93 protein-coding genes and 2 tRNA genes (2 of these 95 running past the window's edge) are annotated in these 115,343 nt (G+C 43.7%); 36 read left to right on the forward strand and 59 right to left on the reverse strand.

The features are described from left to right. The 3 genes from pckA to ACFS7Z_RS02025 all read left to right on the forward strand — a co-directional run. Window positions 1-1,510: the 3' portion of a phosphoenolpyruvate carboxykinase (ATP) gene (gene pckA, locus ACFS7Z_RS02015; protein WP_377480097.1), read on the forward strand. It extends 104 nt beyond the left edge of the window; the window shows 1,510 of its 1,614 coding nt (coding positions 105-1,614); the start codon falls outside the window, past its left edge; the stop codon is at window positions 1,508-1,510. 185 nt (window positions 1,511-1,695) lie between these two features. Beyond that, the gene (locus tag ACFS7Z_RS02020; RefSeq protein ID WP_377480100.1) at window positions 1,696-2,412 is read left to right on the forward strand and encodes a 16S rRNA (uracil(1498)-N(3))-methyltransferase; all 717 of its coding nucleotides are present in this window, start codon (window positions 1,696-1,698) and stop codon (window positions 2,410-2,412) included. Window positions 2,413-2,597: 185 nt separating this feature from the next. Continuing rightward, a complete protein-coding gene (locus ACFS7Z_RS02025; protein WP_377480645.1) occupies window positions 2,598-3,263 on the forward strand; it encodes a DUF4159 domain-containing protein in 666 nt (221 codons plus the stop codon). Window positions 3,264-3,674: 411 nt separating this feature from the next. On the opposite strand, the gene ACFS7Z_RS02030 is transcribed toward ACFS7Z_RS02025, so the two are convergent. Then, window positions 3,675-4,193, reverse strand: a complete 519-nt coding sequence (locus ACFS7Z_RS02030) for a hypothetical protein (protein WP_377480103.1) — start codon at window positions 4,191-4,193, stop codon at window positions 3,675-3,677. A 450-nt stretch (window positions 4,194-4,643) separates the two neighbouring features. Between ACFS7Z_RS02030 and smc the strand changes: the two genes are divergently transcribed. Beyond that, window positions 4,644-8,180: a chromosome segregation protein SMC gene (gene smc, locus ACFS7Z_RS02035; RefSeq protein WP_377480106.1), complete on the forward strand. Its 3,537-nt coding sequence runs from the start codon at window positions 4,644-4,646 to the stop codon at window positions 8,178-8,180. Between the two features lie 198 nt (window positions 8,181-8,378). Here the strand turns inward: smc and ACFS7Z_RS02040 are convergent, their stop codons facing one another. The 5 genes from ACFS7Z_RS02040 to ACFS7Z_RS02060 all read right to left on the reverse strand — a co-directional run bounded on the left by ACFS7Z_RS02040 (window position 8,379) and on the right by ACFS7Z_RS02060 (window position 12,573). Then, window positions 8,379-8,933, reverse strand: a complete 555-nt coding sequence (locus ACFS7Z_RS02040; RefSeq protein WP_377480109.1) for a 1-acyl-sn-glycerol-3-phosphate acyltransferase — start codon at window positions 8,931-8,933, stop codon at window positions 8,379-8,381. 100 nt (window positions 8,934-9,033) lie between these two features. Further along, window positions 9,034-9,660, reverse strand: a complete 627-nt coding sequence (locus tag ACFS7Z_RS02045; protein ID WP_377480112.1) for a hypothetical protein — start codon at window positions 9,658-9,660, stop codon at window positions 9,034-9,036. Between the two features lie 107 nt (window positions 9,661-9,767). Then, window positions 9,768-10,532 carry a patatin-like phospholipase family protein gene (locus ACFS7Z_RS02050; RefSeq protein ID WP_377480115.1) on the reverse strand — a complete coding sequence of 255 codons (765 nt, stop codon included), beginning with the start codon at window positions 10,530-10,532 and terminating at the stop codon, window positions 9,768-9,770. 3 nt (window positions 10,533-10,535) lie between these two features. Next, window positions 10,536-11,378: an MBL fold metallo-hydrolase gene (locus tag ACFS7Z_RS02055; RefSeq protein ID WP_377480119.1), complete on the reverse strand. Its 843-nt coding sequence runs from the start codon at window positions 11,376-11,378 to the stop codon at window positions 10,536-10,538. Window positions 11,379-11,622: 244 nt separating this feature from the next. Next, window positions 11,623-12,573, reverse strand: coding sequence for an acetyl-CoA carboxylase carboxyltransferase subunit alpha (locus tag ACFS7Z_RS02060; protein ID WP_377480122.1), 951 nt, complete (start codon window positions 12,571-12,573; stop codon window positions 11,623-11,625). Window positions 12,574-12,793: 220 nt separating this feature from the next. Between ACFS7Z_RS02060 and ACFS7Z_RS02065 the strand changes: the two genes are divergently transcribed. From ACFS7Z_RS02065 to ACFS7Z_RS02075, 3 genes are all read left to right on the forward strand, one after another. Beyond that, window positions 12,794-12,867 (forward strand) — tRNA-Asp (locus ACFS7Z_RS02065). 52 nt (window positions 12,868-12,919) lie between these two features. Next, window positions 12,920-12,993, forward strand: a tRNA-Asp gene (locus ACFS7Z_RS02070). Window positions 12,994-13,063: 70 nt separating this feature from the next. Beyond that, on the forward strand, window positions 13,064-13,801 hold the full coding sequence (locus ACFS7Z_RS02075; protein ID WP_377480125.1) for a class I SAM-dependent methyltransferase: 738 nt from the start codon (window positions 13,064-13,066) through the stop codon (window positions 13,799-13,801). Window positions 13,802-13,975: 174 nt separating this feature from the next. Here the strand turns inward: ACFS7Z_RS02075 and ACFS7Z_RS02080 are convergent, their stop codons facing one another. From ACFS7Z_RS02080 to ACFS7Z_RS02180, 21 genes are all read right to left on the reverse strand, one after another. Continuing rightward, window positions 13,976-16,537, reverse strand: coding sequence for an RCC1 domain-containing protein (locus ACFS7Z_RS02080; protein ID WP_377480128.1), 2,562 nt, complete (start codon window positions 16,535-16,537; stop codon window positions 13,976-13,978). A 15-nt stretch (window positions 16,538-16,552) separates the two neighbouring features. Then, window positions 16,553-16,987: a hypothetical protein gene (locus ACFS7Z_RS02085; protein WP_377480130.1), complete on the reverse strand. Its 435-nt coding sequence runs from the start codon at window positions 16,985-16,987 to the stop codon at window positions 16,553-16,555. Window positions 16,988-17,821: 834 nt separating this feature from the next. Beyond that, complete coding sequence (locus tag ACFS7Z_RS02090; RefSeq protein ID WP_377480133.1) at window positions 17,822-18,565, reverse strand: glycosyltransferase family 2 protein; 744 nt, start codon at window positions 18,563-18,565, stop codon at window positions 17,822-17,824. A 58-nt stretch (window positions 18,566-18,623) separates the two neighbouring features. After that, window positions 18,624-19,175, reverse strand: coding sequence for a WcaF family extracellular polysaccharide biosynthesis acetyltransferase (locus ACFS7Z_RS02095; protein ID WP_377480136.1), 552 nt, complete (start codon window positions 19,173-19,175; stop codon window positions 18,624-18,626). Between the two features lie 32 nt (window positions 19,176-19,207). Beyond that, window positions 19,208-20,164, reverse strand: coding sequence for a glycosyltransferase (locus ACFS7Z_RS02100; protein WP_377480139.1), 957 nt, complete (start codon window positions 20,162-20,164; stop codon window positions 19,208-19,210). A gap of 184 nt (window positions 20,165-20,348) precedes the next feature. Beyond that, window positions 20,349-22,232, reverse strand: a complete 1,884-nt coding sequence (gene asnB, locus ACFS7Z_RS02105; RefSeq protein WP_377480142.1) for an asparagine synthase (glutamine-hydrolyzing) — start codon at window positions 22,230-22,232, stop codon at window positions 20,349-20,351. Next, the gene (locus ACFS7Z_RS02110) at window positions 22,219-23,346 is read right to left on the reverse strand and encodes a glycosyltransferase family 4 protein (protein ID WP_377480146.1); all 1,128 of its coding nucleotides are present in this window, start codon (window positions 23,344-23,346) and stop codon (window positions 22,219-22,221) included. The genes asnB and ACFS7Z_RS02110 overlap by 14 nt, the downstream gene beginning before the upstream one ends. Continuing rightward, on the reverse strand, window positions 23,343-24,749 hold the full coding sequence (locus ACFS7Z_RS02115; RefSeq protein WP_377480149.1) for a hypothetical protein: 1,407 nt from the start codon (window positions 24,747-24,749) through the stop codon (window positions 23,343-23,345). Before ACFS7Z_RS02115 ends, ACFS7Z_RS02110 begins: the two co-directional genes overlap by 4 nt. Window positions 24,750-24,757: 8 nt before the next feature. Next, the gene (locus tag ACFS7Z_RS02120; RefSeq protein ID WP_377480152.1) at window positions 24,758-25,858 is read right to left on the reverse strand and encodes a glycosyltransferase family 4 protein; all 1,101 of its coding nucleotides are present in this window, start codon (window positions 25,856-25,858) and stop codon (window positions 24,758-24,760) included. Beyond that, window positions 25,851-27,011, reverse strand: a complete 1,161-nt coding sequence (locus tag ACFS7Z_RS02125; protein ID WP_377480155.1) for a glycosyltransferase — start codon at window positions 27,009-27,011, stop codon at window positions 25,851-25,853. The genes ACFS7Z_RS02120 and ACFS7Z_RS02125 overlap by 8 nt, the downstream gene beginning before the upstream one ends. A gap of 5 nt (window positions 27,012-27,016) precedes the next feature. Further along, a complete protein-coding gene (locus ACFS7Z_RS02130; protein ID WP_377480158.1) occupies window positions 27,017-28,297 on the reverse strand; it encodes a hypothetical protein in 1,281 nt (426 codons plus the stop codon). Continuing rightward, entirely contained in the window at window positions 28,254-29,516 is a 1,263-nt protein-coding gene (locus ACFS7Z_RS02135; RefSeq protein WP_377480161.1) for a hypothetical protein, read from the reverse strand. The genes ACFS7Z_RS02130 and ACFS7Z_RS02135 overlap by 44 nt, the downstream gene beginning before the upstream one ends. A 57-nt stretch (window positions 29,517-29,573) precedes the next feature. Continuing rightward, complete coding sequence (locus tag ACFS7Z_RS02140) at window positions 29,574-30,518, reverse strand: glycosyltransferase family 2 protein (RefSeq protein ID WP_377480164.1); 945 nt, start codon at window positions 30,516-30,518, stop codon at window positions 29,574-29,576. Window positions 30,519-30,602: 84 nt separating this feature from the next. Further along, window positions 30,603-31,535 (reverse strand): glycosyltransferase family 2 protein, encoded by a 933-nt coding sequence (locus ACFS7Z_RS02145; RefSeq protein ID WP_377480167.1) that lies wholly within the window; start codon window positions 31,533-31,535, stop codon window positions 30,603-30,605. Between the two features lie 115 nt (window positions 31,536-31,650). Beyond that, window positions 31,651-32,523, reverse strand: a complete 873-nt coding sequence (locus tag ACFS7Z_RS02150; RefSeq protein WP_377480170.1) for a glycosyltransferase family 2 protein — start codon at window positions 32,521-32,523, stop codon at window positions 31,651-31,653. Between the two features lie 6 nt (window positions 32,524-32,529). Then, a complete protein-coding gene (locus ACFS7Z_RS02155; protein WP_377480172.1) occupies window positions 32,530-33,495 on the reverse strand; it encodes a glycosyltransferase family 2 protein in 966 nt (321 codons plus the stop codon). After that, the gene (locus ACFS7Z_RS02160; protein ID WP_377480175.1) at window positions 33,495-34,379 is read right to left on the reverse strand and encodes a glycosyltransferase; all 885 of its coding nucleotides are present in this window, start codon (window positions 34,377-34,379) and stop codon (window positions 33,495-33,497) included. The genes ACFS7Z_RS02155 and ACFS7Z_RS02160 overlap by 1 nt, the downstream gene beginning before the upstream one ends. An 81-nt stretch (window positions 34,380-34,460) precedes the next feature. Then, complete coding sequence (locus tag ACFS7Z_RS02165; RefSeq protein ID WP_377480178.1) at window positions 34,461-35,603, reverse strand: glycosyltransferase family 4 protein; 1,143 nt, start codon at window positions 35,601-35,603, stop codon at window positions 34,461-34,463. Next, window positions 35,600-36,769, reverse strand: a complete 1,170-nt coding sequence (locus ACFS7Z_RS02170; protein ID WP_377480181.1) for a glycosyltransferase family 4 protein — start codon at window positions 36,767-36,769, stop codon at window positions 35,600-35,602. The genes ACFS7Z_RS02165 and ACFS7Z_RS02170 overlap by 4 nt, the downstream gene beginning before the upstream one ends. A gap of 43 nt (window positions 36,770-36,812) precedes the next feature. After that, window positions 36,813-37,718, reverse strand: coding sequence for a glycosyltransferase family 2 protein (locus ACFS7Z_RS02175; protein ID WP_377480184.1), 906 nt, complete (start codon window positions 37,716-37,718; stop codon window positions 36,813-36,815). Between the two features lie 257 nt (window positions 37,719-37,975). Further along, entirely contained in the window at window positions 37,976-38,698 is a 723-nt protein-coding gene (locus ACFS7Z_RS02180) for an FkbM family methyltransferase (RefSeq protein WP_377480187.1), read from the reverse strand. Window positions 38,699-39,599: 901 nt separating this feature from the next. Between ACFS7Z_RS02180 and ACFS7Z_RS02185 the strand changes: the two genes are divergently transcribed. Continuing rightward, window positions 39,600-40,748: an acyltransferase family protein gene (locus tag ACFS7Z_RS02185; protein WP_377480190.1), complete on the forward strand. Its 1,149-nt coding sequence runs from the start codon at window positions 39,600-39,602 to the stop codon at window positions 40,746-40,748. A 185-nt stretch (window positions 40,749-40,933) separates the two neighbouring features. On the opposite strand, the gene ACFS7Z_RS02190 is transcribed toward ACFS7Z_RS02185, so the two are convergent. The 16 genes from ACFS7Z_RS02190 to ACFS7Z_RS02265 all read right to left on the reverse strand — a co-directional run bounded on the left by ACFS7Z_RS02190 (window position 40,934) and on the right by ACFS7Z_RS02265 (window position 58,791). Next, window positions 40,934-41,923 carry a hypothetical protein gene (locus tag ACFS7Z_RS02190; RefSeq protein WP_377480193.1) on the reverse strand — a complete coding sequence of 330 codons (990 nt, stop codon included), beginning with the start codon at window positions 41,921-41,923 and terminating at the stop codon, window positions 40,934-40,936. Between the two features lie 57 nt (window positions 41,924-41,980). Next, on the reverse strand, window positions 41,981-43,162 hold the full coding sequence (locus ACFS7Z_RS02195; protein WP_377480196.1) for a glycosyltransferase family 4 protein: 1,182 nt from the start codon (window positions 43,160-43,162) through the stop codon (window positions 41,981-41,983). Then, a complete protein-coding gene (locus ACFS7Z_RS02200) occupies window positions 43,152-43,895 on the reverse strand; it encodes a glycosyltransferase family 2 protein (RefSeq protein WP_377480199.1) in 744 nt (247 codons plus the stop codon). The genes ACFS7Z_RS02195 and ACFS7Z_RS02200 overlap by 11 nt, the downstream gene beginning before the upstream one ends. Before the next feature lie 128 nt (window positions 43,896-44,023). Next, window positions 44,024-45,430, reverse strand: a complete 1,407-nt coding sequence (locus ACFS7Z_RS02205) for a hypothetical protein (protein ID WP_377480202.1) — start codon at window positions 45,428-45,430, stop codon at window positions 44,024-44,026. A 53-nt stretch (window positions 45,431-45,483) separates the two neighbouring features. After that, window positions 45,484-46,542, reverse strand: a complete 1,059-nt coding sequence (gene pseI, locus ACFS7Z_RS02210; protein WP_377480205.1) for a pseudaminic acid synthase — start codon at window positions 46,540-46,542, stop codon at window positions 45,484-45,486. 11 nt (window positions 46,543-46,553) lie between these two features. Next, window positions 46,554-47,093, reverse strand: coding sequence for a GNAT family N-acetyltransferase (locus ACFS7Z_RS02215; RefSeq protein WP_377480208.1), 540 nt, complete (start codon window positions 47,091-47,093; stop codon window positions 46,554-46,556). Beyond that, window positions 47,083-47,787, reverse strand: a complete 705-nt coding sequence (gene pseF / locus ACFS7Z_RS02220) for a pseudaminic acid cytidylyltransferase (RefSeq protein WP_377480212.1) — start codon at window positions 47,785-47,787, stop codon at window positions 47,083-47,085. The genes ACFS7Z_RS02215 and pseF overlap by 11 nt, the downstream gene beginning before the upstream one ends. After that, on the reverse strand, window positions 47,784-48,962 hold the full coding sequence (pseC, locus tag ACFS7Z_RS02225; protein WP_377480215.1) for a UDP-4-amino-4,6-dideoxy-N-acetyl-beta-L-altrosamine transaminase: 1,179 nt from the start codon (window positions 48,960-48,962) through the stop codon (window positions 47,784-47,786). Before pseC ends, pseF begins: the two co-directional genes overlap by 4 nt. Then, the gene (gene pseB, locus ACFS7Z_RS02230; RefSeq protein ID WP_377480218.1) at window positions 48,940-49,971 is read right to left on the reverse strand and encodes a UDP-N-acetylglucosamine 4,6-dehydratase (inverting); all 1,032 of its coding nucleotides are present in this window, start codon (window positions 49,969-49,971) and stop codon (window positions 48,940-48,942) included. The genes pseC and pseB overlap by 23 nt, the downstream gene beginning before the upstream one ends. Window positions 49,972-49,973: 2 nt before the next feature. Beyond that, complete coding sequence (locus tag ACFS7Z_RS02235; RefSeq protein WP_377480221.1) at window positions 49,974-51,260, reverse strand: ABC transporter ATP-binding protein; 1,287 nt, start codon at window positions 51,258-51,260, stop codon at window positions 49,974-49,976. Between the two features lie 91 nt (window positions 51,261-51,351). Continuing rightward, window positions 51,352-52,287: an ABC transporter permease gene (locus ACFS7Z_RS02240; protein ID WP_377480224.1), complete on the reverse strand. Its 936-nt coding sequence runs from the start codon at window positions 52,285-52,287 to the stop codon at window positions 51,352-51,354. Window positions 52,288-52,330: 43 nt separating this feature from the next. Further along, entirely contained in the window at window positions 52,331-53,443 is a 1,113-nt protein-coding gene (gmd, locus tag ACFS7Z_RS02245; RefSeq protein WP_377480227.1) for a GDP-mannose 4,6-dehydratase, read from the reverse strand. A gap of 99 nt (window positions 53,444-53,542) precedes the next feature. Then, window positions 53,543-54,478: a GDP-L-fucose synthase gene (fcl, locus tag ACFS7Z_RS02250; RefSeq protein ID WP_377480230.1), complete on the reverse strand. Its 936-nt coding sequence runs from the start codon at window positions 54,476-54,478 to the stop codon at window positions 53,543-53,545. Window positions 54,479-54,616: 138 nt separating this feature from the next. Next, complete coding sequence (locus tag ACFS7Z_RS02255; RefSeq protein ID WP_377480232.1) at window positions 54,617-56,251, reverse strand: polysaccharide biosynthesis tyrosine autokinase; 1,635 nt, start codon at window positions 56,249-56,251, stop codon at window positions 54,617-54,619. A gap of 801 nt (window positions 56,252-57,052) precedes the next feature. Then, entirely contained in the window at window positions 57,053-57,835 is a 783-nt protein-coding gene (locus ACFS7Z_RS02260; RefSeq protein WP_377480234.1) for a polysaccharide biosynthesis/export family protein, read from the reverse strand. A gap of 128 nt (window positions 57,836-57,963) precedes the next feature. Beyond that, a complete protein-coding gene (locus ACFS7Z_RS02265) occupies window positions 57,964-58,791 on the reverse strand; it encodes a DUF481 domain-containing protein (protein WP_377480236.1) in 828 nt (275 codons plus the stop codon). A gap of 429 nt (window positions 58,792-59,220) precedes the next feature. Between ACFS7Z_RS02265 and ACFS7Z_RS02270 the strand changes: the two genes are divergently transcribed. The 3 genes from ACFS7Z_RS02270 (at window position 59,221) to ACFS7Z_RS02280 (ending at window position 63,254) form a co-directional block, all read left to right on the forward strand. After that, window positions 59,221-59,700, forward strand: a complete 480-nt coding sequence (locus tag ACFS7Z_RS02270; protein WP_377480238.1) for a hypothetical protein — start codon at window positions 59,221-59,223, stop codon at window positions 59,698-59,700. Window positions 59,701-60,039: 339 nt separating this feature from the next. Continuing rightward, window positions 60,040-60,699: an HD domain-containing protein gene (locus ACFS7Z_RS02275; protein WP_377480241.1), complete on the forward strand. Its 660-nt coding sequence runs from the start codon at window positions 60,040-60,042 to the stop codon at window positions 60,697-60,699. Between the two features lie 551 nt (window positions 60,700-61,250). Next, on the forward strand, window positions 61,251-63,254 hold the full coding sequence (locus ACFS7Z_RS02280) for a cation:proton antiporter domain-containing protein (RefSeq protein WP_377480244.1): 2,004 nt from the start codon (window positions 61,251-61,253) through the stop codon (window positions 63,252-63,254). Between the two features lie 507 nt (window positions 63,255-63,761). On the opposite strand, the gene ACFS7Z_RS02285 is transcribed toward ACFS7Z_RS02280, so the two are convergent. Further along, entirely contained in the window at window positions 63,762-64,358 is a 597-nt protein-coding gene (locus ACFS7Z_RS02285; RefSeq protein WP_377480247.1) for a DUF4136 domain-containing protein, read from the reverse strand. A 464-nt stretch (window positions 64,359-64,822) separates the two neighbouring features. On the opposite strand from ACFS7Z_RS02285, the gene ACFS7Z_RS02290 reads away from it, so the two are divergent. The 4 genes from ACFS7Z_RS02290 (at window position 64,823) to alr (ending at window position 69,898) form a co-directional block, all read left to right on the forward strand. Beyond that, on the forward strand, window positions 64,823-66,112 hold the full coding sequence (locus ACFS7Z_RS02290) for an acetyl-CoA hydrolase/transferase family protein (protein WP_377480249.1): 1,290 nt from the start codon (window positions 64,823-64,825) through the stop codon (window positions 66,110-66,112). A gap of 354 nt (window positions 66,113-66,466) precedes the next feature. Continuing rightward, complete coding sequence (locus ACFS7Z_RS02295) at window positions 66,467-67,318, forward strand: DUF1206 domain-containing protein (protein WP_377480252.1); 852 nt, start codon at window positions 66,467-66,469, stop codon at window positions 67,316-67,318. A 264-nt stretch (window positions 67,319-67,582) separates the two neighbouring features. After that, on the forward strand, window positions 67,583-68,740 hold the full coding sequence (locus tag ACFS7Z_RS02300) for an amidohydrolase (RefSeq protein WP_377480255.1): 1,158 nt from the start codon (window positions 67,583-67,585) through the stop codon (window positions 68,738-68,740). Between the two features lie 6 nt (window positions 68,741-68,746). Then, entirely contained in the window at window positions 68,747-69,898 is a 1,152-nt protein-coding gene (gene alr / locus ACFS7Z_RS02305) for an alanine racemase (protein WP_377480258.1), read from the forward strand. Between the two features lie 32 nt (window positions 69,899-69,930). Here the strand turns inward: alr and ACFS7Z_RS02310 are convergent, their stop codons facing one another. The 6 genes from ACFS7Z_RS02310 to ACFS7Z_RS02335 all read right to left on the reverse strand — a co-directional run bounded on the left by ACFS7Z_RS02310 (window position 69,931) and on the right by ACFS7Z_RS02335 (window position 77,446). Continuing rightward, entirely contained in the window at window positions 69,931-70,746 is an 816-nt protein-coding gene (locus tag ACFS7Z_RS02310) for an ion transporter (protein WP_377480261.1), read from the reverse strand. A gap of 84 nt (window positions 70,747-70,830) precedes the next feature. Continuing rightward, window positions 70,831-72,204 (reverse strand): TIGR00341 family protein, encoded by a 1,374-nt coding sequence (locus ACFS7Z_RS02315; protein WP_377480264.1) that lies wholly within the window; start codon window positions 72,202-72,204, stop codon window positions 70,831-70,833. 191 nt (window positions 72,205-72,395) lie between these two features. Continuing rightward, window positions 72,396-73,739: a DUF2254 domain-containing protein gene (locus ACFS7Z_RS02320; protein ID WP_377480267.1), complete on the reverse strand. Its 1,344-nt coding sequence runs from the start codon at window positions 73,737-73,739 to the stop codon at window positions 72,396-72,398. A 208-nt stretch (window positions 73,740-73,947) separates the two neighbouring features. Continuing rightward, a complete protein-coding gene (locus ACFS7Z_RS02325) occupies window positions 73,948-74,373 on the reverse strand; it encodes a helix-turn-helix transcriptional regulator (protein ID WP_377480270.1) in 426 nt (141 codons plus the stop codon). A 641-nt stretch (window positions 74,374-75,014) separates the two neighbouring features. Beyond that, on the reverse strand, window positions 75,015-75,569 hold the full coding sequence (locus ACFS7Z_RS02330; RefSeq protein ID WP_377480273.1) for a plastocyanin/azurin family copper-binding protein: 555 nt from the start codon (window positions 75,567-75,569) through the stop codon (window positions 75,015-75,017). 137 nt (window positions 75,570-75,706) lie between these two features. Further along, window positions 75,707-77,446 carry a L,D-transpeptidase family protein gene (locus ACFS7Z_RS02335; protein WP_377480276.1) on the reverse strand — a complete coding sequence of 580 codons (1,740 nt, stop codon included), beginning with the start codon at window positions 77,444-77,446 and terminating at the stop codon, window positions 75,707-75,709. A gap of 356 nt (window positions 77,447-77,802) precedes the next feature. Between ACFS7Z_RS02335 and ACFS7Z_RS02340 the strand changes: the two genes are divergently transcribed. Beyond that, window positions 77,803-79,701 (forward strand): M1 family metallopeptidase, encoded by a 1,899-nt coding sequence (locus ACFS7Z_RS02340; protein WP_377480279.1) that lies wholly within the window; start codon window positions 77,803-77,805, stop codon window positions 79,699-79,701. Between the two features lie 142 nt (window positions 79,702-79,843). Here the strand turns inward: ACFS7Z_RS02340 and ACFS7Z_RS02345 are convergent, their stop codons facing one another. Continuing rightward, window positions 79,844-80,335, reverse strand: coding sequence for a YciE/YciF ferroxidase family protein (locus ACFS7Z_RS02345; RefSeq protein ID WP_377480282.1), 492 nt, complete (start codon window positions 80,333-80,335; stop codon window positions 79,844-79,846). 328 nt (window positions 80,336-80,663) lie between these two features. Here ACFS7Z_RS02345 and ACFS7Z_RS02350 point away from each other — a divergent pair, with 328 nt between their 5' ends. After that, complete coding sequence (locus ACFS7Z_RS02350; protein ID WP_377480285.1) at window positions 80,664-81,554, forward strand: cyanophycinase; 891 nt, start codon at window positions 80,664-80,666, stop codon at window positions 81,552-81,554. Between the two features lie 552 nt (window positions 81,555-82,106). Here the strand turns inward: ACFS7Z_RS02350 and ACFS7Z_RS02355 are convergent. Further along, complete coding sequence (locus tag ACFS7Z_RS02355) at window positions 82,107-83,042, reverse strand: isoaspartyl peptidase/L-asparaginase family protein (RefSeq protein ID WP_377480288.1); 936 nt, start codon at window positions 83,040-83,042, stop codon at window positions 82,107-82,109. Window positions 83,043-83,342: 300 nt separating this feature from the next. Here ACFS7Z_RS02355 and ACFS7Z_RS02360 point away from each other — a divergent pair, with 300 nt between their 5' ends. Both ACFS7Z_RS02360 and ACFS7Z_RS02365 read left to right on the forward strand, forming a co-directional pair. Further along, window positions 83,343-83,714 carry a DUF3127 domain-containing protein gene (locus ACFS7Z_RS02360; RefSeq protein WP_377480292.1) on the forward strand — a complete coding sequence of 124 codons (372 nt, stop codon included), beginning with the start codon at window positions 83,343-83,345 and terminating at the stop codon, window positions 83,712-83,714. A gap of 243 nt (window positions 83,715-83,957) precedes the next feature. Next, on the forward strand, window positions 83,958-84,572 hold the full coding sequence (locus ACFS7Z_RS02365; RefSeq protein WP_377480295.1) for an AlbA family DNA-binding domain-containing protein: 615 nt from the start codon (window positions 83,958-83,960) through the stop codon (window positions 84,570-84,572). 17 nt (window positions 84,573-84,589) lie between these two features. Here ACFS7Z_RS02365 and ACFS7Z_RS02370 read toward each other — a convergent pair whose 3' ends face one another. Beyond that, window positions 84,590-85,039 (reverse strand): hypothetical protein, encoded by a 450-nt coding sequence (locus ACFS7Z_RS02370; protein WP_377480298.1) that lies wholly within the window; start codon window positions 85,037-85,039, stop codon window positions 84,590-84,592. A gap of 358 nt (window positions 85,040-85,397) precedes the next feature. Between ACFS7Z_RS02370 and ACFS7Z_RS02375 the strand changes: the two genes are divergently transcribed. Beyond that, window positions 85,398-86,780, forward strand: coding sequence for a PhoH family protein (locus tag ACFS7Z_RS02375; RefSeq protein WP_377480649.1), 1,383 nt, complete (start codon window positions 85,398-85,400; stop codon window positions 86,778-86,780). Window positions 86,781-86,916: 136 nt separating this feature from the next. Here the strand turns inward: ACFS7Z_RS02375 and ACFS7Z_RS02380 are convergent, their stop codons facing one another. Both ACFS7Z_RS02380 and ACFS7Z_RS02385 read right to left on the reverse strand, forming a co-directional pair. Continuing rightward, window positions 86,917-87,447 carry a DinB family protein gene (locus ACFS7Z_RS02380; RefSeq protein ID WP_377480301.1) on the reverse strand — a complete coding sequence of 177 codons (531 nt, stop codon included), beginning with the start codon at window positions 87,445-87,447 and terminating at the stop codon, window positions 86,917-86,919. A gap of 8 nt (window positions 87,448-87,455) precedes the next feature. Continuing rightward, on the reverse strand, window positions 87,456-88,010 hold the full coding sequence (locus ACFS7Z_RS02385) for an SRPBCC family protein (protein ID WP_377480304.1): 555 nt from the start codon (window positions 88,008-88,010) through the stop codon (window positions 87,456-87,458). Window positions 88,011-88,217: 207 nt separating this feature from the next. Between ACFS7Z_RS02385 and ACFS7Z_RS02390 the strand changes: the two genes are divergently transcribed. After that, on the forward strand, window positions 88,218-88,670 hold the full coding sequence (locus ACFS7Z_RS02390) for a YkvA family protein (protein ID WP_377480307.1): 453 nt from the start codon (window positions 88,218-88,220) through the stop codon (window positions 88,668-88,670). A gap of 140 nt (window positions 88,671-88,810) precedes the next feature. Here ACFS7Z_RS02390 and ACFS7Z_RS02395 read toward each other — a convergent pair whose 3' ends face one another. After that, window positions 88,811-89,692 carry an alpha/beta hydrolase gene (locus ACFS7Z_RS02395; protein ID WP_377480310.1) on the reverse strand — a complete coding sequence of 294 codons (882 nt, stop codon included), beginning with the start codon at window positions 89,690-89,692 and terminating at the stop codon, window positions 88,811-88,813. A 432-nt stretch (window positions 89,693-90,124) separates the two neighbouring features. Between ACFS7Z_RS02395 and ACFS7Z_RS02400 the strand changes: the two genes are divergently transcribed. The 6 genes from ACFS7Z_RS02400 (at window position 90,125) to ACFS7Z_RS02425 (ending at window position 98,380) form a co-directional block, all read left to right on the forward strand. After that, the gene (locus ACFS7Z_RS02400; protein ID WP_377480312.1) at window positions 90,125-90,403 is read left to right on the forward strand and encodes a hypothetical protein; all 279 of its coding nucleotides are present in this window, start codon (window positions 90,125-90,127) and stop codon (window positions 90,401-90,403) included. Window positions 90,404-90,713: 310 nt separating this feature from the next. After that, complete coding sequence (locus ACFS7Z_RS02405; RefSeq protein WP_377480315.1) at window positions 90,714-91,304, forward strand: TetR/AcrR family transcriptional regulator; 591 nt, start codon at window positions 90,714-90,716, stop codon at window positions 91,302-91,304. A gap of 184 nt (window positions 91,305-91,488) precedes the next feature. Next, the gene (locus tag ACFS7Z_RS02410) at window positions 91,489-92,829 is read left to right on the forward strand and encodes a TolC family protein (RefSeq protein WP_377480318.1); all 1,341 of its coding nucleotides are present in this window, start codon (window positions 91,489-91,491) and stop codon (window positions 92,827-92,829) included. Window positions 92,830-92,849: 20 nt separating this feature from the next. Further along, on the forward strand, window positions 92,850-93,983 hold the full coding sequence (locus ACFS7Z_RS02415; RefSeq protein WP_377480321.1) for an efflux RND transporter periplasmic adaptor subunit: 1,134 nt from the start codon (window positions 92,850-92,852) through the stop codon (window positions 93,981-93,983). Window positions 93,984-94,012: 29 nt separating this feature from the next. Next, window positions 94,013-97,213, forward strand: coding sequence for an efflux RND transporter permease subunit (locus ACFS7Z_RS02420; protein WP_377480324.1), 3,201 nt, complete (start codon window positions 94,013-94,015; stop codon window positions 97,211-97,213). Between the two features lie 531 nt (window positions 97,214-97,744). Beyond that, entirely contained in the window at window positions 97,745-98,380 is a 636-nt protein-coding gene (locus tag ACFS7Z_RS02425; protein WP_377480327.1) for a hypothetical protein, read from the forward strand. 76 nt (window positions 98,381-98,456) lie between these two features. On the opposite strand, the gene ACFS7Z_RS02430 is transcribed toward ACFS7Z_RS02425, so the two are convergent. Further along, window positions 98,457-99,332 carry an SDR family oxidoreductase gene (locus ACFS7Z_RS02430; RefSeq protein WP_377480330.1) on the reverse strand — a complete coding sequence of 292 codons (876 nt, stop codon included), beginning with the start codon at window positions 99,330-99,332 and terminating at the stop codon, window positions 98,457-98,459. A 120-nt stretch (window positions 99,333-99,452) separates the two neighbouring features. On the opposite strand from ACFS7Z_RS02430, the gene ACFS7Z_RS02435 reads away from it, so the two are divergent. Continuing rightward, on the forward strand, window positions 99,453-99,872 hold the full coding sequence (locus ACFS7Z_RS02435) for a nuclease A inhibitor family protein (protein WP_377480333.1): 420 nt from the start codon (window positions 99,453-99,455) through the stop codon (window positions 99,870-99,872). A 36-nt stretch (window positions 99,873-99,908) separates the two neighbouring features. Here the strand turns inward: ACFS7Z_RS02435 and ACFS7Z_RS02440 are convergent, their stop codons facing one another. Further along, window positions 99,909-101,366: a phytoene desaturase family protein gene (locus tag ACFS7Z_RS02440; RefSeq protein ID WP_377480336.1), complete on the reverse strand. Its 1,458-nt coding sequence runs from the start codon at window positions 101,364-101,366 to the stop codon at window positions 99,909-99,911. A 105-nt stretch (window positions 101,367-101,471) separates the two neighbouring features. On the opposite strand from ACFS7Z_RS02440, the gene ACFS7Z_RS02445 reads away from it, so the two are divergent. The 3 genes from ACFS7Z_RS02445 (at window position 101,472) to ACFS7Z_RS02455 (ending at window position 104,182) form a co-directional block, all read left to right on the forward strand. After that, window positions 101,472-102,299, forward strand: a complete 828-nt coding sequence (locus ACFS7Z_RS02445) for an SDR family NAD(P)-dependent oxidoreductase (protein ID WP_377480339.1) — start codon at window positions 101,472-101,474, stop codon at window positions 102,297-102,299. Window positions 102,300-102,399: 100 nt separating this feature from the next. Beyond that, window positions 102,400-103,659 carry a BaiN/RdsA family NAD(P)/FAD-dependent oxidoreductase gene (locus ACFS7Z_RS02450; RefSeq protein ID WP_377480342.1) on the forward strand — a complete coding sequence of 420 codons (1,260 nt, stop codon included), beginning with the start codon at window positions 102,400-102,402 and terminating at the stop codon, window positions 103,657-103,659. A gap of 67 nt (window positions 103,660-103,726) precedes the next feature. Then, window positions 103,727-104,182 carry a ferritin-like domain-containing protein gene (locus ACFS7Z_RS02455; protein ID WP_377480345.1) on the forward strand — a complete coding sequence of 152 codons (456 nt, stop codon included), beginning with the start codon at window positions 103,727-103,729 and terminating at the stop codon, window positions 104,180-104,182. A 320-nt stretch (window positions 104,183-104,502) separates the two neighbouring features. Here ACFS7Z_RS02455 and ACFS7Z_RS02460 read toward each other — a convergent pair whose 3' ends face one another. Continuing rightward, window positions 104,503-106,320, reverse strand: coding sequence for a DEAD/DEAH box helicase (locus ACFS7Z_RS02460; protein ID WP_377480347.1), 1,818 nt, complete (start codon window positions 106,318-106,320; stop codon window positions 104,503-104,505). Window positions 106,321-106,992: 672 nt separating this feature from the next. Here ACFS7Z_RS02460 and ACFS7Z_RS02465 point away from each other — a divergent pair. From ACFS7Z_RS02465 to ACFS7Z_RS02485, 5 genes are all read left to right on the forward strand, one after another. Further along, window positions 106,993-107,529, forward strand: coding sequence for a hypothetical protein (locus ACFS7Z_RS02465; RefSeq protein WP_377480350.1), 537 nt, complete (start codon window positions 106,993-106,995; stop codon window positions 107,527-107,529). Between the two features lie 168 nt (window positions 107,530-107,697). Then, on the forward strand, window positions 107,698-111,099 hold the full coding sequence (locus tag ACFS7Z_RS02470; protein ID WP_377480352.1) for a UvrD-helicase domain-containing protein: 3,402 nt from the start codon (window positions 107,698-107,700) through the stop codon (window positions 111,097-111,099). Between the two features lie 78 nt (window positions 111,100-111,177). Then, entirely contained in the window at window positions 111,178-111,609 is a 432-nt protein-coding gene (locus ACFS7Z_RS02475) for a VOC family protein (protein ID WP_377480355.1), read from the forward strand. A 173-nt stretch (window positions 111,610-111,782) separates the two neighbouring features. Continuing rightward, window positions 111,783-114,689, forward strand: coding sequence for a PD-(D/E)XK nuclease family protein (locus ACFS7Z_RS02480; RefSeq protein ID WP_377480357.1), 2,907 nt, complete (start codon window positions 111,783-111,785; stop codon window positions 114,687-114,689). Window positions 114,690-114,798: 109 nt separating this feature from the next. Then, window positions 114,799-115,343, forward strand: the 5' portion of a protein-coding gene (locus ACFS7Z_RS02485) for an FUSC family protein (RefSeq protein WP_377480360.1). It continues 541 nt past the right edge of the window; the window shows 545 of its 1,086 coding nt (coding positions 1-545); its start codon is at window positions 114,799-114,801; its stop codon lies off the right edge, out of view.

Consider the following 115,343-nt stretch of genomic DNA (forward strand, 5'->3'; position numbering starts at 1 on the left):
GGAGGCACTCCAAAACAAGGAGGGTCTTCTTACAAACACAGGTGCACTGATGTGCGATACTGGAAAATTCACCGGCCGCTCACCCGAGGACCGTTTTATTGTGAAAGACGCTAAAACAGAAGACGCTGTCTGGTGGGGGGATATTAATATCCCGTTCTCTCCGGAGAAATTCGATAACCTGCAGCGTAAGATGGCAAGTCACCTGAAAGAACAGAAACTATATGTGCGCGACGCTTATGCAGGCGCTCACCCTGAGCACCGCCTGAACCTGCGCATCGTAAACACCATGGCCTGGCATAACCTGTTTTGCCACAATATGTTCCTGAGGCTTCAGGAAGAAGAACTTCAAAACCACTCCCCTGCCTTCACTATTATTTGTGCTCCTGAGTTTGAAGCTGATCCGGCAACAGACGGAACACGACAGAAAAACTTCGCCATCATCAACTTCACAAAAGGCATCATCCTGATTGGCGGAACAGGCTATGCGGGCGAAATGAAGAAAGGCATCTTCTCGGTGCTAAACTTCCTGCTCCCGCACGAAAAGAACATCCTGTCGATGCACTGCTCTGCTAACGTGGGCAAAGAAGGAGATACGGCTATCTTTTTCGGTCTTTCAGGAACAGGTAAGACCACACTTTCTGCAGACGCTGACCGCGGGCTGATTGGAGATGACGAGCACGGCTGGACAGCTGACAGTGTCTTCAACTTTGAAGGAGGCTGCTACGCCAAAGTAGTGGACCTCACCCGTGACAAAGAGCCTGAAATCTGGGATGCAATAAAGTTCTGTGCCATAGTAGAGAACACCCGTTTCTATGAAGGTACTCGAACAGTGGATTATACGAACAGGTCCGTTACGCAGAATACCCGTACGGCTTACCCGATTTCCCACATAGAAAATGCCATAGAACCATCCATTGCGGACATCCCTACCAACATCTTCTTCCTGACAGCTGATGCCTTTGGTGTGTTCCCTCCTATTTCGAAGTTGAATAAGAGCCAGGCCATGTACCACTTCATCTCTGGCTATACGGCAAAGGTGGCCGGCACAGAGGTGGGCATCACAGAACCACAAATTACCTTCTCTGCCTGCTTCGGTGCCGCCTTTTTACCACTGCACCCGACAAAGTATGCCGAGATGTTTGGCAGGAAAATGGAAAAGGGCAATGTAAACGTGTGGCTGGTAAACACCGGCTGGACCGGCGGACCTTATGGTGTGGGCTCCAGAATGAAGCTATCTTACACGCGTGCCATGGTAACAGCTGCTCTAAATGGAGATTTAAATGAAGTGGACTATACGCGGCATCCTGTATTTGGAGTTGAGATGCCTACCTCCTGCCCGAATGTGCCAGCTGAGATACTGAACCCACGCAATACATGGGAGAACAAAGAAGACTATGATGCGAAAGCCACTAACCTCGCCTCTAAGTTTGTGAAGAACTTCCAGAAGTATGCTGACTTTGCCAATGAAGAAATTCTGGCAGGCGCACCACTTGTAGCAGAAACTGCCTGATACTTGTATAGAAGAATAAAAAAGCCTTGCTGCCACCCGCCGCGAGGCTTTTTTATTTTTACCGGCTTCCGGAATAGGCGCAAAATGCATAGATTCGTAGAATAAGGGTAAGAAGAGCCCGGAGCGGCATCTGCCGTTACTCCTCTTTCAGCTGTTTATTTTTTTATCAGACAAAATTCCATAAAGTGCATTTGTTTTATACACCTGACGTTAACACGGACATTTATGTTTTAAGTGAAGAGGAATCAAAACATTGCACCCGTGTATTGCGCCTGGGCCAGGGCGACACGGTTTACCTTGTTGATGGTGTTGGAGGTATGTTCACGGCCATTATTCAGGATGCAAACCAGAAGAAGTGCCAGTTGCAGGTAATAGACAAGCAGATAGAGTATGGCAAATTGCCCTATATCACGCATATTGCTGTTGCTCCAACTAAAAACATGGACCGCATGGAGTGGTTTATAGAGAAAGCAGTAGAGATTGGTGTTAGTGAGATAACGTTTCTGCTGTGCGAGCACTCCGAGCGTCGGCAGCTGCGGCTGGACAGGCTGGAGAAAATTGCCATAAGTGCTATGAAGCAGTCCCAGAAAGGGTATCTGCCACTACTGAACGAGCTGACGCCGTACTACCGTTTTATTAAGAAGGCGCTTCCGGAGCACACGTTCATTGCTCATTTAGAAGACGATGCAACTAAAAGTATAAAGGATTACTATAAACCTAATAATCCGCATTGTATATTGATTGGGCCTGAAGGCGATTTTTCCAATGCAGAAATAGCAGCAGCCTACGAAGCAGGTATAAAGCCTGTGACGCTTGGAAACAGCAGGCTGCGCACCGAAACTGCCGCTTTAGTTGCCTGCCACACGTTGAATGTACTACACGACATCTATAGCCCGTTATAGATGCAACAGAAGCTGAAAAGCACATAGATATATAGCGTGCTTTCTGTAATGTGTAGCTTATTCTTCCATGTTTGTTTTCGTTGTGAACGAAGTTAGGGCTTAGCCTAGATAACAGAAATAATAAATCAGGTGCTGTTCATGCAACAGGAACCTGCTAAACAGAAATATAGATGTATAAAAAAAAAATGAAGCACCTGCTGCTTTCTATTACTGCCATACTACTGACTACTTTTAGTTTAACTGCTCAGAGCTATAGTTTTAGACTGGCTAAGTTAAAGTATAACGGCGGCGGTGACTGGTATGCAAATAAAACTTCACTGCCTAATCTGATAAATTTCTGTAACCAGAACCTGAACATGAACATAGCCAGCGATGAAGCAGTGGTAGAGGTTGGCAGCCCTGAGTTGTTCACCTACCCTTTTGTGCACATGACGGGGCATGGCAATGTAGTGTTCTCTGATGCAGAAGCACAAAACCTGCGCAAATATCTTCTGAGCGGTGGCTTCCTTCACATCGATGACAACTATGGCCTTGACCAGTATATTCGCAAGGAGATGAAAAAAGTATTTCCGGAGTACGAGTTCATCGAACTTCCCTATGACCACCCGATCTACAAGCAAAAGTTTACGTTCTCGAACGGCCTTCCAAAAATTCACGAGCACGACAACAAACCACCACAGGGTTTTGGCATCATCCACGAAGGCCGCCTGGTATGCTTCTATACTTATGAAACTGATTTGGGAAACGGATGGGAAGACCAGGAAATTTACAATGACCCGGAATCTATCCGGCAGCAGGCATTAAGAATGGGAGCCAACATTGTCACCTTTGCCCTGACGCAGCCGATTTAGATTATCTGAGTTTTTATATTCAGTACAGCGAAATCTTGGATACCTATTTATACCAGGTCACACAAAGCCCCTTCCACAAAACATAGGTGACATTTCAGGTATAACTACATCCGTCGGCACGAAGTGAAGGTATTTTAGTCTTTGGGTTGAGCGCCTGGGTATAGGGCCTCTACCACAGCGTGGTGAGCACGATGAGAAGCGATGGAACTGTTGCTGAGTTAGCCATAAAAAGGCCTAAGCTACGGAAACCTAAACAAGCTCAAAAACTATAATTGCTGCTTTATGCTTTGGAATACTTTTTAAGAGATTAAAATTACGAACCCATCAAGCCTTAGATACAAACCTATTTTCTTTAGGGGGTGTAAGATTTTCCAATTCAGCCATTTGAAATTCTGTTATTCAAAAATAATCTTAGTCGTACTTTCTTTTAAAAATTTCTGAAAGTACAAACGCTTCACGGGCAGCATTCGGATTCTGAAGAATCTTCGAGTATTTACTTTGTTTTTTTCCTTCTATGGTTTCTTCCTTAAACAACCTGCTGCGCAAGTGTTCTGTTAGTCTGGCCGCTTCCCTCTCCTCTGCCTTCTTTTCCCAAGACATCACCTTTGGCACTTCTGTTTCATAGTTCCTGTACTTCGGCGGCAATTCTGCTGCTGGAGAGAGAGGCCCGGCTACTTGTTTGGCCTGCTCTTTTGCATTTTCTACAATAGGTTTCACCTTTGCCTCTGCCCGCTCCACCTTGGGCTGTAATTCACGCAAAATATCTTCAAAAGAAGTAGGTGGTCTGTTCGGATACTGCGGTCTTCCCTCCTGCTTAGGCACCTCTACATCAGCATCCTCACTTGGTGAATTGAAAGCTTTGCGCCACTGCATAAAAATAAAATAGACTACAGCGGCAATGGCATAAAGTATAATATAATAATCTTCCATGCTCTCTCTTTATGATCTAATATAATGAAAAGTTAATAGAGATGACGAATCTGGGCAATAATGTAACTTATTGTAACCGGATTTGTCATTGTAACATGCCTGAAACGGGATCGAAGAACCTCGGTTTTACATGATATACCCAACCTAGATCTAGCAGATCCTGCTATCCCGTTGAATCCTGAAAATCCAGATTCAGACAAGAAGGAAACCATTAAACTTGTTACGACTTGTCCGAACGCAAAAGCACAGAGAGAATCGGAATATAAATGAAAATCATTTCTGCCAGAGCAATTGCTACTACAAAACACATGTTATCAGCGCATTGAATACATGCTATCACTTAATAATGTTCTTATTAACTGCGTGCTTTCACTTATATACCGGTGCAAAATAAAATGGTATCAAAAATCGTCTTATTTTTGAGTTTAGTTAGAATTTCCGCACACGCGAATGCAGGTATCAAGATTAGAGATTAAAGGGTTTAAGAGTTTCGGCGACCGCGTCGTCATCAACTTCGACAATGGCATTACTGGTATAGTGGGGCCGAATGGATGTGGCAAGTCCAATATCGTGGATGCTATCCGTTGGGTACTGGGCGAGCAGAAAACCCGGAACCTCCGTTCTGATAAAATGGAGAATGTTATCTTCAACGGTTCCAAAACCCGAAAGCCGGTACAACTGGCAGAGGTATCCATCACTTTCGATAACAACAAAGGGATATTGCCAACAGAGTACTCACAGGTTACAGTTACGCGCAAGTATTACCGCAATGGCGACAGCGAGTATATGCTGAATGGTGTCCCTTGCCGCTTAAAAGACATCAACGAGTTGTTCCTCGATACCGGTATCGGATCAGATTCCTACGCTATTATTGAGCTGAAGATGGTAGACGAAATTCTGAATGACAAGGAGAACTCGCGCCGCCTCTTGTTTGAGGAAGCAGCGGGTATCTCTAAGTTCAAGGTTCGGAAGAAGCAGACACTGAAGAAGCTGGAGGAAACAGATGCCGACCTGGAGCGCGTGGAGGATGTGCTGCACGAGATAGGCAAGAACATGAAAACGCTGGAGCGGCAGGCTAAGCAGGCTATTAAGTACTTCCAATTAAAGGAAGACTATAAGAAGCACAGCCTGGCCTTTGCCCGCCGTAACATCTCACAGCACCAGAGTACGCTGGAGCGGCTGGAGCAGGATGTGCAGCAGGAGAACAGACTGAAGGAGCAGTATGTAAGCACTGTAACAGAAGCTGAAGATGCTATTGCTGACCAGAAAGAGGAGCTGAATGGCACGCAGGAGAAGCTGTCAGAAATGCAGAAAACCATGCAGGTGCAAACAGCCAAGCTGCGTCAGCTGGAAAGCGAAATAAAGCTGAACGCGGAGCGAAGCGCTTACCTGAAAGAACGCATGCAGCAGTTGCGCCAGCAGATAAGCCAGGACACAGCCAATGTGGAGCACACACAGGAGAGCATTCTGGCGCTTCGGGATGAGCTGCTGGAAGTACAGGGCCAGTTTGCCACTGCTGAAGAGCAGGTAAGCGAGCTCAAAGAGCAGCTGCAGGAAGCCAATGAGCAGAAGGCAACGCTGCAGGATACGTTCCAGGACCTGACACAAAAGCAAAAGGCAAAGCAGAACGAGGTATACCAGCTGAGCAAATCCCTAGAGATAAGTCAGGTACAGATCCAGAACATCAACCAGGAACTGGAGCGCCTGCACCAGCAACAACTGAATGCCGACGAAGATGGCCGCGTATTGCAGGAGCAACTGCAGGAGGCCCAGGTAGCGCTGGAGGAAACCACCACAGAGCTGGTGCGCCTGCAGGCAAAAGAAGAAACGCTGCAGCAGAACGTCGAAGCCACCGAAACTAATATAGAGGAGCTGAAGACACAGCGGGTAGAATTGAACCGTTCGCTGGATGCAAAGCAAAACCAGTATAACCTGACCAAGTCGCTTGTGGAGAACATGGAAGGTTTTCCGGAGGCAATCAAATACCTGAGTAAGTCTGAAAACTGGAAAAAGCCTGCTCCTCTCCTGTCTGATATTCTGGTATGTGATCCTGATTATAAGCCGCTTATAGAAAGTTACCTGGAGCCTTACATGAACTTTTTTGTAGTCGATGAACTGCAGGGTGCCGTGGAAGCCATTGGACTACTTAAGAGCGAGAACAAAGGACGCGCAAACTTCATCATTCTCTCTGAGATAGAAGAAATGGAGCCAACAGCCACCTACAGCGAGGGCAACCTGAAAGCCGGCTACGAAGTGGTATCAGCGGAGAAAAAGTACAGCAGCCTGATGAAGTACATGCTCCGCAATGTCTATATCTCCGACGACAGCGAAGAAGAACTCTACGGCAGTGACTATAAAACCATCATCCTGAAAGACGGAAGCGCTATCCGCAAGCCGCTGAGCCTTTCCGGTGGTTCTGTCGGCTTGTTCGACGGTAACCGTTTGGGCCGCAAGCAAAGCCTGGAGAAGCTGGCGGAAGAGGTGGAAGAGCTGACAAAGCAGGTGGACCTGATGCAGAGCCGCGTGAACACGCAAAACCAGATTCTGCAGAACTATAAGAACGAATCGCAGAAAGACGTAATCAAGCAACTGGAGAAAGAGGTAGCGAAGCAGCAGCAGGACCTGCTCACCGTACGCATTAAGCACGAGCAGCACCGGCAGAACCTCCGCAACTTCGACCAGAAGAAAGACGAGCTGCAGGAAAGGTTACTGGCTTTGCGAGAGCAGAGCGAGGATGTATTGCCGCAAGCGGAGGCCGACCAGATAGAACTGAAGCGCCTGGAGGATGAGCTGACTGTGCATACATCTAATATTGAGCGCCAGCAGGAGCAGATTTCCATCATTTCCGGCAGGTTTAATCACGAAAACATCCAGTTTCACCAGCTGAAGAACCGCTATGCCAGCTTACAGCAGGAAATCAGCTATAAGCAGAAGACGGTTGAAACGAACCAGGAGCGCATCACAAAGCTGAAGCAGGAATTGGAGAAGGCAGAAGAGGAAATCGCCTCTGCTGATGCTTTTATTGATGATAACGAGGCAGTGGTGGAAACCATGAATGAAGCCCGTAAAGCGTTTGGCCAGGAGCTGGAGGAAATAGAAAAGGACTACTTCAGTTTACGCGGAGAGCTGGATGAAAAAGAAAAGACTATTCGTGAGCTTCAGCGTAAGCGCCAGAACGCTGATGAACTCCTGATGCGCATGCAACAGGCGAAGAACGACACGCAGCTCAAGCTGGTCGCCATTAAAGAGCGCCTGGCGGCGGAGTTCAGTATTTCAGACGAGGACTTCGCGACACCTGTTCCGGAAGAAGATCTGTTGATTCCGCTTTCAGCCGAAGAACTGAGCCAGCATATCTCAACTGTAAAGGGGCAACTGGACAAGATGGGACCTGTAAATGCCATGGCCGCCGACGCTTACGCCGAAATAGAAGCCCGCAATACCTTTATCACAGAGCAGCGCAATGATCTGGTAAACGCAAAGAACATCCTCATCGACACCATCAATGAAATTGACACGGTAGCGAAAGAGAAGTTCATGCACGCCTTTGAGCAAATCAAGCATAACTTCAAGCTGGTGTTCCGAAGCCTGTTTACAGAAGAAGACAATTGCGACCTGGTGATTTCTGATCCGAAAAACCCGTTGGAATCTAAGATAGAAATCATGGCGCAGCCAAAGGGTAAGCGTCCTTTAACGATCAACCAGCTATCAGGAGGGGAAAAGACTTTAACAGCTATTTCCCTGCTGTTCTCTATTTACCTCCTGAAGCCAGCGCCCTTCTGTATCTTCGACGAGGTGGATGCCCCGCTTGATGATGCCAATATTGACAAATTCAACAACATCATCCGCAAGTTCTCAAATGACTCACAGTTCATCGTGGTGACGCACAACAAGCGTACCATGGCCTCGACAGATGTCATGTACGGCATCACCATGATAGAGGCCGGTATCTCCAGAGTCATTCCGGTAGACCTGCGCCAGATAGCTTAATTGATTAAGAATTACGAGTTTTATTTTTTTGTTATAGTAAGCGTTTCATTCGCAAAGCTTACAAATAAAAGGCGGCTGCATCATCACGATACAGCCGCCTTCGTTTTTTATGTTTGGTTCTTGTACTTCTATTCAATAATAGATAATTTGGAATTCGTTATTTGGAATTCATAATTCTTAATTTGGAATTCGTAATTCTTACCGCACCCCCTGTTCCGGGTACTTGCCGGTTTTGGTGCGGTAGAAGGCATAGATTTTCTCCAGGTCTGCTTCTATGTCACCGGAAGGAAAAAGTGTAGGGCCAATGCCTGCTTCCTTCTTTGAGTAGTCCAGGTAGCCAAGTACGATCGGCACACCAGCACCCATGGCAACATGGTAGAACCCTCTTCTCCAGCGGGGCTGGTATTTGCGGGTGCCTTCCGGAGTTACCATCACACACATATCACCCGGAGTTTCTTTTATAATGCGAATCATGGCATCCACCATTTTCGTGTTTTTAGAACGATCAACAGGTAAAGCACCCATGGCTTTTATAAGAGGGCCTACAATAGGATATTCTATAAACTCTTTTTTGATGGTGACACGTATAGGAGCGTCCATCAGGTAAAAGGCGGCGCGGGCATACACGAAATCCCAGTTACTAGTATGCGGGGCCGCAATCATGACACAACGGCGATTTTCTGCCGTAAGGTTCCCCTTTAATTTCCAGCCTGTAAGCTTAAAAAGGGTTTTGGAAAGAAATTTGGCTATCATTTAAGAATATGTGCGAAAGCTGCTTTTCAGTAGTCTAAGCTACCAGCGTGTATGTATCAGCAGCAAATGAAGCCGCATAAATACACACAAAATTTCGCTTTTACAAGGCCTCCTTGATGACGTGCGCGCGCTTACGCCAGATATAAGCCTGCACGCCAAAGCCTAACATGGGGCCGAAAGTAGTGTTGGATTTATCACCCTTCCACTCTTTGAAGTAACGGAAAGTGAGGAGGGGCTCCAGTGCTATTCGCTGGTTGATGAAATGAGCATACCCTACGCCTATTCCACCTTCAAAAAGATTCGACTTCTCACCAGTGGAGAAATTCAGCAATCCTACTTCCAGCGAAAGCTCACCGAAAATACCATTGTCCAGGTAGTAGCGCGTAAACGGGCCGATGAGCATCATGGTCCTTCTGAATTTCTTCTCTTCTTCTTCTGTAATGGAGCGGAAGTTCTCATGTTCCAGTGTTACCGCAAAACCTAAGGCCCAGTCGTGATCTACAAAGTAGCCATTCTTGGTTCTGAGTGTAGCCAGGATGTTAGTGCCTTCCTGTGCCCCCAGTGGCAGATCTAATTCTCTGTTCGTTTTATAAGCGGAGGCACTTAATGTTCCTCCCAATAAGATAGATCCATGCTTTACTTTAGCCGGAACCATAAAGCTTTTGTTTTCCTGAGCTGAAACAGAAACTGAAAATAGCAGAAAGGCGATTAGTAAAAATTTTTGCATAAGGGTTATAGGGTTAATAGGTTTAAGGGTTCGGTGCCCCCTTATACGCAACAACGAAAAAAAGTATCGTATAAATATAATATTTAATAAATTTATTTATAAACAAACTATTTGTTTATCAGGTTACGCAGATACTTCTCCATATGCAGCGTGTACTCATACCCTACCCTGAAGATCTCATCGGCCTTCCTGAAATTGGTGAGCCTGTAATACCGCAGCTCCTGGGGCTCAAGAAAAAGGTCGCAGAGGTGATGGCGCAGTTTAATGTTATTATTGATGGCCAGCAGAACTGTTCGCTCTATCATCCCCCGAAAGCTGGTGACGTGTGCCTGGTGGTTGATAGGGTTTACATGCACTCCTATTTTGATGTCGCAGTTGTTGTGGAGCGGTTCTACAGGTAAGTTGTTTAATAGCCCGCCGTCGTTGAGCAGTTTGCCATTATAGGAAACAGGCTTAAAAAGTATGGGAACGGCCGAAGTGGCTATTAGGGGTTTAATAAGCTCCCCAGATGAAAAGTATACATTAATTCCCTCGTTCATGTCCGTGGTGCCAATCACCACCGGTATCTTCAAATCCTCGAAGCAGGCATTTGCGCCTAAGTGGCTTCTGTAAAGCTTCTCTACCTCCTCCAGGTGCATCAATCCAGAATTTCCGAACGTTGGGCGCATTATTTTGAACAAGCTCAGCTCCTTCACCATCTTCAGGATTTCATCCGGAGTATAGCCATAGGCATACAACACTCCTGCAATCGCTCCTGAACTGACACCAGAGATCATGCTGACTTTTATACCGAGTTCATCTAACGCCTTTAGTACGCCCAAGTGCGCAATACCACGGGCGCCACCGCCCGATAAAGCCAAACCAATCCGCATAAGCTATACTTCGGCTAACGTGAAGGTATCCGCCAGCCGAACGCCTTTTTCCGTATGCTGCACCGTGCAGCACTCATTCATGGGGTCGTGTTCCAGGAAAAGCACATAATTTTCATCAGCCGCCTTTTTCAGGAAAGCGGCTTTCTCATCCAGCGTCAGCAAAGGCCGTGTATCGTAGCCCATCACAAAGGGCAGGGGAATGTGTCCGGTGGAGGGTAACAGGTCAGCCATATAAGCCAGATTGCGGCCCTTGTAAAGGATGATAGGCACCATCATCTTATCCGTGTGGCCATTTGCATAAAAGATGTCAAACTGCGGGAAAGGAGAAGGTGCAGCAGGGTCTATGAACTTCAAATGCCCGCTCTCCTGCATCGGCAGAATATTCTCCTTCAGAAAAGAGGCTTTTTCGCGCGCATTGGGTTTTGTTGCCCACTCCCAATGGTCCGCGTTAGACCAGTAGGTAGCTTTTGGAAACACCAGTTCCAGCGCGCCATCACTGTTTTTATACTTTACGCCGCCCCCGCAGTGGTCAAAGTGCAGGTGCGTCAGGAAAACATCAGTCACATCTGCGTGCGAAAAGCCTGCCGCATGTAAGGATTTCTCCAGGGTCGCATCACCATGCAGGTAATAATGGCTGAAGAACTTCGCATCCTGCTTGTCACCTAGTCCATTGTCAATTAATATTAGTCTGTCCCCGTCTTCAATCAGCAGACAGCGCATTGCCCACGTACAGAGGTTGTTCTCATCGGCAGGATTCGTACGCTGCCACAGCGACTTCGGCACTACCCCAAACATAGCCCCCCCATCGAGTTTGAAAAAACCTGTATCTATCCCGTGTAACTTCATGCTTTTCTGATTTTCTGTTGTGAGAGTAACGGATGTACTGCCCGTTTCGTTTGCAAGTCCGTGTTAAGAATATATGTTATGCCCCCCATCGTAGGTTGGACTTGAGAACTTTCCTACTCTTTGGTGCAGGGGTGGGTACCTGGCTTTTACCATTAAATAGTTAGCAAACAAAAAGATGAACTGGAAACACAGAGGGAATGCTGTCTTTCCAATTCATCCTTCATGAAATTTATCAACAGTAGGATTAGCCTTCCATGACCACGCCCATACTAGAGAACTTATCAATTCGCTGCATGATGCGGTCCTCTGAGTCTATTGATTCCAACTCATCTAATAGCCTGATGATTTCTTTCTTAAGACTGCGCATCATCTTCGCCGGGTCTAGGTGAGCGCCTCCAAGTGGCTCTTTGATGATACCATCTATCAACTTGTTCTGCAGCATGTCTTTTGCAGTGAGCTTCAAGGCTTCAGCAGCCTGCTCTTTATAGTTCCAGCTTCTCCAAAGTATAGAAGAGCAGGACTCCGGTGAAATAACAGAGTACCAGGTATTCTCCAGCATCATCACCCGGTCGCCGATAGCTATACCAAGCGCACCACCTGAAGCCCCCTCTCCTATGATGATACAGATAACCGGCACTTTCAGCATGAACATGTCTTTCAGGTTTCGGGCAATTGCCTCCCCCTGGCCACGCTCCTCGGCCTCCAATCCCGGAAAAGCACCCGGTGTATCAATAAGCGTTACGATAGGGCGACCGAACTTTTCCGCCATCTTCATCAGGCGAAGTGCTTTACGATAGCCTTCTGGATTCGCCATACCAAAATTGCGCAACTGGCGCTGTTTTGTGTTGCGTCCCTTCTGCTGGCCGATAAACATGATGCTGCGTCCATCTACTTCACCAAAACCACCCACCATGGCCTTGTCATCGCTCACGGTGCGGTCGCCGTGAAGTTCTACAAATTTATCAGTGATGCCCTCGATGTAATCTAAGGTATAGGGCCGCTCCGGGTGGCGCGATAGCTGCACGCGCTGCCAGCGGGTCAGGTTGGCGTAGGTTTCCTTTTTAAGGTTCTTTATCTTTTCTTCCAGGGCCTTCACTGCCTCCGAAACATCTACCTGGCTCTCATCTGCCAGTTTCTTCATTTCCTTAAGTTTGCCCTCGAGGGCAGCAATAGGCTGTTCGAAATCTAAAAGCATGGGTTCCTCCTTGTTTAGAATACAAATTTAAGATTTTCCGGTCATGATAGATAGGAAGAGAGAAAATTCTACTCAGTAAAAAATAATCTTCTTGTAAATGAACAAATTAACACTTGATTGACAAAATATAGCGGCAAAAAGAGGTTAGAGGCTTGCACAATCCAATTTAACACTATACATTTGCATCACTTTAACAGACGAAGTTAAAGGAAAACAAAACGGTCTGGTAGTTCAGTTGGTTAGAATGCCGCCCTGTCACGGCGGAGGTCGCGAGTTCGAGTCTCGTCCAGACCGCAGGTAACACTGCGGTAAACGCATCAAAGAGCATAAATTTAGTAGTAATATTGGTCTGGTAGTTCAGTTGGTTAGAATGCCGCCCTGTCACGGCGGAGGTCGCGAGTTCGAGTCTCGTCCAGACCGCGAAAGCCTGAGGTGAAAGCCTCAGGTTTTTTTGCTTTTTATCTTGCAGCTTCTTATTTAATAATATATTATGAATACTTTATTAGAAGAAATTTTTACTTCTCAGCAGTTTAAAAATTCTAAAGGTGAAATTGTCAAAATTCATTCTGAAACTAACAAGGAACAGTGTAAATACCTTCAAAGAATTATAAAGGATAATGAGTTCTCCAAGTCAATTGAGATAGGCTTTGCCTATGGCGTTTCAACACTTGCCATTACTGAAGCAATTGCCAATAATAACGGAAAGCATGTTGTTATAGATAAGTTCCAAAATAGTGGGGGCTGGAATGGCAACGGACTTGAACTCATAAATACAGCAGGATTCAAAGAGCATGTAGACTTTCATGAACAGTATTGCTATGAAGCCCTGCCAAAGCTAATGCTAGAAGGAAAGAAATTCGATTTTGCTTATATAGATTCTACAAAGCAATTCGACTGGATATTTATCAATTTCTTTTACTTGGATAAAATGTTAGATCTAAATGGAATTATTGTATTTGATGACGTGATTTTCCCAGGTATAAGAAAAGTTTTAAGATTTATAGCAAGGCTACCTAATTATAAAGTTTACTCTCAACACCCTAAGAACTATCTACCTTCTTTAGCTAGGAGATCTGCATCTTTTTTAAGTGCTCTTCCAAACTCAGAAAAGTTTTTTAGAGATGATTTATTGACTTCTGATTATCAAATGGGAGTAAACTCTGGTTGTGTTGCTGTAAAAAAAGTTGATGAAGATAATAGAAATTGGGACTGGCATGTAGATTTTTAATCTTATACAATAACAGAAGGTAGGCGCATTTTTAAATTTTATATACTATTTAAATCTAAATAGCCACAATATTTTCCAGGTATTGCCATCTAAGAAAAGGGCAGGTAACACTGGAGTTACCTACCCTTTTCTTAGCTATAATTATCATTATTTGCAATAGCGTTTATAAAGCTCTTATTTCTCTAATACCAGTTTCAGACTTCGAACCATAGTTCGTGTTGACAGCCTTGCAATATACATTCCATTTGCCATACCATTTCCACTCAATTCATATTCATAAAGTTTATTAGCTTTTGCTGTTCCTGATTTTACTTGTGATACAAGCGCGCCTCTCATATCATAAATATCTAAGGTAAAGTTTTCTTCATTTTCCAAAGAGAAAGCTAAAACAGATTTATCAGAGAAGGAAGTAGGATAACAGTAAAACTTATTGGATACTGTTTCAAAATCTCCTAAGGCTATTAAGGCGGATGTTGTAGAAGTAGATTTTATTGTTGATTTATGTATAACAATTGAACCGCCACCGAGGGCTGTAACAGGATCACTATCTTCTCCTTGTGTTGAGGAATTCACATTGTTGTCATACAATACTCCTCCTCCATTCCAGACTCTGATTCTGAACTTGTCTACGCCCCCACTGATTTGCCCATCTATTACTGAAACCATAAAGTTATATGTTCCAGGCATACCTTCTACAGTACCGGTACCCTTATACTTAGCCTTGTTCCCTCCTACTATCAAAGAGCAGTCTTCATAGTTACTGCTCTTAAAATTTAGTTGTGCATTCCTAAACTGAAATTCCGTTTGGCCAACAGGTATAGAACTACCGTTTTTGTATTTAGAAACAAAACCAAAAGAAGCCTTACCTGTAAGATTGATGTCTGGAGTATAAGCTCCAGGAGGAGAATCTATCCATCCACCACCTGTTACAAAACCACCATTAGGGTCATATATTACAATGTACCTATGTTCTGTATAAGCACTGCCACAATTATCTTTTACTGTCAAAGTTACTTTATAAACACCCGGCACATTATAGGTAAAACTTCCACTTACCCTGAAAGGATCTGTTGTTGTACCGCTACCTCCTACTAATATCCCAGCATTATTACTTGCCTCATCATTCTCGTCCCATTTCCATGTTATTATTTTCGCAGAAAGGTTGTCATCCACAAAAATTCCATTCAATGTTATTGTAGTCCCCCCACTTACAAAAGCAATAGGTTCTGTAGGAGCATCTGTTATACTTACCTCTGCAGGAGGTCCCTCTACTATAACATCTTTAGTAACTGTGGCAGAGCATGTTCCTTGTCTGATGGTTAGTTTTACTGTATGCATTCCGGCAGCAGTAAAGGTATAGGAAGGATTCTGATCAGTATTATTATCAACTATATTATCACCGTTGAAATCCCACTCTAAAATAGCATTCTGAGAAACACCAGTAGAAGTACTGGTAAATGAAGTAGCTGTTCCCGAGCAGGCCACGGTAGCAGTAAATTGAGGCACTGGGTTTGTACATGAGCCAATGTTAAGTTCAACTACCTGTACAGGTTTGTTATAATCGGAACTGGTTCCATTGCCTAGTTGTCCCGAATCGCCATCACCCCAACCGTATATTGTGCCATCGGATTTGAGTGCAAGGTTGTGCTTAAATCCAGAAGAAATAGCATTGATATTGGTTAAATCTGCCACCAATATGGGCTTCATTGACCAAGAATTAGAGGTATTTCCAAGCTCACCATGTACACCATTCCCCCAAGTAAAGGCAGTAGCATCAGATTTAAGAGCGAAGCTATGATACTCTCCGGCGGAAATAGCAGTAGCATTTATCATTAGGCTTGTCACAGGTCTGCCAGAGTTTGAAGACATTCCGTTACCTAGTTGGCCAAAAGCCCCATACCCCCATGCTAGTACAGTTTTATCTTTACCAATGGCGAGACTATGAAGTCCGCCTGCAGCAACAGCAATAGCACCAGTGATACCTACTACCTGTACTGGACTATTTCGATTCATGTAATAAGTATCACCTAACTGTCCATTTCCACCGTGCCCCCATGCATAAATTGTTCCATCTCGTTTCAAAGCAAGGTTGTGCCAATGCCCGGCTGCTATGGCAATGATATCAGTTAATCCATTAACCTGCACCGGAATATTTGAATTTGAGTTGTTACCATTCCCAAGTTCCCCTTCAAAGTTGTACCCCCAAGCGTAAACAGTTCCATCTCTCTTTAGGGCTATACTGTGACTATTACCAGCGGCAATAGCTATCACATCTGTTAAGTTTAGAATCTGGACCGGAACACGGGAATCAGAATTATTGCCATTACCTAGCTGCCCATGAAATCCAAACCCCCAGGCATGTACAGTTTTATCCGATGTAAGTGCAAGGCTATGATAATAACCCGCAGCAGTACTGATAACAGTTTTACCATTCAAGGAGCCTACAGTTGTTATCTCATATTTAGTAGTTCTATCCACAAGGTCTCCTGTCCCTAGTTGTCCTTTATCATTCTCCCCCCAGGTATAGACTTTTCCATCACCAGAGACTGCTGTAGAGTGTCTGGAGGCAGAACCTTGGCCTAAACTCTGCGCTATAGACTTCATTGGCACTAGCTGAGAAATAAGAAGCAGAAAAAATGCAGAATAGAAAAAAGTCTGCTTTTGGTAATTTATAGCCACTGCTCCCATTACTACCTTGTGGTGGAAATTAAAATAGGGTAAAAAATTATTTTCCATAAGAAAGTTCTTTGACTATAGTTTTGAAATATTTGCGTTGATAGTTAGCTCTAAAGAAGCAGAATCACTGATTCTCAGAGGCACGTAAATTGCAGGATCTTGCTGTTCGCAGCTTCCTATAAGTTCTTTACCACCTTCTAATGGTATGAGTAGTCCTGGGAGTTTCAGCTCGCTTTGATCTGTTTTCACAGCTAACTCCCAATTTCCAGCCACATTTTCTGGTCCTCCATTAACTACACGTAGTAATAAAGTCTGATTACCCTTACAATCACTAAGCAGGTAATAAAAGCTGACTCCATTAACCTCTTTAAGAAAAGTCCAATCACTGCTAGTGGATTGCGCCCTTGTAATGGGAGCAGCCATTAAGCTAACCATTATTGTCAAAGCAATAGCACGACAAGACAGCAAAAGCGCCCTTGGCGCCAGTTTTAAAAACCGGAATTCATTCATAAAATTTAAAATTGGAAGTAGGATGTTGGATTAAAAAAGAAACTGTAAAAAGAAAAAAGTGCTGATTTAAAAAAAAGTTTATTTTAGATTATTAGGATACAAATTAGAACAAATTTTGCATTCTACGTCATTTAGTATAATCCATAATAAGATAATTCTTATTATTTTAGCTAAAGGCTTAATTTCTCCTGTTAATAATCAATTTCTGCAGGTCAAGTAAAATTATGATTATGTTTATTTTAGTTTGATCAAAATAGTATAAAGAATTTAAAAAATAGCCAATAAATTAGATAGAAATATCAGAAGAAAGATTATAAAGAAACTAAATAATTTTTTATTACATGCGGTACTAATTAATAGTATGATGCTAGTTTCAACTATTATGGGAGTTTAATTATATTTTATAACTTTCTTTTACAAGTACTTGAAGCTATATCATAATTAAAAAGTACAACTATCATAATAAACTAGGAAGCTGCAAAATGAGCTAAATTAGCATGTTTAGAGGCTTCCAAAAGATACTTTATCTGTGTCTAAGTTATTTAAAAATAGCTTCTAATTTTAAATCCTGTCGGAGATAACCTATGATACTAAGAATCATAGAAATATAAAGTGTATCAAGATAGTTACTTTTCCTTCTGCTGATAAGCTACTAAACTTGTGTGGCGGGAAGTGGAGGAGAAAATAAAAGTCTCTGTGACTATTATACAAGCTGAGTCTAAGATGATTTATGGTTCATCACAACTTTATTAGCTCAGCAGCATTCTAGATTTTGTGCGGCTGAGGATATAGAGAACAATTACCTCAGAATATAGAAAAGCTTTTTCAATGCCTTTATAAATACTGCGTAAGCTTTCTGAGTGGCTTTAGAAAGCGGGTGTAAAAGCGTGGTTGCAATCCATTGATGCGCCAGGCCGAATAATCTTCTTTATTTGCCCGGATTCTGTTCTTTATTGTTACATTGCTCTTTCCGCCTGTCCGCATCCTCACAAGGCATTCAGGTACATAAACTGTACTGATACTATACTTATACAAAAAGCGCAACATTAGCTCATAATCTGCAGCGCTCCTAAAGCCGGTATTATACAGACCTAAGCGCTCATACACCTCCCGTTTCACGTAAAAAGTTGGGTGTGGGGGCATCCAGCCATAAATAAACTTTTCGCGGTTAAACTTCCCGGATTTCCAGTTACGGATAATTTTCTCAGGCTTTTCCCTATCTACATATACTAGATCAGCATATATACTGTCGGTATTATGGGCTCTGAAAGCATCTGCTACGGCTTTTATGGAATCCTTTGAATTGAACATATCATCGGAATGCAAAAAGCCTATCACATCGCCTGATGCCATGCCAATACCTTTATTGATGGCATCGTATAAACCTCTGTCTTCTCCAGAAATGAATTTTGTAATGCGATTGTCATAACTTTTCACTACATCAACTGTACCGTCAGTTGACAGACCGTCAACTACTATATATTCAATATTCGGATAGGATTGGTCCAGTACAGATTCGATAGCATCGGCTATTGTTTGACAGTTGTTGTAGACGATAGTAATGATAGAGACTTTCACAGATGATTAATGTTAGCAAATGCCTTAGGTATCAAATAACTACAGCATATTTCTGATTCTACTCAAGTATTCTTTCCCGCTTCGCGACGGCAGGATTACCCTGATAAATGGTGTAGGGTTCTAAAATTCTGGTTGCTACAGATCCAGCAGCCAAAACACTATGGGAGCCACAGGTAACATTAGGGCATACGATGGCCTTTGCCCCAATCCAGGAACCTTCCTTCAGATGTATCTCCCCTACTAACAAATCAAATGCTGATTGTTTATAATCGTGGCTACCTGTAAGCAGCATACAACCTTGTGAGAGCGTGCTGTTATCGGCTATTGTCACCGTTACTAAATTATCAATCCAAACATTCTCTCCTATCCAGACATGGTTGCCAATAACCAAATGCCATGGATATTTGATATTTACCCCGGTTTTTATGATGACTCCTTTGCCAACTTTAGCACCAAAAAATCGTAATAAATGCACCTTTAAACCACTTACAGGATTCAGGGGGTTGAGTAAGAATAGTACATTGAAAAAATGCCAGAGAGTACGTTTAAATGCGCTCCCTCCAGGATTGTACCAGTCGTTGTTGTAAAAGGCTAGATTAACCTTTGGCATGATGTTAGTTTCAGAAATCACTAGCTCTTTTATTAGTGAAGCATCAAGTGGTTCTGCTTGATTGCTTGCTCATCATTCAAAAATTTTTGGCTGTATTCATAGGCCAGCTCAGAGTGAAAATCATATTCTTCCTGCTTCATTTCAGTGTAAAAACTTATGGCCTTAATATATTCCTTAATGTTAGTCAAGGGAAGATCAAATCCGATGCTAAGGCTAGAAAGATTCTGCCAGGGTGTTTGGTCACTAATGATAACAGGACAGCCAGCGGTAAAGCTTTCCAAAATGATATGCCCAAAGTTTTCACCGCGGGTAGGCATCAACAGGGCATGATAATTTTTTAAAGTTGCTGCCACGCTTTCACTTTTTAAACTTCCTCTGTAGTTAACAATCACATTAAGCGGCAGCCGCTGTATTATTTCCTGGCACTCGTTCCAATAATTAGTATTATAAACAGGCCCGAAAATATCAAACTTAATCGATCCTATGCCTTCACATCTTTCCAGAACTTCCAGCGCAAACTTTGTATTTTTTTCAGGAGAAATGCGTGCCACACTTATTAGTTTTAACTCCCCTTTATGTTTTGGCCGTTGTTCGTTGGCAAGTGCAACAGCCTTTTTTGGAAGGTTCGGGGCGATCACCACATTCGCTTTAGCACCTATAACCTTCACTATATCCTGCTTCTCCCCTTCATGAGTAGCATGGAAGCGTATGCCTTTATACAATCCCATCAGTTGAGCTGCCTTTAAGAAAAATTTTTTCTTTCTTCCTTTTACCTCAATGGCACTTTTGGCTAACATGCCCCTGGCAGAAATTATGATGTTCTGATGTTTGAGTCGCTTTAGAATTAAAAGGGGAAGAAGTGAAAAATAAAAGGAGTAAATACCGTTTACAAATACAGTATCAGGTTTAAGGGTCTTGATTACCTCTGATAGATTTTGATAATTAAGCTGATCAGAAGAAAAATAATACACCTGTAAATTATCTTCCAACTTATTCCAGTAATTAGATTTGATACCCTTATAAGGTTCGGTCTCACAATAATCAGTATTACGCGTAATTACATAAAAGTCAAACTCGTGCCTGAGGTGCGCGACAATATTGGCACAAGACTGTATAGGCCCTCCAGCCTTGAAGCCTGGCAGAAACCAGTCGATTGTGATGAGGATTCGTTTTCTATGCTTTAAGATCATTTTGCTCAACCCAATTTTCCAATACCACAAGCGACCACACTCTTGACCACGTAACAGCAGCATCACCTGCCAAGAAGCGGTGCCACAGCAAGTGCAATTCTTCCGAGTTCAAGATTCCACGGTTACCAAGGCTCTTGATTTTTTCATCTGCTAAGCTATATAGCTCCTGTTTCATCCATTTTTGCCAGGGCAAAGTAAAACCCATCTTCGGCCTGTTTATTATCTCCATGGGTAGCAGGCTACCTAAGGCATCTGTCAGCAACTTTTTGGGTGAGGTAGGGTATTTGTATTTATCAGGCACCCCCAGCACATACTCTACCAACTCAAAATCCAGGAACGGCACACGCACCTCTAAAGCATGTGCCATACTCATCTGATCCGTATCGCGCAGGAGAGTGTTTTGCATATAGGTACCTATTTCGGCCGCCGACACCTGGCTCAGCAACGGCAGTTTAGTATCATTTTGTTCCTGTAGCTTAAAGCTTTCCTCCAGAATCTGCTGTACACGATTATCTTCTAAGCTAGCACGACCCGTTAGTTGCAAGAGATAATCATCAGGAAGCACCTGGCGGGTGATAGGATAGGTGTTACTTAACTTCCAGGAGGGCATACTTAGCAACTCATTTAGTTTCGAAGACGCAACAGATGGCTTTAATGCCTTCAAAGAGCGTCCTGCCACTCGGCGAAGAGACAGCGGCAAAGTTGAAAACCATTGATATTGGTGAAGGACTGTCATGCGCTTAAAAACATCATAACCGGCAAATAACTCATCGCCTCCCAAACCAGAAAGAGCCATCGTTATACCGGCCTCCTTTGTTACTTTAGACACCACATACGTATTAGGGCCGTCTCCACTGGGGTGATCCATAGCCTGCAAAGCAGAAGGAATCAGCTCCAGGAAATCATCAGGCGATAATTTAATTTCTGTATGTTCAGTGTTGAATTTTTTAGCAATGGCCGCTGCGTATCTCGCTTCACTATATGCTTCTTCCTCAAACGTAACGGAGAAAGTTTTAACCCGGTGCTTTGCTACCTGGCTCATGAGTCCAACAACAGCACTCGAATCTATGCCTCCTGAAAGAAATGCTCCAAAAGGCACATCAGCCACCATCCTTCGGGCAACAGCCTTTTGCAGTAGATCATGAACGTCATGTTTAATCATTTCGTAGGACTTACCTTCAGTTTGCCTGCTATAGTTCATTTCAGGAGACCAATATGACGCCATGGCCATCTTTCCTTTGATAATGCTGATATAGTGACCAGGTAACAGCATTTTCACACCCAGTATCATGGTGTCAGGCGCATGTACCGCCTGGTAGCGCAGGTAATCTGCTAAAGCAGCCTTGTTTAGCTTCCGTTGTACAAGTCCGCTGGAGAGTAGCCCCCGCACCTCTGAAGAAAAAAGCAGGCACTGCTCTTTCTGGTAAAAATACAAAGGTTTAATTCCCAGGCGATCCCGGAAAAGGAAAATTTCATTTTGGGCTCTGTCCCAGATTGCAAAGGCAAACATGCCATTGAAATGATGCACACACTCGCGACCCCACTTCTGCCAGGCCGCCAGTATAACTTCAGTATCAGTTTGTGTGCGGTACGGGTAATTGTTGAGTTCCTGCTTTAGTTCTCTGTAGTTATAAATTTCACCATTAAATACTAACACTAGGTTGCCATCAGAACTTAACATTGGCTGATGACCTGCGTTAGATAAATCAATGATGGAAAGTCTGCGCTGGCCCATAGCAATACCTGGTACCACAAAACTTCCGCAGTCGTCGGGGCCACGGTGCGCTATGGCTCCGTTCATGGCATCTAATACTTTGCTTGCTTCTTCAGTAGATGCTAAACCTATGATGCCATTAATGCCGCACATGCTCTCTTTCTTTCAATTCTTTGATAATATCAGTAAGTCTGGCTGTAAATTTACTAAATCCGAACTTACTAATTACCCTTCGCTGTAAATCAATCTTTTCCTCATGATTCATTTTATGCGCCAGATTTTGCAGAATTGCTGTTGCTATAGCATCATGATCTGTAGGATCTACTAATGTGCCTAAGTTACCATGATCTAAAGCATCTACGCTACCATCAACATTTCCTGCAACAACAGGTAAACCACAGGCCATTGCTTCTATATAAACAATCCCAAACCCCTCTTCCCTACTTGGCATAACAAAAAGATCACTTAAAAGATAATGATCAGTTAATTCCTCATCTGGCACAAAGCCTGTAAGAAGTAAATTGTCGAAAACTCCAACCTGCTTTGCAAGCATAGTGACGCGTTCATATTCCTGCTGATCATACTTCCCAACTATAACATACTTAATATCAGGGTAAACAGCGATAACCAAAGGCAGAGCTTTTATAACTGTGTCATAACCTTTATATCCTTCTTTTGAAGAGAGCCGACAAAGAGAAAGAATAACAGGCTGTCTATCAAAAATGTGGTAGCGTTGAAGCAGATATGCTGGTTTTAGAAACTCAGTAGGAAAAAAGAAGAATGGATCAAGCGTATTAGGAAATAATATTATTTTGGTGCCTATAATCTGATGCTTCGTCATTAGCTTTTGTTTTGTAAAGCTACTGACGGATAGTATGACATCTGTTGAATTTAAAAGCTTTTTTTTAGCCCATGAAAGATCGTACCATACATCGATACCATGCGTAATTAATATAAGTTTGATATTAGGATTTATCATCTTAGCTGCTAATCCCACAATTGCCAGATTTATATGGCCTATGATCAAAACATCAGCAGAAAATATCTTTTTTAGAATTCCAAAAATATAACTAGCGCGTTTCCCACGGTACCCTCTAAAAGCAGCCTCTTTTATATAGTTTGAATCAGAGGAGGTATCATAAGCAGATATGACTTCTAATGAGATCTCATCAATGTGTGCGTCGACAGCTCTTATGAATGATTTGTTAAACTTTTCTATCCCCCCATGACCTAAAAAGGAGGTAAGATAGGTGAAAATAACTTTCAATTCTTCTTAAGGTATAAGTCTAGTTTTGGAACAATGAATTTATTTAGAAGATAAAACACCATGAAGTACATAATCAAATTACCGACTAGCTTAATAGATGCTATTTCATAAGTGCCAACAAAATAAAAAAGCGGAGCAATAAGAGCATAACCCCAAGTTACATTGTAAGCATTTTTAAGAAAGTATCTATAAATACCACCTATCAATAAACCCATTAAGGCTAAAGGAATAAACATAAATACAGGGCCAAAATCAATGTAACTATCAGCCATATAACCAAGGCTAAAGGAAGCACCCATTTCACCTGTAGCAACGCTTAGGCCAGTATATTTATTTAAATGTTTAGAGTCATCAATGGCCTCTTTATCAGGAAAGAAAATTCTGGGTTTAAAAACGTGTGTTATGGCGCTAAACCAAACCTTTCCGTTTTCATGTGGTAGGCGCTCAGGAACATAAGCGATAGCTCCTGAAAAGAAATCTATATATGAAATTCGATTGACTAACTCAAAACGAGCTTTCGCTATTGTCTCGTCTGGCACTTCGCTTGCTAATTTAAAAAAATAATCTAGCGCATCTTCTCTGGAGACTGTTACTATCTGTTGCCTCTCACCTCCTGATAAAAACATTCTATAGTCACTTTTGATAGCAGTCCACAATACTCCCAGACTGAATACTATATAGCCTAGGAATGCTAAAGGAATTAGTTTCGACAGCTTTATTTTTCTGATAACGGTCGCGGCTCCGATAAATGAGAAAAAAAGAATTTCTTTAAATGAAGAAAAATAGGCAGCAAACCCTATTAATACCTCTAAAATAATGATAGAAATTAAAATCAAATAATTTTTTTTGCTTTCTGATTTAGCTATAGTAATAAAGAGGAGTATAAAAAAGGACCACTTAAGAAGTGTGAATGCATAAGTAACTTGAGCTAATCCACCAAATGAAAGAAATGAGGAACCTAATAAAGTAACAAAAGTAGAAAAGCTTATATAGATAAGTACTAGTCTTGTGATGTTATAACTAACAAAATTTTTTTCATCAGCCTCAGATAATGCTTTAGGTTTGTGTAAAACTGTGATTATGGAAACAGTCAGAACAACTAGTCCTAGTAAAGAAAGGGCGTAGGCTGTATAAATATCTTCAGCAAAAACATGGAAGTTATCGAAGTCTAAATCATATATATCACTATAGAGTAGTTTGATTGAAACAGCAACCCACTGGTAAAGCAGTCCTACAAAAAGGATAGGGGGCTCTGGCTTTCTCCATAGTAATAAAAAAAACGGAATGACAGAAATACAAGCAACTGTTGCAATAGGGTTAACCGTCAGAAAAGCAGCTATGAGAAGTAGGATAAATAAAAATATCCATATATTATTATTATTATTATTATCTGCTGCTAGCATTGATAAGATCAGGATATAATTTTCAGGAAGGACTCAGCCATAACACTTCTGTTAAACGTTTTGTCTACTCTACTAAATGCGTTTGCACCTAAATACTGCCTTAGCTCCCTATCTTTAAACAATAATTCTAATTTGTCTGCTAAATCAGCCTCTCGTTCATTTGCAAAAATAAATCCAGTTTTTTTATCAACAATAGCTTCAGGTAGGCCTCCTTGGTCACTGACAATAACAGGAATTTTCCATTGTGCAGGCTCCATCGCTGCTAAGGCCAAAGGCTCTTCACTCCTGGTTGGCACAACAACTATATCAAGGTTACTGTATATCCTGTCAATATCTTTTTCATATCCTTTGAAATGAACTCTGTCAGCAATTCCAAGATCAGAGCTTAATTTTTTCAGTTCAGCCTGATAACTGCTATCACCTGAGCCATAGACAGAACATGAAAATTTATAATTTTTAAGTTTTGCTAAGGCTTTGATAAGGATATCATGGCCTTTATGATATCTGATTTGTCCAACAATGCCAACATTAATGATATCATCAGATGTTGAAATCTTCGCAGGTTTATCTTTTACTTCAATAGAATTGAAAACAACTTTTATTTGTGCTTTATCTAAACTTCCTAAAAGAGATAGCTTCTTTTTAATATATTCAGAGCAGGCAACATAGGTTAATTCTTTATTTTTAAAAGCCTTTGTTATAAAGTTATTAAGTCTTGAGTTAGCTATAGGCTCCATTAAGTACAGAATTATTTTATGCTTTTTTACCAGAGGGTATACAGAAAGCATTTCTCTTTCAGAAGTGAAGTATATAGAATCAGGACTGAAGGAGCACAAAATAGAGCGTAATTTAAAGAAAGCACCAGGATAATGTATAAGTGAATCTATTGTCCATAGTGGTTTGTTCAAGTAAAAAAAACCTAATTTCACCTCATTATAAGAAACTCCCTCAGCTTTCAATCTTTTAATAAAGTCACCATCATTCCATCCATTAACAATGCAATGAACATGTACTCCTTTTTCTCGAAGCTCTTTAATTAAATTAAAAGTGACGACTTCTTTTCCAAAAACATAATTTGCCCCGCAAAAGAAAAGAATTTTTTTAGGCATTTTTAATCTTTAGTGATTCAACGGTTGAACATATACTTTCAAAAGACCATTCCTGAATTTTATCTTGAGAAGCTAAACCCATTTTGCTGATACTATCTTTAGATGCCTTTTCATAAAACGCGAGCTTCTCCAAAAGATCATTTTTGTTATCAGATTCGAAAATATATCCATTAACACCAGGGTCAACCAGATCAACAGAACAGCCACACTTATCACTCACCAGAACTGCGCTACCACATGCCATTGCTTCATTTACTGCCAAGCCCCAAGTTTCACTTTTAGAAGGTAGTACAAAAACATCTGCCATTTTATAAATTGACGGCATATTTTGCTGGTTCTGAAAATCAAGGTAATGAATGTTGGAAACATCGGCGCTTTGCTGCTTTAACTCTTTTTCAAAATCACCATTCCCGACCATCACTAAATGCATATTTGTAGATTTTAGTTCTTTAAAAGCACTAATTAACAAGAATGGGTTTTTACGTGGCTCAAACTTTCCTGCAAAAAGAAGAACAGTAGCTGATTCAGGTATCATTAGTTTTTCTCTCCAATTGATTTGACTGGAAGAATTTGAATTACCTTGAAATCTATCATTCTCTACTGCATGTGGAGCAAAAACCAATTGTTCTGGCTTAACTCCAAACCTTAAGTAGTATTCTTCATTCTTTTTTCCAACAAATAAAGCTTTGGTTATATGCCTGTATACCCAAGTAAGAAAAAGCTTTCGGAGCAATCTTTTCAGACCTACCTCTTCATTCATCAAAGTAGAGTCGCCTCTGAAAATTATAGGTATTTTACCACTAAAGTACTTTAGCACCTTTAAATGACTGATATAACTCCACCCAAAGACTAATATTGCGGAGGGTTCATAATCTAGTATCTGCTCCTTGATATCAGGATTGTTTATACCCCAAAAATGGTGGGAACCTGGTTCTTTCGCTTTATTTCTTAAAAAGGAGTATTCATAGCCTTCTAATAAAGGAAGATCCCACTTTATAATCCTTTTAAAGAGGGGGTCGTATACTTCTTCTTTTGATTGTTCCCATGTATAAAAGACCTTGACTTCCACCTTCTTTCTTTCAGTCAGCATCTTAAATATTGGAGCATTATACTGAATAGGATGCGTCGTAATAATGGCAAGTTTCGGTAACATCTTACTTATTTTTTATCTATAGCCATATCCAGATGTTCTGCCAGAACCTTCGTAACATTCAATGCAGAATAAAGCTCGAAGGCAGAGTGATCTACCTGCGCCGGATCAAAATCATTTGCAAACTGCTGGTACTCTTTTATTTTTTGCAGGAATGTTGTTTTAATAGTATTTATATCTGATTCGCCAGCAAAGTTAAGAACAATACCAGCATTAGATTCCACTATCACTTTGCTAGCTGAACTCTTTTCATGTAGCACTGCGAAGACAGGTTTTTCCGAAAGAATTCCCTGATATACTTTAGATGGTGTGTAATGAGGCTCTGTGCTACCAAGCACAAAAACTCCATCTGCCACATTTAAATGTGTCAGAACATCAAGATATGGAATACGTTTTGGATATTCGTATATGACCTTTTCCCAAAGGTTATATTCAATAGCATAATCCTTGATATTATAACCCTCCGGATCATTAGGTGTTTTACCTGTGCCTATAAAATGAAATTCTGTATTATTGAAGTAGGCTTCATTCTCCTGTATTACCTGCAGAATGCAATCCAATGGTTTATAAGCTTTAGGCAACATAGCTCCTGCATATACAAAAATATGCTTTCCTCTTTTTTTGTCGAAGAGATAAGGTCTAAGATTAAGTTTCTTTAATGCTATATGATCTTCTTTCTCTCCGCCATATGGCATATAAGCTTGTACAGACCTTTTTTTTAGATGTAGGTTTCTCTCAAGTACTGGTAGATAATAACCTTCTGCAACACCTGTTATCAGCTTAGCATGTTTCACGGCAATAGGCTCTAAATATGCAGCAAATTTTGTGCTCCACCAATGCCTCGAAAATCTCTTCTCACTTCCAGGAAAAAAATGCACCCATGGATCAATATAATCTATCCCATATGGTACACCAGTCACAGCATGTATTGCTCTACCTAATAATGCTGCATAAAAAGAAGGAATAGGTATATAAATAAAATCAGGCTGCTCCTTTTTAACAAGGCTTAAAAGCTTTGCAAAAAGATTTAAGCCGCCCCTTAAGCCAATGTCACCGAGTAAGCGAACTGGTTTTACGGGTAAAGCGGAAACCTTTTCTACTTTGAGACTTTCTGATACTAATTTATTTAAATTCCAATCAGGTGCCTCTTCATAAAATTTATGGTGAACTGTAAGTATGATGGGTTCCCAACCAAAGAAAGGCAAATGCTTAGCAAATAGCCTGGATCTATGAACAGCTGCTAAATTAGATGGAGGAAAATGTGGTGATACTATAATTATTTTTTTCATTTTCTTTCGGGTTTATGGCTGAAAGCCACAACTGCCTTAGCTTTAATGCTTCTTTTTCGAAAGCTACACTTTTAGCTGCATGAAACCTTCTTTCTTTTGAAGCTCTAATATCCGAAATATTTTGCACTACTGATCTTAAACATTTGCTCAATCCATCAACAGATTGCCTGCAAAGCGAACCCAGATCAGGAAACTGGCGCATAAAATATTCTTGTGCTTTTGTGTCTGTTGCTATAATAAATAGTCCTGATTGCTTGTAAGCATAGATCTTATTTGATTCTGCTAAATCTCTGTTTAAATCAGCAATTGACACTTCAAGCGCTAGTCCTACATCGTACCCAGATAATGCTTTATGAAGTTCTGTTTGCTCTAAAGGTTGAAGTACTTTAATATAATTCCTGCCTTCCAAGTACTGTTTTGCAAAATTTATATCTACATTACCTATAAGAGTAAGTTCTACACTACTTTTAAATTCGTCTAGTGCATCAATAAATATTTCTAGGCCACGACCAAAAGAAATATTTTGAGAAAACCATACACACTTTACAGGCCCCTCTTGTTGAAGAGCTGACAACTTAAACTCACTGCTGTAAAAGGAATTCCTGATGGTAGAAATTTGAATTCCGCAGAGTCTTCTTACTTCTTCACTAATCAAAGGGGAGGCAGCTGTTGTTACAGCAGCTTTTCTAAGAAGTAATTTCATCAAACTTTCCCTTCTGTTTTTTTCATTCACAACATCCTTTTCTATTCTTTCGCCAGGATGAAAATCCTCCACATCAAATGCAAAAGGAATTTTATACTTCTCTGAATAATAGCAGGCTGGATAAAGGGCACCAAGGTTATGGCTGACAATCAGACGTGCACCTTTTAAAAGCCTATACTTTTTTATAAAATACAAAAGAAGAAGCGATCTTTTGTTGCTGGCAATAGCTGCAATTAATTTTGAATTCTTAAAATAAGGATATAAAACAGAAGCACCTTTCTCAGTTACAGAAGTTACAAACCATGGTACTAAAGGCTTTCTAACTGCAGAGATTGAGATAACATTAACATGCTTTTTAAACAGCATCGAAACTTTACTGTCGAAATGATCACTCCAGTTGCCTAGGTGAAAACACACGACTTCTACCTCATCAAAATTATCCTGTGCTACAATCACTTCTTTAACTAACCGTGGGTTAGTAGCAAGACTGGATGTAGTAATGAAACTTACTTTCATAAATAGTATACTGTACTAATACCTTGTTTTGTAAAAGTCCAAAATAACACTGTAAACTTATTTCAGACGAAGCAGTACTTTCTTTACTTCCAGAGCGTTCTTCCAGCCCATTATTCTACCCATAGTCGTTAGAACTTTACCTCCCTGAAGCTTCACAGTTGCACCTCCCATTTCCTTCACCTTCATCTCTGCTTTGTTAGCTAATGTTGGGAAGGCAATGTAATGCTCAAGTACAAAAGACTGATACATATTAGCTACTGCCAGGCGGGTTCGAGCAGATTTTTCTAATGAAAAGATATAACTCTCTATTAGCTCCACTGCCTTATAGCCAGAGAGAGCTGCAGCTGCATTTTTTGTAGCTGATATCGAACTGGTAATGCCAGATCTATAATAAACTTTTGCCTCATCGCTATACAACACTTTAGAGGCTTGAAGCATAACCCGGGAGAAGAACTCACCATCCTGGTTCCGCTTCAGATCCTCATTCCATCCTCCCCCCTTCTCTATCAGATCCCGATGGGTTAACCAGCAACCAGTTATGGACATATGATTGATGATTAGCCAATCAACTGGTTTCAGATCTGTTCTTATGCTTACATCCGGTCCCCAGTGATATACTTCTTCACCATCTTTAAATCTTCCCCATCTACAATGGATTAAAATATTATGGTAATTGTCATACTTTAACAGTTCATTCAGTTGCTTCTCAATCTTATCAGGTGCCAAAACATCATCAGCATCTAAAAACTGGATAAACTCTCCTTTTGATAGTTTATAACCATAATTTCTAGCTGCACAGGCTCCTTTGTTCTTTTGAGCATAGACTTTCACACCATACTCCTCAAATTTCTCTGCAATTTGTAAAGTATTATCAGTAGAACCATCATCAACAACAATAACTTCTAAGTATTTATATGATTGCTTTAAAACTGAGTCTATTGACTCTGAGATATACTTAGAAGAATTATAGGCAGGAATTATCACTGAAACCAACACTTTCATGGCACAATAAAAGAATATACTAATATTATAAACCTGTTCATGATTGATAAGATAGTAATCTTATCTTAAGATCATCATCAGCAACTATTTTATATATGTAATAACTTTGGGGTACTTTAAAATCAGTTCTATTGTATTACTTAAATAAACTGCACCACGTATTAGTCTATTTTGTTCAATTCGATACCTGCTCTTATAAGAAAATAAATACTGTTGCAATAGCTTGACTTTAGCATCTCTTTTTACATCACTATTGTGATAAGCCCAATCAAATAAAGATTTATGGAATTTAGCCTTGGCCTCGGCATTGGCTTTCGTGTGCCTGTTGTCTATATGAACTCCTCTAATGGCTACAGCAGATTTGATATTCCCGGCTTGCAAATTACCATAATAAGCCAGCCTTATCCATAAATGAGAATCTTCATGAAGTTTAAGTGTAGTATCGAAGTACCCTGTTTTATCAAGTAATTTTTTATTTATGGTGATACCATTTGTATGAAAGTAACCGTGATTTATGTTCAGCAGGGTTTCAAATAATTCCCATTGAGTTAAATCATCTCTTGTTACTGTAGTTAAGAAATCCTTATCTGCATCTTTAAAAATTTTGTTGAATTCTTCTCTACCTTCATCATCATAGTAATGTAAGCCAACTGCATTGTAAACACCATCTACATCAGGTTGAGATTGAAATATGAGTTCATCTTGTTCAAACCTGTTCTTTAGGTAATAATCATCCGCATCTAAAAAAGCCACATAAGGAAATTTCGATTTTTTTAAACCCAGATTACGTGAGGCACTGGCCCCCCTATTTTCACCATTTGGATGTCGATAGAGTTTTACTTTATTATATTCTTCGACTAATTGCTGACATATTAGCAAAGCATTATCAGGGGAGGCGTCCTCAATGAGTATAACTTCAGCTACCTGAGGGAGCAGGATTGCCGATTCCACTGATTTTCTTAGAAACTTCTCAGCGTTATAAACAGGGATGATGACAGAAACATTTATAAAACTCATTACTTAAGGCAAATGAAGCATAATAACTTGATCGGATTTAGGGCAGAGCTTTCTGAAAAATTAACTTAAAAAAAAGCCTCGTTTACAGCCTTCTACTCTTAGCTATACCACTTATCTAAGATATTAGACTGCTTTTACCCCTGTCGCTTAAAAGTTTAGTTAACTTTATAGGAGAACCTTTAAAAAATTGCCATCGGCTCTTTAAGGGCATCTTCATTGGGTTCTTTAATAACTTAGCGAACATATTTCTATGGATCTTATTTAGTAGAATTTCTTTTTCTTTCTCAGTTAACAACGAACTTGCTATAGCTTGTTCAGCTATGGTTAAAGCATCTAAAAGAAAGACACTACGTTGATTTGACTCTTGTTCATCATGATGCCTGTACCAAACCAGAGCTGTAGGCATAACAACAACGGGGAACTGTAAAGATAGTCTATGCCATAATTCATAGTCACCAACCATTCGCTTACCTGTGAAACCGTTTACTGCATCGAACGCTTCTTTTTTTATCAAAGATGATAACGGAGCACCATTAAATATTGTCATACCTTTAAAGTAATGGTACCGATAAGCATCGGCAGGTCCGAGTTCGAATGGAAAAATTGCATCTTTATCTTGTTGTATGGAGCACAGCCCATATCCCGCATCCGGAAAATTTTCCATCATGTTAACCATCACCTCAAGTCCATGAGGATAGATCATATCATCTGCATCTACAAATTTGAGATATTTTCCCTGGGCATAGGAAGCTGCTTTATTCCTATTAGGGTAATCTCCTAAATTTAGAAGGTTCTTGAACACCTTTACTCTTTTATCTAAATCTGCAAAAGACAGTGCAATGTGAATAGTTTTATCTTTAGAACCATCATCAACAATAATCAATTCTAAATTATGATAGGTAGAATTCAAAACACTCTCAATTGCTTGTGCTATATACTTTTCTCTATTAAAAGATGTCATCAACACACTAACAAGAGGCTGCTCCATAGATATTTATTTTACAGGTTTTAAAGCCTGAGGAGGTGTTTTACAAAGGATTGAATGTTGCCTTTCTAGTTCGTGATCGCCTTTACCCAAAGAAGTATAGAAAATAGCATTTGCTCTGTTTATTTCTCTTCCCATTCTGTAGTTCAAAAACAGCCATTTCCATTTATCCCTGTATGTAACTCTTTTATTTGATACTAAAAGTTTCAGATGCCTTAAAATCTTAATCAGGTTACTTTCAACTGCTTTAGGTTTTATTCCAAATATTTTGTAGCTATGATAACTTTGCGTAAAGCTTCTTTTAAAGGCAAATTCCGGCTCTTCTAGATGGTAATGATTTACTCTTGCATTGGTATTATAAACAATACTATATCCAGCTTTTAGTATTTCATAAGCCCATAACATATCTTCGGCAAAACTGACATGTTTAAAAGGAAACTTTAGTAAAAGTTCTCTTCTATACATCGTCGTAACATTATCCAATCCACAAACATGCCTCTTTTCTTCTGCAGGTAATTCATCAAATTCGCTGAAGTCTCTGAACAATACTTTCTTTATGCTTGGAGGAGAAACAGGTCTAAACCACTTCACCGGGTTCTTATCCAAATCATGCGGAACAATTTGCTGTCCGCAGACAGCCGCAACGGTGTTGTCTGTAAAACCATCTAATAAATTCTCTAGCCATAAATTATCTATAGGCTCCGCATCTTGTACTGTCATCACAACAAACTCTCCTATAGCATTTTGCACCCCCAGATTTCGGGTAGTACCATGGTTGAATTCAGATGAAGGTATTTGTACTAATTTGATGGGGAAATTAGTAAGAATAGCTAAAGTGTTGTCAGTAGAACCAGAATCAACAACTATGATCTCAATCTTATGAGCTAATGACTGACTCAAAATGGCAGGAATAACTTTATCAAGCCAGCTATCTCCATTTTTAACAGGAATGACTACTGAAATTAATGGTGCCATTACTTACTATTGATAAAACCTAATTTAATTATACTTAAAAATAAGCGCCAATGATCTTTACCTGGAACTTTATAGGAGAAGACCTGGCTCCACATTTTTAGTAACACTGGGAAAGAAGATTTATTTTTAATCAGTTGCTTTAGATAATTGGAAGATGCCTGATATTCTATCTCATTCAATGTTTTTTTATCCAGCGGGCTAAGGCTTACAGGCAAAATATGGGCCCATTTTCTATGAAATATATCAGAAGCCTTCAACCAGCTTTTATCTATTTTACCTGCTGAATTATGTTCCAGCAATATTTCAAAGTTAACATAATTTTTAAACCCCCGCTTCCACACACTCAAGCTAAAATCCAAATCATAGAAATGAAATCCTGCGTACGATGTCTCATCAAATTTTGTCTGCTCCCACACACTTTGCCTGCAACATAGCAGCACCCCATCAAGTACCAAAACCTCTGAATATTGAGGATTAGAGGATGGGTTTACATCATGAACCATATGCCCCCCTCTCTTCTGCTTAATGTTATACTTTAGTAATTCTGCTGAATGGTACTCATTTGCAATCCACCAGGGCGAGGGATTTTTTGTTTTTACCTTGGCTCCTGCCACTCCGACTACCCCTACTATAGCATCTGCTACTGTTTGAGCAAGAATGTTCCCCCACCCATTGGTTCTGAAGAACACATCATCATGCACAAAACAAAGAACATCAAAAACAGCTTGAGAAGCGCCCTTATTATATGCAGAAAAGATTGAATGTTTATTCGTACTGTTATCAACAGTTATAATTTCATAGGCACAACCAATGGTAGCATCAATATTTTGAATGAATTCCAAATCCAGCTTTGGTTTCCTGCAGCATATAATCACTGATAGCATGAGTACAAAATAAATTGATACTATATAATGACGTTGTAAAATTACTTGTCTTAAACAAAATAAAGACTATTCTATGACTTATTACCTGATTGAGGCCAGAAAACTTCGAACTGCCTCTCCTTGTTCTTCTAAACGATAATTGTCCTTTACTCTTTTTAAAGCCACTTTACCCATTCCAGTTCTCACCACTTCATTGTCTTTTAAAAGACCTATAGCTTCTGCCATCTTATTCGTATCCAAGTACGGAATTACAAAACCTGCATCATCCTGTATGAAACTGGCCAAACCCTCCGCTTTATCAAAGCATATAACCGGCATACCATATAACGCGCATTCTATAGCAACTATACCAAATGCTTCCTCTCTTGACATCAAACAAAAAACATCAAACATAGCATAGTATCGGATTGGATTATCTTTGTGGCCAGTAAAGAGGACGTTATGGTTTAAACCAGCCAACTCCAACTCGTGCTGGAGGTCAATCTTTATTCTATCACTAATACTTCCTACCCATACAAAGTAAACTTTCCTTTCAGCATCTGATTGTTTCAAGTCTTTCGCCAGTCGTATAAATAAGTCCCACCCTTTACGCCACTCTACAGTACCGGCAGATCCAACGACGAAGGCATTAGTTGGAATTCCTAATGTTTCTCTTAAGGAAGAGGAAGCCGTTTCTGCAGGAACGGTATGGATAGGGAAGCAACTAATCTCGAATATTTTTTTCTTAACTACCCCCTCGAAGTAGCGCGTGACGGATGGGGAAGCGCTTATATAATAAGAGGAATACTGCTTAACAAAATCTAAATTAGCAACACCAAAAAACTGCATGACCCTTTCCAGTTCATGTACATGAGTCACTACTTTTATATTCAAACCTGCTAACTCATGAAGTAGTGCACCATTTGTTGCCGTATTAGAATATATCAGGTCCAGTTTCAGCCTGCTCAGCTTATTTATGATTATGCTACTTCTCAGCCTTTTTGCTATTGCCAACTGAACTACTCTATTTCGTATCCTTGAAACTATATTCCGCGATTGTGAAACACTACTTTGGTAAATGAATGTACTTCCTAAGTTTGCAAACTCTTCACTTAACGGACCATCTCTTTTTATCAAAAAATAAAGTTCCAAATCAGTGTTCTGTTTCAGGTATTTGCACAGATGCAATAAAAACAATGGGGCACCAGTTCTGGTTGCTTCATGTGATATAAATAGGACCTTCACGTAATTGATATTTTAGAATCCAATATGTTACCCAACTGAAGACACATATTTTCATGTATAAAGCTTTGGGATACTTTAAATTGAAAACTTTTACCCTTTTCTTTTACAGTGTCTAAATTATTGCAATAAGCAAGAATAGCGTCAGAAGCACTTTCTAAATTGTTATATTCTATAACACTTCCACAATACTCATCTATAATTTCGGTGATGCCACCAGCATTCTCAAAGCATATCACCGGTAAAGAAAACTGGCTTGCTTCTAAAGTAACCAGTGGAAAAGTATCGACACGTGAACTCAGGAAAAAGACATCGGCAATATTAAAATATTCTTCCGGATGCATTACTGATGATACAAAATGAATATTTTCGGTTAAGCCCATCAATTGTACATCTTTCTTCTGATCATTTAAATATTCATTATTGTCAGTCCCTCCCACCCAGATAAAATGAACAGAAGCATTCTTATTGATGACTTTCTGGGCTGTTAAAATAAATAGATCCACCCCTTTTATCCAATGAGGGTTCCCCATGCCTAGTACAACAAAAGCATCTGAAGGGACATCGAGCTCCTTTCTTCTCTGGTCTTTGGCTATAAGAGAAGAAGCTTGGCCTGGAAGTTTGATGGCAGGATAAACCTGGTGCAGTTTAGCACTATCCATATTAAATATCTCTATTAACCCTGCACCGGAGGTTTTCGACACAATAATGATGGCATTTGCTCCGGAAAGATGTTCTTGTAAGGCAGCAGAATAAAACAGCCTCATGATGTAAGGCTGTTCATGTGCATGTACAATGAGTGGTACCTCTATCTCTTTCCTGATAGCGTTTGAGAGCTTTTCGTTATGGATAGTATTAGCATAAATAAGAGATATATTGCGTTGCTCTAAAAAGCTGATATCAGCTTCTGAAAGCTGGTTTTGAGGGAGATCAGCAGGGGCCAACTTCTTTGAGAACCGGTTGTACAAAGACAATTTTTTAAAGTTGAACAGCCTAGTATAACCAATCTTATTAAATTCGTTTCGCATGATGCCATCCGTCATGCTCCCAAAGATCAGGTCCAAGCTCTTGTTGATATGGAGCCATTCAGCAAAACCAAGTAACAGTTTATTGGCCCCACCTAAATTAAAATCATTTAGTAAAAACAGTACAGAAGGTTTTGAATGCATTAGAAGGCGAGGACAATTAAGGAACTACCTAAGGTAGCCAATTTTACACTACAACAAATTTAATGAAAAACCTGATAGTAAAGTGCACACCACATAAAGCTGCCATCATATAAAGTGCTGAACCTGGAACGGCACTTTTATTCCTGGTAGCATAAGAAGCCATTGTACGTACTACTTCTTTTCGGGAGTTGAGGCTATGTAAACGAAGCAGCCTTACATACATAGCCCTTAAGCGCTCTGCAAGCATGGGCTGCATTGCATCAGGGAGATTATCTAAAGACTGTAGCGCATTTATAACCTGGAGCGTTGCGTACGGATCATTGGATGTTGTTTGGGTATCAGATCTTCTATAATAGGCCAGATTGTCCTGCATTCCATAAAAAACGCAACCGGACAACATCATTTTTAACCAGAGGTGATAATCCTCGGCGTTTTGTATAGCTGTACATTCACTGAATCCTCCTACTATATAAAGTGAGCTTTTCTTGGCAAGAACAGTCAGAATGGGAACAGGGTTAAATTTAAAGAAATTCTCGCTTCTGTTTTTCTTTGATAGAAAGCCTGTAACGACAGGAACAGATTCAAGATGAGAATGGATGCTTCTCTGGAAAAAATAAAAATTAGAGAAAATGACATCTGCATTTGTATCGTTTATGCAGCTAACCTGTTTCTCCAGCTTTTCCGGGTGCCACAGGTCATCAGCATCTAAAAAGGCTACATAAGTACCGCTGCTATTTCGGATGCCATTGTTACGTGCTTTGCCTTGCCTGCCATTAGGCTGATAGACATACTTAACCCTCTTATCGATTTCTGTGTAAGCAAGCGAAATTTCCTTTGTGTTATCTACTGAGCCATCATCAACTATTATCAGCTCCCAGTCCTGATATGTCTGTTGTAAAACGCTTCTGATAGATTCATCTATCATCTGGCCTGCATTATATGCAGGCATGATAACTGAAATGAGTGGCACTTTATTTTTATACAGATAATTTATATTTCATCTAAGAATAATCTGATATTATTTTCTTAATATCTGAAATTCTACTTAATACTAGATACGGAATCACACTAGGCACACAAACACTTTATGTTCAATAAGTTAAGAAAATATAATAAGTAATAAGTAACGAACTAGTTACACATAAAATAGATAAACGAGAAGAAGCCTGCGCTATTATATGACGTTTAAATTCTCGATCTAGTATCTTAAATTTTTTTTGCTGATAAGATACGTTCCTGAGCTAAGGCAATATCTCGTATATAGATGGTATTCTCACTATTATAATTAACATGGCGGACACCAAACTTTTCTACAGGAATCATTTTCCTTTCAAGTGGGGAATAGATAAAGGCATTGAAGTTGTAATCCAGAAACATATTATGAATTTCTTCTTCATTATATCCATACCTATTCCCGACCCCATTTAATTCAATGATAATAGCCTTCAAATATGGATTTGAAAGTGCCTTTTCCATAACTTTTAAAACCTCTACTTCAAAACCCTCCACATCAATCTTAATCAGAGCAGGCTTTTTGATTTCTATAATATCATCAAACCTTTCAACTTGTACATCTATGCCATCAGTGCCCTGACAAGTTGTTACATGATTGATAGTATCTAACCATGTAGTAAACTTCAAAATTCCTCTTTTACTACCTAATCCTATGTTATACACTTTGGTTTTACTCTCAATATTATTTAAAGCTATATTTATTTTTAATGTTTTGAAAGTTTGAGGAATGGGTTCAATAGAAACCGTTTCAGCTCCTACTTCACTTGCCCCTAACACTGTATAGCTTCCTATGTTAGCCCCAATATCTACAAATAAATCATCCTCTCTTAGAAAATGGAGCACAAAAGCCATGTCTTCAAATTCCTGTAAACCACAGTATAGATTACCAGTTGCGCCTTTCAATCCTTTCCACATAATGAGCTTGCTTTTCTCAGCATATGGATAAACAACAGGATTTGAACTTAATCTTGAGTTTACCTGCCATTTTACAAATCGGATTATTGCCTTTGCTTTACTTTTTCATCAATAGGATGATATATTATATAATTGATAGTGCTTTTAAGAGACATAGTATTTTTTTCTTAAAGATAATAGTTTTCAATAAAGTAATTAAAATACTTTGTTAGAAGCATTAGTACAAGAAAATCCTAAGGTACTATTTCTATATTATCAAGCTTTTAACCCAACAAAGCTTAAGTTACAATTATTAACAGCAACTCTTTTATTCTAAAGCTAAAGCGCTTAATCTCCTCAATCTTCTGCATCAGCTTCAGGTAGCGCTTAGTAGGCTTGCCTGCATAGGTTCTTTTAGAGTGCTTGCTGTGTAGCTGCTTATAAAGCTTAACACTTCCAAAGGCGTTGTTATATAGCTGCAGCAGCTTTCTTGTTTTGGGATAATAAGTTTGAGATTTAAACATACAGCCACTGAAGGTCTCGCGGTGTAGGAGCCTTTTTACTATTGTATGCATGTTCCTGCACCGCTTGCGGTTTAGACTTTGCCCCTATCCTCGTTTTTTATACCCTAATCGCGAATAGTAATTTTTTAAACAAATTTGGCCGACATTCATTAGATATCAAGCTATTTTCTACCTGTATACTGCTTTGCCCTGCCCACTAACTTACAAGCACCTGCTCGTTCAAGAGTTTCAATAAATCCGCCTTGCCGACAATGCTACCACAGGTACATTCAGGAAAATTTAATTTCTATTTGGTATTATCAAACAAATGTAAAGAAACTTTAGATCTCTTCAACTTGCAGCTTTGATTTAAAGAGAATATGATACAATTTGCGCCATTAATATTCAATACAGCTATAATGGAATACTACAAGCAGCTCGATGGTTTAAGATGTCTTGCGGTTGGCGGTGTGCTTTTGCAACATTGGGTTAATCCTAAAATCATTAATCCAGTTGGTCCTGGCTTCTTTGGTGTTACTCTTTTCTTTGTTATTAGCGGTTTTTTAATCACAGAGATTCTGTTGAAGCAAAAGGATAAAGGGCTTGACCGGGGTATTCTGATAAAAAACTTCTTTATCAGACGTTCACTTAGGATACTTCCTATTTACTTTTTGTTAATTTTTTTCTTAATAGCAATAGACTATGAACTTAGTAGAGATGTATCCTCATATCTATTAACTTATACGTTTAATTTTTGGAATGCCTTCACAGGTGAATATGGCAGTCGGGCCGTATCTCACCTTTGGTCACTGTGTGTAGAAGAGCAGTTTTATCTAATTTGGCCCTTCTTCATTATTCTAGTTCTTAACAAAAGGCTTATTTCAGCTTTCATCATTATTACAGCAAGTGCTCTTTTCTTTAGATTCTATAATGCGTTTAATGAGGTTGAACACTTCCAAATGATGAACTACAGACTCACCTTGTCTTGCCTCGACAGCTTTGCTATTGGTGCTTTATTTGCTTACTTGAAGGTGTATCATATTAATAGTCTTAAAAGCTACTTCAATAGTGGCAGAATATACCCTTTGATAATTGTTCTATCAATTTTGTATATATTCTTACGCAATTTCAATGGTAGCCTTACGCTACAGGAGACTACACTTAGGTTTGTCGCCTCTGCTTTATCTTTCTGTATATTAGGAATATCAGTTTTGAAAGGCTACAAAGGATTAAGCGGGAAGTTACTGGAGAATCCGAACATAAAATTCATAGGCCAAATATCTTATGGTATATACTTGTATCACCTTCCAATGGAATTATTCCTGTCTCCTTATCTAAATGATTTAATATCAAGCACGATATCTCCAGAACATCAAATTCTGAAGTACTTATACTTCAATAGATTTTTGTTAACGTTGCCAATTTTTACAGTTGCTACCATACTTGTGTCAATTGTGTCATTTGTTTATTTGGAGAAACCTATAATGGAATTGAAGAAGCATTTTGAATACAAAAAACCCGAAACAAGTGAGGAATTGCCTATAACAAGAAAAGGCAAGATTGCTTAGTTACTTCTAGGCTAAGCGTCATGCGATTATTTGTTAGATTCTTAGTCATAGGCTCTAACTTCTGAAATTCTGTAATATCCTCTTAAAACCTTAAAGTTCGTTATCCAACTTTAATACAACAACAACTCCTTTTCTCTGACGTCCACCCATTTTAGGATCGGTTGAAAGTAGAGGATTCGGTGAGGTCAGTCATCAGTGAGCATATTTTTTAACTTGAGCTTAAACTTTTTCTTAAATGAGTATGGCGGTTCATTTGCTTTGATAGCTGCTTTATGCCCATCGTACATTAATTTATAATATGAGACTACTTGGCTAAACTGCTCATGCTTATTCTGGATTAATGCCTTGTGATAATCAACATAAAGCTTTTGAAGATCTTGTCTCTCTTCAAGGGTAAATCTATTCTGGGAATCCGAAATAGAATAAGGGTTATTGGATTTATAATGACTAAAGTGATAGAACCTTAAATCAAAGACAGAGTTTACCAAATAGCCACCCTCTGATTCTGATAATTCCCGCTCATATAAATTCCAGTTTGCCATGTTATACCCCAAATGCTTCAGAACATAACAGTGCTCAAAAAAAATTGGCGCATAATTTATCCAAAGCTGATCGGTAAACATACCATCATGTGGTCTGATGAAGCAGTATTTCATTAGTCGCTCATGCCACCATGCCAGGAAAGATCGTGTTTCCTCTGAGTTTTTTAATGCAATGAATCCTAAATTATAAATACCGAATGGTATGAAATCCACATCCGATGGCTGCTTGCCATCGTCAACAGGTGAGCAAAAATGAGGTGTCAGGACTATATTGTGTGTCTGTAAAGCATTTTCTACTTCTTGAAATTTACTGTAAATCCTTAAATCAGGATCTAAATAGGCAATGGTTTCAAAGCCATACATTTGAAGCAAATAAGAGAAAGCTGCAGGCTTAACTGCTGTGCTTAACTCAATAATGTTATACTTAAGGGCTAGCTCTTCAACATGATGCAATACTTCATGTATGGGTATGAGAGTATATTTGTTGAACAATTCATAGTCAAGTGAAGGGTCAAATTTGTCTACCAAAAAAATAAAGAAGCTTGCTTCCGGATGATGCTCAACAAAACTGTCAGCAACCACCTTTGCTCTGGCCAAATAGTTATTAGAGCAAATTGTAAAGGCTGATTTCATTCAAATAGTTTATAACGGTATACTTCCTGGCTTTTGTATTGAAACTTGAGCCAAATTTTATTTCTGAAATTTCTTTAAATGCTTAGCAAAGGTTTTTAAAGCGCTTTCTTTAGAATGAAGCTTCAAATATTTTTCCCAGGCATTTTTACCATAACGTTCTCTCTCAGATCCACTGTCTAGCAATTTCGACAGCTCTCCTACCATTGCCACTACATCCAGGTAAGGAACAACTAAACCAACTCCATCAGCCAAAAACTCTGAAGCTCCACCGGCACTATCAAAGCATATAACAGGCTTCTTCAGCATAGCGGCCTCAAGAACAACAAGCGGATAAGGATCTTCTCTTGATATCATCAGGAAAACATCCATGCATGCTAAATAAAGAAGCGGGTTATCTACTGAGCCAACCAATAATACATAATCAGATAACCCTGCATGAGTAATATCATACATCAGCCTGTCATAACTGCTATCTTCTATTGCAGCTCCCACCCATAAGAATTTCACATTAGCTTCCGGATGATTTATTCTAAACTGCAAGGCAGCCTGGATAAACAAATCAATTCCTTTTCTCCAATCTGATGTTCCTATGGCACCAATCAACTTGCAGTCAACGCCGCCTAATTGCTGCTTCATGTCAGAAATCAAATCAGTGTTTACATCTATTGCAGGAATGTAGTACGGCTGCAAATATAGCTTATTTTTGCTCAGATGATGGTTTGAAATTAAATTGCGTTGAACAGCATGTGAGGGGACCAGGAAAAAATCACTGTGCTGTAAATTGTATTTCAGCGCATCTGGTTGGGTAAACATTTTGATTGAATTCTCCAGCTCATGTACAAATGTGACTATATTACAATGCACTGAACCCAACGCACGGAGAATATGACCATTTGTTATGGTATTGGATAAAACTAAATCATACTCCTTGTCAACAAAAGCGCTAATCCTGTCTTCTAGACGGGGCCTTTTTGTTACGTTGCCTGTTATTCTTTTTATTTTATTTCCTAAACGTGTCCTGAAAGATAAAGGAGTACTTACATTTGATGGTTGATGAATAACCAATGTACGACCTAAACTTTCAAACTCACCGAGCAGGGGGCCTCCGCCGCCTAAAATAAAATCAAAAGTAGTATTTGGTCTATCCTCTTTGATTCCTCTCAAAAAGCGTAACAATAGAATTGGAGCTCCTGTTCGTGTAGCATCATGCGAAATAACCAGAATAGTTTTACCGGGCATATTTAAGATTGACTCTTTTTACTATGTTCTTCAGAATAAAAATGAAAACATTCTTGTTATAGAAATAGGCTTTCAAGAAGTTGTTTCTCACCGTATGCAGATGTTTTTTCGCATTTTCAGCATTAGCAGATTTGTTTTCCCCATCAAAATAAAAAACACCCCCAATGAATTCTTGCTTCTTAACCTTTCCATATAGATAAGCACGAAGTAAAAACCAATAATCCATAGTAAAATGGTTGTCTTCGGGAAATTCTCCAACTTTATATTGTAAGCTTCTTTTATAACTATAGGAAACAGGATTTAAAGGAAATTTTGGAGGCCAAAAATGGAGTATTTTTTCTAAAGAGGTACTAGGTTTATCTACTGTTCTGACTCCTAACTTATCTATAATCAGATCCACAACTAAAAGATCAGTTTCAGGATTGTCAGTATAATAATTTATAAGAAAATTGAAATAATTTGGAAGTAACTCATCATCAGCATTAAGGTATACAATTATATCACCAGTACTTTTCTTGAAGCCTTTATTCATTGCATCCGACTGCCCTTTATCAGGTTCAGATATCCATACAAGATGAGGGTACAATTGCAGAATTTCAATCGTATTGTCTGTACTTCCACCGTCTATAACAATATGTTCAACATTATTATAATTCTGAGAAAGCACTGATTTTATTGCACGCTCTATATATTTCTCGGAATTGAAACATATTGTTATTATACTAATTTTCATTTAACATATATAGTGTACTTTTATTTAAGATTATATAATTAAAATACTAATGAAATTTCTAAGGTAAATGAATTGAAAAATGACTTTCAACTAGGTTAAATATTTGAAAATGTTTTAATTCTAAATTTTTATTTAATTACTTCATCAACTAATAATGCTATATTTTTCTTGATTACACTTTCTTGAACCCAAGTATAAGAATGATTTTCTAGATCTTTTAAATTATTGTCCTCATTCTCTATTAATTTTTCTAAACCCTCGATATCTTTGAATACCCAATAATCCAAAATAGGGAAATTCTTAAATAACGCTTCCGGAGGATTATACAATAATACAGGCTTCTTTAGGTAAAAACAATAAGTGATGGCTGAAGAAGATACAGTGCTTATTCTTTTTGACTTTCTTATTAATGTATTAATTGGAATAGCCCTATTATCAACTATAGTTACTTGATCTAGAAATCTATTAAAAATTTCGTTTAAGAAAATCAATTCTTTACTTCCCTCAAAAGGATGCAACTTGATGCACACTTTAAAATTAGGATGAGTTTCTATAAAACTTTTCCAAATAAAAAAAATGTCTTTGTAAGCTACATTCACATTATCATTAGCAACAGATAATTGACTAATAATTAACAAATCATAACACAAATCATTAGATATATTATCATTTTCGATTATAGGCTCTAAAGCTCCAATAACTAAATTCTTATTTTTATCGAAAGTGAGTTTTTCAAAACTGTTCTTCATTTGCTCATTCCAAAATAAAAAAATATCACATTCGGAAGGTAATGTAATAGTTGAACCAATTATACCGTGTGGATATATAGCAGTAGGAATATTGAGGTTTCTGCAGCAATCAATTATTACAGACTGCGGCATCCAATTTTCATTAACTGTAATTACAAAATCAGGGGGATTGAGCTTTAAAATCTTGACAAAATATTTAAAATCAAGCAAATATTGAGCAATATTAATATATAGTTTCTCTAAGTCATAAAAAACTAAATCTTTAGCTTCTTTATTGCCTAAGAAAAAAGTTTTTAAAACAAAAATAAGAAGAATAAAAAGAGCCTGAAGTTTTATATAAAATTGGGTAACTCTTCCATAACAAAATGTTTCTTTTGATGTTATTAATGAGTATTGATTCAAACTTTTACCTTTTTCTAAAACTTCCTCATTTAACAGCTCTACTAGTTTAGCTTCTAGCTTCTCATAATGTACTGCATCGTTTGTATTTATAGTTGCGTAAGAAAATTCTTTGCCACTGCCTGCTATTGTGCACTTTTTTTCTATATTAAATTTATAATTATTATATATTTTTAATATGATTAAATGCTTTAGTATCCTTTTAACATGTAACAAATAATACCCTACAGAAAAAGGTATTCTCTCATTGACAAAAAAACATGTAAATTTTAGTGAGTTAAAAATTCGTTTGAAGGAAGAATTTTTTAAAAGATTGTTTATTATAAATATGTTACTCTCATAAATTTCTCGTTTGTTTTCAAATTTAGGTTTTGGTTTACAATTCATTATAATTTATTCTCTTTATAAATAGCTACAGTAAAATTGAACTTTCGTAATTTCTATACTAAATTCCAATTGAGTGGTGTGCCAGCCTGAATGTCTTTTGGAGCTATCTTTCCCAGCAGCTCCTCAAAATGCTTCGGCGCCAGCCCCAGCCCTGGCCTAATCACGCTGATATTCTTCTTGCTGAAAGTATCGCCTGCTTTGATATCCTGTGCGGCATAAACAGATCGCTTGAACAGGCGACTTTTCTCCTCTGCCCGCTGCACCCCGTATTGCACATAACCTAGCGCCTGCCATGCCCTTTCAGACTCCACAACCAGCGATTGCAACTCATGCGGCTCCAGCGAAAACGCCGAATCTACCCCCCCCTCTGCACGACTTAATGTAAAGTGCTTTTCTACAACAGTAGCACCTAGGGCAACGGCTGCTACTGCTGCTCCGACTCCCATAGTATGGTCAGAAAGGCCCACCTGCACCTTAAACAGCTCTAGCATGTGCGGGATAGTACGGATATTGGTGTTTTCTGGGGATGAAGGGTAGGTACTGGTGCACTTTAGCAGTATGAGTTCCGTGCTGCCTGCATTACGCAGAATGCGCACCGCCTCGTCTAGTTCAGCAATGGTAGCGGCACCGGTGCTCATTATCACGGGCTTGCCTGTGGCGGCTACCTTCTTCAGGAGCGGGTGGTCAGTATTCTCAAAGGAGGCAATTTTGTAAACCTGTGCCCCCAGTTCCTCCAGAAAATCAACGGCAGTTTCATCAAAAGGGGAGGAGAAGGCGATTAGGCCGCACTCGCGTGCTCGCTCAAATATAGCTTTATGCCAATCCCAGGGGGTATAGGCTTCCTGGTACAGGTCGTAGAGTTCACGCCCTTTCCAGAGTGAGTCTTCATCTTGTATGGTAAAAGCGCCGGGCAGCGTCATGGTGTCGGCGGTGTAAGTCTGCAACTTAATTGCATCTGCACCGGCGTCAGCGGCGGCATCCACAATAGCCAGCGCCCGCTCCAGCGACTGGTTATGGTTGCCAGACATTTCCGCAATAATGAAGGGTTTATGGTTTTGCCCCACGAGTCGCCCGCCTATATTTATATCCTGTATTATGTTAGTGTTCATCATTATTCCTAACGCTATTTTAATTGTAAAATGAAGCGGTGTGCCTGTGGGTGCTCCATATATGGCTGCCCATAACTAAACCCGGCTTTTTCGAAAGTATGAACAGAGGCAATATTACCCCGTTGCACCAGTCCCTCTACCTGCTCTATGTCTGAACGTTTTGCTTTCAAGGCTTGAATTCCCTTTTGAAGCAGGCGAAGTCCTAGGCCTAGCCCCCGGAAATGAGCGTCTATTAGATAGCTGATTGTTGCTCTGCCTGAATTGATGTTAAACCGTATTTGCGCAATAGGTTTCCCCGCTGCTTCTACAATATAAAGAAGCGTTTGCTCATCCTCCAGAGCAGCTTTACACCAGTTTCTGTGGTTTTCTATGGTGATAAAGTTTTGGTTGAAAGAGTTTTTGCGCACAACTGGATCATTTGCCCACTTAAACAGCAGCATTGTATCTCCCTCAGTGGCTTCTCTCAAATATAATTTGGCACTGTCTATATGCCCTAAGTCAATCTGGCTGTTACAGTCTGTCCTGAAAATTACCCGACGCTTCTTACCCATCATTGTTACCTTCTTTTATCATTAGGTTGTATTTTAGTTCAGCCAGCTTCCAATCCATTAAGTTGTCAATATCTTGCACCTCCAGTTCGTTTAGCTCAATGGCACCAGAGTTATTTGTAAAAAGCTTCTGCTTCTCCATAAAAGTCATTACATTGAACCAGTAAAATTGTCCTGCGTCGTGGAAAGAAGCCGGCAGGTCTTGTGAGCGGCTGAGCAGGTGCTCAGGCCAGTTCATTAACACCCCATCCTTTTCCATCTTCAGGCTTCGCCAGATGGGGTAGCTGTATTGGACAACAGGAAACACAGTATCATACCGTTTGTTTGTCAAAAGCTCGAATGCTTCGGTTATTGAATTAGCTTTTACAAGCGGTGCAGTAGGATACAGGCAGCAGCCATATTCGAAGCTTTCTCCCGCAGCTGCATACTCACCTAAAACTTCTGTAAGTACCGCTGCGGTAGTAGCGAAATCAGTTGAAGTTGCGCTGCTTCTGAAGAAAGGAATGTTGGCGCCATGCTTTCTTGCAACCTCAGCTATCTCTTCATCATCGGTAGAAACCATTACTTCCTCAAAAAGACCAGACTGTAGTGCTGCCTCAATGGAATAAACTATAATGGGTTTTCCTGAAAAATATTTTATGTTCTTGCGCGGTATGCGCTTGCTGCCGCCCCGTGCTGGTATGATTGCGATGCGCTTCACTTCCCTACAAACTCCTTTACCTTCTGAATTACAAAAGCCTGTTCCTCCTGTGTTAGGGAGGGATACATCGGCAGGCTGAGGCAATGTGCATAGTACTGCTCAGCCTCAGGAAAAGCTCCCTTGCTGTGGCCCAGACTGCGGTAGTAAGGCATGGTGTGCACTGGAATGTAATGCACCTGCGCAAAAATCTGGTGCTGACGCAGGAAATCATAAGTACCCTTTCGGTCCTGAACCCGAATTACGTAAAGGTGGTAGGCATGCCCTTTGTCACCCTGAGCGCCCATGGCTGCCGGATTGGTGCTTAAAATCTCAATGCCTTCTACTTCTTTAAAAGCTTCATCATAAATTTTGGCAATGCCTTTTCTCCTGGCTAAGCCTGTTTCGGCACGTTGCAGCTGCGAAATTCCAAGAGCACAAAGCATATCCGGAATGCGGTAATTATAACCTAGTTCCTGCATTTCCATATACCAGCCACCGTGGTTTTCCTGCATGAGGTCTGGTTCGCGGGTAATGCCGTGGGTACGGAGTTGAAGCAGCTTCTTATACAGTTGCTCATCGTTGGTGGTAACCATACCGCCCTCACCGGTGGCAATGTGTTTTACCGGGTGAAAAGAAAATATGGCTAAGTCAGCATACTGACCATTACCACATATTTGCTTTTGACCTTTGCTGTCGTAGAAAAAGCCGCCGGGGGCATGGCAGGCATCTTCAATTATCCAAAGCCCATGCGCATCAGCAAGAGCCCTCAGCTCTTCCATGTTCACCGGGTTGCCAGCAAAGTCTACAGGAATGATGCCGCTATAGTAGCCTTTAGGCTTGCTCTCCAGCAACTGTCGCACTTTTTCTATGTCCAGCAGTGCGGTAGCCGGATTGATGTCAGCAAACTCTACCGTTCCGCCGCAGTAGTGCACGCAGTTAGCAGAGGCCACAAAGGTGATAGGCGTAGTAATTACCCGCGACTCTTCGTTTACTCCCAAAGCAAGTGTGCACAGGTGCAAGGCAGCTGTGCCATTAGCAACGGCTACCGCATATTTGGCACCCACATAATCAGCAAAAGCTTTTTCAAAAGCCGCTACTTTCGGCCCCTGCGTTAGGTAATCTGACTGCAACGTTTCTACCACAGCTTTGATATCAGCGTCTGTGATATGCTGCTTACCGTAAGGAATTATCAGCATAAACTTTAATAGAAGGGTCTACGTGCTCCTCAATCAAATCTCTAATTTTCTCTACACCAATCCATTCAGTATTTTCACCCGAATTGTAGCGGAAGCCTTTAGGTACTTTCTTAGCACCGAAATGAGACACAAAGTCTTCTACTTTCCAAAGCGGAGTAGAAGGAATAATGGCATAATATTTACCTAGGTCATAGGTATAGAAAGAATCAGAGGTGGTAATCATCTCCTCATGAATTTTTTCTCCAGGACGGATTCCTATTACCGGTTTTTCACAATCAGGCCCTATTGCTTCAGCTACATCAAGAACTTTATATGAAGGTATTTTAGGAACAAACAACTCTCCGCCCCAAGCAGTTTCCAATGCATGCAGCACCATTTCTACTCCCTCAGTAAGGGTTATATTAAAACGAGTCATTTCAGTATCCGTGATAGGCAATACTCCTTCTTTTCTTTTGTTCATAAAGAAAGGTATCACAGAGCCATTAGAACCCATTACATTACCATATCTGACAACAGAAAACTTGATAGGATTCCAGCCTCTGATATTATTAGCGGCAATAAAAAGTTTGTCAGAAGCAAGTTTTGTAGCACCATAAAGGTTAATAGGAGCAGCGGCTTTATCTGTAGAAAGCGCCACTACATTTTGGACACCTGTTTCAAGGCACCCGTTAATGATGTTTTCTGCACCTATTATATTTGTCTTCACACATTCCATCGGATTGTATTCAGCTATAGGTACATGTTTCATTGCCGCAGCATGTACTACATAATCAATACCCTTTAAAGCTCTTTTTACCCTGGCCTCGTCACGAACATCACCGATAAAGAATCTTACTTGTGGATACTTATCATGCGGATACTCCTGTGCCATTTGAAACTGCTTCTGCTCATCTCTGGAAAATACAACAAGACGTTTAATATCAGGCCATCTTTCAAGTACAATTTTTGTAAAAGCTTTACCAAAAGAACCTGTACCTCCAGTAATAAGAATAGATTTATCTTTTAACATTATTAAGTTATTTTATTGATATGTTCCCACTTTATAATAGTACCAAGTTGTGATTTTCTACCTCTTCCTCTTTTAGTTGATGTATCATCAACTGAAAATTTTATTATTTCTCCAGGAGCATCTACGTTGAAACCTTTAATTTGCAGAGGACTAGTAAAATTCATATATATATTATATTCACCAATAGCTAAAGTTCTCCTTGGAATAACCAGCCTAAAAGTATGTTCCCCAACAGGTAGACTATCCAATATATTCGGCAACACATCAAAAGTATCATTTTCTATCATCAATGTGCCGTCATTCTTCATTACTGTTAAGTATCCATATAAACCAGCTATTTTATCCCTAACTACACATTGCAATTCTAAAATAATATTACTATCAGCTTCGAAGTCTTGAGAAAGTATTCCCTTTTCATTGAAAAGACTAGCAGAAATAAGCTGAAATGCTTTGCTTTCCTGTTGATTAAAAAATATTGGATTATTTGTGTTTCCAGATGAAGTATTAAGATATCTATTTATTACTTCAGATATTTCACCAACATATGATACCTTTCCATTTTCTAATAACACACCGCGTTCACAAAGGTCTTTAACAGCGTTCATATTATGACTAACAAATAAAACCGTTCTATGTCCCCCCTTAGCAACATCCTGCATTTTACCAATAGCCTTTTTTTGAAATTCAGCATCCCCTACAGCTAACACCTCATCGACAATAAGAATATCAGGTTCCAGATGGGCTGCCACAGCAAAAGCTAATCTTACATACATTCCAGAACTGTAACGTTTAACAGGTGTATCAACATAACGCTCTATCCCAGAAAACTTGACAATCTCATCAAATTTTTCACTTACTTCTTGTCTAGTCATGCCAAGAATAGCTCCATTTAAATAGATGTTATCTCTGCCACTAAGTTCTGGGTGAAAGCCAGTTCCAACCTCCAAAAGGCTTGCAATCCTACCTTTCATTTTGATTGAGCCAGTAGTCGGTGCTGTTGTACGACTTAGTAGCTTTAAGAGAGTAGATTTACCGGCACCATTCTTACCGATAATTCCTATTACTTCGCCCTCTTTTACATTGAAATTGATATCACGAAGAGCCCACACATAATCAGAAGTACCTTTCAAAGACCTATCATTTTCTTCACCTATTTTCAGATATGGATCTTCTTTACCTCGTATTGTATGCCACCACCGATTCAAATCATGAGAAAAGGTACCTGTACCAACAGTTCCTAAACGGTACTGTTTTGAAACCCCTTCCACTTGTATAACATTATTCGCCATATCTTTATAATATCGTTAATCTTTATATAACTCAATAAAGCATATAAAAACTAGTAAGAAATTTAAATTGTAGTTCAAATTTTTCTCTATCTTAAACTGTGTCCATAAATGATCTTTCTACTCTATTAAAGGTGATTAAACCAATGAAGAAGACTACTAATATAACACTTAAACTATATAAGAGCGAGGATGGAGAGAAAGTACCTTGCTGAAAGAGGGCGTAACGAAAAGCTTCTACTATAGGAGTAAGTGGATTCCAAGAAATTAACCAGCCATAGCTTTTGTCAATCAGGAACGAAAGGGGGTAAATAACAGGGGTTGCATACATCAGGAGCTGCAAAGCAAAGCCAATCAGAACTGAAAAGTCCCTGTATTTAGTTGTTAATGAGGATATAATAATACCAAGGCCTAATCCCAGGAAGGCCATCATCACTACTAAAACAGGTATCCATAACCAGCTAAAGCCGAAATGAAATGGCTCACCCTGCGATGCATAAAATAACATAACACAAAGCAATAGGAGGAACTGTATCCCGAATTTAATCACGTTTGACGAGACAACTGAAAGCGGTAAAACTAACCGGGGGAAATAGACTTTTCCAAAAATACCTGCATTCGCTGAAAAAGTGTTTGAAGTAGAATTTACGCAGCTGTAGAAATAATTCCAGATAGCAATACCACTCATGTAGAACAATATTGGTTTTATACCATCAGTCGGTATATTGGCTATTTTGCTGTAAACAACAAAGAAGATGATTGTTGTAAAAAGTGGTTGGATAAAATGCCATAGAGGACCCAGGATTGTTTGTTTGTATTGCGCTTTAAAATCCCGCATTACAAACAGAACTAACAAATCGCGGTAGCGCCAGACATCCTTCAGTTGCAGGTCAAAAAGATTCCCCTTAGGCTCAATTACCATTGTCCACTCTTCTTGCCCTGCAGCCTGTGTATCAACTATCTTTTTTGTTGATCGCTTTGCTGCAGTTTTCTCCTCTTTCTCTTTTACCGTTGTCGCACCCGTACCCATAAAAAGAATTTATTAATAATATTTAGATAAAATAGAAAGTGTCTTACTCGTGGTAGTTCAGGATTCTATGTCCACCATCCTTCAGGTAAGTATCTCGCTTAAAGAGTTCAACATCGCTCTGCATCATGTCTTTTACCAGGGCAGGCAGGTCGTGCTTCGGCTCCCATCCCAGCTTCTCCTTGGCTTTGGTTCCATCGCCAATCAGCAGATCCACCTCTGTAGGCCGGAAATAGTTAACATCCACGCAAACAACTTCTCTCCCTACTTCAAGCTGATACTCCGGGTTAGAGCAGGCGGCCACATAGCCTTTCTCTTCCACACCCTCTCCTCTGAATTCTATTTCTATACCTACTTCAGCAAAAGCCATTTTCACAAAATCACGAACGGTTGTTGTTACGCCTGTGGCAATAACAAAGTCCTCCGGCTCGTCCTGCTGCAGGATGCGCCACATGGCCTCCACATAATCCTTCGCATGCCCCCAGTCTCTTCGGGAATCCAGGTTGCCAAGATAGACTTTCTCCTGCAGGCCCAATGCAATACGGGAGGCGGCTCTGGTAATTTTGCGGGTAACGAATGTCTCGCCTCTTAAAGGGGACTCGTGGTTAAACAAGATACCGTTGCAGGCAAACATACCATAGGCTTCGCGATAGTTTACTGTTATCCAGTAAGCATATAATTTGGCTACAGCATAAGGAGAGCGGGGATAAAATGGTGTCGTCTCTGATTGCGGGACAGCCTGCACTAATCCATACAATTCAGAAGTGGAAGCCTGGTAGATCCTTGTCTTTTCTGTAAGCCCAAGTATACGGATAGCTTCCAGAATTCTTAATGTACCAATACCATCAGCGTTGGCAGTATATTCGGGGGTGTCGAAGCTCACCTTTACATGGCTCATGGCAGCCAGATTATAGATTTCGTCTGGCTGTGTCTCCTGAATGATGCGTATCAGGTTAGTTGAGTCTGTCAGGTCACCATAGTGCAGCTTTAAATTAATATTCTTCTCGTGCGGGTCCTGGTACAGGTGATCTATCCTATCAGTATTAAACATAGAACTGCGGCGCTTCAGGCCATGAACCATATAACCTTTTTCTAAAAGTAGTTCAGCTAAGTACGCTCCGTCCTGTCCGGTGATGCCTGTAATGAGTGCTGTTTTCATTTTTATTCTGTTAAATAAGGTTGATTATGGAATGATTTGAAAGGTTTCCAACCACCCCTAGCCCCTCCTTCTTTAAGGTGGGGAATCTAAAAAACTGATTTATACTGCCACGTGTTTTTCAATGAAGTCGGCGTAGGCGAGTGCGATGCCATCCTGTAGCGAAGTTTTATGGTGCCACTCAAGGCTGTGAAGTTTTGAGACGTCCATAAGTTTACGTGGTGTTCCGTCTGGCTTGCTTGTATCAAAAACCAATTCACCATTAAAACCAACCACTTTCTTTACCTGTAAGGCAAGTTCTCTAATAGTAATATCCTCACCTGTTCCAATATTTATTAGTTCTCTGCCACTGTAGTTGTCCATCAGGAAGAGACAGGCTTCAGCCAGATCATCCGCAAAAAGGAATTCACGCCGGGGACTTCCCGTTCCCCAAACCGTCACTGTCTTCTCCCCGCTTTCTTTCGCCTCATGAAACTTCCGGATCAGTGCAGGCAGCACGTGGGAGTTCTGTGGATGATAATTGTCGTTGAAGCCGTAGAGGTTAGTTGGCATCACGCTGATGAAGTTACAACCATACTGATCGCGGTAAGCTTCGCACAGTTTTATTCCTGCTATTTTGGCAATAGCATACGGTTCGTTTGTCGGCTCCAGTTCTCCGGTCAGGAGATACTCTTCCTTCAAAGGCTGTGGCGCAAATTTTGGGTATATACAGGATGAACCCAGGAACATCAGCTTCTCTACTCCTGTCTCGTAAGCTGCGTGTATGACGTTTGCTTCCATCATCAGGTTGTCGTAAAGGAATTCAGCGCGGTAGGTGTTGTTGGCAACAATACCTCCCACCTTCGCCGCCGCCAGAAAAACGAAATCAGGCTTCTCCTCCCGGAAGAAGGCTCTTACCGCCTCCTGCTCCCGCAGGTCCAGCTGAGAAGAGCGGCGCGTCACAATGTTGCTGAAGCCTGCTGCCTCCAGCTTCCGTACAATAGCCGAGCCTACCATTCCATGATGCCCCGCCACATATATTTTTGAGGTTGCTTTCACTTATATTACGTATGCTTTTTACCCTGATAACCTTTCTATCCTAAGAGAGAATTCATAATTGCCGTTGGTGTTGACTGCACCAGCAAGATTGGAAAAATAAATTTCCGGATACTCTTACTCAACATGAAAGACTTTAAATTAAACTAACTTCTTCCACCACCTCTTTTGCTGTGCATCTTCTGCATAATACCCGTAGCCATACCCGTAACCATATCCGTAGCCATACCCGGATGAGATTTTTTCGAAATTCACGTCATTAAATAAAATGGCAGTATTTCTAATTTTCCCGGTTTCATACTGCAACTGCACATTACTCAGGAAAGCTTTTTGCGTGTATCCCTGCCTTACCATAAAGATATTGGCATCGGCAATCTGCATCAGCTCAAATCCATCTGAAAGAATGCCCACAGGTGGTGTATCCATAATGATATAATCGTACTGTATCTTGAGCTCTGCTATAAGGTCTTCCATTCTTTTGCTAAGCAACAATTCGGAAGGATTAGGCGGAATGTCACCGGAAGGCAGAATGTACAGTTGATCCTGTAAAGTAGGATGTATAATTTCATCAAAACCGGCATAACCTGCCAGAAAATTGCTGAGGCCAATACTGCTGGTTACTCCAAAGTCTACATTGCTGTTTGGCTTTCGCATATCAGCATTGATGAGTAGGGTACGTTCCCCGGAAATAGCCAGGATATACGCCAGGTTTTTAGCAGAAAAGGTCTTGCCCTCCCCGCTGATGGAAGAAGTTACCACGTAAATTTTGCAGCCCCCTTCCTGGGAAGATGCGCCTGTCATGAAGCGCAGGTTAGACCTGACTGTCCGGAAACCTTCCGCCATAGCAGATTTAGGACTTTGATCTATCAAATTCTTATCTTCCGCTTTATTATGCCCTACCATTCCTAATAAAGGAATATTTGTTAAGGCTTTGATATCCTCGGCTGAGGTCACTTTATTGTTAAGGAAGTCTTTCAGAAACAGGAAAGCAATGGGAATGGCTAAACCTAAGAAAATACCGGAAACATAATTCCTTGTCTCCGTAGGAGACACTTTGCTTCCCCTGGATGCTTCCGTTAAAATGGTAACGTTAGAGGTGTTGGCAGCCTTTGCGATACCTGCCTCTGCCTTTTTTTCCATTAGCAGGACATAGAGGTTTTCGCTCAGGTTATATAGACGGTTGATATTAACTAATTGTCTTTCTGCGGCCGGCAACCTGTTCAAGGAAGCGGATTCACTGGATATCTGCTGATTAAGCGCCCGAAGTGCAATCTGGTTGGCGGCCTGTATGTTGGATATACTCTCCAAGAGGTTTTGTTTCAACTCCTGTAACTGCTGCCGCTTTACCTGTAGTTGGTTAAGTAACAGCGGGTTACTCTGGTTCTGGTTTTGTGCCAGTACAGTGATATCAGCCTGTAAAGATACCAGCTCCCGTATCAGACCATTTAAAGTTGGATCTCCAATGCCAAAATTAGATGGTACTACAACGCCTGTATTGTCCTCTCCACTACGGAGGTAGTTCTGCAAATATTTGTAGTATTGTTCATTTAGCAGAAGCGATGCTTTCTGCTGCTCCAATGCTTCTACTTTCCCGGAAATACGATTTCCTTCTGTACTGATGTCTATTGCAGTGTTGTTTCGCTTAAAAGATTCTAACCTGCTTTCTATAAAATAAAGTGAATCACTTATTTGTTGAAGCTGGTCGTCTATAAAATTAATAGTATTAACAGCATTTATATTTTTTGTATCTAAATTATACTGTCTGTAAGTAAGCATGTGCTGATTTAGAAAATCAATTTCTTTATCAGGTGTAGCACTTATTAGTTTTAAATATAAAACGGAAGCTCCCTGTGCACCCGGATTTACAGTTAATGCACCAGCATATTGATTAGCCAGTTGCTCTAACTCATTTACTTGGAAAAGATGTTCGTTTTCTTTAGATTCAGGTTCAGATTTTTTTTTATTTACAACAAATATAAATCCTTCAATATTTTGCAAATCACCAAATAAATACCTGTTTCCTTCCAACAAGCTATTCCAATACATATTATCAGAAGAAAGTTTGTAATGATTTTCCTCCAGATTTATCTTAAAAAGTACATTGTAGGGTATGTTAGCCGAGCTAGTATCAATATCTACATCATATGGTACTCCAAATTTATAAAGCTCTGTTAATTTGATATTACCCTGTTTAAAATAAGAAACACTAAAATCAAGGTTTTGAACGGTTTGGAGGGTTAAAGCTTTCGTTCTTAAGAGAATAGACTCATTTGTTAAACTATTAGATGTCTTGAAAAGGTCTGAACCATACAACAGAGTAGTGGCAGAAGAGGCTTCGCTTACAGCTTCACTTAACATAACGGAGGAATGAACCTCGAATTCAGGTATAGTATATCTGTTTACCAAAAAGGCAGCCAAGACACCTATTAACAGGCAACCTAAAATAAGTATCCAGTTAGCAAGTAATTTATTCAGCAATTTTGGAATATCCAGACCTGAATCCTGGTGCTTTGCAGTGGTATTTTCCAAAGTAGTAGTGATGTTAATAGAATAATTTAATAAGATGCTGCATAAAAGCTATTGTAAAAACCTTATCACGAGGAAACTGATTGTGGATAACAATGAAATACCTAAGGTAACATTCGTTAGTAGATTCTCTCTTATATATTTAGCAGGTAAAGGATCAACTACAATCATATCGTTTGGCTGAAGATAGTAATTACCTTGAGCCAACATATTATCATCCAGCAAACTAAATTCATATAGTTTAGCCACCCCATTATCGTAGCGAACAAGTTTTATGTTGCTTCGGTTCGAATAAGGACTAAAGCCACCAGCCGATGCGATGGCTTCCATTACATTAATGTTATCCTGGTAAGTCGTAAATTGACCCTGGTTCGGAACCTCACCTATGATTGTATAGCGGAAGGTCAGCAACCGCAGGTTTACTGTCGGGTTCGTTAAATAAGGATTTAAGGCTTCTGTTACCTTTATTCTCGCTTCAGGCATAGTTAAACCACTCAATTCTACTTTACCTACAGCCGGAATAAGGATATTACCGTTTGCATCTAGAGTATATCCGTTTAGTACCGGATCCTGCCCACCGAAAACAGTGGTGCCGGAGGCGAGAAAATCAAATTCAGCAGGAGTAGTACTTTGAACTCGTAAAGACAACACATCTCCAGGCTTTAACGTATAGGCTTCAGGCTTCAGTTCAAATGTACGCAGCAGTTCATCAGCTTTACCCTGGTTTTCAACCTGTGGGTTGTCCTGTAAGATTAAAATTTTTTTTTGTGGCACACAACCGGAAAATACTACTATCCCAATCAAAGCCCACAAGGCACTAAGAATTATCCGCATGTTAATTTAAAACTCGTTTCCAGCAACAAAGGCACTATTCAGTTCTTATAGCTTCTTCTGAAATGGCGAAATTAACTAAATATTGCATCAGTACCCTGTTTTAGCCGGAAATAAATTATACAATTTTCTTAAAACTGCACCTGCACTCCATTCGAGATGCTGTATACAAAGTTGGTGATGGGCACAACCGGCTCATCTTCATAGGTACAGTTAAAATTGGTGCGTAAGTTGAAGCGATTAGTCAGCTTCACCACCAGCGTTATATCCCCGCTCACACGGTTTCGGAACTTCTCAATTACATTAGCATACCCCACCTGGTAATACAGAATACCTTCCGTGCTCACATTGTCATTTAATTTCGCTTTCAGGCTAACGTAATTGGTGGATTTCAGCAGGTTTGAGACAACAATGTTCGTCGCCTCCCCAGTGTTCTCCCACTCCTCGTGCTCGTGCATGACTCCTGTACCAACATATATAGTAGCGTTTTTAGTTTGAAGCAGCCGGTAACGAATGCCCCCTCCTGCCAGAGAACGAAACTCCAACCCCCTCGCCTTATCCGCCTGCACCTGCCCGAACAGCTCGTAAGACAAAGGCTGTTTGAAATGAAAGTTGGTCCTGAAATGCGAGTAACCTGTGCTGGCCACTGTATTGCGTTCTGCCCTGGAGTCATAATTTACCAGCAGGTAGTTGTAGTAATTTAGCAGCAGGTAGCTGTGCTTTGCAGAGATGAAGGCAACGTTACCATCGAAGGTAAGCTGCAGGTAGTTGTTTGGGTTATTTTTGCCTGCATTGCGGTTAAACATCGAGAAGTTCAGCCCGGCCTTACCTGTAAAATAGTTAGCAGTATCGCGCTCTACCCTCAAAGGCTCAATGTTCAGAATCTGCGCTTTGGCTTGGCCGCAGAGCATGAAGGATAAGAAGAGGAACAGACTAGCTTTTGGTAAAGATAAAGACATTTAAAAAACACATGTATTTCAAAATAAGCAGGAAGAGCAAAATAATAACCTTTTGCAGCTCTAAGAATGAACAATTGGCAAGTCTATATCTTATGTATATAATATGCAAAGGAAAAAGATACCTGCGCTAAAATAGTGCACGGAAGGATCTGCTAACGAATTTATATAATGACGTTTATAAAAATGATGTAACTGGCAGGACCGTTAACAATGAAAAAGGTTTTCAGCACACGAAAAAATCAGATTCTCCGCCTTAGTTAAGGAGGGGTTAGGGGTGGTTGGACCCGGTAAAGCAGAAACTGAGACAATAAAATCTAAACAGCAGCAATATTTACTACAGGTGTAATCATCCCCTACCCCCTTCGAAGGGGGACAAAAAAAGCCTACGTTACGTAATAATAAAGTATCTGTCAAAAAACTATAATAGTTATGGCAAAAGCATCCATACAACTCATACATGCCCTGCGGGAAACTGCGCAGCGTCTCCTCAAGGGCGATAAGTACCAGTGGGGCCACATGGGCAGCTGCAACTGCGGGCATCTGGCACAAACCATCACCAAGCACAGCAAAGGCGAGATACATGGGGCCGCTATGTGGCGCTATGGCGACTGGCGCGAACAACTGCGCGACTACTGCCCCCAGAGCGGCCTGCCGTTAGACCAGATCATCGACCAGATGGCGGAATTTGGACTGACAAGACAAGATTTAGAACACCTGGAGCGCCTGTCGCACCCCGCCATCACGCAATTTCTGCCGCCAGACCAGAAATACCTGCAGCATAACAAGCGGGAGGATGTGGTGCTTTACCTAGAAACCTGGGCCATGGTGCTGGAGGAAGAGCTTTTAAGTAAGGTAAAACTGCCTGCCTGGCAGAAAAGCACTATAAAAGAAGCAGTTTACCTCTCCTGACCTCGCAGCGTGCGCAGCTCCTGCGAGCGTCTGAGCCAACACAATAATCTATGCGCTAAAGAAAGTGTATATTATGGTATAGTTATAGTTGCTTTCTATACATAGCTGTTAATAAGGTGGTGAATTTTCAACTTTAAGAAATAGAGGGCTCTATAAATAAGAAAGAATTTGATTCTTGTCGTTACCTCACGATCGGCGCTCACTACATATTATTTGCTCTAACCAGACGCTCGCAGGAGCTGCGCACGCTGCGAGGTCTTAAAAACGTACCTTTCCATAATAACACTTGCCCCTTCCGCTATTTATCTTCAGTTTAGAGGGAATAAGCTGTAATACTGAATGACACCTCAACAAGAAGAAATTATTGCTGCTACCGCTGACTATGTCAAAGAACTGCTAAGCGGGGAAGGTTCCGGGCATGACTGGTGGCACATCTACCGGGTCTGGAACAATGCCAAAAGCATAGCGGCTCACGAGGTGGTCGATATTTATATAGTGGAGTTGGCAGCCCTGTTGCATGACATCGGTGACCATAAATTTCATAACGGCGATGAGTCCGTGGGGCCGCGTATGGCCAAGGAATGGCTGCAGCAGCATGAAGTGGAAGATGACATCATCCATCACATCTGTGACATCATCAAAGACTTATCTTATAAAGGTGCCGGCACCTCCTCTTTTATGAAGACCATTGAAGGAAGTGTGGTGCAGGATGCAGACCGGCTCGATGCTATAGGAGCCATCGGTATTGCGCGCACCTTTGCTTATGGCGGCCACAAGAATCGCGAACTCTATAACCCTCACATCAAGCCGGAACTGCATGATTCGTTCGAGCATTACAAGGCCAGTACCGCCCCTACCATCAATCACTTTTACGAGAAGCTTTTATTGCTGAAAGACCGTATGCATACGGAAACGGCAAAACGGCTTGCAGAAGAACGCCACCAGTACATGGAGGACTTCCTGGAGCAGTTTTATGCGGAGTGGGAAGGGGAAAGATAATTTATGAGGTTGGATAGGTTTAGCTTAGCAAATTCTAAAACCAAGTGCAAAGAAAAATAGGTGCACAAGTTTGATCATTCCCATACCCCCTCCAAAAGGGTATTTGTAATACCCATTCACATAAAGCTCCTTCCTTGAAGTCAGGTTTTTTCTATTTGTAGGCACGGAGTGAAAGAGTTTACAGTCTTTGGGTTGAGCGCCTGGGGAAAGGGGCCCTCTATTGTAAATGTTGCGGTGCCGCACGCAGTGAGGCAGTTTGAGCAGCGCGAGAACAGTCTCAGTTACACAGCGCGATGCCCAAAGACGAGGCCTCTCGGCCTAGAGAGGAAAGTCAGAAGGGATGCAACAGTAGGTTTAATGGCGCTGGATGAACTACAGTTACGGCAGCTTAGACAGAAAAAAGTTTACGTTCCTATTGTGTACACTTCATTTAACTTAATATCAACCTGCTTTTCTGCCTTATTACTTCATCTGCTCTAATATAGTATTCATAACAATCAGTTTTAATACTTAAATTAGCCATCATCACAACCACTCATATAAAATAGCCCATGGAGATCCCTTTACTCTCAGACATCGTCATCATCTTAGGCCTTGCTGTTGTAGTAATTCTGTTGTTCCAGCGGTTTCGGCTCCCTACCATCCTGGGCTTTCTGGCCACAGGTGTAATTGCCGGTCCGCATGGCTTGAGCTTAATAACGGCCACACATGACATTGAGATTTTAGCAGAGATAGGCGTTATCCTGCTGCTCTTTATTATTGGTATGGAATTCTCCCTCAAGAGCCTCGCCCTGATTAAACGAACCGTGCTACTGGGGGGTGCTACGCAGGTGTTGGCCACTATCGGTTTGGTTTGGCTCGTGATGCTGCTGTTCGACTTCAGCCACGGGGAGGCAGTTTTCATGGGTTTCCTGATTGCCTTAAGTTCCACGGCCATAGTGCTTAAGATACTGCAGGATAAAGGAGAGATTAACAGTCCGCAGGGCCGGGTGGTACTTGGCATCCTCATTTTCCAGGACATTATTGTGGTGCCGATGATGCTGCTGACACCTTTGATGGCAGGTGGTACCGAAGACGTTGGTACTGCCCTGCTGTGGATGGCGCTGAAAGGAGCTTTTGTCATTGTTTTTGTGCTTATCAGTGCCCGTTACCTGGTGCCGATGCTATTGTTTGCTGTTGCTAAAACTAAAAGCAAAGAGCTTTTTATACTTTGTGTAGTAGTGATTTGCTTTGCAGTAGCCTGGCTCACTTCGAGTTTAGGTTTATCTTTGGCACTGGGTGCTTTTATGGCTGGCTTGATTATCTCTGAATCGGAATACAGCCACCAGGCGACAAGCAACATCCTGCCTTTTCGGGAGATTTTTACCAGTTTCTTCTTCGTTTCCATTGGTATGCTGCTGGACTTTTCCTTTATGCTGCAGCACCTCCCAATCATTTTGTTTTTCACCCTGCTGACTTTTATTATCAAAGGAACTGTCGCCACGGTGGCAGCCCGCATGCTGCAGTACCCGCTGCGCATATCACTGCTGGTGGGCTTATCCATTTTCCAGGTTGGTGAGTTTGCCTTCATCCTCTCCAAAACCGGAATCACGCAGGGGCTGCTCTCAGAGGAAACATACCAGTACTTCCTGTCAGTGTCGCTGCTAACGATGGCCGTTACTCCGTTTGTTATTGAGTATTATCAGAAAATAGCCCGCGTGATAGGCGCTCCCTTCACTTCCGGAGAAGAACCGATGCCTTATAATGTGACTGCCGCTGATGATCATGGAGAACTTCCGCATCTCGATGACCACATTGTGATCATCGGCTATGGTGTGAACGGCCGTAATGTGGCCAAGGCTGCGCGGCATGCGCAGATACCCTACGTGATAGTGGAGCTGAATGCGATAACGGTAAAGCAGGAGCGGAAAATGGGAGAGCCGATTGTGTACGGGGACGCCGTGCACCCGATGATCCTCTCCCATATTAATATGCAGAAGGCACGGGTGGTGGTGGTGGCCATATCTGACCCGGAAGCTACCCGGCGCATTATTGCGAGCATCAGGGAAATAAGTGACAGGATACACCTGATTGTGCGCACCCGTTTTGTGCAGGAAATGGAGGAGAACTATAGGCTGGGAGCCGATGAGGTCATTCCGGAAGAGTTTGAAACGTCCATCGAGATTTTTACACGCGTGCTGAACAAATACCTGATGCCCCGCGACGAGATAGAAAACTTCACGCAGATGATACGCTCTGATAATTATGAGATGCTGCGGAGTATGGCCGGCATCAAGAACAATTCTTCCGCCGGCTTCAACCTGGACCTGCCGGAGATTGAGGTGGCAAGCCTTCGTGTGCTTACGAAGGATGAAGAAATTGTCGGAAAGCCTTTGCTGGAATCAGGCGTGCGCCACCGCTTTCATGTCACGGTAGTGGCCATCAAGCGAGACGGAGAAACGATTCTGAATATCGATGCCCATACTTATATTCACAAAGAAGACATACTTTATGTTGTCGGAAAACCAGCTGAAATAATGCGTTTCAATAACTACCTGAAGGCAGACGGATTCTAGGCTTTAAGTCCACCTTTGAAGTGAGTGGAGGATGATTACACCTGCGGACTAAAACTAGTTGAGTAGTTCCAAACTGTTATAAGCCAATTATATTAGATAATAACTCTAACTGCTAAAAACTGCCTGCACGAAGTGAATCTATTTCCAGTCTTTTGGTTGAGCGCCTTGTAAATGTTGCGTTGCCGAACAGAGTGAGGCAGCCTGAGCAGAGCGAAGGCAGCTTCAGTTACACAGCGAGATGCCAAAAGACGCGGCCTCTCGGCCTCGAGAGCACAGGCAGTAGCTATAAAAAAAGGTGCATATAAGTCGCTGGATAAGCTGTTGCTACGGCAGCTTAGTCAAGATACACAGTGGAAGGAGCTTTAGAAAAAAAGGTACAACTAATTTTAGCTGCTTCTATATTAAAAAAGCTTTTACGTTCTTCCGTCCGCCTTTCATCCCTCCCCCCCCTTCAAAGGGAGACATCACAGACATTATTCTAAATGATAAAATCCCCAGACTCAAACCTCATAACTTCTCCAACACTTCCTCCACCTGGTTCTTCACCTGCTTATAGCCTGCTTTGAAGTTGCTGATGCCGCCTTCGGACCACCCGCGCCACAAGAGCATTTTAGATTGTGGGCTAACAAGATCGATGATCAATGTTCCCTGCTTGAAAAGGTCGACGCTACGGTAGCCGGGCATATCGGCGTTCCCGTAATTGTAGCGGTAGCCGCTCATGTAGCCGTAACTATAGCCAAAACCCGTACTGAAGTTTTCCGGCTGGTCTTTTTCCTCCGGCACCGGGACACTCACATCATAAGCCACCAGCACATCCGGCTGGCTTTCTACTTTTCTGTACCCCTTTTCCTTCAACTCCTCCTCCACTGCCTGTTTAATTGATTTGTTCAGATTCGCACTATACCCTTTCTCATAATCTGATTCAGCTACGGGCTGCGGTTGGAACCAGGCATAGGTTTTATAAGTATCCATCCGGGCATATGGTGCCTTGATTGCTGTTGCGCCGATTGCCCCGGAAGTAGTGACACAGGAGTTCAACCCGATGAAGCACATCATCAGGCAAAGCAGGCAAAGCAGGCTTGACAGGCGTTTATTAGATGTCATTATATTTTTAATATCGTTTTCATATTGTGATTAAGGTTGCGCAATCTCATTCATGCAACTAAAAAACTAGCTTCTGCATATTGAGGCAATTCTTTGAGAGTAGTTTTTTCAATTAATTTGGCTGCACGAAATTTAAATTTCGTTCATTGTCAATTCGAAGAACGTGAGAAATCTGTCCTTTTTCATGACCCATAAATAACCCAGATTACTCACTGCTTTCGAAATGACAGAATAGGTTAAAGCTAAAAGCTCCTTAAGCTGATCATCACATGTACTAATTTCCTTCCTCCAACTCCTCCTCTACTAATGACAAACATCATTTTTCCATCACCGCTGAACCAGTAGGTTTGCACCTATCACATGAAACAAATTTAGAACGAAGCTTTCAGCATCGCAAGCAGAAGTACAAATCATTAAACATACCCCCCGTTTATAGGGTATAGCTATAGTAAAAACATTGCTTTATGTATATCAAACCAACAAATTATAAATCTGCAGAAGAAGCACTTGCCGTCATCAACTCCGGAGACCGGGTGTTCCTTCACGGAAGCGCTGCCACTCCCTCCTACCTGATTCAAAAACTAGCAGAACGCGCTGACGAACTGCGCGATGTAGAACTGGTTAGCATCACCACGTTTGGAGACATGCCCGTGGCTGATCCAAAACACAGCGATTCATTTTACATCAATTCACTTTTTGTATCTGCGAATGTACGGGAAGCAGTAAACAGTGGCCGGGGCGATTACGTGCCTATCTTCCTGAGCGAAATTCCTAAACTCTTCCGCAGTGGCATCATGCCCCTTGATGTGGCCATTGTACACGTTTCACCCCCAGACCGCCACGGCTTTTGCTCATTGGGAGTATCGGTCGACATCGCCCGGGAAGCAGTGCTGAGTGCGAAACATGTGATTGCGCAGGTAAACCCACAGATGCCGCGCACACACGGCGATGCCCTCATCCATACCCGTCGCTTTGATGCGCTGGTGGAGGTAAATGAGCCGCTACCGGAAGTAGACTACAGCCAGAAAATAAGCAGTGCCGAGGAAACCATCGGCAGGTATATTGCTGAGATGGTAGAAGACGGTGCCACGCTGCAGATGGGCATTGGTGGTATCCCGGATGCCGTACTGGGCTTCCTGACAAACCACAAGCGGCTGGGCATCCATACCGAGATGTTCTCGAACGGCATACTGCCACTGGTCGAGAAAGGCATTATCACGAATGAGCATAAAAAGAAACACCCGGGCCGTATTGCCACCGGCTTTATAGTTGGTAACCGCCAGCTATACGATTTTGTAGATGACAACCCGCTCATCACGATGCTGCGGACAGATTATGTGAACGATGTGACCATAATCAGAACGAACCCGAAAATGACAGCCATCAACAGTGCCATCGAAATAGACTTAACCGGGCAGGTGGTTTCCGATTCTATCGGCACATACCAGTACTCCGGCATTGGCGGGCAGATGGACTTCATGCGGGGTGCCGCGCTTTCCAAAGGAGGAAAGCCTATCATTGCGTTGCCTTCAGTCACGCACAAAGGTATTTCCCGTATCACACCATTCATCAACCAAGGAGCTGGCGTAGTGACAACGCGCGCGCACGTGCATTATGTAGTAACGGAGTATGGTGTAGCTTATTTATATGGCAAGAACCTGCGCCAACGTGCAAAAGCGCTCATTGGCATTGCACACCCTGACCATCGCGAACGTTTGGAGGAAGAAGCATTGAAACGGTTCAGAAATTTATAGCATCTTTGCCCTTATCCACTTATGAAGGAGAGACTTCCCTTGTGACCATAAACTTAGAATAATTGACTGCCCTGGCTTTACATGAAAGCCAGGGCTTTTTTAGGCTTAAATCTGCTAGAAAAAGAAGAAGTGCATATTATATAGTCCGCAGCCAGGAGTTGAGACTTAAAGATGAATATGTTTCTGATTCCTGTTGTACCCTGACATTTTATTGCGGAGCCGAGGATTACAAGGGAACAGCTGTATCAGAGCTTTCAATCCTCATATCTGCTGTTTGTTCGTATAAGGCTATATAGCGTATAGGTATAAAGCTATACAACGAAAAAAGCATTTATAAAGTAAGAGATAGAAACTATGAAAATCAATTTAACTAATATGGCTGATATTTCAACTCATGTACCGTCCGCCCCTCCATCCTGGGTAGAGAATTTTGCCCGGGTAGGGCTTACTGCCAAAGGGGTAGTTTATTGCCTCGTTGGCATTATTGCTTTTATGGCTGCTTTCGAGATTGGAGGGAAATCTGCACAGAGCGCCGACAGATCGAGTGTTTTCCAGTTTATACTGGAGCAGCCTTACGGCAAATGGCTGCTGGGCCTGGTGGCTTTGGGTCTGGCCTGCTATGCCATCTGGCGATTTATTGAGGCCATACAAGACACCAACCGGGTCGGCTCTGACGCGAAAGGCACATTTAAACGAATCCGGTATGCTTTCAGCGGTTTGATCTATGCTGGTCTTGCGTACCTGGCTGCAAACCTGGCGCTCGGCAACGGCGGCGGAAGCGGTGGTGATTCCCGCCAAACACTCGCCAGCGAACTGCTGCAGCAACCATTTGGGCAGTGGCTTGCAGGTATAGTGGCCGTGGGTATTATTATAGCCGGAATTTACCAGATTTACTATGGCTACTCTGAGAAGTATAAGAAAGAGATCAGGAGCACTGGTCTTAAAAGCGAAGTCGAAGACATGATGATTCGTGCTGGAAAAGTAGGCTATATGGCACGGGGCATTGTGTGGCTTGTTATTGGCTATATGTTCCTTCAGGCAGCGTTAAGTTCGAACGCGCAGGCAGCAGGTGGCAGCAGCAAGGCTTTCGCTTTTCTTGAAGAAGCTTCCTATGGCTCTTACCTGCTCGGTGCCGTTGCCCTGGGCCTGATTTGTTACGGTGTGTTTATGTTTATGCGCGCCAAATATTTGCCTTTGATAAGGTAAGACATCACAAAATGCATTGTTAAACATCCTGTTCTACTCTTTGCTATAGTAGAGCAGGATGTTTTTTTGCAAATGCTTTATATGTTGTTTTATGTAGGCTCATTCGGTAGAATACCAATGGCTTTGGTAATAATAGCGCCTCAGCCTTATAAACGACAGCTCTGCCACATGAGCTCCTCTCATACCCAAAGCTGAAGTTTCCGTACCTTAGCCATAGCAACCAGTCTGCAGAGGATGCGTTGCCTATCACCTTAAGTATTTAACATGCTCCAGGACAAACTGCAAAATCTCCCCTCGCTTTTAAAACTCCGACACGACCTGCACCAACACCCGGAGGTGTCAGGAAAAGAGAACCAAACAGCAGCAAGTATTGTCCACTACCTGCAACAGTACAATCCGGATCAGCTTCTAACTGGACTGGGAGGAACAGGCGTTGCAGCTGTTTTCCATGGCAAAAACCCGGAAGGACCAGTAGTGCTTTTCAGAGCAGAACTGGATGCTCTGCCCATAGCAGAGACAAATGACCAAAGTTATAAATCAATTCGGGACGGTGTTGGCCACCAATGCGGCCATGATGGGCATATGACGATATTGACTGCTTTAGGAAGCCTGCTGCACCATCATAAACCGGAGAAAGGTAAGGTCATACTGCTATACCAACCGGCGGAAGAGACAGGCGCTGGTGCGTTGGCTGTATTGCAGGAGGAAGCTTTTCAATCATTACAACCAGATTATGTGTTTGCCCTGCATAACCTGCCGGGGGTGCCCATACACCAGGTGGTGGTACGGCCCGGAGTATTTGCCGCTGCCTCTACGGGCATAGTAGTAGAGTTGCAGGGGAAGTCATCGCATGCAGCTGAACCAGAAAAAGGCATGAACCCCGGAGAGGCAATGGCTGAAATTGTTCTGGAGTTCAACCAAATCATTCGGCAAAAAGAAAGGTTCCAGGACCTCACGCTGCTGACCGTCATCCACGCCAGATTAGGAGAAGTGGCCTTTGGCACCAACCCTGGCTTTGCTACTGTTATGGCCACACTACGCTCCTACCTGCCGGCTGATCTTCAAACGCTTAAAACCCTGACGCAACAGGCGGTAGCAACCATTTCGAAAAGCTATGGTTTAAGTTACCAGCTCAGGTTTGTCGAAGAGTTCCCGGCCACTGTAAACCACCCGGAGGCGGTGCAAGTGGTACAGAGATCAGCTGCCAGGTTAAACCTAGAAGTGAAGGAAGCTGAACATCCCTTCAGATGGTCTGAGGATTTTGGCCACTTCACCCGCCAGTACAAGGGAGCTTTATTCGGACTCGGTTCCGGCGAATCGCAGCCACAGTTGCACCACTCCGATTACGACTTCCCGGACGAACTCATTCCAACAGGTGCAGCCATTTTTTATCACATTTCAAAAGAAATCCTGAGCGCATAAGCTACTATGTTCCATTCGTCTTATATCGAAATAAGTAAATCAGCACTTCATAATAATATCAACTTCATTAAACAGCAGATTGGGCCACAGGTTCAGCTTTCTTCTGTGATCAAAGGCAATGCCTACGGGCATGGCATTGAGGTCTTTGGGCCACTGGCACAAGACTGTGGCATTACGCACTTCGCAGTATTCAGTGCCGATGAGGCCCTGCGGCTACAGGAGTCACTTCCCAGTCCAGCCACTATCATGATTATGGGTTTCCTGGACAATCCGGAACTGGAATGGGCTATTCAGCATGACATCGAGTTTTTTGTGTTCGAGCCAGAGCGCTTGCTGGAAGCGGCTAAGGCAGCCGGAAAGGCAGGCAAAAAAGCCAAAGTACATATAGAACTGGAAACTGGTATGAACCGCACAGGCTTTGACCCTGCCGAACTCCACCAGCTAAAAGAGATGCTGCACGAGCACCGGCAGTATGTGCAGTTGCAGGGGCTTTGTACGCATTACGCAGGGGCTGAAAGTTCCGAAAACCATCACCGCATACTGGCGCAACAAAAAAACTTTCTCGCCCTAAGAAAAAGCTTTCAGGAAAGTAGCCTAACGCCAAGCCAAATACATACGGCTTGCTCGGCAGCCATGATGGGCTACACCGATACACACATGGACATGGTGCGGGTGGGCATTATGCAGTATGGCTTCTGGCCCAGCCCTGAAATGTATACGGACTATATGAGCCGGAATGACATGCAGCAAGATCCTTTGAAACTGCTCATCAACTGGAAAAGCAGCATTATGAGCCTGAAGCATGTGCCGCAGGGGGATTATATAGGCTATGGCGCCTCCTACCAGGCACCTCGCGACATGAAGATAGCGGTTATTCCTGTGGGCTATGCCTGGGGCTACAGCCGCTCCCTCAGCAACCAGGGGCAGGTACTGATACAGGGGCTGAAAGCTGGTGTCGTCGGTATTGTGAACATGAACGTGATGATGGTGGATGTGACGGATATACCAGGCGTTCAAAAAGGGAATGAAGTGGTACTACTTGGTAAGCAGGGAGATCAGAGCATTTCTGTTGCCTCTTTCAGCGAATTGAGCTCTCAGCTCAACTATGAGCTCCTGACAAGGCTGCCACTGAACATACCTCGATTTGTTGTGCCGTAATGGAGGGAATTAATAATACATTTTTCGGAGACTCAGAACATATGCCCGCAGTTAAAGCAGAAGTTTGCGTCTGCCGGATGGCCTTCCACGTGGCAGTTTGGACACACGCGGGTTGCAGCAGTCTCGCGGTCTGACCGAGCAAGTTCTACAGATACAATGCCGGTGGGCACTGCAATGATGCCGTAGCCCATGATCATGATGCAGCTGGCGAGCATCTGCCCGAGCGGGGTTGCTGGCGCAATATCGCCGTAGCCGACGGTGGTCAGGGTGACAATCGTCCAGTAGATACTTTTAGGTATACTCGTAAATCCACTTGCCTCCCCCTCTATCACGTACATCAGGGAACCAACTATCACTACTACTAACAGCACTACCCCAATAAAAACCATAATCTTGTTCATGCTTGCTTTTAGCGCTTTCGACAGCACCTGCCCTTCATCGATAAACCGTGTGAGCTTAAAAATACGTGCAATACGGAGCAGCCGCAGTACCCGTATTACTAACAGGTATTGGCTGCCTACCAGTATAAGACTTAAGTAGGTTGGTATAATGGACAGGAAATCTACAATTCCGAAAAAGGAAAAGATATAGCGCTTTGGTTTCGGTGTGCTGTAAATGCGCAGCAGGTATTCTATGGTAAAAATAATAGTGAACGACCATTCTACCGAACGGAAAAATGGCAGATATGCTATTGCCAGCTCTTTTATGCTTTCCAAACAAACCACAAGCACACTCAACAGGATGAGTAGCAGTAACACAACATCGAACACCTTACCGGCAGTGGTTTCGGCTTCGAAAATGATGGTGTAAAGTTTATGTCTAAAGCTGTTTTTTGCTTTTGGTGTCATGAATAAGTTTCCAGCGCCTGATTTTATCAATATACGGGAAAAGTATACCGATGCCTAACCCGCACAAGCTGCTCATGCTGCTTATTAGAAAGTGGATACAATCTGTACTGAGTCCCGCTGCAGCTTCGTAGCCAGGAAATTTTTTATCCGTGACTCGTACTCCCGAACCTTAGTGGCCTCTAACCTCTGCGCCTGCTTCTGTGTTCCTTCCTTAGCCCGCCAATCAATCATTACCAGCATCATGGTATCGGGCTTTACTGCATCCGGGGCAGTAACCATCTCCCCCACCTGCACTTGCTGTATCTCCGGAAAGAGCAGCTTCAGGTCGGTGGTGGCATTGCCGGGGGTGTAGCGGCTTCTCTTTCTTTGAAGGGAGTCTGAGCGTTGTTCCTGTATCTTTTGCAGCTCAAGCGTCTTAACTAAATCACGGTTCAGGTTATTCGTAACGTCATAGGCGATGCGCTCCACCTCTTCCGGCGATACATCCAATTGCACCAGCCGCACCCGGTAGGTATCCAGAGCGTTATCCTTCAGGAGGCTGTTGTAATGCGTCACCAGGTTCTCATCCACCTGCTTCCCGACGCTGTAAATTTTGATGTAGTTCAGTGAGTCTGCCGGCTGTAGCTCCCATTTAATTATCTCATTGTTGCGGGAGGTAAAATCGCTGATCACCAGGTTCTCAATCTGCTTTTTTGTCTGTACTTCTTTATAAATATTATACAGGAAATATATACTCGGGGAAACCACAATGACCAGCACCACCGCCATGATACGGGCAACTTTTCGCTCCTTCTCCTGGTTCACGTAGTGCTTGATGTGAAAATGCAGGTACTTTACAATCAGGAAAGTGGAAAGGGAAATAAAGACCGCGTTGATAAAGAAGAGATAAAACCCGCCAAGGAAATAATCGAAACGCCCCAGCGCCAGCCCATACCCGGCCGTGCACAGCGGGGGCATCAGGGCAGTGGCGATGGCCACACCCGGTATGGCATTCGATCTGTCGGAACGGGAAACAGAAACAATACCTGCCACACCACCGAAGAAAGCCACCATAACATCCAGCAGGGTTGGCTGCGTCCGGGCCAGTATCTCATTCGTTGGCTCTCCCAATGGAGTTATGCTGAAATAAAGAAAACTCACCCCCAATCCGGCCGCCGCCGCCAGTGCAAGGTTTTTTGCCGAAGCAACCAGCATCTCCCGGTCATTGATTCCTACCGATAAGCCTATGCCTAGGATGGGCGACATGAGCGGCGATATTAACATGGCTCCGATAATGACAGCGCCGGAACCAGTGTCCAGGCCGATGGAGGCCAGCATGGCGGAACAAATCAGCATCCAAGTATTATTTCCCCGGATCGGTATTTTATCGTAAATTTCCCGAATGGTGCCTTCCTCGTCTGTCTGGTGCTGTATATTGAGAACATGATCCAGCGTTCTCCTGAGGGCTCTAAGAAGCATGATATATAGTTGGATAAGGCACAGGTACAACGTTGATACCTGCTATGAATTTTGTCTGTGTGACAAAAATAGGCTCAGGCAAAGTTATAAGCTCTCTGCAGCCTGGTTATGACTTAGTTCAAATACTGATGTCTCAGCACATACATGAAGAAGACGTCCGGCAAAAAAGTAAACAAATTCACTAAAAACGCTTACATCTTCACCTGAAGCAAGGGCAACTGATTGAGTAAAACGTTCATTTTGTTGAGCTCCTGCACTTGTAAGTTTATCTTCTGCCTATCACCTGGGTTTTTGATTTCTTCATCTGCATCAAAAAGCAGCAATTCAGCCTCCTTATAAAGTACCGGCTTTAAATGCGGATAGTCCTGCACTTTGTATAGCAGGCTACGCAGCAAAAACAACAGCCGCAGCACTATGACACTGCTGCCTTTTCCATAGAGGCGGATTGGGCTCAGCGTTATGGCATACAAAGTTTCGAACGTTTCGTGCTGAAAGCGGATGCGGGCAGCCCCTTTGTCATCATACAGCACTTTTTGGTCAGTTAGTTGCATCCGGAGCACAAACAAATCAGTGAGGTAGTCAATCGCTTTAATCGCCGTCCCTGGATCATTTATTCCGGGACTCAGCGCCTTTACTGCGCTTTCTGTGATGTGCTTAAAGCCAAATAAATAATTAACGCTTGGCCGCTCTTCCCTATAAAAATCCACAAGGTCAAAAAACTCATCTGTGAAGGCGTCTTTGTTCTTCAGGAGGTTGTTCGCACGTGCGAAGGGAACACCATCTATTAAAAAGCTGCCGAGGGGTTGATTAAAATCCAGCACAACATCGTATTTTTTACATACCTCCAGTACGGCATCCTCATCCAGACTTTGCAGGTAACCTGTTGTAGGGCTTTTTAAAACGTGCCACGTATGGTCGGTAATAAAAATATTCGGCACACCCAGTCCATTGTCCTTCTTTATCTCTTCCGACAAACCTCCGTGGGTGACCCCATGTATGCTTTCTAAAATGCTTTCGATTTGTATGGACTGCGAAATAGAGTGAATAAAGTAAACAAAGAAGCCCAGGCATACAATGGTAAAGCACATGGCCAGAAAAATAGAGAAGCCAGGAAGGGAGATATTATAGTACTCGGCCCGCACATTCACCATAATAACTAAGGTGTAGATGAGCGTGCCAAGGTAGAGACCTAAGACCCGCTGATTAGACTTATAGGAAATCAAACCAGGTATAACACGGGGGGTAAAATTGCTGCTCGCCTGGTTCAGCACCAGCATCACCATGGTAAATGAAAACACAGTGAGAGAGATGATGCCTGTTGTGATAGAACTTAGTATCAGCCTTGCCGTCTCACCATTGGTGATGATCATAAAAGGCAGGTTATCTTTGAACCTTGAACTTAAACCATGTGCCTCCAGGTAAAGCATGAACAGGGCTAAAGCGAAAAAGAACACTGATATCAGTGTAGGGTAAAAGCCAATGCTGTTGACGATGTAATGGTAAGCAAACTTGAATTTGCTCAGTATCTTCTCCATAGTGCTAAGTGAACAAAGCTGCTTCTGATGCAGCTATAGTTGTATTATCATTTACTTGTATGAAGGGCCTCAGGTTATAAAGCAGGAGCATGTGCTTTATTTCAAAAAGGATAAAAGTTTATATCAATCCGCATCATACCCTTTTAATTGGCTGAAAGATCAACTTCTGAGGCAGATCTTTCCCGTACTTTCCCCATTCATTTCCTCTTTAAGCGCCTGGGTTGTAAGCGGTAAACGTCTTGTCGGTGTAGAAAATCATTACCTGCTCAATGGCTTTCCCCTCTGCTGCGGCCCTCTTAACAACAGTTGGGGATTCTTGTACTTTTTCAGGTGGGGGCGACTCTTTCTGACTTTCATTCTGAGGTTGAGACACTACTTCATCAGCTGAAACTACCGCCTTTTCAGGCTTAGCTGCTGAGGCTAACCTTTTTAGCATCTCTCCTTCGCCAAATAACAGCCAGTCAACAGCCACTTCTCTGTAGCAGCTGATGATTTTGAGCATCACATCCAGGCTGGGTTTGTTTCTGCCGCTGAGTATATGGCTGACTGTAGCCCGCGGTACCTCTATGTAGTCAGCTAGTTGTGTAGAAGTAAAGCCCTTGTACTCCATTAGCTGCCGTATTCGCTCTACCATATCAGTTTAATTTGAGTTTACAATTGTATATACATTTGTAACATACCAAAGCTTTTTAAGAATAGCAACCGTTTATTTGTTCTTGTGGCTAAAATATACTTAATGTTTATATAATAGTATGTAACTTATTGATAATAAAGAGGTTATAAAATATAAAAAATGCTCTTGCTGGTGGTGTTTACAATTGTATATACATTCGTAAACTAAATCATTTATAACAGCACTAACTGCCTGTTATTACAGCGAATAATCCAGCCTGAACAGCTTATTTTGTGATAGTTTTATAAGTCATTTCTATCAAGTAAAAAGTACTTAATCAGAATTTATGACACTATGGCAGTGGAAAATGACGCATTTGTGGATAACTCGAGTTATCCACAATCGGCTACTTTTCAACCTTTTAACCTGGTAGAGCAGGTCTGATACTTTCAGCACCTTAGACTGTGACGTACTCAACTATGACAGATTAGGCCTGAAACAGTAGGCGTCAGTTGCCATTTCAGCGGATGTTTCTGAAATAGTACTTTAACTATTCAGGTTGCATGAGGGCCAGGAATGCAAGAGGAAGAAATAAAAAAGGCCAGTAGGAATGCTTTATTCAAAGCAGTTCCTACTGGCCTGTAGTATGAATTCTTTACTGTCTATTTCACGAGGAGGGTTCCGTGCATTTTACGCCAATGGTCCGGATAGGTGCACACAAAATCGTAATACCCTGGTTTTGCTGGCGCCGTAAATTCCAACTCTACTGTCTGCCCGGGCAGCGCCATAGGTGATGCCGCAATAACAGCAGGGCTTTTGGGTACATAATTGCCCGAAGCGCCAACTTCGGCAGCGGCCATAGCCACCTGTTTGTATTTGTCTGGAGTAGTAAACACCACATTGTGCATCATAGGCATATCCACCCCTTCGTTGATGAAGGTGAGGTTCACCAAAGACTGCGCTGTCACCTCCAGCGTGTCCTCTTTGTAAGCCATATCTTCCTGTGTATTGCCTATGGCATGCAGCGTAATTTCCTGCACTGGCTGCAGGGTGTTGTCGGGTACTTCTACAACAGGTGCGCTTATACTATCATCTGTAGTATCTTGTGCTATTACTTCAGTCGCTACGGCCTCCTCATCAGCTGTCTCCGAAGGGCTACAATTCCAGAGGAGCAGATAGCAGCTGAACAGGCATCCTCTTAAAAAATATCTTTTCATATAACTTCATTTATGTAAACTTTAGGGCCTTGCACCTTGCCGTTCTGGTAAGCGATGTCAATACCCTGCTTTAAAAAGTTGTGGTCTCTGTCAATGAAACAGAGACCACAGCCACTTATAGTATAAATTCAGTTAATTTAACCGAAATACTCCTGTGCCAGCTTTTTATCGTGACCATACAGGTCTTCCCGGAAATGTATCTGACCCTGCTCATCCACCCAACTGGTAAAGTATACGATGTATACCTGAACCTTGGAGGGCAGAGTTACCCACTCTTCCTCACCACTCGTCATGGTGCTTCTTATCCGGGACTCGTTCCATTCCGGCATATCCTTTAAAAGGTATTTGGCCAACTCCACCGGATACTCCACCCGCACGCAGCCATGACTAAAGTCACGGTTAGTCTGGCTGAAGAGTGCATCAGCAGGAGTGTCGTGCAGGTAAACAGCATACTCGTTCGGGAACAGGAACTTGATCATACCCAGCGAGTTTTTCGGCCCTGGCTTCTGGCGCACACGGTACTGGAAGTTCTCTTCCGTTACGCTGGCCCAGTCGATACTGTAAGGAGAAACTGGCTTTGGATCCTTTTCTTTCGTTACCACTTCCATGTTCTGCGAGGCCAGCCAACTCGGATTGCTCAGCATCTTCGGCTTTATTTCAGCAGCCATAATGGTATTGGGCACGTTCCAGAAAGGCGCCATCACCACATACTCCAGTTTGTCACTGAAAATGGGGGTAGAGTGCATGGTTTTACCTACAATCACGCGCATGTCCATCACCTTCTTATACTCCCTTTCAGCATCCGGGTCATCATCCGGGTCTTCGTAGATATACATCTTGTATTCCGGAATATTTACCCAGATGTATTTTTGCTCCAGGCTTTTTGGCACCATGCGCTTCGGTATCCAGCGCCAGCGCTCCATGTTGATCATAATCTGGTTGATGCGTTCTTCCACAGGAACATTCATGGTAGCCAGTGTATTTCCGCCTACAACACCGTCTTCTTTCATGCCGTGCAGCATCTGGAACTGCTTCACCTGCTTGGCAAGTTTTTCATCAAAAACCCGTAACTTCGGGTCACTGGCATTGTAATTCTGGCCAGGGTTCAGGCGCCTGCGCAGGGTGAGCACTGCATCAGCAGAATCCCCTTGCTGCAGCTTCTTTTTGTCTCCCAGTTCTATTTTTGGCCATCCTCCCGCGTCCTGCAGGGCACGATACTCCTGTAGCTTATCCCTAAGGCGTGTGTAGCCGGCATGCAGGGCTTCAAACTCATAATAGGGGTATGTACTCTCCCGCTCTTTCAGAATTGTCTGAAGCGCCTTGTGTAGCTTAATCTTATTTTTCTTTACATCCCACTTCACGTTATCGTCCTGGCGCGGGTCAATGCGGCCCCTGTAGAAATCAGAGGCATAATTGAAATAAGAAGCGGTAAGGGCGACATCTATTTCCTTCTGCAACTCAAGCCTGGAAGAATCTTTTGGCTCCATCTGCCTGTATTGCGCAATCATTTTCTCGATGTCCACGACGCGGTATTTGTCTGGCTGCAACCCCTCCTTATCGGATCCTTCCACAGCCTCCAGAAATTTATCTGTTTCGGGCACTAGTTCATTTTCACGGAACCAAGCCAGGTTGTAGTCACGGTCCCCGTAGAAAAGGAACATAAAATCCTGGTGCTGCTTAAATGCAGGCTTATCCTTGATGTAATTGTATACAAACACACTATCTGTTGTGGCCTGCGGTAATTCTTTACCACCAAAGAGGTCAGATACTGCACCTTCGCCTCCTTCTGAAGAGGAGTTGTTACAGCTATTCATACCTGCCACATTCAGTGCTGCCAGTAACGGTACAGCCAGATATTTCTTTAAATAAGGGTTCATTTTATGGTATAGATAATTTACGTGCTTTTATTGCGATGCTGAAGAGAAGACGGTTAAAGTTAACATTAAAACAGTCTTTGAATAATTATATTAAAAACTTCTTATTCGTTTAGATTTAGCATTTCAGCTTTATGTACTCCAAAATGAATGAAAAAGTTCTGGATAGCTTCTCCTAGTATACCTTCCCTTTTCCCAGCTACTGTTATACTAACAAAGCCAATGCCATTTTACATAATAACACCACTGAAGACAAATTAGTTAACAGCCAGGAACAGGCGCAATGGCCGGACTTTTGCTTCTGATTTCCTCTGTTGGCATTTATGCCTATCTTACACCTAAAAGAAAAAAAGTAAAAAATGAACGTATACCTACGATGCATACTGGGGCTGGGGGTGGCCGGAAGTCTGCAACTTGCCTCCTGCTCTACGCAACCTGCTAAAGACGATTTATCTATGACAAAAGAACAAAGCGCTGCTGAGGCAGCCCCTGTTGACGTGCACAGTTATGCAAAGCCCGCAGAGGCTGTGGCAAAGCACCTTGACCTAGACATTGCGGTTGACTTTGAGCAAAAGGTGCTCAGCGGCCAGGCAGCTTACCACATTGAGAATAAAACAGGTACAGACGAGATAATCTTCGACACCCGCAACCTGCAGGTAGAAAAAGTTTTGTTGGGTGAGGAAATGGAAGAAACCACCTTCCGTCTGGGCGAAGGCAACCAAACACTGGGGCAGCCACTTATCGTGAAAATCAAGCCTGACACTAAAAAAGTAACCATACAATACAAAACCTCCCCGGATGCGGCTGCCCTGCAGTGGCTAAACCCACAGCAAACGGCAGGCAAGCAGCACCCCTTCCTCTTCACGCAGTCGCAGGCCATCCTAGCCCGCACCTGGATTCCGATTCAGGACAGCCCCGGCATCCGCATCACCTATAATGCGAACATAAAAGTGCCAAAGGAACTGCTTGCCGTGATGAGTGCGGAAAACCCGGTAAAGAAAAACGATACCGGCAATTACTCCTTCGAGATGAAGCAGCCTATCCCCTCTTACCTGATGGCCCTTTCGGTGGGTGATATGACCTTTCGTGAGATTGGAGAAAAGACGGGCATCTATGCTGAGCCTGAGACAATAGAAGCGGCAGCTTACGAGTTTGCAGAGATGGACAAGATGCTGGTGGCAGCCGAGAAGCTGTACGGCAAGTACCGCTGGGACCGTTATGACCTGCTGGTGCTGCCGCCCTCTTTTCCTTTTGGCGGAATGGAGAACCCGCGCCTTACTTTTGTGACGCCGACTGTGCTGGCTAAGGACCGTTCCCTCACCAGCCTGATAGCACATGAGCTGGCGCATAGCTGGAGCGGCAACCTTGTCACGAACGGCACCTGGAACGACTTCTGGCTGAACGAAGGATTTACAGTATACTTTGAGCGCCGCATTATGGAAGAGCTCTATGGAAAAGAATATGCAGATATGCTGAACGTGCTGGGCCACCAGGACCTCACCAATACCATTAATGACTTAGGGGCTGGCAGCGAGGACACCCGCCTGAAGCTAGACCTCGAGGGGCGCGACCCGGATGAAGGGCTGACGGACATTGCCTACGAAAAGGGAAACTTCTTTTTGAGAAACATTGAAAGAGCCGTGGGCAGAGAAAAGTTTGATGCTTTCCTGAACAAATACTTTAGCACGTTTGCCTTCCAGAGTACGAACACAGATAAGTTTCTTGACTTCCTGCGCACCGAGCTGATAAAAGGAGACGAAGAGCTGGCTAAAGAAATAAATGTGGAGGGCTGGGTATTTTCACCGGACTTACCCGCAGACTTCGTTCAGCCTACCTCCTCCCGTTTCGCTAAAGTAGAGGAAGCTTACAAAAGCTGGCAAAGCGGAAAGCCGGCAGCTCAACTGAACACAAAAGAATGGTCGAGCCATGAATGGCTGCACTTTATCCGGATGCTGCCGGAGCAGATGACACAGCAGCAGTTGGCGGAACTGGATAAGGCCTTTAACTTTACCAACTCCGGCAACTCAGAGGTGTTAGCAGCCTGGTTCCTGCATGCTATCCGGAACAACTATACCACAGCCGACAAAGCACTGGAGACTTTCCTTACGAACGTTGGCCGACGCAAGTTCCTGGTGCCGATTTACAAGGAGTTGATCCAGACACCGGAGGGGAAAAAGAAGGCCCTGGCGATTTATGCGAATGCAAGGCCAAATTATCATGCAGTTTCCACAGTAACTCTGGATGAACTGCTAAAATAAGAGAAAATAAAAGAGGCGCAGCTCATAATGAGTTGCGCCTCTTTTTTAAGTTTGTGTAGGTTGAAAGCTCTGTTACCTTCTTAGCTGCTGGTTGAGCCAGGCGAAGGTACAGAGCCCTTCTTATATCAAATCAGCATGGAGCTTATTTCTCGGCTTTTGTATTGATAGCCTGCTCTGCAATTTTGGTGAGCAGCTCATCTGTCTTCTTCTCTTCTTCAAGAGTAATAGACAGCTGCTTTAACACATCTTTCATACCTAATTGCTTGGCATAGGCACATACAGTACCGTAAGCTGCAATCTCGTAGTGTTCTACCCGCTGTGCACTCGCAATCAACGCTGCATCCATAACACTGGCGTCTGCACGCTCACTCATCATAGATTCAGCCTCTTTGATAATGCCCTCCATAGCAAGGCACTTTTCTCCTGTTGCCTTTTTACCTATAGTTTCGAATACACCTTCCAGGCGCTGAATCTGCTGCTCAGTCATTTCCAGGTGGTTCTGGAATGCCTGCTTCAGTTTGTCAGATGAAGTCGCTTTTATCATTTTAGGCAGCGCCTTCGTTATCTGCTTTTCAGCACTGTAAATGTCTTTAAGTTCGTGGATCAATAAGTCTTCTAAATTATTAAGTTTCATAGCTTGAAAAGGTTACGCGTTAAAAAAAATGAATGGCTTGTCAGCCTATGTACACCTATACGACACACCAATGACGGAGTTTTAATATATGATTTTTTATTAGCTAAATTGATTGAAATTTTCTCCTGCGCAATAATAAATATAAATTAATCTATATACTTGTATAGAATATTACAGACTTTGTAAGTCTCTGTACTAGAGGCAAACGGCTCTTACAGGTGCAATTCTTGAAACGAATTTTATTTAATGCGGTAATCTTATTAGGATGGTGGCGTGTTTTGTAAATTGCATGCTACTCAATAAATAAAGATTAACTACAACAGCACCCGTGGACAAACCTAAAGGAAAACTTATTGCTATAGGCGGAAACGAAGACAAAGGAACGTATCCCAACCCGAGATCAAAGAAGAAATATTACCTCGATTTTTTTGAATTAGGTATTCTGAAGCGGTTTCTGCAAGAGATTCCTGAAAGGAAACCACAAATAGAAGTAATCACAACGGCCTCCATGATACCCGAGGAAGTCGGGGAACGCTACCTCAGTGCTTTCCGAATTTTAGGCGTAGAGGATGTAGGTTTGATGCACATCCGAACTGAAGAAGACGCACTGGAACCCGACTACCTCAAACGTATAAAAAAAGCAGATGGTGTCATGTTCAGTGGCGGCGACCAGTCGCGGATAACCCGTATGTTCCTGAACACAGACATCCTGGAGGTTTTAAAGGACCGCTACTGGCACGAAGACTTTGTAATAGCCGGCACCAGCGCAGGGGCCATGGCCATGTCCCGGATCATGATTAAAGGCGGCAGCGCGCCGGAATCGCTCCTGCGTGGCTCTGTTAAAATAGGGGAAGGCCTTAATCTGATTGAAGGCGTCATAATTGATACCCATTTTGTAGTGAGGGGCCGTTTCGGGCGCCTGATGGAAGCAGTGGTGACACACCCTAAAACAGTGGGCATTGGTTTAGGCGAAGACACTGGCGTGCTGCTCACAGAAGGACATATTATTGAAACCATCGGCTCCAACCTGGTCGTGGTAGTAGATGGCCATGAGGTACAGTACACTAACGTGCATGAGATAGAAAAGGGCCGTCCCGTTGCCATCGAAAATATGGTGATGCATGTGCTGGCAAAAGGCAACCTATATGATTTCAACTCCCGCCGCTTCTTCAGAAGCGAAGAAGATTACCACCATACTCAGTTGCTTGAAGCCAAGTAACACAACCTGTATCAATTAGGAGTGCAGGATTAGCAGATGCTACTAAGAACCTGCAGCTGCCACAGTTCCTATCTGTTACTCTTATTGCTGCTATGTAATACTAAATCTCTTGAACCGGATTCCATTGTATTGATTGTATGTAGGCCTGTCTAAGCTACCGTAGCAGTTGCTTGGACAGCGGCAGCAGACCTACTGTTTCATTTCTATTGCTCCGTGCTCTCCAGGCCGAGGGGCCTCGTCTTGGGGGTAGGGGCCCTCTTTTAGGCATCGCGCCGGGAGTTTTTCTGCGCCAGGACGCTGCCGCTCCCGCGGCACCTAAAAATCTCCAAATGCGCTCAACCCAAAGACTGTAAACACCTTCACTTCTTGCCAACGAATAGGAATGGCTTATTTATTGTAGGAGCTTTATATGAATTGGTATAAGTCTCCTCTTATGTCCATCCCTGCACAGGGATGTATCTTTGTAATCAAGGACAGCTCTGAATAACAGTCTGAGAATTCAGCGACTTATATTATAATTGTTCTTATGCTGGTACTCCAGCCAAAGCCAAATCATACCTCCTTATAGATGGCTACAAAAGTATCTTCGTTGCTTTTCCTGTATGCCCGGTACATGCCCTCGGAGTTAAAGGGAAGCGCCACCTCTCCTGCTGCATTTACGGCAATCAAACCTCCCTCGCCGCCAAATTTCACCAGCTTATTCATTACAACTTCTTCGCAGGCCTGCTGTAGTGTATAGTCTTTGTACTCTATAAGGCAGGAAACGTCATAGGCAACAACAGCCCGCATAAAGTACTCCCCATGACCGGTACAGGAAATGGCACAGGTACTATTATTAGCATAAGTACCAGAACCTATAATGGAAGTATCGCCGATGCGGTTGTAGCGCTTGTTTGTCATGCCCCCTGTGGAGGTGGCGGCAGCTACATTTCCTTCATAATCTACGGCAACTGCACCCACTGTTCCAAATTTCTGGTCTAGCTGTTCGGTGTGGTCCATCATAAACAGGTTTGAATCGCGCACCTCGCTCCATTGTTTGTAACGGTAGGCATCAAAAAAATAAGTTTCCGGCTCAAAGGCAAAGCCGTGGTTGCGGGCAAACTCTTCAGCACCATAACCACTCAGCATCACATGATCGGAATGCTCTATCACTGCCCTCGATAGCCTGACAGGATTTTTTATACCCTGTACGCCCGCTATGGCTCCGGCCTGAAGTGTTTTACCACACATAATGGCTGCGTCCATTTCGTGCCTGCCTTCCTTTGTGAAAACGGAGCCCCGGCCGGCATTAAATAAAGGGTTATCCTCCAGGCTCACAACAGCCTGTTCTACAGCTTCCATAGCAGGCTTACCTTCCTGCAACAGTTTATGCCCGATTTCTATTGCTTCCTCTAGGGCGGCTTTATAGGCTTTCTCCTGTTCGGGTGTAAGTGAGGTTCTCGTGATGGTGCCTGCTCCTCCATGAATGGCAATAGCTATGTTATTCATAGTATATAATAATCTTCTGTTCTGGTTGTTTTTCCTTACGCCTTTCTTCCTGATGCTGTTCATTTAAAAAAACGACGGCTTTCTTGGGAATAAAAAAAGTGACGCAGAATGGACTTCATCTAATGCCTGATAATGATTAGGAAAAGAATGTAAGGCATAACCAATTAAGCTTTAAACAGGAAGAGATAAAGGTACAATTAACCTAAATTTTGTAAATGTTTAGGTGCTGAAATGGACTCAAGTCAGGGGAAAAATCGTTATCTTTGTTCTAATCTAGATAACCTATATAATTCATAAATTATGTCGTTTGATATCCAAGGTAAACTGTACGAAACGTTTGAGGAGCAGCAGGTAAGTGATAAGTTCAAGAAGCGCGAGTTCGTGCTGGAGATTCCTGATGGCTCTTACACACAGTATGTGAAGTTTCAGTTAACACAGGATAAGTGCAGCCTGTTAGAGTCTTTCAAGAATGGTGATGAGGTAAAGGTAACATTTAACCTGACTGGTAAGCCATTTACAAAAAACGGCACTACCATGTACTTCACAAACCTGCAGGCATGGAGATTAGAACCAGCAGGTGGAAATACACCTGGCGCATCTGCCGGAGCACCCACGCAACAAGACGCTCCTTCCTTCTACAGCAGCGACGCAGACAACGATTTGCCATTCTAAGCAAGCACATCATATACAGAAAAGCGAGCCCTATAAAGCTCGCTTTTTTTATGCCTCTGATTCATAGAGGCTATCTTTTCTCCTGCAAAGCTCCTACAAATAAGACTTAAGTAGCATGATTTTTAAATTAGACTTCACAAAAAAATACTTGAATAGCTTTGAAGGATATCTCTATATATTCCTGTAGAGCGGCATAACCAAAAACCGAATTTACAGTTTATACTTACAGCATCTCCCTAATTTATGGACGAACTACAGCGCCTGATACTATTAGGCGAAAACGACACGGTTGATTTTAAGCAACGGGTAACGCAACCAGAAAAAATAGCCCGCACCCTTGTTTCCTTTGCCAACACAAGGGGAGGGATTATTTTGATAGGAGTAAAAGACAACGGCACCATCTCCGGCATCGACCCTGAAGAAGAAAAGCACACACTGCAGCTAGCTGCTGATTTTTACTGCGATCCTCCTGTGAAGGTACAATATGAGGAAGTGGAGGAAGACAAAAAGACAATACTTAAAGTAATTGTTCCTGAAAGTAAGGTGAAGCCGCACTTTGCTAAAGTAAAAGAAGATGACTGGAGAGGGTTTGTGCGCGTGAAAGACAACAGCGTGCAGACAAGCAAAATGGTGAACAAAGCGCTGGAGCCCGAACCTTTTGAGCGCCTGCCGCTGGACCGGCATGAAAACGCGGTGCTGGGATACTTGGAAGTCAGCCCCCGAATTACCCTCAAGCAGTACATGAAACTGGCGAACCTCTCAGAGCGACGTGCCTATCGCACACTTGTAAAACTGGTGATTCATGGATACCTGCGCCTGCACGATAAAGAGAAGGAAGAATACTATACCCTCAGCTAACCTTACTACAGTTTAGTTTATTTGAACTGCCACATCAGGTTCCCTTTTTCATAGTACTCTGTGTGCAAGTAGGTACCACTTGGTTCATATACCTTCCATCCGCCAAACCAGTAGTATCGTACTTTCTCGTCGTCTTCTACCCGCTTTGCCTGTCCTACCTTCTCTATCGAACCGTCCTTCCTATACCGCGTCACCTGTATGTAATCCAGAGTTCGTTTGTAGCGCTCTATCATCATCAGTTCTCCTGTAGGGTAATAGTAGCGCCACCTGCCCACTTCCCTCCCGTGCTTAAACCGGCCATTCCTAACTAATACCTTATCTTCCTTAATGTAGACCTTCCACCGGCCATGGTATAGCCCCTCTTTATCAAAGCGATTGATTCTAAAAGGCCAAAAGCCTTTTTGGGTCTGGCTTGCGTGCCCTAGCAGTGGCAGCAGCAGGAAAGAAAGTATGAGGAGGAGGCGCATAAACACTTACTTTAGATATAATTTATAGCAAGCAAAAGCATCAGCAATTCTATAACTGGAGGAAAGTTAAAAATAATTTCTATTTAACTAAACTATTAGTTATACTTCTTTGCTTATACTAAAGTTTTGACACTTAACCTTGTATAGGTTATTCTTAAAGTGTAATATAATGCTGTTACACGAGGGGCACTCCTGAGCTCCATTTGCCGCGTAGCCTACCTTTGCATTATCACGTAAACAGCAACAGAACTCGTGACAAGACAGGAGCATTGTGGAGCAGATAAAACGTTTAGTTTTCACCCTTAGCCCAACCCCTATGGCAAGCCCTACCAAAAAGACCACTGCCTCCTCTGGCAGCATGAAAGTTTCCAAATCGAGTAGTACTGAAAAAACAGCAAAGACAAAACCGAAAGTAACAGAAGCTAACGACAAAAAGATATTTGTGCTGGACACGTCGGTGATCCTCTACGACCACAGTGCCATCCAGAACTTTCAGGAACATGATGTAGCCATTCCCATTACAGTATTAGAGGAACTTGATAACTTCAAGAAGGGCAACGACATTAAAAATTTTGAGGCCCGGGAGTTTATACGCTTCATAGATAAACTGTCTGCCGAGCACCGCCTGCAGGAGTGGCTTCCCCTCAACGGAAAAAACAAAGGCTACTTTAAAGTGTTGATGAATGAGACCTCGGATATAGATGCCTTAACCATTTTCGGAGACAAGAACGACCACCGCATCCTCAACTCCGCCCTTTCCCTGAAACAGGAGAAGCCGGATAAGAAGATTGTGCTGGTTACAAAAGACATTAACCTGCGGCTGAAAGCCCGCGCCCTGAACATTACCGCTGAGGATTACGAAACAGGAAAGATACAGGATGTTGCCGGCCTGTACACAGGCAACGACACCATAGAAGACATATCGCCGGCTGTGATAAGTGAGTTGTATGAGAAAGGAGTGTGTGAAGCTGACAAGGTATTGCAGGAGAAACCAGCAGACAATCATTACTTTATATTGAAAAGCTTTAAGAGCTCTATTTTAGCTTTTTATAATGCCGCAGAAAAGCAACTGGAGCGCGTAGACAAATTAACAGCCTTTGGCGTGAAACCCCGCAACGCAGAGCAGGCGTTTGCCATACATGCACTCACTAACCCTTACATAAAACTTGTGACGGTACAAGGGGTGGCCGGAACAGGTAAAACCTTACTGGCACTGGCTTCTGCCCTGGAGCAGCGTCGGGAGTATAAGCAGATATACCTGGCCCGGCCGGTGGTGCCGCTGAGCAACAAGGACATCGGTTACCTGCCCGGCGACATCAAATCTAAACTGAACCCATACATGGAACCGCTCTGGGACAACCTGAAGTATATTCAGAACCAGTTTTCTGAGACAAGTAAAGAGTACCAGAAAATCCGGGATATGGTGGACCTGGAAAAGCTGATGATTACTCCCTTAGCCTACATCAGGGGCCGCAGTTTGTCTAACATAGTTTTCATCGTGGACGAAGCCCAAAACCTGACGCCACACGAAGTAAAGACAATCATATCCCGTGCAGGTGAGAACACTAAAATCGTTTTCACCGGAGACATATACCAGATAGACACTCCTTACCTCGATTCCCAAAGCAACGGTCTCTCCTATCTGATTGACCGCGCCAAAAACCATCCTTTGTATGCGCACATTACGCTGCTGAAAGGAGAACGATCAGAGTTGGCAAACCTGGCGAATGAGTTACTTTAGAGGGAATACTGATGACATTATCAACAGAAAGCCCTGCGATACTTCTATCGCAGGGCTTTCTGTTGATAATGTCATCGTCAAAACATACACTTTCAGGTTCCTAAACCACCGCTTTATAAATAGGATTTTATTATCACTACGGCTTCTGCAGGTACCTCGTCTTCAGGATATTTAAGTGGTGCAGTTCATGTGCTGCTATAACATGCAGCAACCCACGCAGCTTCATTTTACGGCCGTTTGCTACACCATAATTATTTATCATTTCGTGCGTAAAGGAATGGAACATGGCCATGTTGGATCGGCGGGTAAGCTCATATTCATCCAAAAGACTTTCCAGGGAGCGAATGTTAGCAAATGAATTGTGAATATATTTTGCTTCGTCCCAGCCAGGCAGAGAGGCTTCTTCCCCTCTGCTAAAGCAGAGCGCCCGGTATCCGAAAATACGGTCAGAATCAATAAGATGCTGCAGTAACTCCTTTATACTCCATTTCCCCTCCGCGTACGCTTCTTCTGCCTGCTCATTAGAGATATCCTTCAACATATACCGCAAGTCTGAGGCCTGCTTCTCGAGCATAAATAGAAGGTCGCCCTCCGGCAGGAGCTTCATGTAGTTCTGGTAATAATCCGGATATTCGTCTGTAGTTGGTCTGTTGATGGTAACTGGCATATGCTTTTTCACTTTAATGCTTTCTTCTTACTGTTGTTCATAAGTAATACTTTAAGGCCCAGCAGCCCCTTTTCCGCCTCATCCTGCTTCTTATAAGATTTCATCAGGCAGGATAATCTTTCCCATGGTTTCTCTCCGAAAGTAGCCTGCTGCAGCCAGGTAACCTCGGTGCCTCCTTCTACTGCAGTTAGTATAAAAGAGCCTTGCAACCTGCTGGTGTCATCTTCTGCATTCTCTATATAAAGAAGCGAAGAAGGGCTGATGCTCTCGGTAAAGACCACTTTCCCGTTGCCAACCTTGTCTCCGCTCCACTGCATACGGGCGCCTGTACCTGCCATCGGTCCACCGTAAAGGTAAATCATGCTGGGGTCCGTTTGTTTATTCACTACCGTCCATTTCTCCCACTCCATCGGGTTAACCAGGTGCGCATACACCTCTTCAGGAGTAGCAGGCAACACCATGCTCTGCCGCACTTCCAGCTGCGTTGGGAGCAGGAAGGATGCACCCGCCAAAGCTGCAGTAAGCAACAGCAGGAATAAAAGCACGAAAGAGAGAAGCTTCATTCAGATTATATTTTTGTGTTATGTGCTTTGGTATTGGGGGGTAATTTACACCAATTTAAAGCAGCTTTTATATAGGAAACAAGCGGCATAGCATATATTTTTTCACTTATTCAGCACCGTCAAAGGGCAGCTACAGCAGCCTAAGCAGCCTAAATAGCTTTAGTCACGTAGAGGGTAATAAATGAGTTAAAACCAACATGAACAGATATGATTAACGACTGGATACATAAAGGATTAAAATATTCACAGAACCCGATTTTCAAGAAATTCCTGGGCAAGTCTGGCAGGCTACTCGGAAAACCAGCGAAGCTCGGCCTGCTGTTAACATCTGCCTACAGCAAGTTAGTGGATGTAGATAGTAACAAGAGTAGCTTTGAACAACTGAAGGAATTTATGATGACCTTTATCCGGCTGGTGAAGTTTTACATCAACGGAGATTACCGCAATGTCTCCCGGAAATCCTTGATGATTGGTGTGGCCGTGCTGCTTTACCTGGTTACTCCGCTGGATATCATTCCGGACTTTATACCGGTTATAGGTTTGCTCGATGACCTGAGCCTGATGGCTTGGTTTATTGATGCCTTTCAGACAGAAATCAATAAGTTCAGGCAATGGGAAGCCGATACCAACTTCGACCACACCCGCATTGGCTCCCTATAAATTAGAGCCCACTATTTTAAGCCGTGCAGGAGAACTGATTTGCCGGCAAAAGCAAAAGGACAAAAAAGCTAAAGGCGGCCACTGAATACAGTGGCCGCCTTTAGCTTTCCAAAGATTCAACTATACAATATGAGCTGAACTTAATACTGATGGAAAGCCTCTGAAACAAAAGAAAGCACTTTCGGCAGCGACTCCCGCCAGTAAGTCCAGTTGTGGGCACCGTCTCTTACACGGAACTCATGCGGGATGTTATTTTTGCGCATAGCAATGTGAGCCAAAGCATTACCTTCAAAAAGAAAATCGTCATCACCGCAGTCAATGAACCAGCGTACAGCCTTTTTCTGATCTTCCGGCATATTCTGAATTAATTCCAGCGCACTGTGGCGCTTGTAATGTGCCTCTATGGCGGCATCTGTTGCTGTAACAGGCTTGTTCCCTATCCGCTCCATAAAAGTTTTGGCATCTGCCAGTGATAGCGGACCAACCGCAGCGCTCAACGGGCACGCAGATGAGAACAGCTCCGGGTGATGCAGCGCATACATAAAGGAACCTCCCCCACCCATAGACAGCCCAGCTACCGCCCGGAAGCGCTTTTCTCCTTTGATGCGGTATTCTTTCTCAATAAAGGGCATAAACTCCTCAAAAAAGAAATCCTCGTAACGCCACTCTCCTGTAACATCATTAAAATACCCTCGCTGGCCAGTATTTGCATCCGGCATCACTATCACCATGGGTGTTGCTGTGCCTTCCAGTATGGCTTTGTCTGCGATCCGGAGCACTTCCCCAAATTGTACCCACCCCGTCTGGTCGTCACCAGCTCCATGCAGGAGGTATAAAACCGGGTAGCTGCGCTTGGAGATGTCATAGTCCGGTGGCAGGTAAATCGCATATTTCCGGTTGTCCTTCAATATTTTGCTTTTCAGCGTCAGGTTATCCAGCACTCTTCCGGTAGTCTGTGCGAAAAGGGTTGCCGGCAAGAGGAGGAGGACTGCCAGGAAGGCAGTGATGTAGTGTTTTCTCATGTGTTTTAGGTTGGTTATTTAAAAAGTTTAAAAGGTTTTGCTTTAGCAGGAAATGCAGCTAATCGAAAAGTATTAGACTAAGTTAGTTTTCATTGACCAACTTACAAACTGAAGGATTAATACATCGGTTTTAGAGGAACTAATGCATAACGAAAGTTGAAAAAAATCTGGCTGGTAAAACTTTTTTGCTTTAAACCATGACTATATCAGACTCATGTTCATAGTAATGTTGATGGCAATGAAGCACAGGCTTTTATGCCTGAAAGCATAATTAGATTTTTAGTTGAAGCTGGACCGGGATTTTAAAATCACAGCAACTGTTTTTGTGCCACAGGATGCTCAAACCCAACATTAAAGTAGAAAAACTAAACAATAGGACAGGGTTTTCGTTTTCATAGTAATTAGACCAAATTTTTAAACTAAAATATAACTATGGACACATCAGCAAGAGATTTAAAAGAAAAAGCAGATAGAGCAAACCCTGATCACAAAGAAGGACCAGTAGCAGCAGCTATCGAGAAATATACTGCTAAATTACCTTCAGATGTATTTTTATGGGCTGCCTTAGGCTCCATGGCTATTTCTGCAACATTGAAAATAATGAAAAAAGATGAGGAAGCATTGTTCGTTGGACAGTGGGCTCCGTCTTTCTTACTTTTAGGTAATTACAACAAGATGATTAAGTTATCTGGCTACGAGACAGATAAGTAAGATTATCTGATTTGAATATAAAAAAAGAGGGAGCACTAGCTTACCTCTTTTTTTATATGGCTGGCTTTACGCATATAGACCTAACAGCTGTTCTAATAGTGCTCATAAAATTAATTGCTCCTATAGCTCATAAATTCGGAACAGAGCCTGAAACAGCCTTAAGCCCCTCTCCTTCCTGCTTTTAATTAATTCCACTTACCCGGTGCGGGCATTCATCAACCTATAAACGACTTAGATACACTAAAATTCTGCATGAATCAGGATGGTTTCCGCTATTTCAACTACCTTTGCCAACCGAATGAACGTTCAGTTGGAATCAAGATTTTTAATGGAGCCTGTAGCAGACAAAAAGAAAGCAATATTAGAGAGCACACTGGAACTTGTAAAGGAAAATGGTTTTCATGGCACCCCTATGAGTATGGTGGCTAAAAAGGCTGGTGTTGCAGCAGGTACAATATATCATTACTTCGATAGCAAAGACCGTCTGATATGTGAGTTATACAGCTATGTGAGGCAGCAAAGTATACAGGCAATAGTAACTGTAGATGATACTACGTTGCCCTACCAAGAGCGCTTCTTCGCCATATGGTGGAGCTTGTACAGCTTCTATATTAACAACCCGAATGTGTTGCGCTTCTTCGAACAGTTTGTAAACTCACCTTACAACGCCAAAATGGAAGAAATAAGGAATGATGAGTTTCATAAGCTGCTTTACTGCTTCTTTAGAGGAGGAATTGAACAGGGACACCTCCGACCTGTGAACCCTGAGATTTTAGGAGTGCTGGTACATGGCAGCATCATCACGACTGCAAAAGTGTATGGTAGCGGAAAAATTCCTTTTGGAGATGAGGAGCTAAAACAAATTGCTCAGATTCTCTGGGATGGAATATCAGTACAGTAACCGCTCTCTCTTCCAAATAAATCCTGAACAACAGTATCTGAATCCTGCTTTATGATTGAGCAAATAGACTCTCTGCGCATTTATTGTTGAAATCTCACATCGGGCTGCTTCACGGACATCAGCAACTTTCCATAACTCTCACCTATTAAACAATCACACAGAAAATTCTTTACCGCATCATTTCATGAACATACCCCATCTTCTCAAAACACTGTTGCTGGGTAGCCTGCTCTACCCCACTCTCCTGCAGGCACAAAACAATGAGGCTACAGTAGAGACAGCACCAGATGCGCTAACGCTGCAGGAGTGTATCGACTATGCCCTCCAAAACAGGGCAGCAGTTGAGCAGGCCGTCTTGGACGAGGCTATCGGCGAACGAGAAATTAAAGCAGAACTCGCTGGCTGGCTACCTCAGGTGTCGGCAGGTTATAGCGGCGTCAGGAACCTGAAGCTTCAGCAACAGCCTTTTGGCGACCAGGTGATTACCCTGGGCAGAAACTACACCTCCAGCATACTGCTTCAGGCAAACCAGACCCTGTTTAGCAGCCAGTTACTGCTTGCCTCCAAGGCAGCCCGCTATACCAGGCAGCAACTGGATCTGAATACCATAAACACCAAAATAAACACGGTAGTAGTTGTTAGCAAGGCATTTTACGATGTGCTGCTCACTATGGAGCAGGTCAGGATACTGGACGAGAACCTAGTCCGCCAGGAGAAGCAGTATAACGATGCCCGCAGCCGGTTTGAAGTAGGGCTTGTTGATAAAACAGACTACCAACGTGCTGCTGTTACACTGGCTAACATCCGCAGCGACCGGAACAGGGCAAAGCAGGCAGTAAGAGCCAAGCAGGCATACCTGAAGCAGGTAATGGGCCTTCCTGTTGAATCAGAAGTTGGGCTGGCGTATGATTATGATGCCATGCAGCAAGCCGTTTTGATAGATACTACCGAGATAGTTGAGTTTGCAAATCGGGTAGAACTTCAGCAGTTGCAGGTACAACAGCAGTTGCTGCAGTTAAATACGAGCTATCAGAAGTGGGGCATACTGCCAACAGCCTCGGCTTTTATCAACTATAACTCCCTTTACTTTAACAATGAGCTTTCCGCCCTCTACAACAATGCGTTTCCAACCTCAGCTGTTGGCCTGCAACTCTCCCTTCCCCTCTTCCAGGGAGGAAGAAGGTATCAGAATCTGAGGGCAGCCCGGCTGGAGGAGCAACGTGCCGAGGTGGAGGCAGAAAACACGCGCAACGAAATCAACACGGAGTACCAGACAGCTTTAGCCAATTACAAAAGCGACTACTATGAGTGGGTGACACTCAGGGATAACCTGGTGGTGGCCCAGGAGGTGTATGACATTATACAACTGCAGTATGAAGAGGGTGTAAAGGCTTACATTGAGCTCGTGGTGGCGGAAACAGAACTCCGGGCCACACAGCTGAACTACTATAATGCGCTTTACAACGTGCTGTCGAGCAAGTTGGATTACCAAAGGGCTTTAGGGAACATTGACATAAACAGATAATAACAGCAACTTCAAATTAAATGAAAAGGAACTTCCCCTGGCTACTAACAACCATCATCGGACCACTGGCTTTGGCATCCTGTGGTGGCGAAAGTGCACCGCAGCAGAATCCAGCCGCCGCTGCCGTACCTGTTAACACCTTTACCGTTGCAGAAGAACGCGTAACAGGCACCGACACCTATCCGGGCAATGTGGTCCCCCTGCAGGAGGTGGAGTTGCGCCCGCAGGTATCCGGGTATATTACTGATTATTATGTGCAGGATGGGCAGCGCGTAAAAAAGGGGCAGCGGCTCTACGAAATAGACAGAAGCAAGTATCAGGCAAACTTTCAGCAGGCGCAGGCAAACCTGCAGAGTGCCAGAGCAAATCTGGCAAGGGTACAGAAAGACCTGGAGCGCTATGAGCGGCTGGCAGAGCGGGAAGCTATTGCAAGGCAGCAGGTAGATTATGCCCGCACAGATGTGGAAACCGCCCGGGCGCAGGTAGGTGCAGCGCAAGCCCAGGTGAACAGTGCCTCAACTGATGTAGGCTATGCCACCATTACAGCGCCTTTTGATGGTACTATCGGCATCTCGCAGGTGCGTGTGGGTGCACAGGTATCGCCGGGCCAGCCACTTCTGAATACCATTTCTTCTACCGATCCGATTGCAGTGGATTTTGTGATAAACCAGCAGGAAGTTGGCCGCTTCAGCCAGTTAATGCAGGGGCAACAGCCCGACTCACTGTTCACACTTTTACTTGACATTCAGACGGAGTACCCTTACCCTGGCAAAATACTGGCCATAGACCGTGCCATCGGACGGCAGACCGGTACCACCACCGTTCGTTTGGAGTTCCCCAACCCCGAGCGCCGCCTGATTCCTGGTATGACGGTAAGTGTGCAGGTGCTGAACCAGGACATAGGCGAACAACTGGTCATTCCTTTTAAGGCAGTAACAGAGCAGTTGGGAGAATATTTTGTGTACCTGGTGCAAGGCGACTCTGTGAACCAGCAGAACGTGACGTTGGGCACAAGATTCGGGGCTGATGTGGTTGTACGCGAAGGTCTGGAGCAGGGCAATACCATTGTGGTGGAAGGCATTCAGAAGCTGCGCCAGGGCGCAAAAGTGCAGACAGGTACTGCACAGGCACCTCCGGCGGCAGCGGCGAGGTAATTTTTTAAAGTAACACTTTCTTAAATAGTATGATTTCAGATGTATTTATAAGAAGGCCCGTCACCTCCATCGTCATTTCCGTTGTGATTGTGCTGGTTGGTCTGCTGGCCATAATGAATCTTCCCGTTACGCAGTACCCGGACATCTCCCCCCCGGTGGTGTCTGTTACTGCAAACTATACAGGTGCCGATGCACAAACAGTAGAACAGACTGTTGCCACCCCTGTGGAGACGCAGATTAACGGCACACCAGGCATGGCCTACATGACCTCCACCAACACCAGCACCGGGCAGATGAACATGAGTGTGACCTTTGAGGTAGGCACCGACATTGACATCGCTACCCTGGATGTGCAGAACAGAGCAAGCATTGCTGAGCCAAGCCTGCCGGAAGAAGTACGGCGCCTGGGTGTGACGGTGCGAAAGCGTAACCCCAGCATTATGATGGTGGTGGGTATCTTCTCACCCAAAGGAACCCATGACATTGAATACCTTGACAACTACACGAATATATATGTGCGGGACGCCCTGTTGCGTGTGAAAGGCGTCGGTGACATCAATGCCCTGGGGCAGGATTTCAGTATGCGCATCTGGTTAAAGCCTGATAAACTCGCCCAGTACAGCATCAGTGCCAGCCAGATTACAGGCGCCATACAGGAACAGAACCTGCAAGTGGCTGCCGGTACGGTAGGTGCCAAGCCGCAGTATGATACGCAGGCTTTTCAATATCCCATCACCGTCACAGGTCGCCTTTCAACCCAGGAGGAGTTTGGGAACATTATTGTCCATACCAACCCGGAAGATGGCTCCATAGTGTACCTGCGGGATGTGGCCAGGATAGAGTTCGGGAGGTTTGATTACGGTAGAGCGGCCACCATCAACGGGAAACCTTCGGCTATTCTGCTCATGTACCAGGCACCCGGAAGTAACGCCCTCGAGACAGCAGAAGGAGTTTATGCTGCACTAAGCGAGCTGAAAGAGTCTTTTCCTGCCGATGTGGACTATGTGGTTTCTTTCGAGACAGTGTCTGTCGTGCAGGTTTCTATAAATGAGGTGGTGAAAACGCTGATAGAGGCGCTCATACTGGTTATCATCGTGGTGTTCCTGTTCCTGCAGAGCTGGAGGGCCACTTTGATACCCATCCTTGCTATTCCGGTTTCTATCATAGGCACGTTCGTCTTCTTTATTCCGCTGGGCTTTACTATTAATACGCTGACTTTATTCGGGTTCGTACTGGCCATTGGTATTGTAGTGGACGATGCCATTGTGGTGGTGGAAGCGGTACAGCATTATATCGACACGGAGCGCATTTCAGCGAAAGAGGCGACGCGAAAGGCCATGAAAGATATCACGGCACCGGTTATTGCCATTGCGCTCATCCTGGCGGCGGTGTTCATACCCGTTGGCTTTATACCGGGAATTGTGGGTAGGCTGTACCAGCAATTTGCCATTACCATTGCCATCTCCGTACTCATCTCCGCTTTTGTGGCGCTTACCCTAACACCGGCGCTATGCTCTATAATGCTGAAGCCGATGAACATGGATAAGAAATCCAGAGGGCTGAACAAATTCTTTTACAAATTCAATAACTGGTTTGCCAGAACAACGGAGTCCTATTCAGGTGGTGTGCGCAGAAGCATCAAAACGGCCCCACTGGTGTTGGTGCTGCTGGCGTGTGTGTATGTTGGTACTGTGGGGCTTTTTGCCACCAAGCCAACCGGGTTTATTCCGACAGAAGATGAAGGACGCGTGTTTGTCTCCATTGAGTTACCAGAAGGCTCCTCTGCCACCAGAACAGAAGCAGTTCTGGCTGAAATGGGTACCATTATGGCAGATATTCCTGCTATCAAAAACTATACTGCGATTGGAGGTCTAAATGCCATTAACTTCTCCTTCAAATCGAACAGTGGCACCATCTTCGTTCAGTTGCACCCCTGGGCAGAAAGAGAAGAAGCATCAGAACAACTTGCCGGTGTGATGGCCACCCTGAACGAGCGGCTGGCTGTTATGAAGGAAGCGAACGTGGTGGTAGTGGCACCACCGGCTATTCCGGGCCTCGGTAACTCCGGTGGTTTCAGCTTTATGCTGGAGCAACGCGCCGGCGGGGGTAACCTAAAGGATTTTGAAGTGGTGCTGGGGCAGTTTGTTGGTGCCGTGAACCAGCGCCCGGAAATTGCCAGGGCTTACTCCTTCTTTAATACCCGCACACCGGGTTACCATGTAGAAGTGGACCGGAAAAAAGCAAAACAGCTGGGTGTGAATATTGCGGATGTTTATGCCACCATGTCTTCTCTTATGGGAAGCAGGTATGTGAATGACTTCACTCGCTACGGCCGGAATTTTCGGGTAGTCGCCCAGGCTGACACAGCCTACCGCATGGATATTCAAAGCATGAAGCAGTATTATGTCATGAACAGGCTGGGAGAATCGGTGCCGCTGAGTGCTCTGGTGACTTCCAAAGTAGTTGAAAACGCCTCCGTTATCTCACATTATAATTTGTTCCGGTCAGCAGAAGTGCTGGGTAGCGCTGCGCCCGGTTACAGTAGCGGCCAGGCCTTAATTGCTTTAGAAGAAGTGGCGGCAGAAGTGTTGCCGGCTGGCTACGGCTACGACTTCTCTGGCCTGAGCAGAGAAGAGTTGTCAGCAGGTGATAGCACCGTTTATATCTTCTCACTGTCAGTGTTACTGGTGCTACTGCTTCTGGCAGCCTTATATGAAAGCTGGTCCGTACCTTTCTCTATTCTGTTTGCCATACCGCTGGGTATGTTTGGCGCCATCCTGGCGCTGACTTTCCTGCCAAAGCTGGACAATAACGTGTATGCCCAGATTGGTATGATAACTTTAATTGGACTTGCCGCCAAGAATGCCATTCTGATTGTAGAATTCGCAAAGGAACGGGTGGACCTCGGAATGGAACTGGTAGAGGCAACGATTGAGGCTGTGAAGTTGCGCCTACGGCCAATCATCATGACATCCATGGCCTTCATCCTGGGAGTGGTTCCGCTGGCACTGGCTTCAGGTGCAGGAGCCGTATCGCGCCAGACAATTGGATGGGTGGTGATTGGCGGTATGTTAGCGGCAACATTTTTGGCAATTTTTGTGGTGCCCGTTTTATACGTTATAATTACGAGAGTAGCATACGGTAAAAAGGAACTGGCAAGGCTTCGGGAAAACTACAGACCAGGAGAAAACGAAGGAGGTGATCCTGCTTACGTAAATCCGCATACCTGACAGGCTGAATGACTTTAGAATAAACAGCAAGCCCTGGCCACTTTGGCCGGGGCTTGCTGTTTATTATGTACTATCAATTCACATAAAGCTCCTTCCATAACCATGATTTTTCTATTCTTTGGCACGGAATGAAGCTGGTTTCAGTCTTTAAGTTGAGCGCCTGGGGCTAGGGGTCTCTGTTTAAAAATTTTTGGTGCCGCTCGCGCGGCAGCGTCCTGGCGCAGAAAAACTCCCAGCACGATGCCCTTGAGAGAGCCCCTACCCCAGCCTGGAGAGCACAGGCAGCTATACAGCACCAGGTTTTGATTCCACTGGATGAGCTATAACTACTTATGCAGAAAAGTCAACATACCTATGGTTAGACATTATGCAGATGTCAATTGGTATTAGTATACGTTCCACTGCCTGAATTCTGACCTTGCTTAGAGGCTGTACAAAAGGAGAAAACTTATACTATAAAATAGTTTGCTAAGTATCACACCTATACTATATTTGAGCTTCCATATTTTAATATCAAAAGCAAGCACATCTATGAAAGCAAAGTTAATTTCTGCATTATGCTGCCTCCTCTCGCTGCAGTTCGCACAGGCTCAGGACATCGTCACCAAAAGAACAGGTGAGAAAGTTGAAGCCAAGGTTCTGGAGATTTCAAACACCGAAGTAAAGTACAAGCTCTACCGGAATCAGGAGGGACCGACGTATGTCGTGCCCAAAGTGGATGTAGCCCTGATTCAGTATCAGGATAAAACAAGCGAGGTATTTGAGTTGTCTGATGTAGCACTAGCAAAAGCCACAGCCAGCGCCAACTCAGAACCTGTAATCACAAAAACGCCTTTTAGCTCTACAGCTACGGCTGTACAAATCTACAACCAGGGCCAGGCCGAAGCCATTACTTACTATGACGGCTACAAAGCAGCTGGTACGGCTGTTCTGATAACCAGCCTACTTTCACCGTTAGTAGGGCTTGTACCGGCTATTGGCACCTCTGCCACTCCTCCTAAAACGCACAACCTGGATGCGCCCAGCATGGAGCTGCTACAGCAGCCAGACTATGCCTCCGGGTACAGGAAAAGCGCTCGCAAAATCAAGTCCGGGAAAGTGTGGAAGAACTGGGGCATTGGTTTAGGTGCCAACATTATCGCCATACTGCTTATCAGCAACAGCTGAGATATACAAACAAAGTAGTAAAAGCCTCTGCCAGTAAAGCAGAGGCTTTTTTTATACCGACGCAGCAGATGTGTATCTACTGCCCTTTGCCGCGCATTTGCTTTTCCATAGCATCCCACATCTCCTGCGGAATCGCGTCGAAAGAATTGAACTCGCCTGCACCATAAAGCCACTCCCCTCCGTCTATGGTCACTACCTCGCCATTCACGAAACCAGCGTAATCAGACACCAGGTAAGCAGCCAGGTTAGCCAGCTCCTGGTGCTCGCCGTAACGCCCTACCGGGATTCGCTTCAGCGGGTCGAGCTTTTCTGCCAGTTGTTTCGGAAAAAGGCGCGTCCAGGCTCCTTCTGTTGGAAACGGCCCCGGTGCAATGGCGTTTGAGCGGATGCCATACTTAGCCCACTCTGTAGCCAGGGAGCGCGTCATGGCCAATACGCCGGCCTTGGCGCACGCTGATGGCACCACATATCCGGATCCGGTCCAGGCATAAGTGGTAACAATGTTCAATATAGCTGCCTCCTGCTTCTGCTCTATCCAGTGCTTCCCTAAAGCAAGCGTACAGTTATAGCTTCCCTTCAGTACGATATCAGTTACCACATCAAACGCTTTGTGGCTCAGGCGCTCTGTCGGGCTCACAAAGTTGCCCGCTGCATTATTTACCAGCACATCTACTTTTCCGAATTTCTCCAGCGTTTGCTGCAGCATGTTCTCTATCTCATTATACTTGCGCACATCGCAGACAATGGGTAATACCTGCCCCCCAGTCTCCTCCTCAAGTTCTTTAGCCGTCTGCTCCAGCACATCCATTTTCCGGCTGCAGATAACAGCATTTGCACCAAGTTCTAAAAAATATTTCACCATAGAGCGACCAAGTCCCGTACCACCACCTGTTACAATGATGGTTTTGCCATTCATGGCACCCTCTTTTAACATTGGTTCTGCTTTCAGCATAGTTTTATTCGTATAAAGGTTAAAGCGGAAGATACGCAACCGCCATCTGGTTTATATAAAGATAGCAATAGCTTTGAAATAGCACAGAAAAGTATTTTTGAATTGATAAACGTACGGTTTATGGAAAAAGACCAGTTAGAAAAGGAACTGAACCAGGCGGTGGACGGCCTGTTGTTGAAAAGCGATATCGAAGCACCCTTCGAATTCTTTTACCGCGAGCTTGAACAGGGGGAAGCGTTCTCTCCTAAGAAAGTAACCGAGTGGACAGGAGAAGCAACAGGTATGGAAGTAAAAACAAGAGAACTGGACGAATTCTTTCATGAAATGGGAGGAATTTCAGCGGACATAAGAAATAAGGGAGAAAGCAACGAAAAGCGTTACCAGATGCTGAAGTCCAAGTTGAACGACCTGCTGGAAGATGTAAAAGTGTATATGATTCATGAAATCGGGAGCCAGGTATTCATACTCGGCAAAGCAGAAAACGGGGATTACGCTGGGCTGCGTACGATGGTGGTGCATGATGAATCTTCTGTTGACTAAGCTGATGTCAGCTGTGCTCCTTCATATTACGGTTCACTACACCGCATGATCCTGTAACAACTTCTCGGCGGCAATGATGCCGCTGAGGCAAACTCCTACAATGCCCTGCCCCGGATAAACAGTGTCGCCGCACAGGTAGGCGCCTTTGTGGTCGAGGCGGGCATCTTTCATTTGCCAGGGCTTTACGTGCTGGTACTGCGGATAGCCGCCTACGGCGCCATAGGCCCGCTGGGTCCAGAAAATCCAGGCACCAGGTGTGGCTGTCTGCTCATACACAATATTTTCTCTCCGGATCAGCTGTTGCCTGACCAGCGCATCCACAATGGCTGCTTGGATAACTGCTTTATCTTCTATTACGTTTTGCTCAGGGTGCTTCACGTGGGTGCTGATGCTGGCTACCACCTCTCCGGCAGGTGCACGCAGGGTATCCTCCGGGTGGCTGAAGGAAATAAAAATGCTTTTACTCCCGATAAGCGGCAAACCTTCCGGCACATGTACCTGGTGGTGCAGTACTTCAGGAATTGACTGCCCTTGTAATACCAGCCCCATCGTAAAGGCCCCGTTCAACATCTCGGAAGGCATCACATGTTTTTGAAGCGTCTGCTGAATCTTTTTATCGTCAAAAAGCTGCATCGTGTTGTTCAGCGGAAGGCCACTGATCACAAACCTGCTTTTGAAACTGCCTTTGCTTGTGCTTGTCACGTAGCCGTTTTCTTCTTTTGAAACGCGCTGCACTTTTTGCCCATGCAGCACCCTAGACTCTTGCCTGCTAATATAGTTGACAATGGGGTTTACCAGGTTAATGAGTCCACCGGGTACATAGTAGTTGCTGTACAGGGTATAGCACAGAGCTGTCGCGCCAAACAGCTCGTTTACTTCTTCCAGCTTGTTCTGAGCTGTAATAAGCAACTGCTCGTTTACAAAATCCACGAATAGCTTGTCCTGCAACAAATCGTAGTGGCGCAGCATATCCTCCATGGTCCGGAAAGCAGCAGGCAGAAGATGTAGCTGGGCTGGCCGAGCACGGGCAACAGAAAGCAGCAGGTCTCTGAGGTTAGAAAAAGGAAAGCTACGTTGCTGCAGCGACGTACGCCAGACCTGCTGGCTTATTTTGTAGCAATGCTCCCAGAAAGGCCGTTGACTGTGTTTACCAAATACTCTCTCAGCCTCTGCAATCCAGTCTTCCAAATAACCGTACCGGGTAAGGGTTTCACCATTTGGCAGGTGCACCTGCATCGGCGGCTCCAGTTTCTGTAGCGAAACCTCCTCTCTAATTTCATCCAGCAGGTAGCGCAGCGGCATACCTTCGTCCAGGCCTACCAAGGTGGTTGCGCCCGTTTCAAACCAATAGCCTTTGCGCTTGAAAGAAGAAGAACACCCACCTGGGTATTTTGCCTGCTCCAGCACGCCTACCCTCAGCCCCCGCTTTGCCAGCAGCGCCGCCGCTGTCAGCGAGCCAAAGCCTGAGCCAAGTACAACAACATCGTAGTCCATTCAAAATTAATTAACCCGGCACCTGTACCTGCCGCACCGCTTTCTTAAACAGCATGCGCCTGATTTTGTTAATCTCTATATTTACAGAAATAAAAGAAAAGAAGAATGGGTACTAAAGAGGAAATAAGTATCATGGGTTGTGGCTGGCTGGGGATGCCCTTGGCAGAACGGCTGACGAAGGCAGGATACGATGTAAAAGGGTCCACTACAACTCCCCGGAAACTGGAGTTACTGCAGCAGAATGGCATTCGACCGTATTTACTGAACCTGCAGGATGAAAACCTGGACCGGGAGGCTTTAAAAGAATTCCTGCAGGCACAGGTGCTGGTACTCAACATTCCGCCGCACCTGCGCTCCGATGGCGGCGAAAGTTACCTGGAACAAATGCACCTTCTCCTGCAATTCCTGGCTGACTCTCCCGTTAGCCGCATTTTATTTATATCCTCCACCTCCGTATACCTTGACCTGAACAGAGTGATTACCGAAGAAGACATCCTGTTTACTGAAGAACAGCAACCGGACCATATGCTGTTGCAAGCCGAAAAACTCTTTCAGCAGGGTGACGGCTGGTTAACAACCGTCCTGCGTTTTGGCGGCTTGGTAGGTGAAAACCGAAAGCCTGGTCGTTTTCTGGCCGGTAAGAAAAATGTTCCTAACGGGGACGCCCCAGTTAACCTGATACACTTGGACGATTGTCTCAACATTCTGCATCGCATAGTAGAGGAGGATATCTGGGGTAAGACATTTCATGCCTGTGCAGACATGCACCCCTTGCGCAAAGAATTCTATCACCAGGCAGCACTGGCACTTGGTCTTACTCCTCCTGAGTTCAATGACATGGATGAGACGCACTTTAAGCTCATCAACAGCCAGAAAATAAAGGATGCCTTGTCCTATAGTTTCCTCTACCCTGACCCAATGAGCTTCTTTTAGTATCTTTGCATTTAAAAATAGCTGAAGGCCTGCCTCGTCATTATACTATAAATTTGCGAACACTCTTTTCAGCTGAAATTTAACTTCAACCATTCCTTAGATGCAGCAGAAGATTATAGTGATAGGTGGTGGCGCCGCTGGGTTTTTCGGGGCAATTACCAGTGCACAAAACGCCCCTAAAGCCAGCGTGCTGCTGCTGGAAAAGTCAGGCAAACTGCTTTCCAAGGTGCGGGTATCGGGCGGAGGCCGCTGTAATGTAACCCATCATTGCTTTGTCCCCAGCCTCCTATCGCAGCATTACCCCAGAGGCGCCCGGCAGCTAAAAGAAGCTTTCAAAACATTTGGATCACAGGAGACAGTAGATTGGTTTACACAGCGTGGCGTACAGCTGAAGGCAGAACCTGATGGCCGTATGTTTCCTACCACAGACAACTCAGAGACTATCATCGATTGCCTTTTGCAGGAGGCAAAAAGAGTAGGCGTGCAGATTCGTACCGGTGCTGCCGTGGAAAATATACAAGTCGAAGAATCTATAGAAGGTAATCCCGTATTCACGCTACAGCTTTCATCTGGTGAACGGGTCATGGCTGATAAGGTGCTTATAAGTACAGGAGGTAATCCTAAATCCAACGGATATGATTGGCTGCGGAAATTGGGCCACAAGATTCAGGAACCGGTACCCTCGCTGTTTACTTTTAATGTTCCCTCCTCTCCTCTGAAGGAGCTACAAGGGGTGTCGGTACCGAAGGCAAAGGTGCGGGTGGCAGGCCAGAAGCTGGAGTATGAAGGACCGCTCCTCATCACACACTGGGGCTACAGCGGTCCGGCTGTCCTGAAGTTGTCAGCCTGGGGAGCACGTGTTTTCCATGAGCAGCAGTACACCTTTACCGCTCTCATAAACTGGATACCGGAATACACAGAAGAAAGCTTACGGGAACATCTACAGGCATACAGGCAGGCGCACCCAAAAAAGGTAGTAAGTACCAACCCACTGTTCGGGCTACCACAGCGCCTCTGGAAAACACTTTGTACTATAGCCGAAGTGCCCGAAGAAGTGCGATGGGCTGAGATGCCAGGAAAAAACACCAACAAGCTGGTGGAGGCACTGCTGCGCGTGCCGGTAGAAGTAAAAGGCAAAACCACTTTTAAAGAAGAGTTCGTTACGTGTGGTGGTGTAGACCTGGCCTCAGTGAATATGAAGACGATGGAGAGCCGCGTGCAGCCGGGTTTATTCTTCGCCGGTGAAGTACTGGATATAGACGGCATCACAGGAGGATTCAATTTCCAGGCTGCCTGGACCACCGGTTTTCTGGCAGGAAAAGCCATGGCTACCCCTTTACCAAAAACGGCAGCATTGTAGAGCTATGGCAACTATTTTAGAATAATATGAGTACATCTGCATATTAGAAACTAAAATTTGTAGAACTATGAAAATGGATAAAGAAGTACAATCAACCATACACCACCTGATCGAAAGATGTAAAGACGGTGCGAAAGGTTATAAGACAGCAGCTGAGGATATTGAAGATAAAGACCTGAAGGACCTCTTCAGGAAGTATGCCGTGCAGCGTGACAGCATGATCACAGAATTACAGGACCAATTGCACAAAATGGGTGCTACCGACGATGAGTCCAGCTCTATCGAGGGAACACTTCACAGAGCTTTTATTGATATCAAGGCAGCGCTTACCTCGAAGGATAGAGTACGTGTACTGGAAGAATGTGAGCGTGGCGAGGATTATGCTGTAAAAGCCTACAAAGAAGCACTGGACAAGAACCTGCCAGGTGAATTAAAGCCAATTGTACAGCAACAGTATCAGGATGTAAAAAGCGCACACGACCACATCCGTTCACTGCGCGATGCTGCAAAAGCGAATAAGTAAGCATATATGTGCAAACTCACCTAAAAGGAGCTTCGGCTCCTTTTTTTTGCCCAAATGGTTCAATCTGTATCGTAAGCAAACGCTGAAAAACTGATTCATTCAAGATGAAGGGATGTGTAAAATCCTTTATTCAGGATAATAGGAGAGTAAACGTATATGCACTATAAAGTAAGGATTAAGCAGCCCAGCAGTCAGATTTTATTTAAAACAAAAAGGCCGACGTTTCAAGTCGGCCTTTTCTAACAGCTTTAAAAGCTTTTACACTTTAAACTCTGTATGATACAGTGTACGGAGCCAAAGTCTAAATGTTTAATATTTTTTTAGAATCTTCTTTTACGGAACCCACCGCCGCCACGGTTTCTGTCGCGATCACCACCACGGTCGCGGTCGCCGCCGCCTCTGCGGTCTCTGTCTCTGAAAGAGCCGCCGCCGCCACGGTTTCTGTCACGGTCAAAGCCGCCACCCCCTCTGCGGTCGCCTCTGTCTCCGCCCCTGTCGCTGAAGCCGAAGTCATCGCCGCCACGGCCACCTTCTTTCGGGCCGCTGCCTTTCTTCTGCGATTTCTCTACCACCACCGAACGGCCCTGGTAATCAATACGACCTAAGTTGGCCACAATCTCGGCTGTATACTCAGACGGCACCTCTACAAAGCTGAACTTGTCGTACAGGTCGATGTCTCCTACCCTTCCGGCTGGTATGCTGGCATTCTGTGCAAGCAGGTCGATGAGGTCTTTTGGATGCACCTGGTCTTTTTTACCGATGGTGATGAAAAGGCGGTCCATGCCATCTTTTGTAGCGCTGAGCCCTTTTTCAGCCTCCGCGCCTTTTTCCTTCACCTTGGCCTCCTTCATGCTCATCTTCAGCAAAGCAGACGCTACATCAAGTGGCGTGTAACCGTCTGTTTCGTTCACAAAACGCTCAATACGCGCCACATGCTTGGCTAAGTGTCCTTTCTCCAGCACTTCTTTCACTTTATCAAAGAACAGCGTCGTGCGAATTTCATTTACATCTTCCAGTGAAGGAATCTGCTGCAAAACAATCTTCGCTTTCGTGAAGCGCATGATGTCTTTTATCTTATATCCGTCCGTACGGCCACCTACAAAGGAGAAGGCTTTGCCTGACTTACCGGCACGGCCAGTTCGTCCGATACGGTGAACGTAAGACTCTTCGTCCTGAGGCAGGTCATAGTTTATAACCGCCTCTACGTTTTCCACGTCAAGACCACGTGCGGCCACATCAGTGGCTACAAGAATTTCCAGCGTACCGTTACGGAACTTGCCCATTACATTAGAGCGCTGGTTCTGGTTTAAGTCGCCGTGCAGGGCATCGGCAAAATAACCACGGGCCTGCAGGCCATCCACCAGTTCATCCACCATACGCTTCGTGTTACAGAAAACGATGGCAGATTTCAGGTTGTACATGTCAATCAGGCGCGAAACCGCTTCCTGCTTGGCGCTGCTGCGCACTTCAAAATATACCTGGTCAATATTAGTTACTGTCAGCTCCTGGTGTACCACTTTCACAATAACCGGATCCGTCTGGTAACGCTTCGTCATCTCCATGATCGGCTTCGACATGGTAGCTGAGAAGAAGATCGTCTGGCGGTCTTCCGGGATTCGCTCCAGCACAAACTCGATGTCTTCACGGAAACCCATGTCGAGCATTTCGTCTGCTTCGTCCAGAATAATCTTTTTCACATTGTCCAGCACCAGTGTACCGCGCTGGATGTGGTCCATCACGCGTCCTGGTGTACCGATCACAATCTGTACACCCTGCTTCAGGGCACGTAGCTGGCGCTCATATGGCTGTCCGCCATAGATAGGCACTACACTGATACCTGTCTTATATTTCGCCAGCTTCTGAATTTCGCCTGAAACCTGGATAGCCAGTTCGCGCGTAGGGCACAGAATAAGGGCCTGTACGCTGCGATCATGCTGATCGATGGTTTCAATAGTCGGAATACCGAAGGCAGCCGTTTTACCAGTACCCGTCTGGGCCTGGCCAATAATGTCTCGTCCTTCTAATACAACCGGAATGGCTTGTGTTTGGATGGGAGAGGCTTCTTCGAAGCCCATGTCAGCGATAGCACGCTGGACTTCCGGCGATAGCGGAAGCTCGTCAAATCTAATTTTGTTCATCTGCTTTACTTATTATACTTTCTCAACCTGGGGCAGCCTGCTATTCAACCTATTTCTCTGTTTTCTTAAGAGAACGACACAAAAACGATAAACAACCAGGTTAGCCTACGGTGGGAGTATCCTTTATCAGTAATTCAGACTGTACCAAATCGGGTACAAAAGTACGCATAAATAACGAGTATAGCTAATGCTTAGTAAAAATTAATTGTTTATTCTTTTTGTACTGTTTTAAGAGACTTCCGCTCTTATTTCACTGCTTCCACTTTATCATTATACTTTGTTAAGTTTTCATCTCTGTTTACTGTTTAAACATTCGCAAAATCATAAATTTTCTCTTTAAAATAGTAACATTGAGACCTCTTACCCGTTACAAACATCAGTTTACCAAGCAAATGTAGCCTTTTACCAATTATGAAATAAATACGTGAATTATTTGGATTTAGTTCGCGTAATTAACCAAACGAAAGTCAAATAAATGCTTGATAAACAGCTCTTACCAGAACTTTTAATTGAACTAATAAAAGCAGTATCTCGAAGTCCTTCTACGCCAGCAATGTGTAAGTGAGGTGTTGTGTGCCTTTGAAACCATTAACAGTTGATAGCACTGCCGCAACGGTTAATACCAGGTTAAAAAACTTAAAAAATATACCCTAACCTAAACGACCTATTCTTATGTTACATTTTTCCAAAATTTCAACTAAAGGTAAAGACTTTAACCTTATCGCTTCCGGTGCGCTTGCTTTCAAAATCCATAACAAAATACTGAAAGATGAAGCTTTCCAGCACAACTCTAAAATTCAGCGCAACATGCTGTTAGGTAGTGCACCAGCAAAAGCTGTGAACATGGACCGCCGGAATGTCTTTTATGTTATCATCTCAGATCTGGATAAGATGAATATAGAATCGCTCTGCAAAACCATCCAGCAGGAGCGTGCAAAAGGCAGTTATGCCGTTTGCCAGGTCATCCCGCTCTATTACAATGAGCCTTCCTTCAGAGCCCTGAAAACCCTGCGCCAGAATTTTGATGAAGTAATCGAGCTGAACAAGTTCAACATTGGCAACAGCAAAGCGCTGATGAGTGCAGAGCAGCAGCAGTGCCTGATCACAGACTACTCCCTTTCCATGGCGCGCATCATGTATCATGTGTGTGTGAAAGACTTTGCGCCATTCAACAGTGAGCATTCAGGCCAGCTGGCTTACGCCAGTTAACAAACCGAAAAGCCCCCAGATAGAGCCTCTGTCCCACCAGGATAGAGGCTCTTTATTTTATGTACCTGATGCTATAGCCTTTAAGCTAAATGTTTGGAAAGATTTTGGCATTGATTTGCCTGCAGGCCCTCAGAAGGTGTATCTTTATACTATCAGATTCCCTTCTTTATGCCATCAACCTTCAAAATATACTCTGCCTCTGCCGGTTCGGGCAAAACGTATCACCTGACGAAGGAATACCTTAAGCTGGCGCTGCAGACTTCTGACCCTGACTATTACCGCTCTATCCTGGCCATTACCTTCACAAACGATGCCGCCGCCGAAATGAAAGAGCGTATACTGGCAGCACTCCGCAACTTCAACGACAACACTATAGCAGAAAAGGATAAGGCAAAAAGCGAGCAACTACTGGAAAGCATAACAGCAGACCTACAGGAAGAATACCCGCAGGAACAGCTGGACAAAGAAGAGGTGCGGAGACGGTCGAAGGCGCTGTTCCGACAGATTCTCTACAACTACAGCGACTTCTCCGTCAGTACCATAGACAGTTTTGTAAACAAAATTGTGCAGGCTTTTACGCGGGAGCTGAACATACCGCACAATTTTGAGGTAGACCTAGATTCGAATACATTGGTGAGTACGGCTGTATCGCTGCTGCTCGACAAGGTGAGCGACAGCAAAGATGACCTGCTGTCGGAGACAATGGAGCAGTATGCGCTGGAGAAAGCCCGTGAGGGCAAGAGCTGGACGATGCTGCCCGATGACCTGATGGACTTTGCCAAAAACTTGCTGAATGAACAGGTATACGAAGCTGTTACGGACCTTCAGAAACTGACACTGGAGGATTTCAAAGCAGTACGGGAGCAACTGAAGCAGGTAGTGCAGGAAGTGGAAGCGGCTGTGAAATCAACTGCAAGTGAGGCCATGGAAACTATTATGAATGCCGGCCTCTCCCCTGCCGACTTCTTCCAGAGCACCCGCGGCCTTTACTCCTACTTCAATACCTGGCAGAAATATGTGGACCTCAATTACGGCAACAACTATGCCCGCCAGACAATTAAAGAGGACAAATGGTACGCAGGCAAAGCCACCCCTGCAACAAAAGCACAAATAGATAGTATCAAGCCAGCGCTGACGGCGCTTTACCAGCAGATAGAGGCCATCAAGGAACAGTATGCAAAAACATTCACGCTGATCCAGGCCATCGTGCCACACCTGTACAAGGTGTCGGTGCTGAATGAGATGGAGAAATGCCTGCAGGAGATAAAGCGGGATAAGAACACAGTCCATATTTCAGAGTTCAACAAGCGCATCATCGACATTGTGCTGCAGGAGCCGGTGCCGTTTATTTATGAACGCCTCGGCGAGAAATATAACCACATCCTGATTGACGAGTTTCAGGATACGTCTGTGCTGCAGTGGAACAACCTGCTCCCGCTCGTGGATAATGCCCTGGCCTCCGGCCACTTTAGTATGGTGGTAGGCGATGCAAAGCAGGCCATCTACCGCTGGCGGGGCGGTGAGATGGAGCAGATCCTTCATTTATACAAGGAGAACACGAAGAGCCTGTACCAGAACCGCCGGCACGGGCACCTGATTGAGGAGCGTTACCAGACGGTGGATCATGCACTTAAGCCGGATACACTGCGCGAAAACTACAGAAGCCGGAAGGAAATAATCGACTTCAACAATGAGTTCTTTACCTACATCAGCCAGGGGCACCAGGAGTTCAAAATGTTCGCTTCCATTTATGACGATAAGTTCCAGCAACAGGTGCCGTTGGGTAACGATAAGCAGGGCGGGCATATCCAGATTATGTTTACGTACCCGGAAGACACCAACTACACCTATGACTTGAACAGCTGCAGCCGCACAGACACGTTATATGAGCAGTACACCCGCCCCGAAGTGCTGAGCTATGACGAAAGCACGCTGAATATGGTGCTGCAGCTCGTGAAGCTGGGGTTGGAAGAAGGATACCAATTGCAGGACATGGCTGTGCTGTGCCGCACGAACAACAAAAGCAAACTTATTGCAAACTTCCTGAAGGAGCGGCAATTCAACATCATCTCCCAGGATTCGCTTTCGCTGCAGTTCGCAGAGGTCATCAACCTGATTATCTCACTTTTCCGCGTCTTCAACAGGCCAAACGATACGCTGGCAAAGTCGGAGGCGCTGTACCTGGTATGCAAAGTAGTGCTGGAAACCATACCGGATGTAAGCATGACGCAAAGGATTGCTGAGATTGCGAACGAGCAGGACAGCCAGCCGTTTTTCGACCAGCTGCGGGTGTTAGGCTTCGATGTGCAGGAGCGCGAGACCGGCAACCTTTCTATCTATGAGCTGACAGAAAAGCTGATTCGCATCTTTAACCTCCTGGACAAGAACAACGAGAGTGAATACCTCTTCCGCTTCCTGGACCTGGTGCTGGAGTATAGCCTCAAGCACAGCAATAACCTGAACAACTTTTTGGGGTATTGGGATGTGCAGAAAGAAAAGCTAAGCATCAATACCCCTAAGAACCGCGATGCCATCACCATCACCAGCATTCATAAATCGAAAGGGCTGGCCTATCCTGTCGTTATCATCCCTTTTGCGGATTGGAGCACAGAACCAATGAACCGGTCGCTGATGTGGAGCCAGTTACCAGAGGAAGTAGGCGTAACAGGCAAGCTGAGGAGCGTGGCAGTTACCATAAGTTCTAAACTGGAGAAAACCATACTTGCAGGGCAATACAATACGGAGGTAGAGAAAACCTTTATCGAAAACCTAAACATGCTGTATGTGGCCCTGACACGACCTATAGACAGGCTTTTCCTGATTGGCAATGGAAAGGATTTTCTGGAAGAAAAGAAAGCAGGGCGGGCATTAGAGGGCTCTGCCAAAAATATAAGCCACCTGCTGTACCGCTTCCTTGTGCACAAGGAGTTGTGGGAGCCCGGTAAGTTCTGCTATCAGGTTGCCAAAGGTACACCACGTGTGGCTCATACCGGGGAAGCAGAACAACACAAAACCTATAACTTAGACTACCTTACCGCCACCGACTGGGAGAAACGACTCAAGATAAAGCAGCACGCCAACAACGTCTTTGACTTTGAGACGCAGGCCATACAGCGGCAGCAAAACCGTAAGCTGCATTATGCCCTCGCCCGCATGGCCTTTGCCGCAGAGCTGGACCAGGTGCTGCGCCAGATGGTGTATGAAGGCCTCATCAGCGACAGGGATAAACCTGAACTCCGGCAAAAGCTGAACGAAGTGTTGCACCACCCGAAGATGGCGCACTATTTCTCCAAAAACGTGGTGGTGGAGCATGAAAAAGAGGTGCTGGATGCCCGTGCCTATCTATATAAACCAGATCGTATTGTGTTTGATGGTGATGCAGTGGTGCTGATAGAGTTTAAGGTGCCGCCACCGGAACCCAGCCACCGCAACCGCCTCGACCATTATGCCGTCCGTTTCCGGCAACTAGGCTATCAGAAAGTTAAGTGCGTTATTTATTACTTTGAGACGCAGGACGTAAAGACCTGGAGCTATGGTGGAAAATCGGAGCAGTTAAAAATAGAGATATAGTGGCAGGTTAAAACCTATCCTCCGGCTTCTTTTAAAATACAACATGACAGTACCTTCTTATAACATTTATTACACAATATGGAACAACGCTTAACCCTCATCACTCTTGGCGTAACAAACCTTCAGCGGTCCAAGGCCTTTTACCAGAATGTCTTTGGATGGGAACCCACTTCCATGAGCACCGAAGGAATCGTTTTCTTTCAGTTGAAGGGAATTCAGCTGGCCCTTTTTCCGCAGGAGTCCCTGGCTGATGACGCAGGTGTACCGGCAGATGGAAAGGGTTTCCGGCGATTCTCGCTGGCATACAATGTGCAGTCAGAGCGGGAAGTGGACGAGTTGGTGGCGTCGCTGGAGGCAAAAGGCGCAAAAGTGCTGAAGCAGCCGGAAAAAGTATTCTGGGGCGGTTACAGCAGCTATATCACTGACCCCGACGAAAACCTTTGGGAAATTGCCTATAACCCGTTTCTCCCGCTTGTTGCCGAAGATGAAGTAGGTGCTTCCATACATTAGTAGCAGAAATATAAGTCTTAACAGCTGCGGTATCTATAGACCATACCTCTCCCTCTTGCAGGAGGAGAAGTTAGTAATGGCTGCCTGTTGTACTCAGAGCCTCTGATGCTACACAGCTTTCAAGAGCTATATACAATACACTAAGCAAAAGTTCACTCATTCATTTAACACCCTTGCAGACTTTCCTAGAGCTAACGGCGAAATACGTCTACGAAAAGTATAAAGAGAACATCAGTGACCTGTGCATTGTATTGCCTTCCCGTCGCGCAAGCTTCTTTTTCAAAAATGCGCTGGCTCAGGCAGCCACAGAACCTATCTGGTCGCCGGAGGTATCGGCAATGGAGGACTTTATTTGCCGACTGGCAAAAACGGATGTGCTTGAGCCGATTAACCTGCAGCTCGAACTATATGATCTGATGCGCGAGCAGGACCCGCTGCTGGATTTTGACCAGTTTGTGACATGGTCCGCTACTTTGCTTGACGACTTCAGCCACATTGATCAGAACCTGGTAAATACGGGCAAACTGTTCGATTACCTGGGAGAAGCCAAGGCGCTGGAGCGGTGGGATCCGAAGTTCCTGGGCAAAGAATTCTCCCCGACCTTGCGGAAGTACTTCAGCCTTTGGGACAACATTGAGAAGACGTACCATAACCTGAAAAAGCGCCTTCTGGAGAAGAAGCAGGCATACGCCGGCATGGCTTTCCGGAAAGTAGCCGACAATATCGATCGCATTGCCACAGAATCAGCTTGTGCGCAGTATATCTTCATCGGGCTGAATGCGCTGACTGCTTCAGAAGAAAAGATCATTAAAACACTGCTGAAGCACGACAAAGCGGAAGTGCTCTTCGACTCTGATGAATTCTACATGGAGGAGAACACACCGAACCGCGCCGGAAGCTTCCTGCGGAAGTATAAAAGCACCTGGAAATTACCGGAGTGGCGCTGGCAACAGAACCTGCTCCTGACAGACGAGAAAGAGATAAACGTAATAGGCGTGGCCAATGCCAGTATGCAGGGGAAACTGGCCGGGCAACTGTTGCAGGAGATACGGGAGCAGGACAAGCATGCTCAGGTAGCTATAGTGCTGCCCGACGAGACGCTGCTCCTGCCGGTGCTGCACTCCATCCCGGAGAACATCCTGAACTATAACGTAACGATGGGATTGAGCTTTAAGGGGACTCCCCTCTTCAACCTTGTCGATTTGCTTTTCGAAGTGCACCTGACCGGCGTCACGCAATTGCAGGAATCGGGCTATAAAGTATACCAGTACCACCACCTGTCAGTAACCAAGCTGCTGACGCACCCCTTTATCAGGCGCTATGAGCTGTACCTGAACGACCAGCCGGAGCAGGTGAAGTACCATGGCATCATTCAGCAGGTACTGAATAAGATCGTGGAAGACAACCGAGTGCTGGTGTCAGCGCAGGAGCTCCTGAAACTGGGCCAGCAACACCCGCTTTTCGAGGTGCTGTTCAAGACCTGGCGCGACTGTGATGATATCATTGCCAGCATGTACAAGCTCATCGACTTGCTGCGGGAGGTTTACAGCCATGGCCGTAACACCATCGAGACAGAGTACCTGTACATTTACTATACCATTGTAAAGCGCCTCGACACCATATTCGATTGCCGGGAGCAAAAGATTTCGGTGCGCAGTTTCCGCAAATTTCTATACGAGCTCATTTCCTCCACCCGCCTCCCCTTCAGCGGGGAACCTATTGCTGACCTGCAGATAATGGGTATGCTGGAGACACGTGCACTGGATTTCGAGAACCTCATCATCCTGTCTGTGAATGAGAACACGCTCCCGGCACCAAAGCGCCACGAATCGCTGATGCCCTATGATGTGCTGCGGGAGTTTGGGCTGCCTACTTATTCTGAAACGGAAGGAGCGACGGCTTATAATTTTTACCGCCTGCTGCAGCGGGCAAAGCGTGTTAACCTGCTCTACGTACTGCCCTCCGACACCTATGGCTCAGGCGAGAAGAGCCGCTTTATCCTGCAGCTGCAAAATGACCTGGCCCTACGCAATACCAACATCAGGTTCCGGGATATGACAGCTGCCGTGGAGCAGAAAGAGAAACGGGAATACAACGAGGACATCCTGATCGAAAAAGATACGCAGACACTGGAGCAGCTAAAAAAGGAACTGCAAAGGGGGCTTTACCCTTCGCACCTGAACATGTACATCAACTGCTCGCTGCAATATTACTTCACCCGCATTGCCAAAATGCAGGAGGTGGAGGAAGTGGAGGAGCAGTTGGGCGCAGACAAGTTCGGTACACTGGTGCACCAGGTGCTGGAAGACTTTTTCCGGGAGTTCGAGCAAACAGGCAAACCCATAGAGGCTTCTGATGTGGAGCTGATGCTGACGCAGCTGCCCGGGCAGGTGAAAATGGAGTTCAGCCGTGTAACGCGGGGGGCTATGCCGGACCGCGGCATGAACCACCTGCTGTATAAAGTGGCGGTGCAGGTGCTGGAGAAATACCTGCAGAACCTGCTGTACTCAGCAGAGCTGCCGCTATACGTGCTCCGCCTCGAAGAAACACTCTCAGCCACTCTTCCCGTGCAGGTGGGTGACGAGGAGATTATGGTGCGCATTGCCGGTAAGGCTGACCGCATTGACCTGACTGGCCACGATCTGCGTGTGATAGACTACAAAACAGGTAAGGTGGAGCCGGGCCAACTGAAAATAAAGCCTGAAGAAGCAGAGCTACAGTTTACGACCGATCCGAAGTACGACAAAGCCCGCCAACTGTGGCTGTACCAGTATGTGCTGCAGCGCACCTTAAAAGAGCAGCCGGAAACCATCCTGCGCAATGCGCAGCACGTGGCCCCATGGAGTATACAGCCACATTCCGGCATACTTTCCTTCCGCAATTTAGATGCGGGCGTGATGACTTCTGAGTTTCACTTTACGGAAGAGGACGGCACAACTCCGAAAGATTTTATGGCAGCCTCTGAGTCCATCCTCTCTGAATTTGTGCGGCGCATGCTGGACCCGGCGGAGCCAATCCGGAAAACAAATGATTTGGATGTATGCCAGTGGTGCCCGTACAGGGGTATATGTGCGAGGTAGGTTCATATCTGAACTTATGCTTCATTAACAAAGAAAGCACTACAAAATAAGTTGAGTAGCTTTGCATGCTTTACCTTATAGTACTACTCTACGCTTATATTTAAACTTCTTGAACAGAATAGCAGACACCTTAGCGCGATATGGGCTAACGCTACAAATTTTTAAAACTGCACTTGCAGCTGCTTTATCATGGTTTGTGGCCACAAACCTGCTGGAGGCGGAATATCCGTTTTTTGCTGCCTTGGCAGCCATCCTGACCGTTCAGGTAACAGTGGCAGACTCCGTTGACAAAGCCACTCAGCGCATTATAGGTATTGTAGGAGGCGTGATGCTAAGCATGCTGATGGGCCACTGGTTCAAAGTGGGTGCCATTTCTATCTTCTTTGTGATTCTGCTCGGGATGGGGATATCCAAAGCGCTCCGGATGAACCCGCAGGTAGTTTCGCAGGTGGCCATCTCCTCTTTCCTGGTGCTTGCCTTCGGGCAGGCGGAGGAAGGCTATGCCCTTGCCAGAATCCTAGAGACGGTTTTAGGATCCGGTATAGCCGTACTGATCAATGGCTTGATTGTTCCTCAGAATGCCATCCCCGATGTAGAGAGAAGCATCATTACCTTCAGCAGGTTATCTGCTACTACCTTAAAAAGTTTGCTTGT

This window comes from Pontibacter toksunensis, from assembly GCF_042686245.1.
GTDB lineage: Bacteria > Bacteroidota > Bacteroidia > Cytophagales > Hymenobacteraceae > Pontibacter > Pontibacter toksunensis.

Excerpts from the sequence above, each read along its gene's own strand:
- ACFS7Z_RS02450 (WP_377480342.1), top strand. The coding sequence starts at position 102,400 with ATGCAGCAGAAGATTATAGTGATAGGTGGTGGCGCCGCTGGGTTTTTC.
- ACFS7Z_RS02465 (WP_377480350.1), top strand. The coding sequence starts at position 106,993 with ATGTTACATTTTTCCAAAATTTCAACTAAAGGTAAAGACTTTAACCTT.
- ACFS7Z_RS02125 (WP_377480155.1), bottom strand. The coding sequence starts at position 27,011 with ATGTTACCGAAACTTGCCATTATTACGACGCATCCTATTCAGTATAAT.
- ACFS7Z_RS02280 (WP_377480244.1), top strand. The coding sequence starts at position 61,251 with ATGGAGATCCCTTTACTCTCAGACATCGTCATCATCTTAGGCCTTGCT.
- ACFS7Z_RS02420 (WP_377480324.1), top strand. The coding sequence starts at position 94,013 with ATGATTTCAGATGTATTTATAAGAAGGCCCGTCACCTCCATCGTCATT.
- ACFS7Z_RS02085 (WP_377480130.1), bottom strand. The coding sequence starts at position 16,987 with ATGAATGAATTCCGGTTTTTAAAACTGGCGCCAAGGGCGCTTTTGCTG.
- ACFS7Z_RS02440 (WP_377480336.1), bottom strand. The coding sequence starts at position 101,366 with ATGGACTACGATGTTGTTGTACTTGGCTCAGGCTTTGGCTCGCTGACA.
- ACFS7Z_RS02290 (WP_377480249.1), top strand. The coding sequence starts at position 64,823 with ATGTATATCAAACCAACAAATTATAAATCTGCAGAAGAAGCACTTGCC.
- ACFS7Z_RS02415 (WP_377480321.1), top strand. The coding sequence starts at position 92,850 with ATGAAAAGGAACTTCCCCTGGCTACTAACAACCATCATCGGACCACTG.
- ACFS7Z_RS02410 (WP_377480318.1), top strand. The coding sequence starts at position 91,489 with ATGAACATACCCCATCTTCTCAAAACACTGTTGCTGGGTAGCCTGCTC.
- ACFS7Z_RS02285 (WP_377480247.1), bottom strand. The coding sequence starts at position 64,358 with ATGACATCTAATAAACGCCTGTCAAGCCTGCTTTGCCTGCTTTGCCTG.
- ACFS7Z_RS02235 (WP_377480221.1), bottom strand. The coding sequence starts at position 51,260 with ATGGCGAATAATGTTATACAAGTGGAAGGGGTTTCAAAACAGTACCGT.
- ACFS7Z_RS02335 (WP_377480276.1), bottom strand. The coding sequence starts at position 77,446 with ATGAACCCTTATTTAAAGAAATATCTGGCTGTACCGTTACTGGCAGCA.
- ACFS7Z_RS02140 (WP_377480164.1), bottom strand. The coding sequence starts at position 30,518 with ATGAAAGTGTTGGTTTCAGTGATAATTCCTGCCTATAATTCTTCTAAG.
- ACFS7Z_RS02380 (WP_377480301.1), bottom strand. The coding sequence starts at position 87,447 with ATGCCAGTTACCATCAACAGACCAACTACAGACGAATATCCGGATTAT.
- ACFS7Z_RS02275 (WP_377480241.1), top strand. The coding sequence starts at position 60,040 with ATGACACCTCAACAAGAAGAAATTATTGCTGCTACCGCTGACTATGTC.
- ACFS7Z_RS02320 (WP_377480267.1), bottom strand. The coding sequence starts at position 73,739 with ATGGAGAAGATACTGAGCAAATTCAAGTTTGCTTACCATTACATCGTC.
- ACFS7Z_RS02300 (WP_377480255.1), top strand. The coding sequence starts at position 67,583 with ATGCTCCAGGACAAACTGCAAAATCTCCCCTCGCTTTTAAAACTCCGA.
- ACFS7Z_RS02200 (WP_377480199.1), bottom strand. The coding sequence starts at position 43,895 with ATGAAAATTAGTATAATAACAATATGTTTCAATTCCGAGAAATATATA.
- ACFS7Z_RS02360 (WP_377480292.1), top strand. The coding sequence starts at position 83,343 with ATGTCGTTTGATATCCAAGGTAAACTGTACGAAACGTTTGAGGAGCAG.
- ACFS7Z_RS02385 (WP_377480304.1), bottom strand. The coding sequence starts at position 88,010 with ATGAAGCTTCTCTCTTTCGTGCTTTTATTCCTGCTGTTGCTTACTGCA.
- ACFS7Z_RS02185 (WP_377480190.1), top strand. The coding sequence starts at position 39,600 with ATGGAATACTACAAGCAGCTCGATGGTTTAAGATGTCTTGCGGTTGGC.
- ACFS7Z_RS02120 (WP_377480152.1), bottom strand. The coding sequence starts at position 25,858 with ATGCCTAAAAAAATTCTTTTCTTTTGCGGGGCAAATTATGTTTTTGGA.
- ACFS7Z_RS02160 (WP_377480175.1), bottom strand. The coding sequence starts at position 34,379 with ATGCTATCAGTGATTATATGCTGCAGGAAACCAAAGCTGGATTTGGAA.
- ACFS7Z_RS02390 (WP_377480307.1), top strand. The coding sequence starts at position 88,218 with ATGATTAACGACTGGATACATAAAGGATTAAAATATTCACAGAACCCG.
- smc (WP_377480106.1), top strand. The coding sequence starts at position 4,644 with ATGCAGGTATCAAGATTAGAGATTAAAGGGTTTAAGAGTTTCGGCGAC.
- ACFS7Z_RS02395 (WP_377480310.1), bottom strand. The coding sequence starts at position 89,692 with ATGAGAAAACACTACATCACTGCCTTCCTGGCAGTCCTCCTCCTCTTG.
- ACFS7Z_RS02170 (WP_377480181.1), bottom strand. The coding sequence starts at position 36,769 with ATGCATTCAAAACCTTCTGTACTGTTTTTACTAAATGATTTTAATTTA.
- gmd (WP_377480227.1), bottom strand. The coding sequence starts at position 53,443 with ATGAAAACAGCACTCATTACAGGCATCACCGGACAGGACGGAGCGTAC.
- ACFS7Z_RS02030 (WP_377480103.1), bottom strand. The coding sequence starts at position 4,193 with ATGGAAGATTATTATATTATACTTTATGCCATTGCCGCTGTAGTCTAT.
- ACFS7Z_RS02175 (WP_377480184.1), bottom strand. The coding sequence starts at position 37,718 with ATGCCTGCATATAATGCAGGCCAGATGATAGATGAATCTATCAGAAGC.
- pseB (WP_377480218.1), bottom strand. The coding sequence starts at position 49,971 with ATGTTAAAAGATAAATCTATTCTTATTACTGGAGGTACAGGTTCTTTT.
- ACFS7Z_RS02240 (WP_377480224.1), bottom strand. The coding sequence starts at position 52,287 with ATGGGTACGGGTGCGACAACGGTAAAAGAGAAAGAGGAGAAAACTGCA.
- ACFS7Z_RS02025 (WP_377480645.1), top strand. The coding sequence starts at position 2,598 with ATGAAGCACCTGCTGCTTTCTATTACTGCCATACTACTGACTACTTTT.
- ACFS7Z_RS02265 (WP_377480236.1), bottom strand. The coding sequence starts at position 58,791 with ATGTCTTTATCTTTACCAAAAGCTAGTCTGTTCCTCTTCTTATCCTTC.
- ACFS7Z_RS02060 (WP_377480122.1), bottom strand. The coding sequence starts at position 12,573 with ATGCTTTTAGATTTCGAACAGCCTATTGCTGCCCTCGAGGGCAAACTT.
- asnB (WP_377480142.1), bottom strand. The coding sequence starts at position 22,232 with ATGTGCGGCATTAATGGCATCATAGGTTTAGCATCTACTGAAGAAGCA.
- ACFS7Z_RS02370 (WP_377480298.1), bottom strand. The coding sequence starts at position 85,039 with ATGCGCCTCCTCCTCATACTTTCTTTCCTGCTGCTGCCACTGCTAGGG.
- ACFS7Z_RS02310 (WP_377480261.1), bottom strand. The coding sequence starts at position 70,746 with ATGACACCAAAAGCAAAAAACAGCTTTAGACATAAACTTTACACCATC.
- ACFS7Z_RS02445 (WP_377480339.1), top strand. The coding sequence starts at position 101,472 with ATGGGTACTAAAGAGGAAATAAGTATCATGGGTTGTGGCTGGCTGGGG.
- ACFS7Z_RS02425 (WP_377480327.1), top strand. The coding sequence starts at position 97,745 with ATGAAAGCAAAGTTAATTTCTGCATTATGCTGCCTCCTCTCGCTGCAG.
- ACFS7Z_RS02155 (WP_377480172.1), bottom strand. The coding sequence starts at position 33,495 with ATGGCACCATTAATTTCAGTAGTCATTCCTGTTAAAAATGGAGATAGC.
- pseI (WP_377480205.1), bottom strand. The coding sequence starts at position 46,542 with ATGATGAACACTAACATAATACAGGATATAAATATAGGCGGGCGACTC.
- ACFS7Z_RS02190 (WP_377480193.1), bottom strand. The coding sequence starts at position 41,923 with ATGAAATCAGCCTTTACAATTTGCTCTAATAACTATTTGGCCAGAGCA.
- ACFS7Z_RS02080 (WP_377480128.1), bottom strand. The coding sequence starts at position 16,537 with ATGGAAAATAATTTTTTACCCTATTTTAATTTCCACCACAAGGTAGTA.
- ACFS7Z_RS02340 (WP_377480279.1), top strand. The coding sequence starts at position 77,803 with ATGAACGTATACCTACGATGCATACTGGGGCTGGGGGTGGCCGGAAGT.
- ACFS7Z_RS02330 (WP_377480273.1), bottom strand. The coding sequence starts at position 75,569 with ATGAAAAGATATTTTTTAAGAGGATGCCTGTTCAGCTGCTATCTGCTC.
- ACFS7Z_RS02040 (WP_377480109.1), bottom strand. The coding sequence starts at position 8,933 with ATGATAGCCAAATTTCTTTCCAAAACCCTTTTTAAGCTTACAGGCTGG.
- ACFS7Z_RS02180 (WP_377480187.1), bottom strand. The coding sequence starts at position 38,698 with ATGTGGAAAGGATTGAAAGGCGCAACTGGTAATCTATACTGTGGTTTA.
- ACFS7Z_RS02115 (WP_377480149.1), bottom strand. The coding sequence starts at position 24,749 with ATGCTAGCAGCAGATAATAATAATAATAATAATATATGGATATTTTTA.
- ACFS7Z_RS02325 (WP_377480270.1), bottom strand. The coding sequence starts at position 74,373 with ATGGTAGAGCGAATACGGCAGCTAATGGAGTACAAGGGCTTTACTTCT.
- ACFS7Z_RS02430 (WP_377480330.1), bottom strand. The coding sequence starts at position 99,332 with ATGCTGAAAGCAGAACCAATGTTAAAAGAGGGTGCCATGAATGGCAAA.
- ACFS7Z_RS02375 (WP_377480649.1), top strand. The coding sequence starts at position 85,398 with ATGAAAGTTTCCAAATCGAGTAGTACTGAAAAAACAGCAAAGACAAAA.
- ACFS7Z_RS02355 (WP_377480288.1), bottom strand. The coding sequence starts at position 83,042 with ATGAATAACATAGCTATTGCCATTCATGGAGGAGCAGGCACCATCACG.
- ACFS7Z_RS02400 (WP_377480312.1), top strand. The coding sequence starts at position 90,125 with ATGGACACATCAGCAAGAGATTTAAAAGAAAAAGCAGATAGAGCAAAC.
- ACFS7Z_RS02135 (WP_377480161.1), bottom strand. The coding sequence starts at position 29,516 with ATGAAAGTAAGTTTCATTACTACATCCAGTCTTGCTACTAACCCACGG.
- ACFS7Z_RS02260 (WP_377480234.1), bottom strand. The coding sequence starts at position 57,835 with ATGCGGATAATTCTTAGTGCCTTGTGGGCTTTGATTGGGATAGTAGTA.
- ACFS7Z_RS02050 (WP_377480115.1), bottom strand. The coding sequence starts at position 10,532 with ATGCGGATTGGTTTGGCTTTATCGGGCGGTGGCGCCCGTGGTATTGCG.
- ACFS7Z_RS02365 (WP_377480295.1), top strand. The coding sequence starts at position 83,958 with ATGGACGAACTACAGCGCCTGATACTATTAGGCGAAAACGACACGGTT.
- ACFS7Z_RS02145 (WP_377480167.1), bottom strand. The coding sequence starts at position 31,535 with ATGAGTTTTATAAATGTTTCTGTCATCATCCCTGTTTATAACGCTGAG.
- ACFS7Z_RS02255 (WP_377480232.1), bottom strand. The coding sequence starts at position 56,251 with ATGCTTACTTACAGACAGTATAATTTAGATACAAAAAATATAAATGCT.
- ACFS7Z_RS02315 (WP_377480264.1), bottom strand. The coding sequence starts at position 72,204 with ATGCTTCTTAGAGCCCTCAGGAGAACGCTGGATCATGTTCTCAATATA.
- ACFS7Z_RS02345 (WP_377480282.1), bottom strand. The coding sequence starts at position 80,335 with ATGAAACTTAATAATTTAGAAGACTTATTGATCCACGAACTTAAAGAC.
- pseC (WP_377480215.1), bottom strand. The coding sequence starts at position 48,962 with ATGCTGATAATTCCTTACGGTAAGCAGCATATCACAGACGCTGATATC.
- ACFS7Z_RS02195 (WP_377480196.1), bottom strand. The coding sequence starts at position 43,162 with ATGCCCGGTAAAACTATTCTGGTTATTTCGCATGATGCTACACGAACA.
- alr (WP_377480258.1), top strand. The coding sequence starts at position 68,747 with ATGTTCCATTCGTCTTATATCGAAATAAGTAAATCAGCACTTCATAAT.
- ACFS7Z_RS02295 (WP_377480252.1), top strand. The coding sequence starts at position 66,467 with ATGAAAATCAATTTAACTAATATGGCTGATATTTCAACTCATGTACCG.
- ACFS7Z_RS02095 (WP_377480136.1), bottom strand. The coding sequence starts at position 19,175 with ATGCCAAAGGTTAATCTAGCCTTTTACAACAACGACTGGTACAATCCT.
- ACFS7Z_RS02055 (WP_377480119.1), bottom strand. The coding sequence starts at position 11,378 with ATGAAGTTACACGGGATAGATACAGGTTTTTTCAAACTCGATGGGGGG.
- ACFS7Z_RS02150 (WP_377480170.1), bottom strand. The coding sequence starts at position 32,523 with ATGGAGCAGCCTCTTGTTAGTGTGTTGATGACATCTTTTAATAGAGAA.
- ACFS7Z_RS02435 (WP_377480333.1), top strand. The coding sequence starts at position 99,453 with ATGGAAAAAGACCAGTTAGAAAAGGAACTGAACCAGGCGGTGGACGGC.
- ACFS7Z_RS02455 (WP_377480345.1), top strand. The coding sequence starts at position 103,727 with ATGAAAATGGATAAAGAAGTACAATCAACCATACACCACCTGATCGAA.
- ACFS7Z_RS02075 (WP_377480125.1), top strand. The coding sequence starts at position 13,064 with ATGAATACTTTATTAGAAGAAATTTTTACTTCTCAGCAGTTTAAAAAT.
- ACFS7Z_RS02215 (WP_377480208.1), bottom strand. The coding sequence starts at position 47,093 with ATGATGGGTAAGAAGCGTCGGGTAATTTTCAGGACAGACTGTAACAGC.
- ACFS7Z_RS02470 (WP_377480352.1), top strand. The coding sequence starts at position 107,698 with ATGCCATCAACCTTCAAAATATACTCTGCCTCTGCCGGTTCGGGCAAA.
- ACFS7Z_RS02045 (WP_377480112.1), bottom strand. The coding sequence starts at position 9,660 with ATGCAAAAATTTTTACTAATCGCCTTTCTGCTATTTTCAGTTTCTGTT.
- ACFS7Z_RS02460 (WP_377480347.1), bottom strand. The coding sequence starts at position 106,320 with ATGAACAAAATTAGATTTGACGAGCTTCCGCTATCGCCGGAAGTCCAG.
- ACFS7Z_RS02205 (WP_377480202.1), bottom strand. The coding sequence starts at position 45,430 with ATGAATTGTAAACCAAAACCTAAATTTGAAAACAAACGAGAAATTTAT.
- ACFS7Z_RS02475 (WP_377480355.1), top strand. The coding sequence starts at position 111,178 with ATGGAACAACGCTTAACCCTCATCACTCTTGGCGTAACAAACCTTCAG.
- ACFS7Z_RS02130 (WP_377480158.1), bottom strand. The coding sequence starts at position 28,297 with ATGAAAAAAATAATTATAGTATCACCACATTTTCCTCCATCTAATTTA.
- ACFS7Z_RS02270 (WP_377480238.1), top strand. The coding sequence starts at position 59,221 with ATGGCAAAAGCATCCATACAACTCATACATGCCCTGCGGGAAACTGCG.